Source organism: Streptomyces cinereoruber (assembly GCF_009299385.1).
Taxonomy (GTDB): Bacteria; Actinomycetota; Actinomycetes; order Streptomycetales; family Streptomycetaceae; genus Streptomyces; species Streptomyces bikiniensis.
Genome location: NZ_CP023693.1, coordinates 1,427,745 through 1,540,346 on the forward strand (window position 1 = coordinate 1,427,745; position 112,602 = coordinate 1,540,346).

Annotated in this window: 106 protein-coding genes, 2 tRNA genes and 1 riboswitch (2 of these 109 running past the window's edge); of the genes, 23 read left to right on the forward strand and 85 right to left on the reverse strand. The window is 72.9% G+C overall.

The window, feature by feature from the left end:
- The 4 genes from CP977_RS06160 to CP977_RS06175 form a co-directional block, all read right to left on the reverse strand.
- A protein-coding gene (locus tag CP977_RS06160; RefSeq protein WP_152369747.1) for an acyl-CoA dehydrogenase family protein crosses the window boundary here: on the reverse strand, positions 1–162 show its start. Its footprint begins 1,011 nt before the window's first position; only the first 162 of its 1,173 coding nucleotides appear in the window; it begins with the start codon at positions 160–162; its stop codon lies beyond the left edge, outside the window.
- 120 nt (positions 163–282) lie between these two features.
- Positions 283–432, reverse strand: coding sequence for an SCO1431 family membrane protein (locus tag CP977_RS06165; RefSeq protein WP_229991598.1), 150 nt, complete (start codon positions 430–432; stop codon positions 283–285).
- A gap of 308 nt (positions 433–740) precedes the next feature.
- Positions 741–1,523, reverse strand: coding sequence for an SAM-dependent methyltransferase (locus tag CP977_RS06170; protein WP_062758332.1), 783 nt, complete (start codon positions 1,521–1,523; stop codon positions 741–743).
- 91 nt (positions 1,524–1,614) lie between these two features.
- Positions 1,615–2,973, reverse strand: a complete 1,359-nt coding sequence (locus CP977_RS06175; RefSeq protein ID WP_152369748.1) for a peptidase C39 family protein — start codon at positions 2,971–2,973, stop codon at positions 1,615–1,617.
- A gap of 201 nt (positions 2,974–3,174) precedes the next feature.
- On the opposite strand from CP977_RS06175, the gene CP977_RS06180 reads away from it, so the two are divergent.
- Together CP977_RS06180 and CP977_RS06185 are read left to right on the forward strand one after the other, a co-directional pair.
- On the forward strand, positions 3,175–3,804 hold the full coding sequence (locus CP977_RS06180) for a uridine kinase family protein (protein WP_152369749.1): 630 nt from the start codon (positions 3,175–3,177) through the stop codon (positions 3,802–3,804).
- Between the two features lie 328 nt (positions 3,805–4,132).
- Positions 4,133–6,049 (forward strand): AAA family ATPase, encoded by a 1,917-nt coding sequence (locus CP977_RS06185; RefSeq protein WP_062758338.1) that lies wholly within the window; start codon positions 4,133–4,135, stop codon positions 6,047–6,049.
- Between the two features lie 9 nt (positions 6,050–6,058).
- Here the strand turns inward: CP977_RS06185 and CP977_RS06190 are convergent, their stop codons facing one another.
- From CP977_RS06190 to ribD, 10 genes are all read right to left on the reverse strand, one after another.
- Positions 6,059–7,207: a hemolysin family protein gene (locus CP977_RS06190; protein ID WP_229991597.1), complete on the reverse strand. Its 1,149-nt coding sequence runs from the start codon at positions 7,205–7,207 to the stop codon at positions 6,059–6,061.
- Positions 7,204–8,571, reverse strand: a complete 1,368-nt coding sequence (locus tag CP977_RS06195) for a hemolysin family protein (protein WP_062758340.1) — start codon at positions 8,569–8,571, stop codon at positions 7,204–7,206. The genes CP977_RS06190 and CP977_RS06195 overlap by 4 nt, the downstream gene beginning before the upstream one ends.
- A 254-nt stretch (positions 8,572–8,825) precedes the next feature.
- Positions 8,826–9,278, reverse strand: a complete 453-nt coding sequence (locus tag CP977_RS06200; RefSeq protein WP_062758342.1) for a PH domain-containing protein — start codon at positions 9,276–9,278, stop codon at positions 8,826–8,828.
- Between the two features lie 58 nt (positions 9,279–9,336).
- Positions 9,337–10,185: an ATP phosphoribosyltransferase gene (gene hisG / locus CP977_RS06205; protein ID WP_062758344.1), complete on the reverse strand. Its 849-nt coding sequence runs from the start codon at positions 10,183–10,185 to the stop codon at positions 9,337–9,339.
- 80 nt (positions 10,186–10,265) lie between these two features.
- On the reverse strand, positions 10,266–10,538 hold the full coding sequence (locus CP977_RS06210) for a phosphoribosyl-ATP diphosphatase (protein WP_053643769.1): 273 nt from the start codon (positions 10,536–10,538) through the stop codon (positions 10,266–10,268).
- 35 nt (positions 10,539–10,573) lie between these two features.
- Positions 10,574–11,059: a 6,7-dimethyl-8-ribityllumazine synthase gene (gene ribH / locus CP977_RS06215; protein ID WP_024760819.1), complete on the reverse strand. Its 486-nt coding sequence runs from the start codon at positions 11,057–11,059 to the stop codon at positions 10,574–10,576.
- Positions 11,060–11,105: 46 nt separating this feature from the next.
- Positions 11,106–12,383 carry a bifunctional 3,4-dihydroxy-2-butanone-4-phosphate synthase/GTP cyclohydrolase II gene (locus CP977_RS06220; protein WP_152369750.1) on the reverse strand — a complete coding sequence of 426 codons (1,278 nt, stop codon included), beginning with the start codon at positions 12,381–12,383 and terminating at the stop codon, positions 11,106–11,108.
- Positions 12,380–12,970, reverse strand: coding sequence for a nicotinamide mononucleotide transporter family protein (locus CP977_RS06225; RefSeq protein ID WP_062759294.1), 591 nt, complete (start codon positions 12,968–12,970; stop codon positions 12,380–12,382). Before CP977_RS06225 ends, CP977_RS06220 begins: the two co-directional genes overlap by 4 nt.
- Positions 12,971–13,014: 44 nt before the next feature.
- Positions 13,015–13,623 carry a riboflavin synthase gene (locus tag CP977_RS06230; protein WP_062758348.1) on the reverse strand — a complete coding sequence of 203 codons (609 nt, stop codon included), beginning with the start codon at positions 13,621–13,623 and terminating at the stop codon, positions 13,015–13,017.
- Positions 13,624–13,625: 2 nt separating this feature from the next.
- A complete protein-coding gene (gene ribD, locus CP977_RS06235; protein ID WP_104860577.1) occupies positions 13,626–14,705 on the reverse strand; it encodes a bifunctional diaminohydroxyphosphoribosylaminopyrimidine deaminase/5-amino-6-(5-phosphoribosylamino)uracil reductase RibD in 1,080 nt (359 codons plus the stop codon).
- A gap of 164 nt (positions 14,706–14,869) precedes the next feature.
- Positions 14,870–14,999, reverse strand: a riboswitch (FMN riboswitch).
- A gap of 243 nt (positions 15,000–15,242) precedes the next feature.
- On the opposite strand from ribD, the gene CP977_RS06240 reads away from it, so the two are divergent.
- Positions 15,243–17,564, forward strand: a complete 2,322-nt coding sequence (locus tag CP977_RS06240) for a chitinase C-terminal domain-containing protein (protein ID WP_062758350.1) — start codon at positions 15,243–15,245, stop codon at positions 17,562–17,564.
- A 184-nt stretch (positions 17,565–17,748) separates the two neighbouring features.
- On the opposite strand, the gene CP977_RS06245 is transcribed toward CP977_RS06240, so the two are convergent.
- Positions 17,749–18,873, reverse strand: coding sequence for an ROK family transcriptional regulator (locus tag CP977_RS06245; protein WP_062758352.1), 1,125 nt, complete (start codon positions 18,871–18,873; stop codon positions 17,749–17,751).
- A gap of 186 nt (positions 18,874–19,059) precedes the next feature.
- Here CP977_RS06245 and CP977_RS06250 point away from each other — a divergent pair, with 186 nt between their 5' ends.
- From CP977_RS06250 to CP977_RS06260, 3 genes are all read left to right on the forward strand, one after another.
- Complete coding sequence (locus CP977_RS06250; protein WP_062758354.1) at positions 19,060–20,283, forward strand: MFS transporter; 1,224 nt, start codon at positions 19,060–19,062, stop codon at positions 20,281–20,283.
- 122 nt (positions 20,284–20,405) lie between these two features.
- Entirely contained in the window at positions 20,406–21,800 is a 1,395-nt protein-coding gene (locus tag CP977_RS06255) for a uracil-xanthine permease family protein (RefSeq protein ID WP_152371520.1), read from the forward strand.
- A gap of 73 nt (positions 21,801–21,873) precedes the next feature.
- The gene (locus tag CP977_RS06260) at positions 21,874–22,581 is read left to right on the forward strand and encodes a DUF5995 family protein (protein WP_152369751.1); all 708 of its coding nucleotides are present in this window, start codon (positions 21,874–21,876) and stop codon (positions 22,579–22,581) included.
- Between the two features lie 51 nt (positions 22,582–22,632).
- Here the strand turns inward: CP977_RS06260 and CP977_RS06265 are convergent, their stop codons facing one another.
- Both CP977_RS06265 and CP977_RS06270 read right to left on the reverse strand, forming a co-directional pair.
- Positions 22,633–24,324: a flavin monoamine oxidase family protein gene (locus CP977_RS06265; protein WP_109186980.1), complete on the reverse strand. Its 1,692-nt coding sequence runs from the start codon at positions 24,322–24,324 to the stop codon at positions 22,633–22,635.
- 55 nt (positions 24,325–24,379) lie between these two features.
- The gene (locus CP977_RS06270; RefSeq protein WP_062758362.1) at positions 24,380–25,186 is read right to left on the reverse strand and encodes a carbon-nitrogen hydrolase family protein; all 807 of its coding nucleotides are present in this window, start codon (positions 25,184–25,186) and stop codon (positions 24,380–24,382) included.
- A 292-nt stretch (positions 25,187–25,478) separates the two neighbouring features.
- Here CP977_RS06270 and CP977_RS06275 point away from each other — a divergent pair, with 292 nt between their 5' ends.
- Complete coding sequence (locus CP977_RS06275; RefSeq protein WP_062758364.1) at positions 25,479–26,033, forward strand: hypothetical protein; 555 nt, start codon at positions 25,479–25,481, stop codon at positions 26,031–26,033.
- A 13-nt stretch (positions 26,034–26,046) separates the two neighbouring features.
- Here CP977_RS06275 and CP977_RS06280 read toward each other — a convergent pair whose 3' ends face one another.
- Both CP977_RS06280 and CP977_RS06285 read right to left on the reverse strand, forming a co-directional pair.
- Positions 26,047–26,502: an Lrp/AsnC family transcriptional regulator gene (locus CP977_RS06280; RefSeq protein ID WP_062758367.1), complete on the reverse strand. Its 456-nt coding sequence runs from the start codon at positions 26,500–26,502 to the stop codon at positions 26,047–26,049.
- Positions 26,503–26,512: 10 nt separating this feature from the next.
- Complete coding sequence (locus tag CP977_RS06285; protein WP_152369752.1) at positions 26,513–27,988, reverse strand: amino acid permease; 1,476 nt, start codon at positions 27,986–27,988, stop codon at positions 26,513–26,515.
- Positions 27,989–28,330: 342 nt separating this feature from the next.
- On the opposite strand from CP977_RS06285, the gene CP977_RS06290 reads away from it, so the two are divergent.
- Positions 28,331–29,350 (forward strand): GDSL-type esterase/lipase family protein, encoded by a 1,020-nt coding sequence (locus CP977_RS06290; RefSeq protein WP_152369753.1) that lies wholly within the window; start codon positions 28,331–28,333, stop codon positions 29,348–29,350.
- Here CP977_RS06290 and CP977_RS06295 read toward each other — a convergent pair.
- The 7 genes from CP977_RS06295 to CP977_RS06325 all read right to left on the reverse strand — a co-directional run bounded on the left by CP977_RS06295 (position 29,339) and on the right by CP977_RS06325 (position 35,768).
- Complete coding sequence (locus tag CP977_RS06295; RefSeq protein ID WP_062759298.1) at positions 29,339–29,848, reverse strand: GNAT family N-acetyltransferase; 510 nt, start codon at positions 29,846–29,848, stop codon at positions 29,339–29,341. The genes CP977_RS06290 and CP977_RS06295 overlap by 12 nt on opposite strands.
- Before the next feature lie 78 nt (positions 29,849–29,926).
- Positions 29,927–31,369 (reverse strand): GuaB1 family IMP dehydrogenase-related protein, encoded by a 1,443-nt coding sequence (locus CP977_RS06300; RefSeq protein WP_167309030.1) that lies wholly within the window; start codon positions 31,367–31,369, stop codon positions 29,927–29,929.
- A gap of 105 nt (positions 31,370–31,474) precedes the next feature.
- A complete protein-coding gene (locus CP977_RS06305; RefSeq protein ID WP_152369755.1) occupies positions 31,475–31,807 on the reverse strand; it encodes a barstar family protein in 333 nt (110 codons plus the stop codon).
- Positions 31,797–32,234: a guanyl-specific ribonuclease gene (locus CP977_RS06310; RefSeq protein ID WP_062758377.1), complete on the reverse strand. Its 438-nt coding sequence runs from the start codon at positions 32,232–32,234 to the stop codon at positions 31,797–31,799. The genes CP977_RS06305 and CP977_RS06310 overlap by 11 nt, the downstream gene beginning before the upstream one ends.
- A 101-nt stretch (positions 32,235–32,335) precedes the next feature.
- Positions 32,336–33,352: a sugar-binding transcriptional regulator gene (locus tag CP977_RS06315; RefSeq protein WP_062759299.1), complete on the reverse strand. Its 1,017-nt coding sequence runs from the start codon at positions 33,350–33,352 to the stop codon at positions 32,336–32,338.
- A gap of 169 nt (positions 33,353–33,521) precedes the next feature.
- Positions 33,522–34,205 carry a ribulose-phosphate 3-epimerase gene (gene rpe / locus CP977_RS06320; protein ID WP_062758379.1) on the reverse strand — a complete coding sequence of 228 codons (684 nt, stop codon included), beginning with the start codon at positions 34,203–34,205 and terminating at the stop codon, positions 33,522–33,524.
- A 150-nt stretch (positions 34,206–34,355) separates the two neighbouring features.
- Entirely contained in the window at positions 34,356–35,768 is a 1,413-nt protein-coding gene (locus CP977_RS06325) for an RsmB/NOP family class I SAM-dependent RNA methyltransferase (RefSeq protein WP_062758381.1), read from the reverse strand.
- A 202-nt stretch (positions 35,769–35,970) separates the two neighbouring features.
- Between CP977_RS06325 and CP977_RS06330 the strand changes: the two genes are divergently transcribed.
- Positions 35,971–36,594: an HdeD family acid-resistance protein gene (locus CP977_RS06330; protein ID WP_079131431.1), complete on the forward strand. Its 624-nt coding sequence runs from the start codon at positions 35,971–35,973 to the stop codon at positions 36,592–36,594.
- Complete coding sequence (locus tag CP977_RS06335) at positions 36,591–36,968, forward strand: amphi-Trp domain-containing protein (RefSeq protein ID WP_152369756.1); 378 nt, start codon at positions 36,591–36,593, stop codon at positions 36,966–36,968. The genes CP977_RS06330 and CP977_RS06335 overlap by 4 nt, the downstream gene beginning before the upstream one ends.
- Positions 36,969–37,029: 61 nt before the next feature.
- Here CP977_RS06335 and fmt read toward each other — a convergent pair whose 3' ends face one another.
- Complete coding sequence (gene fmt, locus CP977_RS06340; RefSeq protein ID WP_109186985.1) at positions 37,030–37,962, reverse strand: methionyl-tRNA formyltransferase; 933 nt, start codon at positions 37,960–37,962, stop codon at positions 37,030–37,032.
- 289 nt (positions 37,963–38,251) lie between these two features.
- Between fmt and CP977_RS06345 the strand changes: the two genes are divergently transcribed.
- Complete coding sequence (locus CP977_RS06345) at positions 38,252–38,770, forward strand: hypothetical protein (RefSeq protein ID WP_062758386.1); 519 nt, start codon at positions 38,252–38,254, stop codon at positions 38,768–38,770.
- A gap of 134 nt (positions 38,771–38,904) precedes the next feature.
- On the opposite strand, the gene CP977_RS06350 is transcribed toward CP977_RS06345, so the two are convergent.
- From CP977_RS06350 to pyrR, 14 genes are all read right to left on the reverse strand, one after another.
- Positions 38,905–41,037 (reverse strand): primosomal protein N', encoded by a 2,133-nt coding sequence (locus CP977_RS06350; protein WP_152369757.1) that lies wholly within the window; start codon positions 41,035–41,037, stop codon positions 38,905–38,907.
- A gap of 96 nt (positions 41,038–41,133) precedes the next feature.
- Entirely contained in the window at positions 41,134–42,342 is a 1,209-nt protein-coding gene (metK, locus tag CP977_RS06355; protein ID WP_062758393.1) for a methionine adenosyltransferase, read from the reverse strand.
- A gap of 268 nt (positions 42,343–42,610) precedes the next feature.
- Positions 42,611–43,822, reverse strand: coding sequence for a bifunctional phosphopantothenoylcysteine decarboxylase/phosphopantothenate--cysteine ligase CoaBC (gene coaBC, locus CP977_RS06360; RefSeq protein WP_229991596.1), 1,212 nt, complete (start codon positions 43,820–43,822; stop codon positions 42,611–42,613).
- 120 nt (positions 43,823–43,942) lie between these two features.
- Positions 43,943–44,215, reverse strand: a complete 273-nt coding sequence (gene rpoZ, locus CP977_RS06365) for a DNA-directed RNA polymerase subunit omega (protein WP_005319902.1) — start codon at positions 44,213–44,215, stop codon at positions 43,943–43,945.
- Positions 44,216–44,269: 54 nt separating this feature from the next.
- A complete protein-coding gene (gene gmk, locus CP977_RS06370; protein WP_062758399.1) occupies positions 44,270–44,842 on the reverse strand; it encodes a guanylate kinase in 573 nt (190 codons plus the stop codon).
- Positions 44,843–44,914: 72 nt separating this feature from the next.
- Positions 44,915–45,238: an integration host factor gene (locus CP977_RS06375; RefSeq protein ID WP_030204477.1), complete on the reverse strand. Its 324-nt coding sequence runs from the start codon at positions 45,236–45,238 to the stop codon at positions 44,915–44,917.
- Between the two features lie 331 nt (positions 45,239–45,569).
- A complete protein-coding gene (gene pyrF / locus CP977_RS06380) occupies positions 45,570–46,415 on the reverse strand; it encodes an orotidine-5'-phosphate decarboxylase (protein ID WP_062758401.1) in 846 nt (281 codons plus the stop codon).
- Positions 46,412–47,521: a quinone-dependent dihydroorotate dehydrogenase gene (locus CP977_RS06385; RefSeq protein WP_152369758.1), complete on the reverse strand. Its 1,110-nt coding sequence runs from the start codon at positions 47,519–47,521 to the stop codon at positions 46,412–46,414. Before CP977_RS06385 ends, pyrF begins: the two co-directional genes overlap by 4 nt.
- A gap of 79 nt (positions 47,522–47,600) precedes the next feature.
- Complete coding sequence (carB, locus tag CP977_RS06390) at positions 47,601–50,909, reverse strand: carbamoyl-phosphate synthase large subunit (RefSeq protein ID WP_062758405.1); 3,309 nt, start codon at positions 50,907–50,909, stop codon at positions 47,601–47,603.
- The gene (gene carA, locus CP977_RS06395; protein ID WP_062758407.1) at positions 50,902–52,065 is read right to left on the reverse strand and encodes a glutamine-hydrolyzing carbamoyl-phosphate synthase small subunit; all 1,164 of its coding nucleotides are present in this window, start codon (positions 52,063–52,065) and stop codon (positions 50,902–50,904) included. Before carA ends, carB begins: the two co-directional genes overlap by 8 nt.
- On the reverse strand, positions 52,062–52,634 hold the full coding sequence (locus tag CP977_RS06400; RefSeq protein WP_079131433.1) for a PH-like domain-containing protein: 573 nt from the start codon (positions 52,632–52,634) through the stop codon (positions 52,062–52,064). The genes carA and CP977_RS06400 overlap by 4 nt, the downstream gene beginning before the upstream one ends.
- Entirely contained in the window at positions 52,631–53,917 is a 1,287-nt protein-coding gene (locus CP977_RS06405) for a dihydroorotase (protein WP_062758411.1), read from the reverse strand. The genes CP977_RS06400 and CP977_RS06405 overlap by 4 nt, the downstream gene beginning before the upstream one ends.
- 2 nt (positions 53,918–53,919) lie before the next feature.
- On the reverse strand, positions 53,920–54,909 hold the full coding sequence (locus CP977_RS06410; RefSeq protein WP_062758412.1) for an aspartate carbamoyltransferase catalytic subunit: 990 nt from the start codon (positions 54,907–54,909) through the stop codon (positions 53,920–53,922).
- An 84-nt stretch (positions 54,910–54,993) separates the two neighbouring features.
- Positions 54,994–55,572 carry a bifunctional pyr operon transcriptional regulator/uracil phosphoribosyltransferase PyrR gene (gene pyrR / locus CP977_RS06415; RefSeq protein WP_152369759.1) on the reverse strand — a complete coding sequence of 193 codons (579 nt, stop codon included), beginning with the start codon at positions 55,570–55,572 and terminating at the stop codon, positions 54,994–54,996.
- Between the two features lie 243 nt (positions 55,573–55,815).
- Here pyrR and bldD point away from each other — a divergent pair, with 243 nt between their 5' ends.
- Positions 55,816–56,316 carry a transcriptional regulator BldD gene (bldD, locus tag CP977_RS06420; RefSeq protein WP_030214967.1) on the forward strand — a complete coding sequence of 167 codons (501 nt, stop codon included), beginning with the start codon at positions 55,816–55,818 and terminating at the stop codon, positions 56,314–56,316.
- Positions 56,317–56,517: 201 nt separating this feature from the next.
- Here the strand turns inward: bldD and nusB are convergent, their stop codons facing one another.
- The 15 genes from nusB to CP977_RS06500 form a co-directional block, all read right to left on the reverse strand.
- Positions 56,518–56,955 carry a transcription antitermination factor NusB gene (gene nusB / locus CP977_RS06425; protein ID WP_062758413.1) on the reverse strand — a complete coding sequence of 146 codons (438 nt, stop codon included), beginning with the start codon at positions 56,953–56,955 and terminating at the stop codon, positions 56,518–56,520.
- Positions 56,956–56,957: 2 nt separating this feature from the next.
- Positions 56,958–57,524 carry an elongation factor P gene (efp, locus tag CP977_RS06430; protein WP_062758414.1) on the reverse strand — a complete coding sequence of 189 codons (567 nt, stop codon included), beginning with the start codon at positions 57,522–57,524 and terminating at the stop codon, positions 56,958–56,960.
- A gap of 56 nt (positions 57,525–57,580) precedes the next feature.
- Complete coding sequence (locus tag CP977_RS06435; protein WP_109186988.1) at positions 57,581–58,693, reverse strand: aminopeptidase P family protein; 1,113 nt, start codon at positions 58,691–58,693, stop codon at positions 57,581–57,583.
- Positions 58,694–58,767: 74 nt separating this feature from the next.
- Positions 58,768–59,871, reverse strand: a complete 1,104-nt coding sequence (locus CP977_RS06440) for an AAA family ATPase (protein ID WP_152369760.1) — start codon at positions 59,869–59,871, stop codon at positions 58,768–58,770.
- 167 nt (positions 59,872–60,038) lie between these two features.
- Positions 60,039–60,485 (reverse strand): type II 3-dehydroquinate dehydratase, encoded by a 447-nt coding sequence (aroQ, locus tag CP977_RS06445; RefSeq protein ID WP_152369761.1) that lies wholly within the window; start codon positions 60,483–60,485, stop codon positions 60,039–60,041.
- Positions 60,482–61,579 (reverse strand): 3-dehydroquinate synthase, encoded by a 1,098-nt coding sequence (gene aroB, locus CP977_RS06450; protein WP_152369762.1) that lies wholly within the window; start codon positions 61,577–61,579, stop codon positions 60,482–60,484. The genes aroQ and aroB overlap by 4 nt, the downstream gene beginning before the upstream one ends.
- Positions 61,576–62,097 carry a shikimate kinase gene (locus tag CP977_RS06455; RefSeq protein ID WP_062758422.1) on the reverse strand — a complete coding sequence of 174 codons (522 nt, stop codon included), beginning with the start codon at positions 62,095–62,097 and terminating at the stop codon, positions 61,576–61,578. The genes aroB and CP977_RS06455 overlap by 4 nt, the downstream gene beginning before the upstream one ends.
- Entirely contained in the window at positions 62,094–63,278 is a 1,185-nt protein-coding gene (gene aroC / locus CP977_RS06460) for a chorismate synthase (RefSeq protein WP_152369763.1), read from the reverse strand. Before aroC ends, CP977_RS06455 begins: the two co-directional genes overlap by 4 nt.
- Positions 63,279–63,391: 113 nt before the next feature.
- Complete coding sequence (locus tag CP977_RS06465; protein WP_062758426.1) at positions 63,392–63,607, reverse strand: hypothetical protein; 216 nt, start codon at positions 63,605–63,607, stop codon at positions 63,392–63,394.
- 53 nt (positions 63,608–63,660) lie between these two features.
- A complete protein-coding gene (locus tag CP977_RS06470) occupies positions 63,661–64,503 on the reverse strand; it encodes a shikimate dehydrogenase (RefSeq protein ID WP_062758428.1) in 843 nt (280 codons plus the stop codon).
- Entirely contained in the window at positions 64,484–66,235 is a 1,752-nt protein-coding gene (gene mltG, locus CP977_RS06475; RefSeq protein ID WP_152369764.1) for an endolytic transglycosylase MltG, read from the reverse strand. Before mltG ends, CP977_RS06470 begins: the two co-directional genes overlap by 20 nt.
- A gap of 102 nt (positions 66,236–66,337) precedes the next feature.
- Complete coding sequence (gene ruvX, locus CP977_RS06485) at positions 66,338–66,802, reverse strand: Holliday junction resolvase RuvX (protein ID WP_030214933.1); 465 nt, start codon at positions 66,800–66,802, stop codon at positions 66,338–66,340.
- Between the two features lie 2 nt (positions 66,803–66,804).
- Positions 66,805–69,474: an alanine--tRNA ligase gene (alaS, locus tag CP977_RS06490; RefSeq protein WP_152369765.1), complete on the reverse strand. Its 2,670-nt coding sequence runs from the start codon at positions 69,472–69,474 to the stop codon at positions 66,805–66,807.
- Entirely contained in the window at positions 69,474–69,827 is a 354-nt protein-coding gene (locus CP977_RS06495) for a hypothetical protein (RefSeq protein WP_152369766.1), read from the reverse strand. The genes alaS and CP977_RS06495 overlap by 1 nt, the downstream gene beginning before the upstream one ends.
- A gap of 6 nt (positions 69,828–69,833) precedes the next feature.
- Positions 69,834–70,271, reverse strand: coding sequence for a DUF948 domain-containing protein (locus CP977_RS06500; RefSeq protein WP_109186990.1), 438 nt, complete (start codon positions 70,269–70,271; stop codon positions 69,834–69,836).
- A 155-nt stretch (positions 70,272–70,426) separates the two neighbouring features.
- On the opposite strand from CP977_RS06500, the gene CP977_RS06505 reads away from it, so the two are divergent.
- Positions 70,427–72,745, forward strand: coding sequence for an ATP-binding protein (locus CP977_RS06505; RefSeq protein WP_062758438.1), 2,319 nt, complete (start codon positions 70,427–70,429; stop codon positions 72,743–72,745).
- A gap of 28 nt (positions 72,746–72,773) precedes the next feature.
- On the opposite strand, the gene rpsD is transcribed toward CP977_RS06505, so the two are convergent.
- Complete coding sequence (gene rpsD, locus CP977_RS06510) at positions 72,774–73,388, reverse strand: 30S ribosomal protein S4 (protein WP_062758443.1); 615 nt, start codon at positions 73,386–73,388, stop codon at positions 72,774–72,776.
- 206 nt (positions 73,389–73,594) lie between these two features.
- Between rpsD and CP977_RS06515 the strand changes: the two genes are divergently transcribed.
- Positions 73,595–74,290, forward strand: coding sequence for a DUF2470 domain-containing protein (locus CP977_RS06515; protein WP_152369767.1), 696 nt, complete (start codon positions 73,595–73,597; stop codon positions 74,288–74,290).
- A gap of 5 nt (positions 74,291–74,295) precedes the next feature.
- Here the strand turns inward: CP977_RS06515 and CP977_RS06520 are convergent, their stop codons facing one another.
- The 4 genes from CP977_RS06520 to CP977_RS06535 form a co-directional block, all read right to left on the reverse strand.
- On the reverse strand, positions 74,296–75,654 hold the full coding sequence (locus CP977_RS06520; protein ID WP_062759306.1) for a replication-associated recombination protein A: 1,359 nt from the start codon (positions 75,652–75,654) through the stop codon (positions 74,296–74,298).
- A 42-nt stretch (positions 75,655–75,696) separates the two neighbouring features.
- A complete protein-coding gene (locus tag CP977_RS06525) occupies positions 75,697–76,308 on the reverse strand; it encodes a vitamin K epoxide reductase family protein (RefSeq protein WP_062758447.1) in 612 nt (203 codons plus the stop codon).
- Between the two features lie 134 nt (positions 76,309–76,442).
- Positions 76,443–77,705 carry a histidine--tRNA ligase gene (gene hisS / locus CP977_RS06530; RefSeq protein ID WP_062759308.1) on the reverse strand — a complete coding sequence of 421 codons (1,263 nt, stop codon included), beginning with the start codon at positions 77,703–77,705 and terminating at the stop codon, positions 76,443–76,445.
- A gap of 8 nt (positions 77,706–77,713) precedes the next feature.
- On the reverse strand, positions 77,714–78,421 hold the full coding sequence (locus CP977_RS06535; protein ID WP_062758450.1) for an MBL fold metallo-hydrolase: 708 nt from the start codon (positions 78,419–78,421) through the stop codon (positions 77,714–77,716).
- A 162-nt stretch (positions 78,422–78,583) separates the two neighbouring features.
- Here CP977_RS06535 and CP977_RS06540 point away from each other — a divergent pair, with 162 nt between their 5' ends.
- Both CP977_RS06540 and CP977_RS06545 read left to right on the forward strand, forming a co-directional pair.
- Positions 78,584–79,384, forward strand: coding sequence for a peptidylprolyl isomerase (locus CP977_RS06540; protein ID WP_062758452.1), 801 nt, complete (start codon positions 78,584–78,586; stop codon positions 79,382–79,384).
- 201 nt (positions 79,385–79,585) lie between these two features.
- On the forward strand, positions 79,586–80,815 hold the full coding sequence (locus CP977_RS06545; protein WP_062758454.1) for a DUF349 domain-containing protein: 1,230 nt from the start codon (positions 79,586–79,588) through the stop codon (positions 80,813–80,815).
- Between the two features lie 70 nt (positions 80,816–80,885).
- On the opposite strand, the gene CP977_RS06550 is transcribed toward CP977_RS06545, so the two are convergent.
- From CP977_RS06550 to pgsA, 15 genes are all read right to left on the reverse strand, one after another.
- A complete protein-coding gene (locus CP977_RS06550; RefSeq protein ID WP_062758456.1) occupies positions 80,886–83,354 on the reverse strand; it encodes a RelA/SpoT family protein in 2,469 nt (822 codons plus the stop codon).
- Positions 83,355–83,592: 238 nt separating this feature from the next.
- On the reverse strand, positions 83,593–84,144 hold the full coding sequence (locus CP977_RS06555; RefSeq protein ID WP_062758458.1) for an adenine phosphoribosyltransferase: 552 nt from the start codon (positions 84,142–84,144) through the stop codon (positions 83,593–83,595).
- Entirely contained in the window at positions 84,141–85,214 is a 1,074-nt protein-coding gene (gene secF, locus CP977_RS06560) for a protein translocase subunit SecF (protein ID WP_062758460.1), read from the reverse strand. The genes CP977_RS06555 and secF overlap by 4 nt, the downstream gene beginning before the upstream one ends.
- A 1-nt stretch (position 85,215) precedes the next feature.
- The gene (secD, locus tag CP977_RS06565; RefSeq protein WP_062758462.1) at positions 85,216–86,991 is read right to left on the reverse strand and encodes a protein translocase subunit SecD; all 1,776 of its coding nucleotides are present in this window, start codon (positions 86,989–86,991) and stop codon (positions 85,216–85,218) included.
- A gap of 145 nt (positions 86,992–87,136) precedes the next feature.
- A complete protein-coding gene (gene yajC, locus CP977_RS06570; RefSeq protein ID WP_062758465.1) occupies positions 87,137–87,607 on the reverse strand; it encodes a preprotein translocase subunit YajC in 471 nt (156 codons plus the stop codon).
- Positions 87,608–87,772: 165 nt separating this feature from the next.
- Positions 87,773–88,861, reverse strand: coding sequence for a Holliday junction branch migration DNA helicase RuvB (ruvB, locus tag CP977_RS06575; RefSeq protein WP_062758466.1), 1,089 nt, complete (start codon positions 88,859–88,861; stop codon positions 87,773–87,775).
- Between the two features lie 50 nt (positions 88,862–88,911).
- Complete coding sequence (gene ruvA / locus CP977_RS06580) at positions 88,912–89,541, reverse strand: Holliday junction branch migration protein RuvA (RefSeq protein WP_062758469.1); 630 nt, start codon at positions 89,539–89,541, stop codon at positions 88,912–88,914.
- On the reverse strand, positions 89,538–90,104 hold the full coding sequence (gene ruvC, locus CP977_RS06585) for a crossover junction endodeoxyribonuclease RuvC (protein WP_062758472.1): 567 nt from the start codon (positions 90,102–90,104) through the stop codon (positions 89,538–89,540). The genes ruvA and ruvC overlap by 4 nt, the downstream gene beginning before the upstream one ends.
- 126 nt (positions 90,105–90,230) lie before the next feature.
- Positions 90,231–90,983 carry a YebC/PmpR family DNA-binding transcriptional regulator gene (locus tag CP977_RS06590; protein ID WP_062758475.1) on the reverse strand — a complete coding sequence of 251 codons (753 nt, stop codon included), beginning with the start codon at positions 90,981–90,983 and terminating at the stop codon, positions 90,231–90,233.
- 62 nt (positions 90,984–91,045) lie between these two features.
- Entirely contained in the window at positions 91,046–91,639 is a 594-nt protein-coding gene (gene pdxT / locus CP977_RS06595) for a pyridoxal 5'-phosphate synthase glutaminase subunit PdxT (protein ID WP_062758478.1), read from the reverse strand.
- Between the two features lie 6 nt (positions 91,640–91,645).
- Complete coding sequence (gene pdxS, locus CP977_RS06600) at positions 91,646–92,560, reverse strand: pyridoxal 5'-phosphate synthase lyase subunit PdxS (protein WP_062758481.1); 915 nt, start codon at positions 92,558–92,560, stop codon at positions 91,646–91,648.
- Between the two features lie 115 nt (positions 92,561–92,675).
- Complete coding sequence (locus CP977_RS06605; protein WP_062758484.1) at positions 92,676–93,218, reverse strand: LemA family protein; 543 nt, start codon at positions 93,216–93,218, stop codon at positions 92,676–92,678.
- A 164-nt stretch (positions 93,219–93,382) separates the two neighbouring features.
- Positions 93,383–94,537: a glycosyltransferase family 4 protein gene (locus CP977_RS06610; protein ID WP_030214856.1), complete on the reverse strand. Its 1,155-nt coding sequence runs from the start codon at positions 94,535–94,537 to the stop codon at positions 93,383–93,385.
- The gene (locus tag CP977_RS06615) at positions 94,534–95,478 is read right to left on the reverse strand and encodes a phosphatidylinositol mannoside acyltransferase (protein ID WP_062758486.1); all 945 of its coding nucleotides are present in this window, start codon (positions 95,476–95,478) and stop codon (positions 94,534–94,536) included. Before CP977_RS06615 ends, CP977_RS06610 begins: the two co-directional genes overlap by 4 nt.
- Positions 95,475–96,137, reverse strand: a complete 663-nt coding sequence (gene pgsA, locus CP977_RS06620) for a phosphatidylinositol phosphate synthase (RefSeq protein WP_030214850.1) — start codon at positions 96,135–96,137, stop codon at positions 95,475–95,477. Before pgsA ends, CP977_RS06615 begins: the two co-directional genes overlap by 4 nt.
- 313 nt (positions 96,138–96,450) lie before the next feature.
- Between pgsA and CP977_RS06625 the strand changes: the two genes are divergently transcribed.
- Both CP977_RS06625 and CP977_RS06630 read left to right on the forward strand, forming a co-directional pair.
- A complete protein-coding gene (locus CP977_RS06625) occupies positions 96,451–98,709 on the forward strand; it encodes an elongation factor G-like protein EF-G2 (protein ID WP_152369768.1) in 2,259 nt (752 codons plus the stop codon).
- Between the two features lie 175 nt (positions 98,710–98,884).
- Positions 98,885–100,543, forward strand: a complete 1,659-nt coding sequence (locus CP977_RS06630; RefSeq protein ID WP_229991595.1) for a hypothetical protein — start codon at positions 98,885–98,887, stop codon at positions 100,541–100,543.
- Positions 100,544–100,621: 78 nt separating this feature from the next.
- Here the strand turns inward: CP977_RS06630 and CP977_RS06635 are convergent, their stop codons facing one another.
- Positions 100,622–101,185 (reverse strand): HIT family protein, encoded by a 564-nt coding sequence (locus CP977_RS06635; RefSeq protein WP_062758494.1) that lies wholly within the window; start codon positions 101,183–101,185, stop codon positions 100,622–100,624.
- A gap of 65 nt (positions 101,186–101,250) precedes the next feature.
- Here CP977_RS06635 and CP977_RS06640 point away from each other — a divergent pair, with 65 nt between their 5' ends.
- Complete coding sequence (locus CP977_RS06640; RefSeq protein ID WP_062758497.1) at positions 101,251–101,931, forward strand: potassium channel family protein; 681 nt, start codon at positions 101,251–101,253, stop codon at positions 101,929–101,931.
- 22 nt (positions 101,932–101,953) lie between these two features.
- Here the strand turns inward: CP977_RS06640 and thrS are convergent, their stop codons facing one another.
- The 3 genes from thrS to CP977_RS06655 form a co-directional block, all read right to left on the reverse strand.
- Positions 101,954–103,939, reverse strand: coding sequence for a threonine--tRNA ligase (gene thrS, locus CP977_RS06645; protein ID WP_062758501.1), 1,986 nt, complete (start codon positions 103,937–103,939; stop codon positions 101,954–101,956).
- Positions 103,940–104,075: 136 nt separating this feature from the next.
- Positions 104,076–105,536: a serine/threonine-protein kinase gene (locus tag CP977_RS06650; protein WP_062758504.1), complete on the reverse strand. Its 1,461-nt coding sequence runs from the start codon at positions 105,534–105,536 to the stop codon at positions 104,076–104,078.
- Positions 105,536–106,102 carry a DUF4365 domain-containing protein gene (locus CP977_RS06655; RefSeq protein ID WP_062758507.1) on the reverse strand — a complete coding sequence of 189 codons (567 nt, stop codon included), beginning with the start codon at positions 106,100–106,102 and terminating at the stop codon, positions 105,536–105,538. Before CP977_RS06655 ends, CP977_RS06650 begins: the two co-directional genes overlap by 1 nt.
- Before the next feature lie 121 nt (positions 106,103–106,223).
- Here CP977_RS06655 and CP977_RS06660 point away from each other — a divergent pair, with 121 nt between their 5' ends.
- Complete coding sequence (locus CP977_RS06660) at positions 106,224–106,952, forward strand: 3'-5' exonuclease (RefSeq protein WP_062758510.1); 729 nt, start codon at positions 106,224–106,226, stop codon at positions 106,950–106,952.
- 63 nt (positions 106,953–107,015) lie between these two features.
- Here CP977_RS06660 and CP977_RS06665 read toward each other — a convergent pair.
- Positions 107,016–107,087: transfer RNA gene (locus tag CP977_RS06665), tRNA-Val, on the reverse strand.
- Between the two features lie 39 nt (positions 107,088–107,126).
- Positions 107,127–107,573: an SRPBCC family protein gene (locus tag CP977_RS06670; protein ID WP_152369769.1), complete on the reverse strand. Its 447-nt coding sequence runs from the start codon at positions 107,571–107,573 to the stop codon at positions 107,127–107,129.
- An 83-nt stretch (positions 107,574–107,656) separates the two neighbouring features.
- Here CP977_RS06670 and CP977_RS06675 point away from each other — a divergent pair, with 83 nt between their 5' ends.
- The gene (locus CP977_RS06675; protein WP_152369770.1) at positions 107,657–110,434 is read left to right on the forward strand and encodes an SCO7613 C-terminal domain-containing membrane protein; all 2,778 of its coding nucleotides are present in this window, start codon (positions 107,657–107,659) and stop codon (positions 110,432–110,434) included.
- A gap of 67 nt (positions 110,435–110,501) precedes the next feature.
- Here the strand turns inward: CP977_RS06675 and CP977_RS06680 are convergent.
- Positions 110,502–110,576 (reverse strand) — tRNA-Val (locus CP977_RS06680).
- Positions 110,577–110,629: 53 nt separating this feature from the next.
- Entirely contained in the window at positions 110,630–111,052 is a 423-nt protein-coding gene (locus CP977_RS06685; protein WP_062758523.1) for a TIGR02611 family protein, read from the reverse strand.
- A gap of 189 nt (positions 111,053–111,241) precedes the next feature.
- Between CP977_RS06685 and CP977_RS06690 the strand changes: the two genes are divergently transcribed.
- Positions 111,242–111,655: an SsgA family sporulation/cell division regulator gene (locus CP977_RS06690; RefSeq protein WP_015032345.1), complete on the forward strand. Its 414-nt coding sequence runs from the start codon at positions 111,242–111,244 to the stop codon at positions 111,653–111,655.
- A gap of 191 nt (positions 111,656–111,846) precedes the next feature.
- A complete protein-coding gene (locus CP977_RS06695; protein ID WP_062758526.1) occupies positions 111,847–112,404 on the forward strand; it encodes a CGNR zinc finger domain-containing protein in 558 nt (185 codons plus the stop codon).
- Positions 112,405–112,474: 70 nt separating this feature from the next.
- On the opposite strand, the gene CP977_RS06700 is transcribed toward CP977_RS06695, so the two are convergent.
- Positions 112,475–112,602, reverse strand: the 3' portion of a protein-coding gene (locus tag CP977_RS06700) for a hypothetical protein (protein WP_152371523.1). Its footprint extends 61 nt past the window's final position; 128 of the gene's 189 nt are visible here — the last part of the coding sequence; its start codon lies off the right edge, out of view — the gene reads right to left on this strand; the stop codon is at positions 112,475–112,477.

The following is a 112,602-nucleotide window of genomic DNA, read 5'->3' on the forward strand; positions in this document are numbered from 1 at the left end:
GAGCAGCGCGAACAGTTCGCGGGGGAAGCGTCCGGCGGCCTCCTCGGCCGCGGCGGACGGGGCGATCTCCCGCCGGGCGATGCCGCGCACCAGGGCGAGCAGCTCGCGGGCCTCGTCGGTGGACAGTCGGCGCTCCACGCCGTCCGCGGGGGTGTCGGGCACGGCCGGACGCTCCTCCCTGCCGGGCGCGGGCGGGCCGCACGCGGGATGCCGGGGTCGCGGGGAGTATGCCCGCCGGGCGGGCCGGGTTCACGCGGCCGCCGGGGGATCACACCGACGCCGTCACATGAGGCCCGCCCGGGTGACGAGCACGGCGAGCAGCACGACCAGGGTCCAGCCGAGGACGTTCTCCAGGATCTTGGGCCCGTCGTCGTCCCGGGGACCGCCCGTGCGGGCGCGGAAGAGGGCGAGGCTGTGGGTGGTGGAGGTCATGACGAACACCATGCGCCACGGAGGCGGCTCCGGGGTAGAGATGTCCGTCACGTCCCCCGGGCCCGTCCCGGCGCGCCGGAGGACACCGGGACCCGGAGAGGCCTTGCGCCGAGCGGCCGGGGGGCGGTCGGGGAGGCGAGGTCGGCGGGCACCTCCTGTGCCGGACGCCACGTCGCCGGACGCCACGTCGCCGCTCGCGTCGCACTGCCCGATCGTCGTACCGCTCGATCGTCGTACGACGCGGTCGTCTGTACCGCGCGGCCAAGAGGGAGACGGTCGGGGCGGGCCGCCCGTGCCCGCCCCCTCCCTCACTTGCGGCCGACGCCCGCGTACATCGCGACGTCCGGCGCCGGTCGCTCCGCTCGCCAGGCGGAGCAGGAGACCACGCCGGGTTCCAGGAGCTCCAGGCCGTCGAAGTAGCGCGCGACCGCCTCGGGGGTGCGCTGGGTGAGCTTCGGGGTGCCGTGCTCGTTCCAGAAGGCCACCGCCGCGTCGACGTCCGGCATGTCGGGGTGGGTGACCGTGTGGGACAGGACGAGGTGGCTGCCGGGCGCGAGCGCGTCCATGAGCCGGCGGACGACTCCGTACGACTCCTCGTCGTCCTCGACGAAGATGACGACCCCGAGCAGCATCAGGGCGACCGGCTTCGAGAGGTCGAGCGTCTTCGCCGCGGCGGCCAGGATCGTGTCGACGTCCCGCAGGTCGGCGTCCAGGTAGTCGGTGGCGCCCTCGGGCGTCCCGACGAGGAGGGCGCGGGCGTGCGCGAGGACGAGCGGGTCGTTGTCCACGTACACGACCCGCGCGTCGGGGGCGACCCGCTGGGCGACCTCGTGCGTGTTGTCGGCGCTCGGCAGCCCCGTCCCGATGTCCAGGAACTGCCGGACGCCCTCCTGCCCGGCCAGGTACCGCACCGCCCGCCCCAGGAACAGCCGGTCCGCCTTCGCGTACTCCCCGATCCCGGGGTGCAGTTCCCGGATCCGGTCCCCCGCCTCCCGGTCGACGGGGTAGTTGTCCTTGCCGCCGGTCCAGTAGTTCCATATCCGGGCGGTGTGCGGCCGGGAGGTGTCGATGCGCGATTCGATGTCGGTCACGCCCTCAACGTAGCGCAGCGCTTCCGCAACTCCCGCGTTCCGGCGGCGCTTTGGCCCTCGCCGGTTCACACCGCCCGCAGGCCCGGGCCCCTCACCGCAGGCCGAGCGACCGCAGCGCGCGGCGCTGGGCCGGGGTCGGGCCGGTCGGCCAGTAGACGTAGCAGACGCCGCCCGTGCCGCCGCGGACCTTGCCGTTCGCGTCGTACCGCTTCGTCCGCAGCCAGATGTTCTCCCACTCGCGCCGCCGGTAGACCCGGCGGACGGCCTCGTTGCTCGGGGAGGCCGGGTCGTTGGCGACGACGTCGCCGGCCGGGGTGAAGCCGACGACGGTCATCAGGTGGCCCGCGGTGCCGTAACCGGCGCCGGTCAGTTCCTCCTCGAGGAAGGACTGGGACGTTATGACCGGGATGCCGGCGCGGACCAGGCCCTCCAGTTCGGTGAGCGAGCGCAGCCGGGTGACCACGGCGTTCATGCCGGGGTAGGTGGCGGCGTAGGCGGCGTTGAAGGGCCAGTTGCCGCAGCCCTCGTACTGGTGGTCGTAGGTGAAGCGGGCCGCGTGGCAGACCTGCGGGTCGGCGAAGGCCGGGTCCACCCAGGCCAGGTCCTCCGCCGAGGGGCGGCGCCCCCAGTACTCCACGACCATCTGGGAGGAGGTCGGGCTGCACCAGGCCTCGCCGCCGTTGTCGTACTCGGGGTACTGCCCGACGTGGGTGTTCTGCGAGTAGCGCGGCACGGCCAGTTCGCGGGCGGGGCCGGGCGCGGAGGCCGCGACGGTGAAGCGGTCCGGGACGTCCGAGGCCATGGCGCCGACCCGCCACACCGTCGGGGTCCGGCCGCTGCCCGGCGCCCGGTACAGGGTCAGGCGCAGCCGGTACGAGCGCAGCCGCAGCCCGCTCGCCGGGTCGTCGATCGCGAAGGTGTCGGTCCAGACGCTGCTCCGGCCGTCGGTCTGGTCGTCCACCGAGGTGCGCCGGATGTCCTCCGTGCCGTCGCCGGAGGCCCAGCGGCCCAGGACGTACCGGGGGACGGCCGTGGAGTCGGAGTACGTGCCGGAGAGCTCGATCTGGATCCAGGTGCCCGGGGGCGTGCGGGCGTTCCAGGAGGCGATGACCTCGGTGGCGGGCACGGCCGGGGTGTACTCGGGCGAGGTCCAGCTCGCGTACTCCCAGGTCGAGGTCCGTCCGGTGTGCGGGTCGGTGTGGTCGGTGCGGCCGGCGGGCCGGTCGATGACCAGGCCCGGGCGGAGCCCCGGGACCGCCCTCGTACCGGCGGCGGTGCCGCGCCGCCAGTCCGCGTACGAGGACCAGAAGCGGTTGTCCACGAGGCCGGGCGCGGGGGCCCGGCCCCCGGGGGCGGCGGAGGCGACGGCGGGAACGGCGGCCGCGGCCGTTCCCGCGGCGGCCGCGAGCGCCGCGGCGAGGACGGTTCTGCGCGGGGTGGAACTGGTCATGGGCGGTGACCCCCAGTCGAGAACGGTGGGCGCGCGGATGTGCCGACCTGGTGTACGGACCGGTCGCGCGGCCCCACTATCCCGGCCCCGGCGGGCCTCCGCCAGCACTTCGCCCCGCGTCGCCGGACCAATATTGGTCTCGTCCACTGACGGCGGCACCTCCCTGACCTGCGGCGGTCCCCGCTCCCCTACCCTGGGCCCATGGACGACCTCGACCGCGCGGCCCGCGCGCTGCTCCGGCTGCCGCCCTCCTGCGGGCCGGTCCGGCTGGTCGCGGTCGACGGGCACGCGGGCTCCGGCAAGTCCACCCTCGCGGCCCGCCTCTCCACCGCCCTCGGCGACGCCCCCGTCCTCCACCTCGACGACCTCGCCACCCACGAAGAGCTGTTCGCGTGGACCGGCCGGCTGCGGGAACAGGTCCTGGAACCCCTCGCGCGGGGCGCGGCCGCGGCCTACCGCCCGTACGACTGGCGGCTGCGGCGCTTCGGGGAGCCGCGCGCGCTGCCCCCGGCGCCGGTGGTCCTCGTGGAGGGCGTCGGCGCGGGCCGGCGGGCGGTGCGGCCCTTCCTCGCGCGCCTGCTGTGGATGGAGCGCGGCGCGGAGGAGTCCTGGCAGCGGGGCCGGCACCGGGACGGCCCGGAGCAGGCGGCGTTCTGGGAGGGCTGGACCGTGGCGGAGACTCGCCATTTCTCCGAGGACCCCTCCCGGCCCTTCGCCGACACCCTGGTACGGGAGTGTCAGGAGGGATACGAGTGGCTTCCCGGGCCCCGTGTGACAGCGGGCACGGACCAGATCATCACCCACCGTGACGGCTTTCTGTCCGCGAACTGAGGGGCCCGGGTCCACTTGCGCAAGTGCCCCAACTCCGCTTGACCCCAGGGGCGTACAGGTCTTACGTTCTGAATGTGCGGCTTTTCGGAGCCGCCGCGGACGCGAAGCCCCCGGTTGTTCCCCCGTGATCGGGGGCTTCGTTCTGCCCCGGGAGCCCCTCCGGAAGCCCTCCCGAGGCCCCTCCAGCGCCCTTCGCGTCCCCCGGCGCTCACCCAGGGTCACCGCTTCCGGATCATGCGCTTCTCCTTAAGCGCGCACCCCCTGCGCAGGTACGATGCCCCAGGTGCGGTCAAATCCCGTCCATGCGATGACGGTTGTGGGGGACCCGATGGACATCGGCACACAGGGCTCGCAGCCCCCGGCCGAGCTCGCCTGGCTGCGCGGAGTCGACGCCTACACGATGGGCGCCTACCCGCAGGCGGAGGACGAGTTCCGGGCGGCGGTGCGGATCGATCCCGGGATGGCGGACGCCTGGCTCGGGCTGCACGCGCTCCGGGTCGACACCACGACCGCGCTGCTGCGCATGTACCGGCACCGCGAGCGCTTCGGCGAGCAGCGGAACCGCTACCGGCGCACCCTGAACTCCTGGTACTGGCTGGGCTGGTGGGTGCAGCCCGTCCTGGAGAGCCCGCGCGACCTGCTGCTCGCGCACGCCTCCCACTGGCTCGACGGGCGCCACGTGCCCGAGCTGGACCGGGCCCTCGCGGGGCTCCCCCCGGTCGACGCCGACCCCCAGGTGCGCTTCCTGCACGCCTGCCGGGCCTATCTCGTCAAGGACTGGGACCAGCTCGTCCGGCTCACCGAGCCCCTCGTAGACGACCCGCTGCTCGGCATCGAGGCCGGGCTCTTCGGCGGCATGGCCCGGGTGCGCCTGGAGATGTACGGCCAGGCCGAGCCGCTGCTCTCGGCCTCCCTGATGCGGTGCCGCAGCGAGCAGCCGCAGCGCAAGGAGTTGCGGTACTGGCTGGCCCGCGCCCACGAGGGCACCGGGCGCAGCGCCGCCGCCCTGCCGCTCTACCGGGCCGTGCACCGGATCGACCCGGCGTTCATGGACACGGCTGCCCGGCTCGCGGCGATCACCGCGTACGACGGCTTCGAGGGCTACGACGGCCTGGAGGACCCGGCCGGGCTCGCGACGGTCTCGCTGGGCACGGTCGGCGGCGGTCTCGGCCAGGACGCGGTGGACGCCGTGCCGGGCGCCGAGCCCGACACCGGCGGGCTCGGGGACGGGCTGCGGCTCGCGCCCGACCCGGTGCCGCCGGCCGCGCCGCCGCCCCCGGAGGCCGTACGGCAGATGGCCCGGGTCCCCCGGCAGCCGGAGCCGCCGCGCTTCCCGGCCGGGCCCACCGATCCGGCGCTGCTCGCGGAGGCGCTGGCCGAGCTGGAGGGCATGGTCGGCCTCGAACCGGTGAAGCGGCAGGTCAAGGCGCTCTCGGCGCAGTTGGAGATGGCGCGGCTCCGGGCCGACCAGGGGCTGCCGGTCCAGCCGCCCAAGCGGCACTTCGTCTTCTCCGGCCCCTCGGGCACCGGCAAGACCACCGTCGCCCGCATCCTGGGCCGGGTCTTCTACGCCCTCGGGCTGCTCGGCGGCGACCACCTCGTGGAGGCCCAGCGGGCCGACCTGGTCGGCGAGTTCCTGGGCCAGACGGCGGTCAAGGCAAACGAGCTGATCGACTCGGCGGTCGGCGGGGTGCTCTTCGTGGACGAGGCCTACGCGCTCTCCAACACCGGCTACAGCAAGGGCGACGCGTACGGCGACGAGGCGCTCCAGGTGCTCCTGAAGCGGGCCGAGGACAACCGCGACCACCTGGTGGTCATCCTGGCCGGCTACCCCGAGGGCATGGACCGGCTGCTGTCCACCAACCCCGGGCTCTCCTCCCGGTTCACCACCCGGGTCGACTTCCCCTCGTACCGGCCGCTCGAACTCACCGCCATCGGCGAGGTCCTCGCGGCGGCCAACGGGGACGGCTGGGACGACGAGGCCCGCGACGAACTGCGCTCGATCAGCGGGCACGTCGTGGAGCAGGGCTGGATCGACGAGCTGGGCAACGGGCGCTTCCTGCGCACCCTGTACGAGAAGTCCTGCGCCTACCGGGACCTGCGGCTCTCCGGCTACCCGGGCAGCCCGACCCGGGAGGACCTGGCCACCCTCCGGCTCGCGGACCTCATGCAGGCGTACGGGGAGGTCCTGTCGGGCCGCGGTCCGGTCGACCGCGGCCCGCAGCAGGAACCGCCCCCGTACTAGCCGGGTGCACTAGCTCCGCGCGGGAGCCGGCGAGGGGCCCGCGCCCGGCACCGTGCCCGGGGCCCGGGCCGCGCCCTGCGCCGGGGACGGGTGCGGTGCCGTGACCGGGATCGTGACCGTGGCCGTCCGGGGGCGCACCCGGTGGGCGGGGTCGCGGACCTCGCCCACCAGCATCTCCAGGACGTCCTCCAGGGCGACGAGGCCGAGGACCCGGCCCGAGCCGTCCGCGACCTGCGCCAGATGGGTCGCGGCCCGGCGCATCACGGTGAGGGCGTCGTCGAGCGGCAGCTCCGCCCGGAGTGTCGCCATCGGCCGCCACAGCCGCTGCGGCACCGCCCGCTCCCGCTCCTCCAGGTCGAGGACGTCCTTCACGTGCACGAAGCCCATGAAGGCGGCGCCCGCCTCGGCGCGGACCGGGAAGCGCGAGTACCCGGTCCGCACGGTCAGCTCCTCGATCTCGCGCGGGGTGACGGACGGCGGGACCGTGACCAGGGAGGCGGAGGCGATGAGGACGTCCGTCACCGGGCGGGAGCCCAGTTCGAGCGCGTCCTCCAGGCGCTCCTGCTCGGCCGGGTCGAGCAGGCCGGCCTGTCCGGCGTCCTCGACGAGACGGCCCAGCTGGGCGCTGGTGAAGACGGCCTCCACCTCGTCCTTCGGCTCGACCCCGAAGGCCCGCAGGACCAGCCCGGCGCAGGCGCCCAGGGCGGTCGTCACGGGCCGGCAGAGCCGGGCGAAGCCGACGAGCGCCGGGGCCAGCCAGAGCGCGGTCCGCTCCGGCGCGGCCATCGCCAGGTTCTTCGGGACCATCTCGCCGATGACGAGGTGGAGGAAGACGACGGCGGCCAGGGCGATGACGTAGCCGAGCGGGTGGATCAGGCCCTCGGGGACCCCGGCCGCGTGGAAGACGGGTTCGAGGAGCCGGGCGACGGTCGGCTCGGCGACGGCGCCGAGCGTCAGCGAGCAGACCGTGATGCCGAACTGCGCGGCCGCCATCATCCGCGGCAGGTTCTCCAGGCCGTACAGGACCTGCTTGGCCCTGGCCCCGCCGAGCGGCTCGATCTGGCTGCGCCGGACGGAGACGAGGGCGAACTCGGCCCCGACGAAGAAGCCGTTGGCGAGGACCAGGAGGACGGCGAAGAGGAGTTGCAGGGTGCTCATCGGGCGCCCTCCGCGACCAGCGGGGCGGCGGAGGCCGCCACCGGCACCGCCACCGGGTCCGCCCGGACGAGCCGGACGGATTCGGCGCGGTAGTGGTCGACCCGGCGGACCGTGAGGTGCCAGCCGGGCAGCTCGACCCGGTCCCCGGCGACGGGGATGCGCCCGAGGAGGTCGGCGACGAGCCCGGCGACGGTCTCGTACGGCCCGTCGGGCGCGTCGAGGCCCATCCGGCGCAGGGTGTGGACCCGGCAGGAGCCGTCGGCGTCCCAGGCGGGACGCCCGTCCTCGGCGGGGGCGGCGACCAGCTCGGGCCGTCCGTCGGCCGCGGTGTCATGCTCGTCGCGGACCTCGCCGACGAGCTCCTCGACGATGTCCTCCAGGGTGACGACGCCGGCGGTGCCCCCGTACTCGTCGACGACCACCGCGATCGGCTGCTCCCGGCGCAGCCGCTCCAGGAGGGTCTGGGCGGGCAGCGACTCGGGGACCAGGAGCGGCGGGACCGCGATCCGGCCGACGGGGGTGCGCAGCCGGGCGTGCGGGGCGACGGCGAGCGCGTCCTTGAGGTGGACCATGCCGACGATCTCGTCGATCCGGTCGCGGTAGACCGGGAAGCGCGAGAGGCCGGTGGCCCGGGTGAGGTTGAGGACGTCGGCCGCGGTGGCGTCCCACTGGAGGGCGTTGACCTTCACGCGCGGGGTCATGACCTGCTCGGCGGTGAGGCCGCCGAGGGACAGGGTCCGTACGAAGAGGTCGGCGGTGTCCTGTTCGAGGGCGCCGGCCAGGGCCGAGTGCCGGGCCAGGGAGACCAGCTCGCCGGGGGTGCGGACCGAGTCCAGCTCCTCGGTGGGCTCGACGCCCAGGAGCCGGACGAGACGGTTGGCGACCCGGTTGAGCAGGGCGATCACAGGCCGGAAGAGGGCGGAGAAGCGGCGCTGCGGGGCGGCGACGAAGCGGGCCACCTGGAGCGGCCGGGAGACCGCCCAGTTCTTGGGCACCAGCTCGCCGACCACCATCTGGACGGCGGAGGCGAGCAGCATCCCGATCACCACGGACACCCCGGAGACGGCCCCCGAGGGCAGTCCGACCGCGGTGAGCGGGCCGTGCAGCAGCCCGGCGAGCGCGGGCTCGGCGAGCATGCCGACGACGAGCGAGGTGAGGGTGATGCCGAGCTGGGTGCCGGAGAGCTGGAAGGACAGCTCGCGCAGCGCGGTGACGACGGCGCGGGCGCGCCGGTCGCCGGTGGCCGCGGCCCGCTCGGCCTCGGCGCGCTCGACGGTCACGAGACCGAACTCGGCGGCCACGAAGAAGCCGTTGGCGAGGATCAGGAGGAAGGCCGCGGCGAGCAGCAGAAGGGAGATGATCATGCCGCCGCCTCCTGGGAGGGGGCGGCGCGGGTACTACCGGACGATCCGTCCATTGCTGGAGGGAGTCACTCCTCGGGTCGAAGGGCGGCCTCGCGGGCCGCTGCGGCGGCCCCGTACACGCGAGGCGGTGGTGCGCTCGGCACCACCGCCTCCAGATTAGACGCGCGAACGCCCCGAGGGGCAGGGGGTCGGCTCCGGATGGGGGACGGACCGGGGTTCTCCCGGACGTTCCACCCGATACCGCCCCCTGGGGGTCAGGTCCCCTCCGTGCCCGTCCCCCGGCTCTCCGCCAGGGCCCGCAGGGCGCGGGCGTCCCGGACGGCAGCCTCCCTGGCGATGCCGGGCTGGATGCCGAGCACGGGCAGGCTGGTGCCGTCGCTCAGGTCCAGGAAGACCCACGGGTCGCCGGAGCGCAGGTTGACGCGGAGGATCTCCGCCCAGGCGAGCCGGCGGGTCCGGGTGATGTTGACGACCGTGACGCCCTCGTCGTCGGCGACGACCTTGGGGCGGCTCAGCAGGACGAGGACCCCGAGGAAGAGCGCGGCGGTGAAGACGAAGCTGGCGCGCTCCCCCGGTCCGAGCCGCTCCAGCATCATCGCCACCACGGTGACGGTGGCGAACATCGCGATCCCGACGGTCAGCAGGACGGCCCGGGTGCGGCCGGGGCGGAAGGTGACCGGGAGGGCGGGCGTCGTGGGCTCGGACATGGGGTTCCTCGGTGCCTGGTGGTGCCGGTGGTGCCGGTGGGAAGCGCTGGTCCGGCCGTCAGAGGCGGCAGGCGTGGATCGCGGTGGTGAGGATGGCGCGGGCGCCCAGCTCGTACAGGTCGTCCATGATCCGCTGCGCGTCCTTGGCGGGGACCATCGCGCGGACGGCGACCCAGCCCTCGTTGTGCAGCGGGGAGACGGTGGGCGACTCCAGGCCGGGGGTGAGGGCGACGGCCTGCTCCAGGTGCTCGGCGCGGCAGTCGTAGTCCATCATCACGTACGAGCGGGCGACGAGGACGCCCTGGAGGCGGCGGAGGAACTGCTGGACCTGCGGGTGGTCCTCCGCGGCGCCCTGGCGGCGGACGACGACGGCCTCGGAGGTGAGGATCGGGTCGCCGATGACCTCCAGGCCGGCGTTGCGCAGGCTGGTGCCGGTCTCCACGACGTCCGCGATGACCTGGGCGACGCCGAGCTGGATCGCGGTCTCGACCGCGCCGTCGAGGTGCACGACGGAGGCGTCGATGCCCTGGTCGGCGAGGTGCTTGGCGACGATGCCCTCGTAGGAGGTGGCGATCGTCATGCCGCCGAAGTCCTCGGGGCCCTTGGCGGTGCCCGGCCGGGTCGCGTACCGGAAGGTGGAGCGGCCGAAGTTCAGCGGGAGGATCTCCTCGGCGTTGGCGCCGGAGTCCAGGAGCAGGTCGCGGCCGGTGATGCCGATGTCCAGCTTCCCGGAGGCGACGTAGATCGCGATGTCCTTCGGGCGCAGGTAGAAGAACTCGACCTCGTTGCCGGGGTCGATGACCACCAGTTCCTTGGACTCCTTGCGCTGGCGGTAGCCGGCCTCATGGAGCATGGCCGACGCAGGTCCGGAGAGGGAACCCTTGTTGGGGACGGCGATGCGCAGCATGGGGCGGCTTCCTTTGCCTGGGGAGTTGTGTGCTGGTGGGGCGGGCGGGTCCTGAGGCGGGCGTCCCGGGGACGGACGGCTCAGAGGTGGGCGTAGACGTCGTCGAGCGAGATCCCGCGGGCGACCATCATCACCTGGACGTGGTACAGCAGCTGCGAGATCTCCTCGGCGGCGGCTTCCTTGCCCTCGTACTCGGCGGCCATCCAGACCTCGGCGGCCTCCTCTACGACCTTCTTGCCGATGGCATGGACGCCCTTGTCCACCAGTTCCGCGGTGCGGGAGGTGGCCGGGTCGCCGTTCTCCGCCTTGAGCTTCAGCTCGGCGAAGAGCTCTTCGAAGGTTTTGTTCGCCATGATGGTCCTAAGAGTACGGGGTGCGAATGCGCCACTCAGCGCCAGGGTTCGCTGACCGTGCGCAGTGTGGTGGCGGTGGCGACGGCGGCGGTGACGGCCTCGTGGCCCTTGTCCTCGGAGGAGCCCTCCAGGCCGGCCCGGTCGAGCGCCTGCTCCTCGTTGTCGACGGTGAGGACGCCGAATCCGACGGGTACGCCGGTGTCGATCGAGACCTGGGTGAGGCCGTGGGTGACGCCCTGGCACACGTACTCGAAGTGCGGCGTTCCGCCGCGGATGACGACGCCGAGCGCCACGATGGCATCGTAGCCGCGTCCGGCGAGGACCTTCGCCACGACCGGGAGCTCGAAGCTGCCGGGGACGCGGAGCAGGGTCGGCTCGTCGATGCCGAGCTCGCTCAGGGCGCGCAGGGCGCCGTCGACCAGGCCGTCCATGATCTTCTCGTGCCACTGGGCAGCGATGACCGCGACCCGGAGGTCGCCGCAGTTCTTCACGCTGAGGACGGGTGCGCCCTTGCCGCTCATGTTTCTCCTTGCCGATGGTGCGTACGGAATTGCGGTGCGTACGGGGTTACTGGTTGCCGCAGGTGGGGGCCGGGGAGCCGTCCAGCCAGGGCAGGTCGTGGCCCATCCGGTCCCGCTTGGTGCGCAGGTAGCGGAGGTTGTGCTCGCCGGCCTGGACCGGCATGGGCTCGCGGCCCTCGACGACGAGGCCGTACCGGGTGAGGGCGTCGATCTTCTCGGGGTTGTTGGTCATCAGGCGCACGCCCCGGACCCCGAGGTCCACGAGGATCTGGGCGCCGGCCGCGTAGTCGCGGGCGTCGGCGGGCAGCCCGAGCTCCAGGTTGGCGTCGAGGGTGTCGCGGCCGCGCTCCTGGAGCTCGTACGCGCGCAGCTTGGACAGCAGGCCGATGCCGCGGCCCTCGTGGCCGCGCAGGTAGACGACGACGCCCCGGCCGGCCTCGGTGATGCGGTCCATGGAGGCCTGGAGCTGGGGGCCGCAGTCGCAGCGCAGCGAGTGGAAGACGTCGCCGGTCAGGCACTCGGAGTGGACCCGGACGAGGACGTCCTCGCCGTCGCCGATCTCGCCGTGGACGAGGGCGACGTGCTCGACGCCGTCGACGGTGGAGCGGTAGCCGTACGCGGTGAAGTCGCCGTGCGCGGTGGGGAGGCTGACCTCGGCCTCGCGGCGGACGGTGGGCTCGGCGGAGCGGCGGTAGGCGATCAGGTCCTCGATGGAGATGATCGTGAGGCCGTGCTTGCGGGCGAAGGGGACGAGCTCGGGCAGGCGCAGCATGACGCCGTCCTCGCCGGCGATCTCCACGATGGCGCCGGCCGGGCGCAGGCCGGCGAGGCGGGCGAGGTCGACGGCGGCCTCGGTGTGCCCGTTGCGGGCGAGGACGCCGCCGGGCTTGGCGCGCAGCGGGAAGACGTGCCCGGGGCGGACGAAGTCGGAGGGCTCGTGGCGTCCGCTCGCCAGCATCCGCAGGGTGATGGCGCGGTCGGCGGCGGAGATGCCGGTGGTGACGCCGTGGGCGGGGGACGCGTCGACGGAGACGGTGAAGGCCGTGCGCATCGACTCGGTGTTGTGCGCGACCATCTGCGGGAGTTCGAGGCGCTCCAGCTCCTCGTCCTCCATGGGGGCGCAGATCAGGCCGCGGCACTCGCTCATCATGAAGGCGACGATCTCGGGGGTGGCCTTCTCGGCGGCGATGACGAGGTCGCCCTCGTTCTCGCGGTCCTCGTCGTCCACGACGACGACGGGGCGGCCGGCGGCGATGTCCCGGATCGCCTGCTCGACGGGGTCGAGGGCGAGGTCGGCAGTGTCCCAGATCGGGAGGGCGCTCATGCGGTTGCTCCTTCCAGAGCGGGGGCGGTGCGGGTGCGGAGCCACCAGTCGCGCATGCCCCAGATCACGAGGGCGAAGTAGACGACGTAGACCAGGCCGGAGAAGGCGAGGCCGCTGCTGAAGGCGAGCGGGACGCCGACGAGGTCGACCAGGAGCCAGGCGAACCAGAACTCGACCAGGCCGCGGGCCTGGGCGACCATCGCGACGAGGGTGCCGACGAAGATGTACGCGTCGGCCCACGGGCTCCAGGAGAGCGACGGGTAGAGGGTGAAGAGGCCGCCGACGGCCAGCGTGCCGAGGACCGCTCCGGCGAGGAGCAGTCCGCGCTCCCTCCAGGTGGCGAAGCGGACGGCGATGGAGCCGTCCTGGGCCTGCTGCCTGCCCCGGTTCCACTGCCACCAGCCCCAGGCGGCGACGCCGATGACGAGGAGCTGCTTGCCGACGCCGCCGGAGAGGTGCGCGGAGGCGTAGGCGCCGACGAGGATCAGGCCGGAGAGGAGCTGGGCGGGCCAGGTGAGGATGGAGCGGCGCCAGCCGAGGGCGAGCGCGACGAGCCCGATCGTGTTGCCGATCATGTCGGACCACATGATGTGCTGGTCGAGGACGGTGAACGCCTCGGAGTTGAGCCAGTTCACTTGACGTTCTCCCCGGCGTTCGGGCCGAGCAGCCGCTCGACGTACTTGGCGATGACGTCCACTTCGAGGTTGACCGGGTCGCCGCTCTTCTTGATGCCGAGCGTGGTCAGGTCGAGGGTGGTGGGGATGAGGCTGATGGTGAACCAGTCGTCGCCGACCTCCACGACGGTGAGGCTGACGCCGTCGACCGTGATGGAGCCCTTCTCCACGACGTAGCGGGCGAGGTGGGCGGGGAGGCCGACCTTGACCAGCTCCCAGTGCTCGGACGGGGTGCGGTCGAGGACGGTGCCGGTGCCGTCGACGTGGCCCTGGACGATGTGGCCGCCGAGGCGCCCGCCGACGGCCATGGGCCGCTCCAGGTTGACCCGGGAGCCGACGCCGAGGGCGCCGAGGCTGGACCGCTTGAGGGTCTCGGCCATGACGTCGGCGGTGAACTCGCCGTCGCCGTGCTCGACGACCGTGAGACAGACACCGTTGACGGCGATGGAGTCGCCGTGCTGGGCGCCTTCCGTGACCAGGGGGCCGCGCAGTCGGAAGCGGGAGGCGTCCTCCAGCCGCTCGACGGCGACGACCTCGCCCAGTTCTTCGACGATTCCGGTGAACACGGTCAGGCTCCCTTGAGGGTGGCGGTGATGCGGAGGTCGGGTCCGATGCGGACGGTCTCGGTGATGTCGAGCCGCAACGCTTCGGTGATGGTGCCGATTCCCGCCCCGGCGAGGGCCTGCGGGCCGTCGCCGAGGAGGACGGGGGCGAGGTAGCCGACGACCTGGTCGACGGCGCCCGCGGCGACGAAGGAGCCCGCGAGGGTGGGGCCGCCTTCGAGGAGGACGGAGCGGACGCCCCGGGCGTGGAGCGCGTCGAGCAGGTCGTGGACGCCGATCCGGCCGTCGCGCAGGGGCAGCCGGAGCGGTTCGGCGTCGGGCAGGTGGCGGGTGTCGGCGTCCTCGCCGACGACGACCAGGGTGGGCGCGGCACCGTCGAGGACGCGGGCGGTCGGGCGGATCTCGGCGCGGGCGTCGAGGACGACCCGCAGCGGCTGGACCGCGCCCTCGATCCCCCGGACGGCGAGGTGCGGGTCGTCGGCGCGCAGGGTGCCGCCGCCGGCCAGGACCGCGTCGGCCTCGGCGCGCAGCCGGTGGACGTCGGCGCGGGCCTCGGGGGAGGTGATCCAGCGGGAGGTGCCGTCGGCGGCGGCGATCCGGCCGTCGAGGGTGGCGGCGTACTTCCAGCGGACGAAGGGGCGGCCGCGGCGCACGGAGGTGAGCCAGGCGATGTTGACGGCCTCGGCCTCGTCCTCCAGGAGCCCCTTCCCGACTTCGACGCCGGCCGCGCGCAGGGTGTCGGCGCCGCCGGTGGCCTGCGGGTTCGGGTCGCCGACCGCGTAGACGACGCGGCTGATCCCTGCCTCGATCAGGGCCTGGGAGCAGGGTCCGGTGCGGCCGGTGTGGTCGCAGGGTTCGAGGGTGACGTAGGCGGTGCCGCCGCGGGCGAGGACGCCGGCCTCGCGCAGGGCGTGGACCTCGGCGTGCGGGCCGCCGGCGTGCCGGTGGTAGCCCTCTCCGACCGGGTGGCCGGAGGCGTCGGTGACGACGCAGCCGACGACGGGGTTGGGGCTGGTGGCGCCGAGGGCGCGGGCGGCGAGCGCGACGGCGCGCCGCATGGCTGTGGTGTCCGCCTGCCGGTCCACCGGGTCCTCCTGCCTCTTCGGGCACGGACTCCGGGGCCTGTCGGTGACGACAGGGAGCGGGGAGGACGCCTCGCACGGGGTACGCCGAGGCCGAAGGTCCCGGCCCGCCGGAAACGGCGGACAGCGGACGTACGGCCGGCACACCCCCGGAGAGGGGTCGCCCGCCGCGCACTGCCTCCCATCCGGACTTTCACCGTCGGTCCAGGAATCTCACCTGGTCAACCGGCCGCTGGCTGCGGACGGGTCGCGGACTATACCGCCGGTTCGGAATTACACCGACCCCGGAGTGCGCTGCTGCTGATACAGGGCCAGTGTGCCACGCCGGTGAACGGCGGGGCGGCCGCGGACCTGTGGGCTGACTCACAGGCTCCCACATTCCCCCTCTTTGGTCCAGACCTATTGACGCACTGGTCTAGTCCTCTTAATCTCCGTGTCACCTCCGAGGTAACGGCCCGTCGGCGTGCGCACTCCACGGGCCCAACACGACCCACCCCCTTGTTCGTTGTGTTTTCCCCACCTCCCCAGGAGGAACCGATCGTGTTGTCCCCCACGACGAAGAGAGCCTCGCTGCTCGCGTCCGGCGCGGCCGTCGCCGGGCTGCTGCTCAGCTCGCTCTCCGGCGGCGTCTCGTACGCGGCCGACAACGAGTCCTGTCGCCCCGACGGCCTCTACAAGACGCCCGGCGTCGACGTTCCGTACTGCTCGGTCTACGACGCCGAGGGCCGCGAGAAGATGGGCGCGGACCACCAGCGCCGGGTCATCGGCTACTTCACCGGCTGGCGCACCGGCAAGAACGGCCAGGACGCCTACCTCGCCGACGACATCCCGTGGGACAAGATCACCCACATCAACTACGCCTTCGCGCACGTGGACGCGGCCAACAAGGTGTCCGTGGGCGCCGACGGCCCGAACAACGCGGCGACCGGCATGACCTGGCCCGGCGTCGCGGGCGCCGAGATGGACCCGGCCTTCCCGTACAAGGGCCACTTCAACCAGCTCAACAAGTTCAAGAAGCAGCACCCGGACGTCAAGACGCTCATCTCCGTGGGCGGTTGGGCCGAGACCGGCGGCTACTTCGACGAGAGCGGCAAGCGGGTCGGCTCCGGCGGCTTCTACACGATGGCCACCAACGCGGACGGCTCCGTGAACCAGGCGGGCATCAACACCTTCGCCGACTCCGCCGTGGACTTCATCAAGAAGTACGGCTTCAACGGCGTCGACATCGACTACGAGTACCCGACGTCGATGAAGGACGCCGGCCACCCGGCCGACTTCCCGATCTCCAACGCCCGTCGCGCCGGCCTCAACAAGGGCTACGCGGCCCTGATGAAGACCCTGCGCGAGAAGCTGGACCGGGCCGGCGCCGCCGACGGCAAGCACTACCTGCTGACCGTCGCCGCCCCCTCCTCCGGCTACCTGCTGCGCGGCATGGAGACCTTCCAGGTCCAGAAGTACCTGGACTACGTCAACATCATGTCGTACGACCTGCACGGCGCCTGGAACGAGTACGTCGGCCCGAACGCCTCCCTCTTCGACGACGGCAAGGACGCCGAGCTGGCCTCCGCCAACGTCTACGGCAGCGCGCAGTACGGCGGCATCGGCTACCTGAACACCGACTGGGCGTACCACTACTTCCGCGGCTCCATGCCGGCCGGCCGCATCAACATCGGCCTGCCGTACTACACCCGCGGCCACAAGAACGTGCAGGGCGGCACGGACGGCCTGTGGGGCAAGGCCGCCGCGGCCTCCTGCCCGGCGGGCTCCGGCCTGACCAAGTGCGGTGACGGCGCCGTCGGCATCGACAACCTCTGGCACGACAAGGACGACAACGGCGTCGAGTCCCCCGCGGGCTCCAACCCGATGTGGCACGCCAAGAACCTGGAGAAGGGGATCGTCGGCGACTACGTCACCCAGTACGGCTTCCCCGCCAACACCCAGCTGACCGGCACCTACGCCCGCAAGTACGACTCGACCCTGGTCGCGCCGTGGCTGTGGAACGCGCAGAAGAAGGTCTTCCTCTCCACCGAGGACGAGCAGTCGGTGGCCACGAAGGCGGACTACGTGGTCGACCGCGGCATCGGCGGCACCATGGTCTGGGAGATGGCCGGCGACTACGCCTGGAACGCGGCCAAGGGCCAGTACGAGGCGGGCTCCACCCTCACCTCGCTGATGTACGACAAGTTCAAGACCGCCGCCCCGTACGGTGCGAAGAAGTCCAACAAGGCGCTGCCCTCCGAGGCGGTCGACATCGCCGTGGACTTCACCGAGTTCAAGCTGGGCGACTCCAACTACCCGATCACGCCCAAGCTGAAGATCACCAACAACACCACGGCCACGCTGCCCGGCGGCACGGAGTTCCAGTTCGACTACTCCACCGCGGCCCCGGCCAACGCCTCCGACCAGTCGGGCTTCGGCACCAAGGTGATCAGCAGCGACCACACCGGCGGCAACGTCGGCGGTCTGAAGGGCGACTTCCACCGCGTCTCCCTGAAGCTCCCGGCCTGGCAGACGCTGGCCCCGGGCGCGACGGTCGACCTGTCGTTCAACTACTACCTGCCCGTGTCCACCCCCTCCAACTGGACGGTGAACATCAACGGCAAGGCGTACGCCCTCGCCGGTGACCTGGCGCGCGGCACGAAGGTGGTGGAGCCGGGCTCCGGCACCACGCCGACCACCCCGCCGACGACGGAGCCGCCCACCGGCTGCACCGCCCCGGCGTACGTGGCGGGCACGGTCTACAACGCGGGCAACGAGGTCTCCCACAAGGGCCGCAAGTGGAAGGCCCAGTGGTGGACCCAGAACCAGGAGCCGGGCACGACCGGCGAGTGGGGCGTCTGGAAGGACCTCGGCGCCTGCTGATCCCCACCTCCTGACTCCTGAAGGGGCCCTCGTCGGAGGGCCCCCGCAGGACCCCACCGAAGGACTCCCGGCGGCGGAAATCACGGCCCTTGCCGTCGCCGGGCCCCCACCGCGCCGCGCTCCCCTGTCCGGGGCGCGGCGCGGTGGCGTTTCCGGAGCCGTACGCGACGGCGGGTTCCCTCCCCTACGGGAACAGGTCCTCCTGGGCCGCGTCCCGGGCCGTCAGGAGGGCGCCGCGCAGGACGGCCGCGTCGCCGAGGGCGGTGGCCCGTACCTCGGTGCGCAGCGGCGAGAGGGCGGCGAGCTCCGCCTCCACCCGGGCCGCCAGGGCCGCGCCGCCGCTGTGGCCGGTCTCGCCGCCCAGGACCACGCAGCCGGGGTCGAGGACCGAGGCCACGGCCGCCGCGCCGACGGCGAGCCGGCGGGCGACGGCGTCCAGGAAGGGCTCGTGGCCGGAGGCGAGCGCGGTCGCCGGGTCCAGGCCGTGCTCCCGGGCCAGCGCCTCGACGGCGGCGGTGCAGGCCAGCTCGTGGAAGCCGCCGTCGCAGCCGGTGGCCGAGGGGAGGCCGCTCGTGCCGGGCACCGGCAGGAAGCCGATCTCGCCCGCGCCGCCCGAGGCCCCCCGGCGCAGCCGCCCGTCGAGGACGACGGCGGCGCCCACGCCCTGGCCGAGCCAGAGCAGGACGAAGTCCTCGCGGTCGCGGGCCGCGCCCTCGCGCAGCTCCGCGAGGGCGGCGAGGTTGGTCTCGTTCTCGACGAGCACGCGCGCGGGGAGCCGTTCCTGGAGGACGGCGACGAGCCGCCGGTGCCAGGCGGGCAGCCCCGTGGAGTCGCGGAGCTCGCCGGTGACCGGCTCGATGAGGCCGGGGGCGCCGATCGCGACGCTGTGGGGCGCGTCGACGCCGGCCTCCTTCACCGTGCGCTCCAGGAGGGCGACGGCCTTCTCCACGGCCGGTCCCGTGCCGCCGCCGTCGCCGACGGGCGCGGAGGCCTCGGCGAGCGTGGTGCCGAGCAGGTCGGCGACGGCGACGGAGACCGAGCGGGTGCGCACGTCGAGGGCGGCGAGGTGGGCGCGGCCGGCCACGATCCCGTACAGCTTGGCGTTGGGCCCCCGGCGCTCGGCCCCGGCCTCGCCGACGACGTGGACGAGCCCGGAGCCCCGCAGCCGCTCGACGAGGTCGGCGACGGTCGGGCGGGAGAGCCCGGTGAGCGTCTTGAGCTGAGTGGCCGTCAACGGGCCCTCGTCCTGGAGCAGTCGCAGGGCGAGCCGGTCGTTGATGGCCCGCGCGGTGCTCGGGGATGCGGCCATGCGGCGATCCTCTCAGACGGTCCCGGGGCGGGAGTCCTCCCGGCCGACTATTTATCAGGCAGGGTTCCTGATAGTTTACGCGACGCACCACGACGCCGACGCACCACGCACGACACCGGCACCGGCACCGGCACCGGCACCGGCACGCCACGACGGCGGCAGACCACGAACCCCCCGGGAGGGCCCATGGCGGCGGACACCGTCACCACCACCGAACGCCTGCGGCGGGCGCGCTTCGCCGTCGCCGCCGTCTTCTGCGTCCACGGCGCGGTGACCGGCAGCTTCGCCACCCGCATCCCCTGGATCCAGGAGCACGCGGACGTCAGCGCCGGACAGCTCGGGCTCGCGCTCGCCTTCCCCGCGCTCGGCGCCTCGCTCGCGATGCCGCTCGCCGGGGCGATCTCCCACCGCTTCGGCGCCCGCACCGCGCTGCGCGGCCTGCTCGTCCTGTGGACGCTCTCCCTGATCCTGCCCTCGCTCGCCCCGAACGTCTGGGGCCTGTGCGGCGCGCTCCTCGTGTACGGCGCGACCGCCGGCATGTCCGACGTGGCGATGAACGCGCTGGGCGTCGAGACAGAGACCCGGCTCGGCCGCTCCATCATGTCGAGCCTGCACGGCATGTGGAGCGTGGGCGCCCTGATCGGCTCCGCGGCCGGCACGGTCGCCGCCCACCTCGGCGCCGACGCCCGGATCCACCACCTGATCGCGGCCCTCGTCCTCACCGCGCTCGGCCTGGTCTTCTGCCAGGGCGTCCTGGACGTGCGCAGCGCCCCCGAGGAGGAGGCGCCGCCGCGCTTCTCGCTGCCGCCGAAGTCCGCGCTGGTCATCGGCGCCATCGGCTTCTGCGGGGTGTTCGCGGAGGGCGCGAGCCTCGACTGGTCGGCCGTCTACCTCCGCGACGAGCTGGGCACCTCGGCCGGGCTCGCGGCCGCCTCGACGACCGCCTTCGCCCTGACGATGGCCGTGGCCCGGCTGGTCGGCGACCGGGTCGTGGACCGCTTCGGCGCGGTCCGTACGGTACGGGTCGGGGGCGCCGTCGCCACCCTCGGCGGGCTCCTGGTGGTCCTCGCCCCGCACGCCGCCGTCGCCCTGGCCGGATTCGGACTCCTCGGGCTCGGGGTCGCGGTCGTCGTCCCGCTCGCCTTCGCGGCGGCCGGGCGCAGCGGCCCGAACCCCAGCCAGGCCATCGCGGGCGTCGCCACCATCACGTACACCTCGGGGCTCATCGCCCCCTCCGCGATCGGCGGCATCGCCGACGCGACCTCGCTCGTCTTCTCCTTCGGCCTGGTCACGCTGCTCGCGTTCGGTCTGGTGCTGGGCGCGGGCGTGCTCCGGAACGCCGACGAGAAGGCCCCGGCGGCGCCCCCGGCGGGCGGCGTCCCCGCGAAGAGCGGCGGCCCGGCCGCGTAGCGGCGGCCACCGGCCGGGGCGCCGTCCTCCCGGGCGTCCCCGGCCACCGGCCGCGCATACCATGTGGCTGATCTTTTGCGGTCATGACGCGACCGCCGGAACCGGAGAACGGGAGCGACCTCATGAACCTCGGCGTGCGCTGGACCCTGCACGGGGACGGGAGAACACCCGCTCCGGGGGCCGTCGTCCGCCCGGACGAGCGGCTCTCCTGGCCCCGGACCGTCGGACTCGGCGCGCAGCACGTGGTCGCGATGTTCGGGGCGTCCTTCGTGGCCCCGGTGCTCATGGGCCTGGACCCGAACCTCGCGATCATGATGTCCGGCGTCGCGACCGCGATCTTCCTCCTGGCGACCCGGGGCACGGTCCCGTCCTACCTGGGCTGCTCGCTCTCCTTCGTAGGCGTCGCCGCCGCCATCCGGGCCTCCGGCGGCACCAGCGCCACCGTGACCGGCGCGGTCCTGGTCGTCGGCGCCGTGCTCTTCCTGGCGGGCCTCGCGGTGCGGAAGTTCGGCGCGCGGATCATCCACGCGGCGATGCCCCCGGTCGTGACCGGCGCCGTCGTCATGCTGATCGGCTTCAACCTGGCCCCGGTCACCGCGGCCACCTACTGGCCGCAGGACCAGTGGACGGCGCTCCTGGTGATGCTGTTCACCGGTCTGGCCGTGGTCTGCCTGCGCGGTTTCTGGTCCCGCATCGCGATCTTCCTCGGCCTGGTCTTCGGCTACGCCCTGTCCTGGGTGCTCGACCTGACCTTCGGCAGGATTCACTCGATGTCGCCGTCCGGGCAGGTCACCGACCACTGGCGACTCGACCTCTCCGGCGTCTCGCAGGCCGACTGGATCGGCCTGCCCTCCTTCCACGGCCCCAGCTTCGAGTGGTCCGCCATCCTGGTCGCGCTGCCCGTGGTCATCGCCCTGATCGCCGAGAACGCCGGACACGTCAAGGCCGTCGGCGAGATGACCGGGGACGACCTCGACGACAAGCTCGGCACCGCGATCGCCGCCGACGGCGCCGCCTCGATGCTCTCGACCGCCGTGGGCGGCCCGCCGAACACCACGTACTCCGAGAACATCGGCGTCATGGCCGCCACCCGCGTCTACTCGACCGCCGCCTACTGGGCCGCGGCCGGCTTCGCGCTGCTCTTCGGCCTCTGCCCGAAGTTCGGCGCGGTCGTCGCCGCCATCCCCGGCGGCGTCCTCGGCGGCATCACCGTCATCCTGTACGGCATGATCGGCCTGCTCGGCGCCCAGATCTGGATCAACGCCAAGGTGGACCTGCGCAACCCGCTCAACCTGGTCCCGGCCGCCGCCGGCATCATCATCGGCGTCGGCGGGGTGAAGCTGACCTTCACCGACACCTTCGAGCTGGGCGGCATCGCGCTCGGCACGATCGTCGTCATCACCGGCTACCACGTGCTGCGGGCCTTCGCCCCGGACCACCTCAAGGAGCAGGAACCGCTCCTGGACTCCGGCACCAGCTCGTACGAGAGCGGCGCGGACGGCGGGGCGAAGGGCTGAGGGATTCGCCCGTTCTGGGGAAGCCGGGCCCGGAAGGCTCCCCCGCGGGCCCGGCTGCTGGGAACCTGCCCCCATGGCGCAGACCCAGCAGCTCGGGCAGCAACTCGGACCCTTCGTCGCCGTCGACCCCGTGGTGGACCGGATGCGGGCGCTCCGCTCGGCCTGGCACCCGGCCGACGGGGTCGCCGTCTTCAACCGGGTCTACCTGACCGTCACCGAGGAGATCGGCCACGCCATCGAGGCGGGCACCTTCGAGGACCGGCGGGCCGCCGCCACGCTCGACGTGCGGTTCGCCGAGCGGTACCTCGCGGCCGTCGACTCCCTCGCCTCCGGGGGCCCGGCGCCCGCCTGCTGGCGGCCCCTCTTCCACTACCGGCGCCATCCGGGCGTACGACCGCTCCAGTTCGCGCTCGCCGGGATCAACGCCCACATCGGCCACGACCTGGCGCTCGCCGTCGTGGACGCCTGCCGGGACCTGGAGTGCGCGCCCGCCGACCTGGAGGACGAGTTCGACCGGGTCGGGGACGTCCTCGTCCTCCTGGAGGAGCGCATCCGGGAGGAACTGATGCCGGGCCCGGACCTCCTGGAGCTGGCGGACCCGCTCACCCATCTGCTCGGCTGCTGGTCCCTGGACCGGGCCAGGGACGGGGCCTGGCTGGCGGCGCGCTCGCTGTGGCAGCTGCGGGGGCTGCCCGAGCTGGCCGAGGAGTTCACCGAGCGTCTGGACCTGTCGGTGGGCCTGGTGGGGCGGATGCTGCTCACGCCCCTGACCAGGCCGTGAACCCCCTCACCGGGCCGTGAACCTCCCCGACCGGGCCTTGAGCCGTACGGCTCAGTCCTCCGGCAGCTCGACCGGGGCGATCTCGTCGTAGACGTCGCCCGGGCCCGGGTTGGTGGCGTCGGTGGAGCCGCCGAGGTGGTGCATCACGCCCCAGACCGCGTTGAGCGCCGTCTGCACCGCGCCCTCGGCCCAGCCGGCCGTCCAGGAGATGTCGTCGCCTGCGAGGAAGATGCCCCGCTTGTCCTCGGGCAGCCGGTCCTGCATGAAGTGCGTGAACAGGCGCCGCTGGTAGCGGTAGTGGCCCGGCAGGTTCGCCTTGAAGGCGCCCATGAAGTAGGGCTCGTTCTCCCAGGAGACCGTCACCGGGTTGCCGATGATGTGCTTCCGGATGTCGACCTTCGGGTAGATCTCGCCGAGCGACTTCAGCATGACCTCCATCCGCTCGTTCGCGGACAGCGGCAGCCACTTCAGGCTGTCGTCGCACCAGGTGTACGAGAGGCAGATCGTGGCCGGCCTGTCCGGGCCGTCGTCCAGGAGGTAGGTGCCGCGGGTCATCCGGTCGGTCAGCGTCATCGACATGACGTCCCGCCCGGTGTCCTCGTCCTTGTCCAGCCAGAACGGCCGGTCCACCGGCACGAAGAGCTTGGAGCTCTCCATGTAGTGGGTGCGCTCGATCGCCGTCCAGTGGTCGATCGGGAAGAGCGAGTCGTCGCAGGCGATCTTGGAGAGCAGCATCCAGGACTGCGCGGTGAAGACCGCCGCCCGGTACGTGCGGATGTCGCCGGAGGCGTCGGTGACCGTGATCCGGTTGCCGGCGGTCCGGTTCAGCCGGGTCACGGCCGGCTTCGGGTCGCCGCCGTGCAGGGAGCTGAGCGAGGTGCCCTGCGCCCAGTGCACGATCTTCGCCGGCTCGCGCTCCCACAGGCGCAGCGGGAGCTGCTGCGAGCCGCCGACGATGCCGCGGTGGTGGTCGTCGGCCTCGGTGTAGACGACGCGGAGGATCTCCAGGATGGAGTTGGGGAAGTCGGTGTCCCAGCCGCCGGTGCCGAAGCCGACCTGGCCGAAGATCTCGCGGTGCCGGAAGGACTTGAAGGCCTCGGACTCGCAGAGGAAGCCGTAGAAGGTCTGGTTGTCGAGCTTCTCGACCAGCTGCGCCCAGATCTCGCGGATGCGCGGGACGTCGCGCTCGCGCATCGCGGTGTTCATGTCGGAGAAGTCGGCGCCCTCTTCGAGGCACTTGCCCCAGGCGGCGGCGACGTCGCGGTAGACCTGCGGCAGGTCGTCGATGGTCTCGGCGTAGTGCGACTCGCCCTTGAGGTCCACCACGGTCGAGGGGGTGGCCGGGGAGAGCGGGTTCGGGAAGGGCGTGGTCTCCAGGCCGACCAGGTCGATGTAGTGCTGGAGCGCGGTCGAGGAGGGCGGGAATCGCATGGCGCCCATCTCGGCGGTCAGCGAGTCGTCGCAGCCCTCGAAGCCGACGGTCCGCAGCCGGCCGCCGATCTTGTCGGCCTCGTAGACGACGGGCTTGAGGCCCATCTTCATCAGCTCGTACGCGGCGATGATCCCGGACAGGCCGCCGCCGATGACCGCGACCTCGGTGCCGTGCTCGGTCGCCGGTATCTGGCCGAGCCCGGCCGGGTGGGCCAGGAAGTCGTCGTAGGCGTACGGGAAGTCCGGACCGAACATGGTGATCGGCGGCTGCGCGTCGGTGTGCTGGACGGCGTTGGGCACCGTGGACGTCATGGGGTACGGACTCCTTGCACGGGAAAAGAAGGGTGGGGCGGGAGGACGAGGGGGCTCAGACCAGGGGGCCGTAGAGGTCCGGGCGCCGGTCGCGGAGGTAGGGGTTCAGCTCGCGGGAGGCCGCCAGGAGGGCGGGATCGACGTCGCCGACGACCAGGTCCTCGCCGCGTCCGGCGCGGGCCCGGGCGGTGCCGTCGGGGGCGGCGAGCACGGAGAGGCCGACGAACTCGAAGTCGCCCTCGGGGCCGGTCCGGTTGGCGTACGCGACGTAGAGCTGGTTCTCGAAGGCGCGCACGGGGACGACGGACTCGGCGACGACCTCGGCGGGGTGCATGAGCGCGGTCGGCACGAGGAGGAGGTCCGTGCCGGCCAGGGCCTGCGCCCGTACGTTCTCGGGGAACTCGACGTCGTAGCAGATCATCAGGCCGACGGTGAGGCCGCCGACCTCGGCCTGGACGACGCCGTCGTCACCGGGCGTGAACCACTGGTTCTCGAAGGCGCCGTAGAGGTGGGTCTTGCGGTAGTTCGCGAGCGGGACGCCGTCGGCGCCGATGAGCCGCACGGAGTTGTGGAGGACGCCGTGCTCCTCGGTGTTGCGCTCCGGGTAGCCGTAGGCGACGGCCAGGCCGTGGCGGACGGCGACGGCCGCGGCGGCGCGGGCGGAGGGGCCGTCGGCCGGTTCGGCCAGGCGGGCCATGTCGGCGCCGATGGCGTAGCCGGTGAGGAACAGCTCGGGGGCGAGCAGCAGGCCCGCCCCGGCGGCGGCGGCGCGGGCGGCGGCCTCGTCGAGGATCTTGAGGTTGGCGGCCACGTCACCGAGCTCGCCGGAGCTCTGGAGCAGGGCGGTGCGCAGCGCGGGCATGGCGATCCTCGGGGGGTCCGGAGTACAGGGGGAAGACGTCAAAAACGGTACGGTTCCGGACTCGGCCGGGACAAGGCGGGAGCGTTGCGGACCGACCGTCGAACCGTTGCGCGATCCTCGCCCGGGGCGGCGATTCGTTGCGCACGAGGTGTCGGGGGGCGCCCGCCGGGGTCGTACGGCTCCTCCGCCGCGCGGCGGAGACGAGGACCGTCCTCCGGCGCGACGTGCCGGCACGGCCCGCCCGGAAGAGTGGTCCTCGCCCGGTTGACCAGCCGAAAGGAACGGAACGGCCATGAACCGTCGTACGAGGATCACCGCTCTGACCGCCGCCCTCCTGATCACGGCGGGGGCCGCCGGTTCCGCCGCCGCCTCCGGCGGGGACCCGGCGTCCGCCCGGCCCGGCGAGCGGGAGGCGGCCGCGCTGACCGGCACGGCCGAGCTGTACCGGCCGGCCGGGGACGACATCACGTTCTCCTTCGACGCGCACCTGGCGGCGAAGGACAACATGGACCCGCAGGCCGCGACCGGCACCTTCCGGTTCAGCCACTACAAGAACGGCCAAGGGGGCTACGCGGTGGCGAAGGTCGACTGCCTCACCACGGGCGGCAAGGTGGCCGTGGTGACGGGCGTCGTGACCGAGACCGACGTGGACGGCTTCCGGAACAAGCGGGTCGGGATCTCGGTGCACGACGACGGGAAGCGCGACCGCCTGGGCTACAGCTGGATCACCGAGGAGGTGTACGAAGAGCTGCCGCCGTGCATGAGCGCCGCCCCCTTCGAGAAGGTGAAGGCCGGCACCGGTGACTTCAAGGTGCTGCCCTGGCACATGGACTACCCGACGGAGTGACCCCGGGCGGGTCCTACGCGGGCGAGCCCGAGGAGAAGCGCCGCAGCAGCGGCGAGAGCACCAGGACGGACTTGGTGCGCTCCACGAAGGGCTCGCCCGCGATCCGCTCCAGGACCCGCTCGAAGTGGCGCATGTCCGCGGCGAAGACCTGGACGACGGCGTCCGCGTCACCGGTGACGGTCGACGCGGACACCACCTCGGGATACCGCTCCAGACCCCGCCGGATGTCGTCCGGCGAGGTGTTGTGGCGGCAGTAGATCTCGACGAACCCCTCGGTCTCCCAGCCGAGCGCCGCCGGGTCCACCCGTACGGTGAAGCCGGTGATGGCGCCCTCGGCCCGGAGCCGGTCCACGCGCCGCTTCACGGCGGGCGCGGAGAGGCCGACGAGCGAGCCGATGTCGGCGTACGAGCGGCGGGCGTCCTCCGCGAGGGCGTGGACGATGCGTTCGTCGAGGTCGTTGAGTCGCACTACGGGTGGATCACTTCTCTGCTGAGGGCGCTGCGGTGGCCAGGCGGGAGCGGCGCATGCCGTACAGGAAGTAGAACACGAGCCCGGCGGCCATCCAGCAACCGAAGACGGCCCAGGTGATCGCGTCCAGGTTGTACATGAGGTACGCGCAGGCCGCGAAGCCGAGGATCGGGAAGGTCCAGCCGAGCGACACGCGGAAGGTGCGGTCCATCGTCGGGCGGGTCTTGCGGAGCACGATCACCGCGACGTTGACCAGCGCGAAGGCGAACAGGGTGCCAATGCTGGTGGCGTCGACGAGCTTGCCCAGCGGGATGACGGAGGCGAGGGCGCCGCAGAACAGCGACACGATGACGGTGTTGACGCGGGGGGTGCCGGTCTTGGCGTCGACCTTGCCGAAGACCTTGGGCACGAGGCCGTCGCGGGACATCGCGAAGAGCACCCGGGTCTGGCCGTAGAGCACGGTGAGCACGACGCTGGCGATCGAGATGACGGCGCCGGCGGCGAGCAGGGTGCCCCAGAACTTCTGGCCGCTGACGTCGTTCATGATCGCGGCGAGCGTGGCCTCGGAGCCGTCGAAGTCCTTCCAGTTCCACGCGCCGACGGCGACGGCCGCGACCAGGACGTAGAGGACGGTGACGATGAGCAGCGAGAGCATGATCGCGCGGGGGAGGTCGCGCTTCGGGTTCTTCGCCTCCTCACCGGCGGTGGAGGCGGCGTCGAAGCCGATGTACGAGAAGAAGAGGGTGGCTCCGGCGGCGCCGACGCCGGCCATGCCGAGCGGCATGAAGTCGGCGTAGTTGCCGGACTTGAAGCCCATGAAGCCGATGGCGCAGAAGAGCAGGAGCGCGGCGATCTTCACGAAGACCATGATCGTGTTGACGACGGCGGACTCACGGGCGCCGCCGAGCAGGAAGACCATCGCGAGCAGGACGACGATCAGACCGGGCAGGTTGATGAAGCCGCCCTCGCCGGGCGCGGAGGAGACCGCGGCGGGGAGGGTGACGCCGATGGTCCCGTCGAGCAGCTCGTTGAGGTACTCGCCCCAGCCGACGGCCACGGCGGCGACCGAGACGCCGTACTCCAGGACCAGGCACCAGCCGCAGACCCAGGCGACGAGTTCGCCCATCGTTGCGTACGCGTACGAGTACGAGGAGCCCGCGACCGGTATGGAGCCGGCCAGCTCGGCGTACGAGAGGGCGGAGAACAGGGCCGCGAGGCCGGCGATGACGAAGGCCAGGGTGACCGCGGGGCCGGCCTCCGGGACGGCGTCGCCGAGGACGACGAAGATGCCCGTGCCGAGCGTGGCGCCGATGCTGATCATGGTCAGCTGCCACATCGAGAGGGAGCGGCGGAGGCTGCCGCCCTCGCCCTGCCCACCCTCAGCGACCAGGGCTTCCACCGGCTTGCGGCGGGTGAGGGCGTCGAGAGCGGAGGGCTTGGGGGCGGTCGTGTCGTCGACCGGTGGGGCTGCGCCGTGGTCCAGCACTGCGGAGGCTCCTTATCGCTGCCTGTGGGGGCGGAGCGGGGACCGCGGCGGTGTGCGGGCATGCCGAAGCAGACCCGCGGGGGGGACGGAACCGCCGAGCAGACGGTCGCCGCCACTCCTGGTACGAGGCATGAGCCTAAGGGCCAGGCTTCGCACTCGTAATGCAGGGTTGTTGCGCAATGACGGATGATCATTGCGCACTTCCGGCACGAACGGGGGAAACATTGCGCTCCCCCGCATGAATCAGTACATCGGGGGCATGCAGCGATCCACGCACCCGCGTGATCCCGTGCCGGACGACCCGTTCCACGAGGCCCGGCAGCCCGACGATCGGAGGCCTCGGTGGACTGGCTCGACCCGGAACCGTTCCTGCGCGGTACGGCCTGGCTGGACGGGAAGCGGCCCGTGCGGGCCGATCCGGACGACCTGGCACGGCTGCCGTGGGACGTGGCGGCGCGGGCCGAACTGCCCATCGGGGTGCGGATCGAGTTCACGGCGGCGCCCGGCACGCGCGCGGTGGAGCTGCGCTACCGGGCGGCCGTGCCGGACCCGGACGACCCGCTGCGGGACCTGCGCCACTGCTTCGCGCTGTGGAGCGGGGCGCGGTTCGTCGGGGAGACCTGTGTCGCCCCGGCCGCCGAGGCCGTCGTGAAGCTCGCGCTGCCCCCGGGCGGCGGCGTCTTCAGCGTGTACCTGCCGGAGGGCCAGGCGCCCGTGCCGCTCGCCCTGCGGGCCGTCGGCGGCGCCCTCTCCCCCGCCCCGGCCCGGCCCCGCTGGCTCGTCCACGGCGACTCGATCACGGAGGGCTGGTGGTCGACCCGCCCGGCCCGCTCCTGGCCGGCCACGGCGGGCCGCACGCTCGGCCTCGACCCGGTCAACCTGGGGTACGCGGGCGCGGCGCGCGGCGAGCTGCCCCTCGCCGAGCACCTGGCGCGGCTCCCGGGCGAGCTGATCACCCTCGCGTTCGGCACCAACTGCTGGTCCAAGGCGCCCGCGACGGCGGACTGGCTGTACGAGACGGTGCGGGCCTTCGTCGGGCTCGTCCGCAAGGGCCATCCCGAGACCCCGCTGCTGATCGTCTCGCCCGTCCTGCGCCCGGAGGCCGAGCACACCCGCAACGCCCTGGGGGCGACCCTCACGGAGCTGCGCCGGGCGATGGAGCGGGCGGGCCGGGACCTGGCGGCGGAGGGCGACGGGCACCTGCTCGTCCTCTCCGGCGGCCCGCTGCTCGGCCCGGAGCACCTGGCGGACGGCCTGCACCCGAACGACCGGGGGCACGCCCGGATCGCGGCGGCGGTGGCGGAGGCCCTGCGCGGGTTCTCGGACCTCCCGGTCGGGCCCCCGGCCCCGTCAGTCCGCTGACAGCTCCCTGACCAGGAAGGCGCAGGGGTCCGCCTCCTCGTGGACGCGGCCGTCCCGGTCCGTCCGGCTCCAGCGGTCGGTGTACGCCGTGACGGGCACGTAGCCGAGTCGCGCGTAGAGGGCCGCCGCGCGCGGATTGGCGTGGGCGACCCCGAGGCCCAGGGCGGTGCCCCCGCGCGCACGGACCAGCTCCTCGGCGGCGCGGACCAGGGCCGTGCCGATGCCCCGGCCCCGGAGGTCGGCCCGTACGTCGAGGCCGTTGAACTCCGGGCAGTCCCCGACGGCGGCCCGCACCTCGGGCGCCGCGCAGCCGTCCCAGCGCACCTGGCCGTGCCCGACGGGCTCGCCGCCCCGCCAGGCGAGCAGATAGGTGCCGGTCCCGGCCTCCTGGCGCGCGAACCGGTCGGCGTGGCGCGCCGGGGCGCCCGGGGCGGGCAGGTGCCGGTCGAGCAGGGGGACGTCCTCGGCACGGCAGGGCCTGATCTCCGTACGCTCCATGCCGTGACCGTACGGGATGGCCGTGGGCCCCCGGGAGCGGTTTTCCCGGGGGCCCACGGCCTTCGTGCGTGCGGGGGACTAGCTCCAGCTGGCGTGCAGCGGCTTGCCCTCGGCGTAGCCGGCGGCGGACTGGATGCCGACCACGGCCTTCTCCTCGAACTCGGCGAGCGAGCCGGCACCGGCGTAGGTGCAGGAGGAGCGGACGCCCGCGATGATCGAGTCGATCAGGTCCTCGACGCCCGGACGCTGCGGGTCGAGGAACATGCGGGAGGTGGAGATGCCCTCCTCGAACAGCGCCTTGCGGGCGCGGTCGTAGGCGGACTCGTCGGAGGTGCGGTTCTTGACGGCGCGGGCCGAGGCCATGCCGAAGGACTCCTTGTAGAAGCGCCCCTGGGCGTCCTGGTGGAGGTCGCCCGGCGACTCGTACGTGCCGGCGAACCAGGAGCCGATCATCACGTTGGAGGCGCCGGCGGCGAGCGCCATGGCGACGTCGCGCGGGTGCCGGACGCCACCGTCGGCCCAGACGTGCTTGCCGTACTTCTTCGCCTCGGCGGCGCACTCCAGGACCGCCGAGAACTGCGGGCGGCCGACACCGGTCATCATGCGGGTGGTGCACATGGCGCCGGGGCCGACGCCGACCTTGATGACGTCCGCGCCCGCCTCGATCAGGTCCTTGACGCCCTCGGCGGCGACGATGTTGCCCGCGACGATCGGGACCTGCGGGTCGAGCGCCCGGACGGTCCGGATGGCGGAGATCATCGACTCCTGGTGGCCGTGCGCGGTGTCGATGACGAGCGTGTCGACGCCCGCGTCGAGGAGCTGCTTGGCCTTGCCCGCCACGTCGCCGTTGATGCCGACGGCGGCGGCGATCCGCAGCCGGCCCTTCGCGTCGACGGCCGGGGTGTAGAGGGTCGCGCGCAGGGCGCCCCTGCGGGTCAGGATGCCGGCCAGCTTGCCCTCCGCGTCGACGGCGGGGGCGTAGCGGCGGTTGGCGGCGTCGAGGGTGTTGAAGGCCTCGCGGGGGTCGATGTCCGCGTCCAGGAGGAGCAGGTCCTTGGACATGACCTCGGAGAGCTGGGTGAAGCGGTCCACGCCGGAGAGGTCGGCGTCGGTGACGACGCCCACCGGGCGCCGGTCCTCGTCGACGACCACGCCGGCGTCGTGGGCGCGCTTGGGCAGCAGCGCGAGCGCGTCGGCGACGGTCTGGTGCGGCTCCAGGACGATCGGGGTGTCGAGGACGTGGTGGCGGCTCTTCACCCACGAGATCACGTCGGTGACGACCTCGATCGGGATGTCCTGCGGGATGACGACCAGGCCGCCGCGGCGGGCGACGGTCTCGGCCATCCGGCGGCCGGCGACGGCGGTCATGTTGGCCACGACGAGCGGGATCGTCGTCCCGGTGCCGTCGGGGGAGGAGAGGTCCACGGCCTGGCGGGAGCCCACGGCCGAGCGTCTCGGCACCATGAACACATCGTCGTACGTCAGGTCGTAGGGCGGCTTGACGTCATTGAGGAAACGCACGTGCTGACATCCCAGTCGTTCGGATCGGCCCCTAGGCATTTCAGCCAGGGGAAAAAGCACGTAGTTCATTGTCCCACGGGTGTACGAATACCAGCCCCGGGCCGATCATCCGAGTCTCGCGGCAGGTGGTTCGGAGGATCCTCCGAAAGACTCCCCCAGGGAGAGGAGGACGGAGAGGCGGGCGGGGCTCTCGTCGGCGGCCGTGGCGAAGACCTCCTGGGCGGTCCGCCACTCGCGCGGCCGGGCCTCGGCGTACCCCCGCCAGCCGGTGACGACGAGGACGACCGGCCGGGGCAGGTCGGTGAGGCAGTCGGCGAGGGCGTCCCAGTTGCGGCCGAACCAGTCGGGCAGTCCGAGCGCTTCGGCGCACCGCTCCATGAGGGCTGCCTTGTCCGCGACGCCGGTCAGGTCGAGGACGACGGGGTCGTCAAGCCCCATCCGTGACCACCTCCCGGAAGGTCTCGTAGTGGTCGTCGGTGTAGTACGTCTCGCCGCTGCGCCCGGTGACGATGCGGCGCGCGCCCCGGTCGCGTTCGCCGGGGGTCCTCACGGTGTACTCGCGGTAGTAGCCGCGCTCCTCGCGGGGCAGGACCTTCTCGAAGTTGGAGAAGACGGCGCCGTCCTTGGCGTACGGGTAGGGCCCGCCGCGCGCGATGAGGTCGAGCGTCCCGCGCGCCTCGGGCGGCAGGTCGGCGGCCCGCACGACGGGCAGGCCGGAGGCGCCGGTGGGCGTGGCGGTGGCGGTCGTACGGGTCGGGGCGGCGGTTCCCGCGCCTCCGGCGGTCGGGGAGCATCCGAACAGGAAGCCGCCCAGGAGGACGGCGAGGACGAGCGCGAGGAGCACGCGCGGGGGCCGGAGCAGCATGTTCCGAACATAGCGTCGCGGAACGGCTCCGGCCCCGGGGGCACGCGCGGCGCGAACGCATGGCGTCGTACGCACCGCCGAAGACCCGGGGCACGCGCGGTTCAGCTGCCGTCGGGGTCCGTCCGGTCGAGCGCCGGGTGGGTGCCCGGCCGGGACTCGGTGAGCAGGTAGTCCGCCGCGGCGCGGTCGGTCACCAGGCTGGTGACGAGCCCGGAGCGGAGCACCGCGCCGATCGCCGCCGCCTTGCGCTGGCCGCCGGCGATGGCAACGACCTCGGGGATGCGGCGCAGCCGGTCCGCCTCGACGGTGATGCAGCGCTCGCCCAGGTCGCGGCCGACCCGACGCCCCTCGGTGTCGAAGAGGTGTGCGGACATCTCGGCGGCCACGCCGAGGGAGGCGTAGTGGGCGCGCTCCTCGTCGGAGAGCATGTCGTGGACGGTGGAGATGCCCGGCTCCCAGGAGCCGATGGAGACGCAGGCGACGGTCACCTTGTCGAAGTACTCGAAGGCGCGCGCGATGCCGGTCTGGCTGCGCAGGGCGGCGGCCGTCGCCGGGTCGGGCAGCAGCATCGGGGCGTAGATGGGGTGGGCCTCGCCGCCGGAGACCTGGGCGGCCCGGCGGACGGCCTCGACGGAGCCGCGCTCGGCGGTCCCGGCGTCGTACACGCCGGTGAGCTGGACGACCGTGCAGGGCGGCAGCCGGTCGAGCGCGGCCGCCATGTGGATGGTGGAGCGGCCCCAGGCCAGGCCGAGGACGTCGCCCTCGGTGACCAGCTCGCCGAGCAGGTCGGCGGCGACCTCGCCGAGGTTCTCCGGGTCGGGCGATTCGTCCTCGCCCTCCGCCGGGGACTCGACGACGACGGCGTGGCGGAGCCCGTAGCGGGCGCGGAGCGCGTCGGAGCGCTCGGCGTCCAGCTCGGCCGGTACGCGGATCTCGATCCGTACGAGGTCGCGCTCCAGGGCGGTCTCCAGGACCCGGGCCACCTTGAAGCGGCTCACGCCGAACTCCTCGGCGATCTGGATCTTGGACTTGCCCTCCAGGTAGAAGCGGCGGGCCATGGCCGCCGCCTGCACCAGCTCCGCGGGGCCCATCCGCAGGGCTGACCGTCCCGCCGACATTCCCGCCACCGCGATCTCCTCACTGCCGTTCACGTACCGCTTGCTCACGTCACGCCGTTCACGTACCGGAGTCGTTCACACTCCGGACCCGCTGTTCATCCTGTCAGAAACGACGGGCCTTGATCAGTCCTGTCGGCGGCCCGACGGGCCGCGTTCATCCACCGGAGGCTCAGTGTCCACACGCCCACGCGGCGGAGGCCGTCGCGGTCTCGGCGCGGGCCCGCAGCGAGGCGACGGCGGCGGCCGGGTCGGCCGCTCCGTACACCGCCGAGCCCGCGACGAAGACGTCGGCGCCGGCCTCGGCGCACCGCTCGATCGTGGACTCCGCGACCCCGCCGTCCACCTGGAGCCACAGCTCCAGGCCGTGCTTGGAGATCAGCTCGCGGGTGCGGCGGATCTTGGGGAGCATGATGTCGAGGAAGGCCTGGCCGCCGAAGCCGGGCTCGACGGTCATGATCAGCAGCATGTCGAGCTCGGGGAGCAGGTCCTCGTACGGCTCGATGGGCGTGGCCGGCTTGAGCGCCATCGAGGCGCGGGCGCCCTTGGCCCGGATCTCCCGCGCGAGCCGCACGGGGGCGGCGGCCGCCTCGACGTGGAAGGTCACCGAACCGGCGCCGGCCTCCACGTACTGCGGGGCCCAGCGGTCGGGGTCCTCGATCATCAGGTGGCAGTCGAGCGGGGTGTCCGTCGCGCGGGCGAGGGACTCCACGATCGGCACGCCCAGCGTCAGGTTGGGGACGAAGTGGTTGTCCATCACGTCGACGTGCAGCCAGTCGGCTCCCTCGACCGCCTTCGCCTCCTCGGCGAGCCGGGCGAAGTCCGCGGACAGGATGCTGGGGTTGATCTGCGCCATGCGCCAAGCCTCCCACGTTCTTGGGCACTTCTTTGCCGCTGAGCGGTTTCGATTCAGGTCCGGACCAGGTTCGGTACGAAACGACGAGCCCGGGACCCGGACGGACCGGGATATTGCGGTCGGACGATCGAAGGGCGGGACGGTCCGGGGTCAGGCGGTCCGGCGCAGCAGCGCCAGGTACATGGCGTCCGTACCGTGCAGATGCGGCCACAGCTGAACGTCCGGGCCCTCGCCGAGGGCGGGGACGCCGGGCAGCAGCGGGCGGGCGTCGACCAGCTCGGCGCCGCCGGTCCGCTTGAGGACGTCGTCGACGACGATCCGGGTCTCGGCCAGGTGCGGCGAGCAGGTCGCGTATCCGACGACGCCGCCGACGCGCACCGCGCGCAGCGCCTCGGTGAGCAGTCCGCGCTGGAGCGGGGCGAAGCCGTCCAGGTCCTCGGGGCGGCGGCGCCAGCGGGCCTCGGGGCGGCGGCGCAGGGCGCCGAGGCCCGAGCAGGGCACGTCCACCAGGACCCGGTCGAAGGAGCCGGGGCGCCACGGCGGGCGGGTGCCGTCGGCGGCGATCACCTGGTACGGGCCGGGGTTGCCGGCGAGGGCGCGCTCGACCAGGCGGGCGCGGTGCGGCTGCTTCTCGGAGGCGAGGAGGGCGGCGCCCCGCTCGGCGGCGAGGGCGGCGAGGAGCGCGGCCTTGCCGCCGGGGCCCGCGCAGCCGTCGAGCCAGCGGGCGTCGGGCCCTTCGAGGGGGGCGTTCGCGAGGGCGAGGGCGACGAGCTGGCTGCCCTCGTCCTGGACGCCGGCCCGGCCCTCCTTGACGGCCTCGATGGCGCCGGGCTCGCCGCCCTCCGCCATCCGCAGGGCGTACGGGGACCAGCGGCCCGGCAGGGTCTCGGTGGCCGCGGCGAGCTCCTCGGTGGTGGAGCGGCCGGGGCGGGCGACGAGGGTGACCTCGGGGCGTTCGTTGTCCGCCTCCAGGAGGTCCTCGATCCCGGCGCGGCCGCCGCCGAGCGAGTCCCAGAGGGCCGAGACGACCCAGCGGGGGTGCGAGTGGACGACGGCGAGGTGGTCCTCGGGGTCCTCGTCGTACGGCGGGGCGACCCGCTCCACCCAGGCCTCGAGGTCGTGCTGGGAGATCTTCCGCAGCACGGCGTTCACGAACTTGGCCCGTCCGTCGCCGAGCACCACCCGCGCCAGTTCGACGCTGGCGGAGACGGCGGCGTGGGTGGGGATGCGGGTGCCGAGCAGCTGGTGCGCGCCGAGCGCGAGCACGTCGAGCACGGGCGGGTCGACCTCGCGCAGCGGGCGGTCGACGCAGGCGGCGACGATGGCGTCGTACGTGCCCTGGCGGCGCAGCGTCCCGTACACCAGCTCGGTCGCGAGGGCCGCGTCCCGTCCGTCGAAGTCCCCGGCCTCGCGGGCCTTGCGCAGGAGCGGCGGCAGCACCAGGTTCGCGTAGGCGTCCCGCTCGTCGACCGCCCGCAGCGCCTCGAAGGCGAGCATCCGGACCGGGTCCTTCTTGGGCTTCCGGTAGGGCTTGGGGGGACGGCGACGTGCCTGCTCGCTCAAAAGGTGCTCCGCGTGACGAAATGACGAGGTCGAACGCTCCCAGCGTAGTCCCTTGCCGGTGGCGGGCCGGAGCGGCGTGGTCCCGCGACCGCCGCCGCGCGCGACAGCCCGCGTACCGCACGGTACGGTCAAAATGCGATTAACGGGACATAACCCCGGAATCACCCCTATTCGGGTATCCAGGTATTCGGGAGGAGGAGACATGGTCTCTCCGTTCGGCACCGCTCCCACGACGGCCGGCCCGGCGGACCGGCTGGCGCGGCTGGGCGCCTCCTGGACCTGGTTCCTCGGCGCGGCGGTCGTGACGCTGGTGCCCGGCGTCATGGCCCTGGTCTGGCCGGACGCGACCCTCCACGTCCTGGGCGTGCTGATCGGCCTCTACCTGCTCGCGACGGGGGCCTTCCGCTTCGTCATGGTCTTCGGCCGCCGGGACGCCGGCGAACGGCTCCCCGGGCTGCTCGTGGCCGTCCTGTTCGTCCTGGGCGGGGTGCTGTGCCTGCGCCATCCGCTCCAGACGGTCGCCGCGCTCTCCCTCGTCGTGGGCGCCGTCTGGCTGGTCTCCGGAGTCGTCGCGCTGTACGGCGCCGTCGCCGCCGAACACCTGCCGCGCCGGGGCCTGGTGGTCGCGGTCGCCGTCCTCGGCATCGCCGCCGGCATCGTGGTGCTGGCCCTTCCCGCCGAGTCGGCCCGGGCCCTGACCCGGCTGCTCGGCCTCTGGCTCGTCCTCCTCGGCCTGGCCGAGACCGCGCTCGCCCTGGCCTGGCGCTCGGCGCTGCGCGGGGCGGGCGCCGCCCCCTCCCGTATCCGAAGTGGAAGTCGGTCATGAAGGACCTGAAGTTCGAACAGAAGCGCTCCGTCTCGCGTCTCGAAGCCGCGGAGCAGCTGATGGCGCTCGCGACCGCCCTGAAGGAGGGCGGGGACGTCGAGTGGGACATCGGCCACGGCAGGCTGAGCCTGCACGTCCCGGACGAGGTCCGGACCGAGATCGAGGTCGAGACGGGAGAGGGCGAGGTGGAGCTGGAGATCGAGCTGAAGTGGCCGGTCGCGGGCCCCCGCCCGAAGCCGCGGACGAGGCCCCGGGCGGAGGGCGAGGAGGAGGCGGAACAGGACGGGGACGCCCCGCCCGCACCCAAGCCCAAGCGCTCCGGTGCCGCCACCCGCAGGAGGACGTCCGCGAAACGTTCCGCCGGATCGTCCTGACACCGGTCCGCCGGGTGCCCGGGGGTGTCTCCCCGGTCCGGCCCGATCGGCGAGCCGCCCCCTACGCGCCCAGGCGCTCCCCCGGGGCGATCCGCACCCCGCGGGCCCAGTCGGCGGCCTTCATCGGCTTCTTGCCCTGGGGCTGGACCCAGACGAGTTCGACGGCGTACGAGCCGGTGCCCGCGTACACGTTGTTCTTGCCGACCGACAGCTCGCCCGGGGCCAGGTCGGTGCGGTCCGGGAGGGGGACGGCCTGGATCAGCTTGAGGCGCTCGCCGCGGAAGACGGTCCAGGCGCCGGGGGCCGGGGTGCAGCCGCGCACCACGCGGTCCACCCGCAGCGCGGGGGCCGCGAAGTCGACGTGGGCGTCCTCGACCCGGATCTTCGGGGCGAGGGTGACGCCCTCGACGGGCTGCGGGACGGCCTGGAGGGTGCCGTCCTCGATGCCGTCCATGGTCGCGGCGAGCAGCCCGGCGCCGGCGAAGGCGAGCCGGGTCAGCAGGTCGCCGCTGGTGTCGGTCGGGCGCACGTCCTCGGTGACCACGCCGTAGACCGGCCCGGAGTCCAGGCCCTCCTCGATCAGGAAGGTCGAGGCGCCGGTCACCTGGTCGCCCGCCATCAGCGCGTGCTGCACGGGCGCCGCGCCGCGCCACGCGGGCAGCAGCGAGAAGTGCAGGTTGACCCAGCCGCGGGCCGGGACGTCGAGGGCGACCTTGGGCAGCAGCGCGCCGTACGCGACGACCGGGCAGCAGTCCGGCGCGATCTCCCGCAGCCGGGCGAGGAAGTCCTCGTCGCGGGGCCTGGCCGGCTTGAGGACCTCGATCCCCGCCTCCTCCGCCCGCTGGGCCACCGGGCTGGCGACGAGCCGCCGGCCGCGCCCCGCCGGGGCGTCGGGCCGGGTGACCACCGCGGCCACCTCGTGCCGCCCGGAGGCGATCAGGGCGTCCAGGGCGGGAACGGCGACCTCGGGGGTGCCTGCGAAGACGAGCTTCATGGGTGGCGACTGCCTGTCTCTCCGGGGGCGTTGTGGGCAGCGCACCAGTCTAGGGCGTATCGGGAAGCCCCCGCCCGGCGCGCGGTGCCGGGGACGGAGAGGGGCTGAGGGGGGACGGAGAGGAGCGGAGGGGGCGTACGCGGGGGCGGGCGCCCCGCGCATATGCGTGTACGCCCCCGCAGCGTGACCCAACTCCCGGTGGCGCGTTGGTCAAGAGAGATTGACCTCAACGGGTCGCGCCGCTCCCCTGGCGACCCGCTCCTTCATCGCCGGTTCGAGAGGCTCTCACATGGCCGACCACGCAACCCACGACGCCCAAGCCCGGGCGAGTCTGCACCTGCTCGTGCGGGACATCGAGCGGGTCCGGCGGCAGGTGGACGCGCTGCGCACGCTCACGGCCCAGTTGGGCAACGTCTACCGCCCTCGCCGCTCCGGCCCGTCGACGGGCTTCGTCGTCTACGGGCGGGCGCCCGCCCCGACCGTACGCCTCGCCCAGGAGCTGCGGGACAGCGTCGAGACCCTGGTGACCGCGGCGGTGGACTTCGACCGCTCGCTCGGTTTCTCGTGGGACGCGGTGGGTTCCGCGCTCGGGGTCACCAAGCAGGCCGTCCACCGGCGTTACGGCGCCCGCCGGGCGTCCCAGCAGAGCGCCGCCGCGGAGCAGGAGCGCGGGATGGAGCCGGGCGGCATCCGCCCCGTCCCGTCGGTCCCCGCCGCCCGCTCGATGCCGCCACAGCCCTCCTCGGGCGGCTCCGCCCTCCGCGAGGACTCCCGCCCGTCGGCCTTCCCCGCGCCCCGCAACGTCTGAGCGGCGCCGCCGCACGAGACGCCACGGCCGCCCGCCCCTCGTGGGACGGGCGGCCGTCTCGCACCCCCGGGCGACCGTGGCGTGCCCGGCGGGCGGGCGGCCCTCCCCTCGTCCGTACGGAAGGACTCCCCGCCTCAGCCGATGTCCAACGGGTCCACGCGGACGCGTACCGGGTCCCCTCCACCACGTGCCGTGCGGGCCGCCCGGGCCTGCTTGAGGGCGGCCGCCAGGGCCGCGCCGCTGCCCGGCGGGACCCGGACCAGGGCCCGTTCCCACTGCTCGCCCGGCGGCGGGTCGCCGGGGCGGCGGGCGCCGCCGGGGCGCACCACGGGCAGCGGCACCGGGCCGAGGACCTCGGCGTCGGGGGGCAGCGCGGCCGCCGCCAGGAAGCTCTCGACGGCCTCCGGCGGGCCGCTCACCGCGGCCATCCGGGAGACCGGCGGGAAGCCCAGCTCGGCCCGCTCGGCCAGCTCGCGCCGGGCGTGCCCGACCGGGTCCCAGCGGACGAGCGCCTGCACCGGCCGCAGCGTCGGCTCGGCCACCACGACGACCGTGCCGCCCTCGACCTGCCCCCGCACCAGGGAGGCCGCGTCGATCCAGCGGCGCAGCGCCTCCTCGCCCGCGCGCAGGTCGGGCCGGCCGAGCATGGCCCAGCCGTCGAGGAGCAGCGCGGCCGCGTAGCCGCCCTCGGCGACGGGCTCGGCACCGGGGGTGGAGACGACGAGCGCGGGGCGTCCGGGCACGCTGTCCAGGACGTGGTCCCGGCCCGAGGTGCGGACCGGGACCGCAGGGAAGGCCCGGCCCAGCTCCTCGGCGGTCCGCCGCGCGCCGACCACCTGGGCGCGCAGCCGCACCGAGCCGCACTCCGCGCAGTGCCAGTCGGGGTCGTCGCGCCCGCACCAGCCGCAGCGCAGCTCCCGCTGCCCGGGGGCCTCCAGGGGTCCGGCGCAGTGCCGGCAGCGGGCGGGCGTCCGGCAGCGCTCGCAGGCCAGCCGGGGCACGTACCCCCGGCGGGGCACCTGGACGAGCACCGGGCCGGTCTTCAGGCCCTCCCGTACGGTCTGCCAGGCGAGCGAGGGGAGGCGGGCGGCGCGGGCGGCCTCGTCCCGGGCGAGTTCGCCGTCGCCGACGGTGCGGACCAGGGGGGCGGACGCGCGGACCCGCTCGCGTCCGGCGGTCAGCGCCCGGGCCCAGCCGGACTCGACGAGCTGGGCGGCCTCGACGGTGCAGCTCGTACTGCCCAGGAGGAAGGCGCACCGGTCGTGGGCGGCGCGCAGCAGCAGCACCTCGCGCGTGTGGGGCTGCGGGGCGTGCAGTTCGCTGTGGCTGCCGTCGCCGTCGTCCCAGACGACGACGAGCCCGAGGTCCCGTACGGGGGCGAACATCGCCGCCCTGGTGCCGACGACGGCCCGCACCGACCCGCGCCGTGCGGCGAGCCAGCGCGCGTACCGCTTCTCGGGGCCGGTCTCGGCGGTGAGGAGCACGTGCCGCCCCTCCCCCAGGACCTCGGTCAGGGCCGTGTCGACCCGGTCGGCGGCCCGTCCGTCGGGGACGACGACGAGGGCGCCGCGCCCGGAGGCGAGGGTCGCGGCGACGGCACGGGCGATCTCCTCGGCCCAGTACGGCCCCGGCAGCGCGTTCCACACGGCCCGGGGCGCCCCGCCGTGCGCGAGGGAGTCCAGGAACGCGGGCCCCTGCTCGTACCGCGTCCAGCTGCCCGGCTCCGGGGCGGGCGGCGGCGGCAGCGGCTCCGGGGAGGGGCGGCCCTCGGCGGCGGCGCTGCGCGGCGGCACGGCGAGCTGGAGGACGTCGGCGAGGCTGCCCGCGTACCGGTCGGCGACGGCGCGGGCGAGGCCGAGGAGTTCGGGGCCGAGGACCGGTTCCGGGGAGACGACGTCGGCGAGGGCGGCGAGCGGTCCGGAGTAGTCGGACTCGGCCCGGCGCTCGACGAGGAAGCCGTCGATGAGCCGGCCGCCCTCCCGGCGCCCGTTCTTGACCTGGTGCGCCCCGGCCCCGAACCGCACCCGCACCCGCACCCCGGGCCGGGCGGCCTCGTCCAGCTCCTCGGGGACCGCGTAGTCGAAGAACTGGTCGAGGTGGAGCACGCCCTTGTTCACGACGACCCGGGCGACGGGCAGCTCCTTGGCGAGGGCGGCGCCCCGCCACGTCCGGGGCTTGGCCCGCGGCACCTTCGCCTTCCGCACGGTCTCCCGAATGAGCGCGAGCTGCTCGGGTTCCTCGGAGGGCTTCTCGTTCTCGCTGCTCACGGCCCCATACCTACCAGACGCCACCGACAGGCCCGGACGGCCGAAGCCCGGCTCCCCCTCGCGGGGTGCCGGGCTTCGGTCGCGTGCGTCCGGGGCTTACAGCCCGGCGGCCTGCTTGAGGGCGTCGACGCGGTCGGTGCGCTCCCAGGTGAAGTCCGGCAGCTCGCGGCCGAAGTGGCCGTAGGCGGCGGTCTGGGAGTAGATCGGGCGCAGCAGGTCGAGGTCGCGGATGATCGCGGCCGGGCGGAGGTCGAAGACCTCGGCGATGGCGTTCTCGATCTTCTCGACGTCGACCGTGTTGGTGCCGAAGGTCTCGACGAAGAGGCCGACGGGCTCGGCCTTGCCGATCGCGTAGGCGACCTGGACCTCGCAGCGCGCGGCGAGGCCGGCGGCGACGACGTTCTTGGCGACCCAGCGCATGGCGTAGGCGGCCGAGCGGTCCACCTTCGACGGGTCCTTGCCGGAGAAGGCGCCGCCGCCGTGGCGGGCCATGCCGCCGTACGTGTCGATGATGATCTTGCGGCCGGTGAGGCCGGCGTCGCCCATCGGGCCGCCGATCTCGAAGCGGCCGGTCGGGTTCACCAGGAGGCGGTAGCCGTCGGTGTCGAGCTTGATGCCGTCCTCGACGAGCTGCTTGAGGACGTGCTCCACGACGAACTCGCGGATGTCGGGCGCGAGCAGCGACTCCAGGTCGATGTCGCTCGCGTGCTGCGAGGAGACGACGACGGTGTCGAGGCGGACGGCCTTGTCGCCGTCGTACTCGATGGTGACCTGGGTCTTTCCGTCGGGGCGCAGGTACGGGATGGTGCCGTTCTTGCGGACCTCGGTCAGGCGGCGCGAGAGCCGGTGCGCCAGGTGGATCGGCAGCGGCATCAGCTCGGGGGTCTCGTCCGACGCGTACCCGAACATCAGGCCCTGGTCGCCCGCGCCCTGCTTGTCCAGCTCGTCCTCGTCGCCCTCGACCCGCTTCTCGTACGCGGTGTCCACGCCCTGGGCGATGTCCGGGGACTGCGACCCGATGGACACCGACACGCCGCAGGAGGCGCCGTCGAAGCCCTTCTTCGAGGAGTCGTAACCGATTTCCAGGATCTTGTTCCGGACGAGGGTCGGGATGTCCGCCCACGCCTTGGTGGTCACCTCGCCGGCCACGTGCACCAGGCCGGTGGTGATCAGCGTCTCGACGGCGACGCGCGAGGTCGGGTCCTCGCGCAGGAGGGCATCGAGGATGGTGTCGCTGATCTGGTCAGCGATCTTGTCGGGGTGCCCCTCGGTGACGGACTCCGAGGTGAACAGACGACGGGACACAACGCTCCCTGGGGTTGCAGCGGCTGCTGGCTACTCGTGGCTCGGACCGGCAGGGGGCTGCGCCCCGCGACGTTCCACGAACAGTCTATCGGTCGTGGTCGGGGTGTGGACCAGGTGTCTCGCCTGGCGAATGCCCCGCGGCGGCCGGAACCGGCCGCCGACAAGGGCGGAACGTCCGTTCCGGTGGGACGCGAATCACTCGCGAGGAGGTGTTTCGCCCCCTTCTCCCGGCCGGCGGCGTGCCGGGCGGCGACCGGACCCGGACATCTCAGTCGGTGGGACGCAGCCGGGGCAGGACCAGGTCCCAGACCGTCTCGGCGAGCGCTTCCTTCGGTCCGTACGGCACGGGGGTCTCGGCGCCGTCCGCGGCGAGCACCACGGCCTCGTTCTCCTCGGAGCCGAAGGTCTTGCGCTCCCCCACCTCGTTGACGACGAGGAGGTCGCAGCCCTTGCGGGCGAGCTTCTCGCGTCCGTTGGCGAGGACGTCGTCGGTCTCGGCGGCGAAGCCGACGACCACCTGGCCGGGCAGGGCCCGGTCGGCGGAGAGCTCGGCGAGGATGTCGGGGTTGCGGACGAGCTCGACCACGGGGGCGCCGTCGTCGCCCTTCTTCTTGATCTTGCCGGGGGCGTAGACGGCCGGCCGGAAGTCGGCGACGGCGGCCGCCATGACCACCGCGTCGGCGTCGGCGACGGCCTTGAGGACGGCCTCGCGGAGCTGGACGGCGGTGCCGACGTGGACGACGTCGACGCCGGCCGGGTCGGGGAGGCCGGTGTTGGCCTCGACGAGGGTGACCCTGGCCCCCCGGGCGGCGGCGGCCCGGGCGAGGGCGTAGCCCTGCTTGCCGGAGGAGCGGTTGCCCAGGTAGCGGACGGGGTCGAGGGGCTCGCGGGTGCCGCCCGCGCTGACCACGACGTGGCGGCCGGCGAGGTCGGGGGCGGTGGCGCCCCGGGCCAGGACGCGGCGGCAGACCTCGAAGATCTCGCCGGGGTCGGGGAGCCGGCCCTTGCCGGTGTCGGCGCCGGTGAGGCGCCCGACGGCGGGCTCGACGACGACGGCGCCGCGGCGGCGCAGGGTCGCCACGTTCTCCTGGGTCGCCGGGTGCTCCCACATCTCGGTGTGCATGGCGGGGGCGAAGACGACGGGACAGCGCGCGGTGAGCAGCGTGTTGGTGAGCAGGTCGTCGGCGAGGCCGTGGGCGGCCTTGGCGAGCATGTCGGCGGTGGCGGGGGCGACCACGACGAGGTCGGCGGCCTGGCCGATGCGCACGTGCGGCACCTCGTGGACGGACTCCCACACCTCGGTGGAGACGGGGTTCCCGGAGAGCGCGGACCAGGTGGCCTCGCCGACGAAGTGCAGTGCGGAGTCGGTGGGCACGACCCGGACGTCGTGGCCCGACTCGGTGAACCTGCGGAGCAGCTCGCACGCCTTGTAGGCGGCGATGCCGCCGCTGACGCCCAGGACGACCTTCGGCTTTGCCACGACTTCCACGACTCCCCGCACTCGGACGCGCACTCGGATGCGTACGACTCCATGAGACACCACAGGCCCGGCGGATGCTCCGCCGGGCCTGTGGTGACAGATATGACAAACGCCGTGCGTTTACTGCGCCGGACCCTCGATGGCCTCGGACGTCAGCAGGCCCGCGTTGATCTCGCGCAGCGCGATCGAGAGCGGCTTCTCGTGGACGTGGGTGTCGACGAGCGGACCCACGTACTCCAGCAGGCCCTCGCCGAGCTGGGAGTAGTACGCGTTGATCTGACGCGCGCGCTTGGCCGCGTAGATCACGAGGCTGTACTTCGAGTCGGTGGCCTCGAGCAGCTCGTCGATCGGCGGGTTGATGATGCCCTCGGGCGCGGTGATGGAAGAGGACACGCTCTACCTTCCGAAGATGGAAAAAAGATCAGACACACTGCAAAAGCCTGGGGATCATTCCCCAGAAGACAGCAGCATCAACGTTAGCAGCTCGCGCGCGACGTCCTCGACGGAGGTGTTGACGAGGGTGGTGTCGAACTCGGCCTCGGCGGCCAGCTCGACCTTCGCGGCGTCGAGGCGGCGCTCGATGACCTCGGGGGACTCGGTGCCGCGGCCGGTGAGGCGGCGGACCAGCTCCTCCCAGCTCGGCGGGGCCAGGAAGACCAGCTGGGACTCGGGCATGGAGTCCTTCACCTGACGGGCTCCCTGGAGGTCGATCTCCAGGAGGACGGGCTCGCCGGCGTCGAGGCGGTCGAGGACCGCGCCGCGCGGGGTGCCGTAGCGGTTGCCCGCGAACTCGGCCCATTCGAGGAGCTCGCCGTTGGCGACCAGCTTGTCGAACTCGTCGTCCGTCACGAAGAAGTAGTGGACGCCGTGCTTCTCACCGGGGCGGGGCTTCCGCGTCGTCGCCGACACCGAGAGCCAGACCTCGGGGTGGACCTTGCGCATATGCGCGACGACCGTGCTCTTGCCGACCCCCGAGGGGCCGGAGAGCACGGTCAGCCGCGGACGTACCTCTGCTGCCATGCAGCGATTATTCCAGTGGTTCACCCCTGCTTGCGCAGGGAGGACGCCGCATGCCGGGAATGTCCCGAAAGGTCAGGCGCCGGTGGAGCCGAACTCACGCTCCAGGGAGGCGATCTGGTTGGAACCGAGACCGCGCACGCGACGGCTCTCGGAGATGCCGAGCCGCTCCATGATCTGCTTGGCGCGGACCTTGCCCACGCCCGGCAGGGACTCGAGGAGCGCGGAGACCTTCATCTTGCCGATGACGTCGTTCTCCTGGCCGGTCTTGATGACCTCGTGGAGGGAGGCTCCGGAGTGCTTGAGTCGATTCTTGACCTCGGCCCGCTCCCGGCGAGCCGCGGCGGCCTTCTCGAGCGCGGCAGCGCGCTGTTCAGGGGTAAGGGGCGGAAGAGCCACGCCTACGTCACCTCGGATGTCGATCTGTCGGATACGGACCGGTGAGGAACCTAGTCGCCCCGCACCAGTGGAGCAACGGTCAACGGAGTGGCCGCTGAACGCCTGCTCTGCCCCGGAGACTAGCGGCCGAGGCCGCTCCAGTCAGCGAGAACAGCGGAAAAGTCCTGGTCAGCATCGACCGACCAGGACTTTTCCGGCATAACGACCGGGTTTTGAGCCAAGTTTTCGTCAAGTGGTGAGACGGCGGGGCGGCGCGGAGGCCGGAACCGGCCCGATCCGCTCCGACCTGCGGATTGACCCCGGACCGGTCCGCACCCGCCCCCCGGAGGGGTTACGCGCCGACGGCCGCGCGGATCTCGTCCGCGTACCGGAGCGCCGAGTCCCGCAGGGCGGTCGCGTCCGGACCGTGCCGCAGGACCCCGCGGCTGACGTTCGGGACGACGTTGCGGACCGCCGCGCCGAAGACGGCGGGGAGGTCGGCGGGGGTCGCGCCCTGGGCGCCGATGCCGGGGGCCAGGAGGGGGCCGTTGATGTCCAGGTCGAAGGAGGACAGGTCGCCGAGGGTGGCGCCGACGACCGCGCCGAAGGAGCCCATCGGGGTCTCCCCCGCGTTCTCCTCGGCCAGGTGGGCGAGCATCGTCGCGCCGATCGTCCGCCCGGCGGGGTCGTCGGTGCGGACGGCCCGCTGGACCTCGCTCCCCTCCGGGTTCGAGGTGAGGGCGAGGACGAAGAGGCCGGCGCCGGACTCCCGGGCCAGGTCGACGGCCGGCTTCAGGGAGCCGTAGCCGAGGTACGGGGAGACCGTGAGCGCGTCGGAGAAGAGCGGGGAGTCCTTGCGCAGGAAGGCCTCGGCGTAGGCGGCCATGGTGGAGCCGATGTCGCCGCGCTTGGCGTCCATGACGACCAGGCCGCCCGCCGCGCGCAGGTCGGAGACGGCGCGCTCCAGGACGGCCACGCCCCGCGAGCCGAAGCGCTCGAAGAAGGCGGACTGGGGCTTGAAGACGGCCACGGTGCCGGCGAGGGCTTCCACGACGGTGAAGGTGAAGCGCTCCAGGCCGGCGATGTCGTCGGTGAGGCCCCAGGAGTCGAGCAGGGCGGCGTGCGGGTCGATGCCGACGCAGAGCGGGCCGCGCTCGTCCATGGCGGAGCGCAGGCGGGCGCCGAAGGGGATCGTCATTTCGCGGCCTTTCGGTTGTCGGCGCCGACGGCCTCGGCGAGGGTGGCGTACGGGGAGGCCGCGAGGCGCGCGGCGAGGCCCTTGTGGATCGCGCGGGCGTAGAAGGGGCCCTCGTAGACGAAGGCGCTGTAGCCCTGGACCAGGGTGGCGCCGGCGAGGATGCGCTGCCAGGCGTCCTCGGCGTTCTCGATGCCGCCGACGCCGACGAGGACCAGGCGGTCGCCCACGCGCGCGTGGAGGCGGCGCAGGACCTCCAGGGAGCGCTGCTTGACCGGGCGGCCGGACAGCCCGCCGGTCTCCTCGATCAGCTCGGGCGCGGACTTCAGGCCCAGGCCCTCGCGGGCGATGGTGGTGTTGGTGGCGATGATGCCGTCCAGGCCCAGCTCCAGGGCGAGGTCGGCGACCGCGTCCACGTCCTCGTCGGCCAGGTCGGGGGCGATCTTGACCAGGAGCGGGACCCGGCGGTCGGTGGCCGTGCGGTCGGCGGCCTCCCGTACGGCCGTCAGGAGGGGGCGCAGGGACTCGGTGGCCTGGAGGTTGCGCAGGCCGGGGGTGTTCGGGGAGGAGACGTTGACGACGAGGTAGTCGGCGTGCGCGGCGAGGCGCTCGGTGGACTTCACGTAGTCGGCGGCGGCCTCGGCCTCGGGGACGACCTTGGTCTTGCCGATGTTGACGCCCACGACCGTCCTGAACACCGGTACGCGCGCGTGGAGGCGGGCGGCGACGGCGGCGGAGCCCTCGTTGTTGAAGCCCATGCGGTTGATCAGGGCGCGGTCCGGGACGAGCCGGAAGAGGCGCTTCCTGGGGTTGCCGGGCTGGGCCTCGCCGGTGACGGTGCCGATCTCGACGTGGTCGAAGCCGAGCATGGCCATGCCGTCGATGGCGACGGCGTTCTTGTCGAAGCCGGCGGCGAGGCCGAAGGGGCCGTGCATGCGCAGGCCGAGGGCCTCGGTGCGCAGCTCCTCGTACCGGGGGGCGAGGGCGGCGGCGACGAAGGTGCGGAGCACCGGGACGCGGGCGGCCAGGCGGATCCAGCGGAAGGCCAGGTAGTGGGCCTCCTCGGGGTCCATGCGCTTGAAGACCAGGTGGAAGAACAGCTTGTACATCGTCCGAAATATCCCTTGTTCGGTCATGAAGAGGGGGACACCGCGCTGTGGCCGGTGTCCCCCCTTCTCCGTACGGCTGCTAGTCGCGGGCCGCGACGAGGTGCTCGGCGTGCTCCTGGAGGGAGCGGACGCCGGCGCCGCCGTGGTTGAGCGCGTCGATGCCCTGGACGGCCGCGGCGAGCGCCTGGACGGTGGTCAGGCACGGGACGCCCCGGGCGACGGCGGCGGTGCGGATCTCGTAGCCGTCGAGGCGGCCGCCGGTGCCGTAGGGGGTGTTGACGATGAGGTCGACCTCGCCGTCGTGGATCAGCTGGACGATCGTCTTCTCGCCGTGCGGGCCCTCGCCCTCGCTGAGCTTGCGCACGACGGTGGCGTTGATGCCGTTGCGCTTGAGGACCTCGGCGGTGCCGGAGGTGGCCAGGAGCTCGAAGCCGTGGGCGACCAGCTCGCGGGCCGGGAAGATCATCGAGCGCTTGTCGCGGTTGGCGACCGAGATGAACGCCCGCCCCTTGGTCGGCAGCGGCCCGTAGGCGCCGGCCTGCGACTTTGCGTACGCCGTGCCGAAGACCGAGTCGATGCCCATGACCTCGCCGGTGGAGCGCATCTCCGGGCCGAGGACGGTGTCGACGCCGCGGCCGTGGATGTCGCGGAAGCGGCTCCAGGGCATGACGGCCTCCTTGACGGAGATCGGCGCGTCGAACGGCAGGGTGCCGCCGTCGCCGGTCCTCGGCAGCAGGCCCTCGGCGCGCAGCTCGGCGATGGTGGCGCCCAGCGAGATGCGGGCGGCGGCCTTCGCCAGCGGCACCGCGGTGGCCTTGGAGGTGAAGGGGACGGTCCGGGAGGCGCGCGGGTTGGCCTCCAGGACGTAGAGGATGTCCCCGGCCATCGCGAACTGGATGTTGATCAGGCCGCGGACGCCGACGCCCTTGGCGATGGCCTCGGTGGAGGCGCGCAGCCGCTTGATGTCGTGGCCGCCGAGGGTGATCGGGGGCAGGGCGCAGGCCGAGTCGCCGGAGTGGATGCCGGCCTCCTCGATGTGCTCCATCACGCCGCCGAGGTAGAGCTCCTCGCCGTCGTAGAGCGCGTCCACGTCGATCTCGATCGCGTCGTCGAGGAAGCGGTCGACCAGGACCGGCCGGGTGGGGCTGATCTCGGTGGACTCGGCGATGTACGACTCCAGGCGGGCCTCGTCGTACACGATCTCCATGCCGCGGCCGCCGAGCACGTACGACGGGCGGACCAGGACGGGGTAGCCGATCTCGTCCGCGATGGCCTTGGCGCCGGCGAAGGTGGTGGCGGTGCCGTGCTTGGGGGCCGGGAGGCCCGCCTCGGCGAGGACCTGGCCGAAGGCGCCACGGTCCTCGGCGGCGTGGATGGCCTCCGGGGAGGTGCCGACGACCGGCACGCCGTTGTCCTTGAGCGCCTGGGACAGACCGAGCGGGGTCTGGCCGCCGAGCTGGACGACGACGCCGGCGACGGGCCCGGCGAGGGTCTCGGCGTGGACGATCTCCAGCACGTCTTCGAGCGTGAGCGGCTCGAAGTACAGGCGGTCGGAGGTGTCGTAGTCCGTGGAGACGGTCTCGGGGTTGCAGTTGACCATCACGGTCTCGTAGCCCGCGTCGCTCAGGGCGAAGGAGGCGTGGACGCAGGAGTAGTCGAACTCGATGCCCTGGCCGATGCGGTTCGGGCCGGAGCCGAGGATGATCACGGCGGGCTTCTCGCGCGGCGCGACCTCGGACTCCTCGTCGTAGGAGGAGTAGAAGTACGGCGTCTTGGCGGCGAACTCGGCGGCGCAGGTGTCGACCGTCTTGTAGACCGGGCGGACGCCGAGGGCGTGCCGGACCTCGCGGACGACGTCCTCGCGCAGGCCGCGGATCTCGGCGATCTGGACGTCGGAGAAGCCGTGGCGCTTGGCCTCGGCCAGGAGCGCGGGGTCGAGCTTCTCGGCGGCGGCCAGCTCGTCGGCGATCTCCTTGATCAGGAAGAGCTGATCGACGAACCACGGGTCGATCTTCGTGGCGTCGAAGACCTCCTCCGGGGTGGCGCCGGCCCGGATCGCCCGCATGACCGTGTTGATCCGGCCGTCGGTCGGGCGGACGGACTCGCGCAGCAGCTCGTCCTTGTCCCCGGGCTCGCCCACGAAGGTGAACTGCGAGCCCTTCTTCTCCAGGGAGCGCAGGGCCTTCTGCAGCGCCTCGGTGAAGTTGCGGCCGATCGCCATCGCCTCGCCGACCGACTTCATGGTCGTGGTCAGCGTGGAGTCGGCGGCGGGGAACTTCTCGAAGGCGAAGCGGGGAGCCTTGACGACGACGTAGTCGAGCGTGGGCTCGAAGGACGCCGGGGTCTTCTCCGTGATGTCGTTCGGGATCTCGTCCAGCGTGTAGCCGACGGCGAGGCGGGCCGCGATCTTGGCGATCGGGAAGCCGGTCGCCTTGGAGGCCAGGGCGCTCGACCGGGAGACGCGGGGGTTCATCTCGATGACGATGATGCGGCCGTCGTCCGGGTTGACCGCGAACTGGATGTTGCAGCCGCCGGTGTCGACGCCGACCTCGCGGATGATCGCGATGCCGATGTCGCGCAGCCGCTGGTACTCGCGGTCGGTGAGCGTCATCGCCGGGGCGACGGTGATCGAGTCGCCGGTGTGGACGCCCATCGGGTCGAAGTTCTCGATGGAGCAGACGACCACGACGTTGTCGTTCTTGTCGCGCATCAGCTCCAGCTCGTACTCCTTCCAGCCGAGGATGGACTCCTCCAGGAGCACCTCGGTGGTGGGAGAGAGCGTCAGGCCCTGGCCGGCGATGCGGCGCAGCTCCTCCTCGTCGTGGGCGAAGCCGGAGCCGGCGCCGCCCATGGTGAAGGAGGGGCGGACGACGACGGGGTAGCCGCCGAGCGTCTCGACGCCCTTGAGGACGTCGTCCATGGAGTGGCAGATGACCGAGCGGGCGGACTCGCCGTGGCCGATCTTGCCCTTGACGGCCTCGACGACGCCCTTGAAGAGGTCGCGGTCCTCGCCCTTGTGGATGGCCTCGACGTTGGCGCCGATCAGCTCGACGCCGTACTTCTCCAGGACGCCCTGCTCGTGCATGGAGATCGCGGTGTTCAGCGCGGTCTGGCCGCCGAGGGTGGGCAGGAGGGCGTCGGGGCGCTCCTTGGCGATGATCTTCTCGACGAACTCCGGGGTGATCGGCTCGACGTACGTGGCGTCGGCGATCTCGGGGTCGGTCATGATCGTGGCCGGGTTGGAGTTGACCAGGATCACCCGCAGGCCTTCGGCCTTGAGGATGCGGCACGCCTGGGTGCCGGAGTAGTCGAACTCCGCGGCCTGGCCGATCACGATCGGGCCGGAGCCGATGACCAGGACGGACTGGATATCGGTGCGCTTAGGCACGCTCGGCCTCCATCAGGGCGGTTTCCATCAAAGACGTGAAGCGGTCGAAGAGGTACGCGGCGTCGTGCGGACCCGCGGCCGCCTCGGGGTGGTACTGGACCGAGAAGGCGGGCCGGTCGAGCAGCTGGAGGCCCTCCACCACGTTGTCGTTGAGACAGACGTGGGAGACCTCGGCGCGCCCGAAGGGGGTGTCGGAGACCTTGTCGAGGGGCGCGTCCACGGCGAAGCCGTGGTTGTGCGCGGTGACCTCGACCTTGCCGGTGGTGCGGTCCTGGACCGGCTGGTTGATGCCCCGGTGGCCGTACTTCAGCTTGTACGTGCCGAAGCCGAGGGCGCGGCCCAGGATCTGGTTGCCGAAGCAGATGCCGAAGAGCGGCGTCTTGCGCTCCAGGACGGCCTGCATGAGGGCGACGGGGCCGTCGGCGGTGGCCGGGTCGCCGGGGCCGTTGGAGAAGAACACCCCGTCGGGCTGGACGGCGTAGACGTCCTCGGCGGTGGCGGTGGCGGGCAGGACGTGGACCTCGATGCCGCGCTCGGCCATCCGGTGCGGGGTCATGCCCTTGATGCCGAGGTCGACGGCGGCGACGGTGAACCTCTTCTCGCCGATCGCGGGGACGACGTACGTCTCCTGGGTGGCGACCTCGGCGGAGAGGTTCGCACCCTTCATCTCGGGCTGCGCCTTGACCTTGGCGAGCAGGGCCTCGTCGCGGACGCCCGTCCAGGCGTCGCCGGAGAAGATGCCGACGCGCATGGCGCCGCGCTCGCGCAGGTGGCGGGTGAGGGCGCGGGTGTCGACGCCGGAGATCCCGACGACGCCCTGGCGCTCCAGCTCCTCGTCCAGGGAGCGCTTCGCGCGCCAGTTGGAGGAGACGCGGGCGGGGTCGCGGACGACGTAGCCGGAGACCCAGATGCGACCGGACTCGGGGTCCTCGTCGTTGACGCCGGTGTTGCCGACGTGCGGGGCGGTCATGACCACGACCTGGCGGTGGTACGACGGGTCGGTGAGGGTCTCCTGGTAGCCGGTCATGCCGGTGGAGAACACGGCCTCGCCGAAGGTCTCCCCCACGGCCCCGTAGGCGCGGCCGCGGAAGATGCGGCCGTCCTCCAGGACGAGTACGGCGGGAGCCTTGGCAGCTCCCCTGGTGGAGGTCGTCATCGTGCGATGCCTTCCGTTGCGCTGATCATGGAGTTGACGGTCTGGACCCAGGCGGTGTGTTCCGCCGCCCGGTCGGACCGGAAGCCGGAGTCGAGGAGGGTGCCGCCGTGCTCCCAGGTGACGATCAGGAGCCCGCCCTCGGCGAGGACCTTTCCGGCGATGCCCTTGTCGAGGCGTGCCTCGCGCAGGGCGTCGGCCGGGATGTGGAAGTCGTTCGCCCCGGGGCGGACGACCGTGATCCCGGCGTCGGTGAGCGTGAGCTCGACGCGGCTGCGGACGCCGAGGCCGTGGGCGACGATCCGGTCGAGCCACTGCCCGGCGGTCGTGGACCCGTGGTAGCGCCCGCCGAGGGTCAGTTTCGCCTCGCCGGCCGTCTCCGGCACGGCGGGCAGGGCGGGGAGGTCGGACTGGAGGCTGCCGCGCCACTTCCAGCCCTGGCGCATGAGCCAGTACACGAAGGCGATGAAGAGCAGCAGTCCGGCGACCCAGCCGATCCTTCCGGCCCAGTCGGTCACCTCCGCCGACTTCTTCTCTGCTGCCTCTGCGGCGATTGCGATGAGTGGTGTCACGCCAGCTTCCCGTCCACGACCGTTGCCCGGCCCCGCAGGAAGGTGTGGGTGACGCGTCCCGGCAGCTCGCGGCCCTCGTACGGGGTGTTGCGGCTGCGGGAGGCGAAGTCCGCGGGGTCCACGACTCCACGGTAAGCCGGATCGACCAGGGTCAGGTTCGCGGGCTCACCAGCCGAGACGGGGCGTCCGTGGCCGGTGGCCCGGCCGATGCGGGCGGGGGCGAAGGACATGCGGTCGGCGACGCCGGCCCAGTCGAGGAGCCCGGTCTCGACCATCGTCTGCTGGACGACGGAGAGGGCGGTCTCCAGGCCGACCATGCCCATGGCGGCCGCGGCCCACTCGCAGTCCTTGTCCTCGTGCGGGTGGGGGGCGTGGTCGGTGGCGACGATGTCGATCGTGCCGTCGGCCAGCGCCTCGCGGAGCGCGAGGACGTCCTTCTCGGTGCGCAGCGGCGGGTTGACCTTGTAGACCGGGTTGTACGAGCGGACCAGCTCGTCCGTGAGGAGGAGGTGGTGCGGGGTGACCTCGGCGGTGACGTCGATGCCGCGGGACTTGGCCCAGCGGACGATCTCGACGGAGCCGGCGGTGGAGAGGTGGCAGATGTGGACGCGGGAGCCGACGTGCTCGGCGAGGAGGACGTCGCGGGCGATGATCGACTCCTCGGCGACGGCGGGCCAGCCGCCGAGGCCGAGCTCGGCGGAGACGATCCCCTCGTTCATCTGGGCGCCCTCGGTGAGGCGGGGCTCCTGGGCGTGCTGGGCGACGACGCCGCCGAAGGCCTTCACGTACTCCAGGGCGCGGCGCATGATCACGGCGTCGTCCACGCACTTGCCGTCGTCGGAGAAGACGGTGACGCCGGCGGCGGAGTCGTGCATGGCGCCGAGCTCGGCGAGCTTCCTGCCCTCCAGGCCGACGGTGACGGCGCCGATGGGCTGCACGTCGCAGTAGCCGGACTCCTTGCCGAGGCGCCAGACCTGCTCGACGACGCCGGCGGTGTCGGCGACCGGGTGGGTGTTGGCCATGGCGAAGACGGAGGTGTAGCCGCCGGAGGCGGCGGCGCGGGTGCCGGTGAGGACGGTCTCGGAGTCCTCGCGGCCGGGCTCGCGCAGGTGGGTGTGGAGGTCGACCAGGCCGGGGAGGAGGATCTGCCCGTCGGCCTCGATCACGGTCGCGCCCTCGGCGGACAGCCCCGCACCGACCTCGGCAATGGTCTCGCCGTCGATCAGGACGTCCTGCGGCTCGCCGCCCAGTACCTTCGCGCCGCGGATCAGGATCTTGCTCATGGTTACTTGTTCTCCTCGGTGCGGGCGGCGGGGGTGGTGGTGACGGCGGGCTCGGAGCCGCCCAGGAGCAGGTAGAGCACGGCCATGCGGACGGAGACGCCGTTGGCGACCTGCTCGACGACCGTGCAGCGGTCGGAGTCGGCGACCTCGGCGGTGATCTCCATGCCGCGGACCATGGGGCCGGGGTGCATCACGATGGCGTGCTCGGGCATCTTCGCCATCCGCTCGCCGTCGAGGCCGTAGCGGCGCGAGTACTCGCGCTCGGTGGGGAAGAAGGCGGCGTTCATCCGCTCGCGCTGCACGCGCAGCATCATCACGGCGTCGGACTTCGGCAGCACGGCGTCGAGGTCGTACGAGACCTCGCAGGGCCAGGTCTCGACGCCGACGGGGACCAGGGTGGGCGGGGCCACCAGGGTGACCTCGGCGCCGAGGGTGTGCAGCAGGTCGACGTTGGAGCGGGCGACCCGGCTGTGCAGGACGTCGCCGACGAGGGTGATCCGCCTGCCCGCGAGGTCCTGGCCGAGTCCGGCGTCGCGGCCGACGAGGCGGCGGCGCATGGTGAAGGCGTCCAGGAGGGCCTGGGTGGGGTGCTGGTGGGTGCCGTCGCCGGCGTTGACGACGGGGGCGTCGATCCAGCCGGAGGTGGCGAGGCGGTACGGGGCGCCGGAGGCGCCGTGCCGGATGACGACCGCGTCGACGCCCATGGCTTCCAGGGTCTGGGCGGTGTCCTTGAGGGACTCGCCCTTGGAGACGCTGGAGCCCTTGGCCGCGAAGTTGATGACGTCGGCGGAGAGGCGCTTCTCGGCGGCCTCGAAGGAGATCCGGGTCCGGGTGGAGTCCTCGAAGAAGAGGTTGCAGATGGTGCGGCCGCGCAGGGTCGGCAGCTTCTTGATGGGCCGGTCGGCCACCCGGGCCATCTCCTCGGCGGTGTCGAGGATCAGTACGGCGTCGTCGCGGGTGAGGTCGGCGGCCGAGATGAGGTGACGCATCATCGGGGGTTTCTCTCCGTGGTGGGGAGGCGTGAGGGCGTGCGGGGGCAGGGGGGTGCCCCGGCCCCGGCGGGAAGGCCGGTCCGGCTAGGAGGCGGGCTTGGAGCCGAGCAGGACGGTGTCGCGACCGTCTTCCTCGGCGAGCAGGACCTTGACCGTCTCCCGCAGCGACGTGGGGAGGTTCTTGCCGACGTAGTCGGCGCGGATGGGCAGCTCGCGGTGGCCGCGGTCGACGAGGACGGCGAGCTGGACGCCGCGGGGGCGGCCGATGTCGCCGAGGGCGTCGAGGGCGGCGCGGATGGTGCGGCCGGAGAAGAGGACGTCGTCGACGAGGACGACGAGGCGCCCGTCGATGCCGTCGGCGGGGATCTCGGTGCGGCCGATGGCGCGGGCGGGCCTCATCCGCAGGTCGTCCCGGTACATGGTGATGTCGAGGGAGCCGACCGGGATCTTGGTGCCGGTGATGGCGGCGAGCTTCTCGGCGAGCCGGCGGGCGAGGAAGACGCCGCGGGTGGGGATGCCGAGGAGGACCACGTCGTCGGCGCCCTTGGCGCGCTCGACGATCTCGTGGGCGATGCGGGTGAGGACCCGCGCGATGTCGGGGCCTTCGAGAACGGGCCGCGCGTCGTCGCCGTACTGCTGCTGGGTGTCCAGCCGGGTGTCCATGGGAAACGGACCTCCTTCTCCGCCTCACGGGACGGCTCTTAAAGGACGTCGTACTTGCGGCTCAACCCTACCAGGGGTGGCGCGGCGCCCTCCGCGCACCCCCGCGCCCCTCCGGGCGCCGTCCCCCGGGCGGGGGCGGTACGGACCTTTCGGCTTGACGGGTGGGTGTAACGCTGCGTAACCTCACAGTGAGTTACCAGCCGCGCGGCGCAGCCGCATGTCGTCACAGCGTCCGGGAGCGTTATGTCCAGCGAATACGCAAAGCAGCTCGGGGCCAAACTCCGTGCCATCCGCACCCAGCAGGGTCTTTCGCTCCACGGGGTGGAGGAGAAGTCCCAGGGCCGCTGGAAGGCCGTGGTGGTCGGCTCGTACGAGCGGGGCGACCGCGCCGTGACCGTGCAGCGCCTCGCCGAGCTGGCGGACTTCTACGGGGTGCCGGTGCAGGAGCTCCTGCCGGGCACGACGCCGGGCGGGGCCGCCGAGCCGCCGCCGAAGCTGGTCCTGGACCTGGAGCGCCTGGCCCACGTCCCGCAGGAGAAGGCCGGCCCGCTCCAGCGCTACGCCGCGACGATCCAGTCGCAGCGCGGCGACTACAACGGCAAGGTGCTGTCGATCCGCCAGGACGACCTGCGCACCCTCGCCGTCATCTACGACCAGTCCCCCTCGGTCCTCACCGAGCAGCTGATCAGCTGGGGCGTGCTGGACGCGGACGCGCGCCGCGCGGTCGCCCACGAGGACAGCTGACCCCTTCCGAGGGTCCAGCAGAAACGTACCGCCGGATCCGTGGACGTCGCCGACGTCCACGGATCTCGTGTTTTCCGGCCCGTACGGAGCGCTTCCGGGGCCGGGGAAGCGTTCGGGTCCCCGCGGGGCCACCCGAACGGCCGAAGGGGCCCGCAGCGTCGAATGCTGCGGGCCCCTTCGGCTACCGGGTGGGGGCGGGACTCAGGCGTCCACGTCCCGGCGCAGCCGCGGCTTCAGGTCCTTGAAGCGCGCGAGCAGGCCGTTGACGAAGGCGGGCGACTCGTCGGTGGAGAACTCCTTGGCGAGCTGCACCGCCTCGTCGATCGCGACCGCGTCCGGCGTGCCGTCCTCCCAGATCAGCTCGTACGCGCCGAGGCGCACGATGTTCCGGTCGGCGGCGGGCATCCGGTCGAGGTCCCAGTCCACCGCGTAGGTGGCGATGAGCTCGTCGATCCGCGCCACGTGGGACGCGTACCCCTCGACCAGCTGCATGGTGAACTCGTTGACCGGCGGCTGCCGGTCGTCCGACCGGGCGTGCCGGACCTGGTCCGCGAGGACCTCCTGGACGGAGGTGTCGCGCTGGTCGGCCTCGAAGAGGATCTGGAAGGCGCGCTTGCGGGCCTTGCTCCGAGCGGCCACGGTTAGTCGTTCACCCGGCCGAGGTAGTCGCTGGTGCGCGTGTCGACCTTGACCTTCTCACCGGTGGTGACGAAGAGCGGGACCTGGATCTCGTGGCCGGTCTCCAGGGTGGCGGGCTTGGTGCCGCCGGTGGAGCGGTCGCCCTGGACGCCCGGGTCGGTGTGCTGGATGGTCAGCGTGACGGCGGCGGGGAGCTCGACGTAGAGCACCGAGCCCTCGTGCTGCGCGACGGAGGCGGTGAAGCCCTCGACCAGGAAGTTCGCGGCGTCGCCGACGGCCTTGCGCTCGACCATCAGCTGGTCGTACGTCTCCATGTCCATGAAGACGAAGTAGTCGCCGTCCATGTAGGAGAACTGCATGTCGCGACGGTCGATGGTGGCCGTCTCGACCTTGACGCCCGCGTTGAAGGTCTTGTCGACGACCTTGCCGGACAGCACGTTCTTGAGCTTGGTGCGCACGAAGGCCGGGCCCTTGCCGGGCTTGACGTGCTGGAACTCGACGACGGACCAGAGCTGGCCGCCTTCGAGCTTGAGCACCATGCCGTTCTTGAGGTCGTTCGTGGAAGCCACGGTTGCGGAATCTCCTGGACTCTGGACTGACGTGGGACCGGGGAGGCGTGCGCGCCCTAGAGCGCGAGCAGCTCCTTGGTCGTGATGGTGAGTAGCTCGGGACCGCCGTCCGCCTCCTGGCGCACGACGAGCGTGTCATCGATCCGGACCCCGCCCCGGCCCGGGAGGTGGACCCCCGGTTCGACGGTGACCGGCACACAAGCGTCCAGTTTACCCATGGCTGAAGGTGACAACTGCGGGTCCTCGTCGATTTCGAGCCCCACACCGTGCCCCGTGAGGGGGACGGCGGCCTCCGCGTGGCCCCCCGCCTTCAGGATCCGGCGGGCCGCCCTGTCCACGTCCCGGTACTCGGCGCCGGGCACCAGGGACTCCCGGCCGGCCCGCTGAGCGGCGAAGACGAGCTCGTACAGCTCGATCTGCCACTCGGCGGGAGTGGTGCCGATGACGAACGTGCGGCCGATCTCGCACCGGTAGCCGCGGTAGTCGGCGCCGAGGCAGACGGAGAGGAAATCGCCCTCCTCGACCCGGCGGTCGGTGGGCCGGTGCCCCCGGCGGCCGGAGTGCGGGCCGGTCGCCACCGAGGTGGGGAAGGCGGCCCCGTCGGCGCCGTGGTCGACGAGCCGGCGCTCCAGCTCCAGGGCGAGGTGGCGCTCGGTCCGCCCCACCAGGATGGATTCGAGGAGTTCGCCGAGGGCCTGATCGGCGATCTCGGCGGCGATCCGCAGGCAGCCGATCTCGTCCTCGTCCTTGACGATCCTGAGCTGCTCCACGGCGCAGTCGAGGTCGGTGAGGCGCGGGGCGGACGCTACGCCCCCCATGGCCCGGTGCCGGGCCACCGTCAGGTGGTGCTCCTCGACGGCGAGCGCGTCGGCGCCCGCCCGGCGGGCGAGGTCCACGGCGGCGACGGCCGGATCCCCTCCCCCGGTGGGCAGGACCTCCTGCCGGAGCAGTTCGTCGAGCCGTCCGTCGGCCGGTTCGCCGCCGGGAGCGACGGGACGGAGCAGGACGTCCGCCTCCGGCTCGGGGCCGACGAGCAGGACGGCGCCCGGCGGGGAACCGCCCGCGAGATAGCGGACGTTGGCGGGGCGGGAGACCAGGGCCGCCGGGCTGCCCGCGGCCGCGCACCTGTCGCGCAGCCGTACACGGCGGTCCGCATACACCTCTGACATGCTCCGAGCCTACGAGCAGCGGGCCGCGACGGCCTGTTCGGAACGGCCGACCGGGGCCCGCGGCGGGCACGGCCTCACCAGGAGGGCGGGCTCGCGATCGCGCGGGCGAGGACGTCGTCCAGGACGCGGGCGGTGGTCTCGACGTCGTACGTGGAGTTGTCGATGATCGGCAGGCCCGAGCCGTACCAGCCGGCCATCCGGCCGTGGATGGCGGCGACCTCCTCGTCCGAGAGGCGCCGGTTGCCGCTGCGCTTGGCGTTGCGCTCCAGGACGACCTCCAGGCCGGGCAGGAGGACGACGGGCAGCAGGCCGGGGCCGACGTGGCGCTTCCAGCCGCCGAGGCCGACGACGGGCCGGTCGGGGAAGACGGCGTCGTCGACGATGCAGGAGATGCCGTTGGCGAGGAAGTTGCGCGCGGCGAAGCCGCAGGTGCGGCGGGCGAGCCGGTACTGCGCCTCGGAGTGCTCGTTCCACCCGGACTGGGGGTCGGCGAAGCCGGAGCAGACCCATTCGCGGACGTCGTCCAGGCTGATGTGCGCGGTGGGCACGCGGCGGCGCTGCGCCCAGTGCCGGGCGACGGTCGTCTTGCCGGCGCCGGCGGGGCCGATGAGCAGCACGGCCAGGGTCGCGGCGCCGGTCCCGGCGCCGTGCTCCACGGGCGGCGCGACCGGGGGCGGCAGCGGGACGGCCCCGGTGGGGTCGGCGCGGGGGGGCGGCGGGGCGGTGGGGTAGTGGGGGGCGCCGGGGGGCCGGGGGGCCGCCGGGGGGCGGGGGGCCGTGGCCGACTGGGGGGCCGGAGGAGAGGGAGGGACTGCCGGGGGCTGGGGGGCCTGGGGGTGGCCGGTCCCTTGAGATCCGGCCCCCTGGTGCGTGGCCCCCCGGTGCCCGGGTATGCCGCCGGGGCCGCCCGCGCCCCATCCCTGGGGGCCCGGCCCCGGGGAAGCCTGTGCCGGCGGGTGCGGGGGCGCGGCCGGGGGCCGGGCGGGGGTGCCGCCCGGGACGGCCGGATGGACGCCGAGGCGGGAGCCGGCGCCCGGCCCCGTGCCCGGCGCCGTCCCCGGGTAGGGGCCGCCTCCCGGTCCGGCCGGCCGGCCGGTGTCTCCCGCCCCGGGAACGGGGGCGGGCGTGCCGCCCGACCGCTCGTGCGGTGGCAGCGGACCCCCCACTGCGTGCTGCATCCGGTGCCACTCCGTCTCGTACGCCTGTCGTCACCCGGGACCGGTCGTGTACCCGGACGGCGGAACGTTACCGCTCCCGGCCCCCGCAGGGGGAACGGCCGGGGGCGCTTTCGGGTGCCCGACCGGCCGGAACCCGTTCGGTCCCGGCCGGGACCCCGTCAGTCGGGTCAGTCGGGCAGTTCCTCGGCGAGCGCCCGCAGGGCCAGCCGGTAGGAGCCGATGCCGAACCCGGCGACCGTCCCGGTCGCCACGGCCGCGATCACCGAGGTGTGCCGGAACTCCTCGCGGGCGTACGGGTTCGAGATGTGCACCTCGATCAGCGGCGCGGTCCGCTGGGCGGCTGCGTCCCTCATCCCGTACGAGTAGTGCGTGAACGCCCCGGGGTTGATCACGACCGGGACCGCGCCGTCCGCCGCCTCGTGGAGCCAGCGGATCATCTCGCCCTCGTCGTTGGTCTCCCGCACCTCGACGTCGAAGCCCAGCTCCGCGCCGAGGGTGCGGCAGGACTCGACGAGCCCCTTGTACGAGGTGGCGCCGTAGATGTCGGGTTCGCGGGAGCCGAGCCGGCCCAGGTTGGGGCCGTTGAGCACCAGTACCGGACGCGGGTCGCTCACGCCGACACCTCGCCGTACGCAGCGATCAGGACGGCCGGGTCGGGGCCCTCCAGGACGGTGGGCTTGGCGAGGCCGTCGAGCACGATGAACCGCAGCAGGTCGCCGCGGGACTTCTTGTCGACCTTCATGGTCTCCAGGAGCTTGGGCCACTGGTCGCCGCGGTAGGTGAGCGGCAGGCCGACGGACTCCAGGATCGCGCGGTGCCGGTCGGCGGTGGCGTCGTCCAGGCGCCCGGCGAGGCGGCCGAGTTCGGCGGCGAAGACCATGCCGACGGAGACGGCGGCGCCGTGGCGCCACTTGTACCGCTCGTTCTTCTCGATGGCGTGGGCGAGGGTGTGGCCGTAGTTGAGGATCTCGCGGCGGCCGGACTCCTTGAGGTCGCCGGAGACGACCTCGGCCTTGACCTCGATCGAGCGGACGAGCAGCTCGGCGGTGTGCGGGCCGGCCGGGGTCCGGGCCGCCTGCGGGTCCTCCTCGATGAGGTCGAGGATCACCGGGTCGGCGATGAAGCCGGCCTTGATGATCTCCGCGAGGCCGCTGACGTAGTCGTGGACCGGAAGCGAGTCGAGGGCCGCGAGGTCGCAGAGGACCCCGGCGGGCGGGTGGAAGGCGCCGACGAGGTTCTTGCCCTCGGCGGTGTTGATGCCGGTCTTGCCGCCGACGGCCGCGTCGACCATCGCCAGGACGGTGGTCGGCACGGCGATCCAGCGCACGCCCCGCAGCCAGGTCGCGGCGACGAAGCCGGCCAGGTCGGTGGTGGCGCCGCCGCCGACGCCGACGACGACGTCGGTGCGGGTGAAGCCGGTCTGGCCCAGGGCCTTCCAGCAGTAGGCGGCGACCTCGGCGGTCTTGGCCTCCTCGGCGTTCGGCACCTGGATGGCGACCGCCTCGTAGCCCTGCTCGGCGAGGTCGGCGCGCAGCGCCTCCCCGGTGTCGACGAGCGCCTCCGGGTGGATCACGGCGACCCGCTTGGCCCGGTCGCCGATCAGGCCGGGCAGCTCGCCGAGGAGCTGCCGGCCGACCAGTACCTCGTACGGATCCGTGCCCGCGCTGCCGGCCACGTGGATGCGGGTCACGTCCTGGTCCGTCGTCATGCGTCCTTCTCGATTTCCAGTGCCGAGAGGACCGCGGCCGCGACCTCTTCGGGGGTGCGGTCGTCGGTGGCGACGACGACCCGGGCGACTTCGGTGTAGAGGTGGCGGCGCGCCTCCATCAGCTCGCGCCACTGGCGGCGCGGGTTGACGGCGAGCAGGGGCCGCGCGGTGTTGAGGCCGACGCGGCGGACCGCCTCCTCGACGTTCATGGAGAGGTACGCGACGGGCAGCCCGGCGAGCAGTTCGCGGGTGCCGGCGTCGAGGACCGCGCCGCCGCCGAGGGCGAGGACGCCCTCGTGCTCGGCGACGGCCCGGGCGACGGCGTCCCGCTCCAGGGCGCGGAAGTGCTCCTCGCCGTCCTCGACGAAGATGTCGGAGATCTCGCGTCCCTCGGCGGCGACGATGTCGGCGTCGGTGTCCCGGTAGGGCGCGCCGAGCCGTTCGGCCAGGAGCGCGCCCACCGTGGACTTGCCGGATCCCATCGGTCCGACGAGGACGACCAGGGGTCCGGCGGTCACCGGATGTGCAGGTTGTCGAGGTACGACCGCACGTTGCGCCGGGTCTCGGGGACGCTGTCGCCGCCGAACTTCTCCAGGACGGCGTCCGCGAGGACGAGCGCGACCATGGCCTCGGCGACGATGCCGGCGGCGGGGACGGCGCAGACGTCGGAGCGCTGGTGGTGGGCGGCGGCGGCCTCGCCGGTGGCGACGTCGACGGTGGCCAGGGCGCGCGGGACGGTCGCGATCGGCTTCATCGCGGCGCGGACGCGCAGCAGCTCGCCGGTGGTGAGGCCGCCCTCGGTGCCGCCGGAGCGGCCGGAGGTCCGCTTGATGCCCTCGTCGGTCCTGACGATCTCGTCGTGGGCCTTGGAGCCGGGGACGCGGGCGAGCTCGAAGCCGTCGCCGACCTCGACGCCCTTGATGGCCTGGATGCCCATGAGGGCGGCGGCGAGCCGGGCGTCGAGGCGCCGGTCCCAGTGGACGTGCGAGCCGAGGCCGACGGGCACGCCGTACGCCAGGACCTCGACCACGCCGCCGAGGGTGTCGCCGTCCTTGTGGGCCTGGTCGATCTCGGCGACCATCGCCTTCGAGGCGTCGGCGTCGAGGCAGCGGACCGGGTCGGCGTCGAGATTCTCGACGTCGGCGGGGGTCGGGTAGAGGCCGTACGGGGCCTTGGCGGCGGCCAGTTCGACGACGTGGGAGACGACCTCGATGCCCGCGGCCTCCTTGAGGAAGGAGCGGGCGACGGCGCCGAGGGCGACGCGGGCGGCGGTCTCGCGGGCGCTGGCGCGCTCCAGGATCGGCCGGGCCTCGTCGAAGCCGTACTTCTGCATGCCGGCGAGGTCGGCGTGGCCGGGGCGGGGGCGGGTCAGGGGCGCGTTGCGGCCCGTCTCCTTGAGCTCCGAGGGGTCGACCGGGTCGGCCGACATGACCTTCTCCCACTTGGGCCACTCGGTGTTGCCGACCATGACGGCGATCGGGGAGCCGAGGGAGAGTCCGTGCCGGACGCCGCCGAGGAAGGTGATCTCGTCCTGCTCGAACTTCATGCGGGCGCCGCGTCCGTAGCCGAGGCGTCGCCGCGCGAGGTGGTCCGCCACCAGCTCCGTGGTGACCGGGACACCGGCGGGCAGACCCTCAAGGGTCGCGACCAGCGCGGGTCCGTGGGATTCGCCGGCCGTCAGCCAACGCAACCTGCTCAACGATGCTCCTCATGCTCGCGCCTGGCACTGCGACGGCGCGCCCGGGTGCGCGGCCCTGGCCCGCCACCCCCGATCCTCCCACGTCCGGAGCGCCCCTTTGGACTCCCGTCCAGCTATCGGACGGGCGTCTCGGGCTCCGGGACGGTTTCCCCGTCTCCCCGGCCGGCGGAGGACCTGTTGCGCAGCCAGGACGCGAAGCCGTACACGACGGTCGAACCGCCGAGTCCGAGCACGGTGTACCGCACCCACGCGGGCAGGTCGCTGAAGAACCCCACGTACAGAAAGCGCGCCACGTCGAAGGCCGTGTCCCATTTGGACGCCAGCAGCATGTCCCCGTATCCCCCTGTTCGGCGCCGGTCGGTCCCCGGGCGCCGACGGGAGCCTATCGGGCGGCCAGCGCCTGCTCCCCCGCCGCCCTCATGGCCGCGAGCGGCGCCTGCGGGACGCCCGTCATCCGCTCGACCTGGAGGACGGCCTGGTGGACGAGGAGGTCGAGGCCGCCGACGACCTTGCCGCCGCGGTCGGACCAGGCGGCGGCCAGCGGGGTCGGCCAGGGGTCGTAGAGGACGTCGAAGAGGGTGCCGACGCGGTCGGGGACGGCGGTCGCCAGGGCGTTGGTCGTACCGGCGGGGGTGGTCGCGATGACCAGCGGGGCCTCGAAGGCCTCCGCCGCGCGCTCCCAGTCGGCGGTCCGCACGTCCACGCCGAGCCGGTCGCCCCAGCCCCGCATCTCCTCCGCGCGGGCCTCGCTCCGTACGTACGCGGTGACGGGCCCCGCGCAGATCCGGGCGAGGGCCGCGAGCGCGGAGGAGGCGGTGGCGCCGGCGCCGAGGACGGCGGCGGCCTCCACCTTCTCGACGCCGCGCTCGCGCAGGGCGGCGATCATGCCGGGGATGTCGGTGTTGTCGCCGATCCGCCGTCCGTCCTCGCGGAGGACGACGGTGTTGACGGCCTCCACGGACGCGGCCGTGTCACTGACCTCGTCGAGCAGCGGGATGATCGCCCGCTTGAGCGGCATGGTCAGCGAGAGCCCGGCCCAGCTGCCGTCCAGCTCGCCCACGAACCCCGGCAGCGCCGCCTCGTCCACCTCGAAGCGCTCGTACGACCAGTCGCGGAGCCCTAGTGCGGCGTACGCGGCGCGGTGCAGGACCGGGGAGAGGGAGTGGGCGATGGGCGAACCGAGGACGGCGGCGCGGCGGGCCGTCTCACTGGTTCGAGTTGGCATTGAACTTGTCCTTCAGCTTGAGGAACTCGTCGTGCGTCTTGGCGAACTCGGTCTTGTTCATGCCGTCCGTGGCCACGAAGTAGATCCAACCGTCCTTGGTCGGGTCGACCATGGCGGCCAGCGCCTCGTTCCCCGGGTTGCCGATCGGGCCCGGGGGCAGCCCCCTGTGCTTGTACGTGTTGTACGGGTCCGGGTTGGTGTTGATCTCCTTCTCGGAGATCTTGATCTCGCTCTGGCCCATCAGGTAGTTGAAGGACGAGTCGAACTGGAGTTTCTGGTTCGTCTCGTGGTTGTCCGGCTTGAGGCGGTTGTAGACCACCTCCGCCATCTTGCGGAAGTCGTCGTGGGTCTTGCCCTCCGCCTGGACCAGGCTCGCGATCGTGACGAGTTCCCACGGCCCTTCGACGCCCAGCGCCTTCGCCTTCGCGTCCAGGTCCAGCTTGTTGTACTCCTGGTTCGCGCGGGCCACCATCCTGCGCAGGGCGTCCTCCGGCTTGCTGCCCTTGGCCACCGGGTAGCTCGCCGGGAAGAGGAATCCTTCCAGCGGGTCCTTGATGTCGGGGTGCTGCTTGGCCCACTCCGGCAGGCCCAGGGAGTCCGCCTTCGTGAACGCGATCTCCTTGGTGGTGCCGGGCTTGAGGTCCAGGCGCTGGTCGAGCGTCTCGTAGACCCACTTGTTCCGCTTGCCCTCGGGAATGATGAGGTTGGCCTGGCTCGCCGGGTCGAGCATCAGCGTGACGGCGCTCTCCGCCGACATCTCCTTCTTCAGCGTGTAGACGCCGGCCTGGATCGAATTCCCCTTGGGGTTCTTCAGCTGCGCCGAGGTGAAGGCGTCGACGCTCTTGACGACACCGGCCTTCTTCAGAATGTTGCCGATGTCGGAGCCGTACGACCCCTTCGGGATCTCGACCTGGACCTCGCCGGTGCCGCCCCCCGCGTAGTCCGGCACCTCCGCGAAGCGGCCCTGCCAGAACTGGTAGCCGAAGTAGCCGACGCCGCCGACGCCGCCGACCAGGACGACGGCGACGACCAGGCAGGCCACGCCGTTCTTGCCCTTGCGTTTCTTCTCCTTGCCGCGGCGGTCGTCGCCGCGGGAGCCCCGGCCGCGCGCCGGTTCCTCGTCCTCGTACGCGTCGTCGTCGCGGTCGTCCCCACCGGTGAAGAAGGGGTGGTTCTCCTCCTCCGGCTCCGGTCCGGGCTCCCGGCGGACCTCCTCCTCCGGCGCCCAGTCGACCACCGGCTCCGGCGGGTTCTGCCGGTGGCCGGGGGGCCGGGGCGGCGGGTACGCCTCGGGCGTGCCGTACAGGTCCGGGTTCTGGCCGCCGTACGGGTCGGCCGGGGGCGTGCCGTAGGCCATCGCCGCCTGGCCGGTCTCCCAGGTGCCGTCGTACTGCTGTCCGAGGTGTCCGGGCGTGTCGCAACCGCCCTGCTGGCCCGTCCCGTACTGCTGCTGGTACTGGTCGTACGGCTGCTGTTGCTGGTACTGCGGCTGGTAGTGCTGCTGCTGGTACTGCGGATCGGCGTAGCCCTGCGGCTGCTGCTGGTACGGGTCGCCCCCGTACCCCTGGCCGCCCTGCCCGTACGGGTCCTGGTAGCCGTGGCCGCCCTGGTCGTACTGGTTCGCCTGCTGCGGATGCGGGTGCTGCTGTCGGCCCTCCCACCCCTGGTCCCCGTAGAGCGGGTCCCCGGGGTGCCACGGTTCGGAGCCCGGGCTCCGGCCATACTCAGTCATCGATCCCCAAAACAGCCGCGAGGCTTCCGGACGATCCGCCTCTACGTAGTGCGGCAGCTGTTCGAACACCGCCACATCGCGCGGAACGTTACCGTATCGCGATCAGATGACCACTTCGACGCCCTCACCGGGAGGATTACCCGATACCCGTTCGGACTCAAGAGCGTTCTGAAGGATGATCACGGCGGCGGCCTGGTCGATGACCGACCGGCCCTTCTTCGACTTCACCCCGGAGGCCCGCAGCCCCTGGGTCGCGGTGACCGTCGTCATCCGCTCGTCGACCAGCCGGACCGGCACCGGGGCGATGCCCTTGGCCATCTCGCGGGCGAAGGCGCGGACCTTGGTCGCGGCCGGACCCTCCCGCCCGCTGAGCGAGCGGGGCAGGCCCACGACGACCTCGATCGGCTCGTACTCCTCGACGATCCGGCGGAGCCGCCGGTGGGCGGCCGGGACGTCGCGTCCCGGCACGGTCTCCACCGGCGTGGCGAGGACCCCGTCGGGGTCGCACGAGGCGACCCCGATCCGGGCGTCCCCGACGTCGACCGCGATGCGGCGGCCGCGGCGCATCGTCACGCCGTCTCCACCACGAGGCGCTCGACGGCGGCGATGGCCTCGCCGACGGCCTCCGGGTTCTGGCCGCCGCCCTGGGCGACGTCCGGCTTGCCGCCGCCACCGCCGCCGAGGGTCTTGGCGGCCGTGCGGACCAGCTCGCCGGCCTTGAGGCCGCGCTCGCGGGCGGCCTCGTTGGTGGCGATGACCGCCAGCGGCTTGCCGTTGACCGTGGTGAACAGGGCGACGACGGCCGGGCGACCACCGGAGATGCGGCCGCGCACGTCGAGGACCAGCTTGCGCAGGTCGTCGGCGGTGGTGCCGTCCGGGACCTGGCCGGTGACCAGGGCGACGCCGCGGATGTCGCGGGCGGAGTCGACCAGGCCGGCGGCGGCCTGGAGGACCTTCTCCGCGCGGAACTTCTCGATCTCCTTCTCGGCGTCCTTCAGCTTGCCGAGCATGGAGGAGATCTTCTCCGGCAGCTCCTCGGGGCGGCCCTTGACCAGCTCCTGGAGCTGGGCGACGACCGTGTGCTCCTTGGCGAGGAAGTTGTACGCGTCGACGCCGACCAGGGCCTCGATGCGGCGCACGCCGGAGCCGATGGAGGACTCGCCGAGCAGCTTCACCAGACCCAGCTGGGCGGTGTTGTGCACGTGGGTGCCGCCGCACAGCTCCTTGGAGAAGTCGCCGATGGTGACGACGCGGACCTGCTCGCCGTACTTCTCGCCGAACTCGGCGATGGCGCCCTGCCGCTTGGCCTCGTCGATCGGCATGACCTCGGCGTGGACCTCCAGCTCGCGCGAGAGGACCTCGTTGATCTTCTGCTCGACGTCGGTGAGGACGGCGCCGGGGACGGCGTTCGGCGAGCCGAAGTCGAAGCGGAAGCGGCCGGGCTGGTTCTCGGAACCGGCCTGGGCGGCCGTCGGGCCGAGGGCGTCGCGCAGGGCCTGATGGGTGAGGTGGGTGGCCGAGTGGGCGCGGGCGATGGCCCGGCGGCGGCGCACGTCGATGGCGGCGTAGGCGGTGGCGCCCACGGTCACCTCGCCGACCTGCACGGAGCCCTTGTGCACCGAGACGCCCGGGACCGGCTGCTGCACGTCGCGGATGTCGATGACGGCGCCGCTGTGCAGCTTGATGCGGCCCTGGTCGGCGATCTGGCCGCCGCCCTCGGCGTAGAACGGGGTGCGGTCGAGGACGACCTCGACCTCGTCGCCCTCGGTGGCGGCCGGCGAGGGGACGCCGTTGACGAGGAGGCCGACGACCGTGGTCTCGCCCTCGGTGTTGGTGTAGCCGGTGAACTGCGTGGCGCCGCTGGTGTCGGCGATCTCCCGGTACGCGGTGACGTCGGCGTGGCCGGTCTTCTTGGCCTTGGCGTCGGCCTTGGCGCGGTCCCGCTGCTCCTTCATCAGGCGGCGGAAGCCGTCCTCGTCCACGGAGAGGCCCTGCTCGGCGGCCATCTCCAGGGTGAGGTCGATCGGGAAGCCCCAGGTGTCGTGGAGCAGGAACGCCTTGTCGCCGGAGAGGACCGTGCCGCCGGAGGCCTTGGTCTCGGTGACGGCGGTGTCGAGGATGTTGGTGCCGCCGCGGAGGGCCTTGAGGAAGGCGGCCTCCTCGGCGAGGGCGACGGTCTCGATGCGCTTGCGGTCGGTGACCAGCTCCGGGTACTGCTCGCCCATCGTCTCGATCACGGTGTCCACGAGGTCCTGGACGACCGGGCCGGTGGCGCCGAGCAGGCGCATGTTGCGGACGGCGCGGCGCATGATGCGGCGCAGCACGTAGCCGCGGCCCTCGTTGCCGGGGGTGACGCCGTCGCCGATGAGCATGACGGAGGTGCGCATGTGGTCGGCGACCACGCGGAGCGAGACGTCGCTCTCGTGGTTCGCGCCGTACCGGACGCCGGTCAGCTCGGTGGCCTTGTCGATGACGACCTTGAGGGTGTCCGTCTCGTACATGTTCTGGACGCCCTGGAGGATCATCGCCAGGCGCTCCAGGCCGAGGCCCGTGTCGATGTTCTTGGCGGGCAGGTCGCCGAGGATCGGGAAGTCCTCCTTGCCGGAGCCCTCCCCGCGCTCGTACTGCATGAAGACCAGGTTCCAGATCTCCACGTACCGCTCGTCGTTGACGGCCGGGCCGCCCTCGACGCCGAACTCGGGGCCGCGGTCGTAGTTGATCTCGGAGCAGGGGCCGCAGGGGCCGGGGACGCCCATGGACCAGAAGTTGGGGCCCATGCCGAGGCGCTGGATGCGCTCGGCGGGGACGCCGACGACGTCGCGCCAGATGCGCTCGGCCTCGTCGTCCTGCTCGTAGACGGTGATCCAGAGCTTCTCCGGCTCGAGGCCGTAGCCGCCGTGCTCGACCGGGGTGGTCAGCAGCTCCCAGGCGAGCTTGATGGCGCCTTCCTTGAAGTAGTCGCCGAAGGAGAAGTTGCCGCACATCTGGAAGAACGTGCCGTGGCGGGTGGTCTTGCCGACCTCTTCGATGTCCGGGGTGCGGACGCACTTCTGCACGCTCGAGGCGCGCGAGAAGGGCGGCTTGACCTCACCCAGGAAGTAGGGCTTGAAGGGCACCATGCCGGCGGGGACGAGCAGCAGAGTCGGGTCGTCCGCGATGAGCGACGCCGAAGGGACGACGGTGTGCCCGCGCTCCTCGAAGAAGCTCAGCCAGCGGCGGCGGATTTCAGCCGACTCCATCAGTGGTCCTCATTCCGGTTGTACGAACGCGTAGGAAGGGTGAAGTGCGAAGGTGGGGTGGGACCGAGCGCGGTCCTGCGGCGCGGCTCCGGGAGCTCCCGGCCCTGCGCGGCGGCCGGGTCGGCGGGGGCGTCGAGCCCGAGCGCCTCCCCCAGTTCGGCCTCCCGCTGGAGCATGCCCGCCCTCACGTCGAGGGCGAAGTCCTTGAGCCGGTGGCCGGTCTCGAGCGCCTTGTTCGCGGCCTGGGCCGCGAGGCTCTCGGGGGTCAGCTGCTTCAGCTTCCGGTTGACCTTGCTGGTGGCCCACACGCCGGCGGCTGCGCCGGCCGTGAACCAGAACGTGCGGCGGAACATCTCGGCTCAGCCCTTCTGCTTCCGGCGCCGCATGGACGGCACGGTACGGCCGACGATCACGGTGCGGCGCGCGGAGGCGCTCGGCGCGCCCTCCCCGTCCCGGCTCCGGCCGAGCGCCCGGCGCACGCCGTAGCCGAAGGCGGCCACCTTGACGAGCGGGCCGCCGAAGGTGGAGGCGACGGTGGTGGAGAGCGCGGAGGCGTTGGAGGTGACCTCCTGGACGTCCGAGGCGATGGCGTCGACCCGGTCGAGCTGGGTCTGCGCCGAGCGCACGGTCGCGGAGGCCTCGGCGAGCAGGGGAACGGCCTGCTCCGTCACGTCCGCCACGAGCTTGGTGGTCGCCCTGAGCGTCTGCGCCAGCCTCGCCAGCGCCACGGCGAGGAAGGAGACGAGGATCGCCCAGAAGACGGCCACCAGGATCCCGGCAACCTCTCCACCGGTCACGCTGCACCGCTCTCTGCTGTCGTTGGGCCTGTGAAAGTCGTCCCCCGACCCTATCGCGCCCGGGCCGCCGCGCCGTACCGCATTACCGTGCGCGAGGCACCGCTCACGGGATCCGCTTGTACGGAGCGCGCGCGGGTGAGTACGCTCCGTGTCCCATGCGACGGAGCAATCTCCCGGCGGAGCTGAACCGGTTCGTCGGACGGACCGCCGAGCAGGATGCGCTGGCGGCGCTCCTCCGGACGTCCCGGCTGGTCACGGTCGTGGGCGTGGGCGGGGTCGGCAAGACGCGGCTCGCGCTGCGGACGGCCGCGGAGGCGCAGAAACGCTACGGCGACGGGGTGCGGCTCGCCGAGTTGGCGCCGCTGCGCGACCCGGACCTGGTGGCGCACGCCCTGGCCGAGGCGCTCGGCCTCACGGACCACACGCCGAGGCCGCCGCACGAGGCCCTGGTGGAGCACCTCGCGGAGCGGCGCGTCCTGCTGGTGCTCGACGGTTTCGAGCACCTGGTGGAGAGCTGCGCCCCGCTGGTGCGGGAGCTGCTCGCGCACGCGCCGGGGCTCACCGTCCTGGCGGCCGGGCGCAGGCCGCTGCGGGTGGCGGGCGAGGCGGTGTTCCCGCTGGCGCCGATGGGCGAGGCGGACGCGGTGGCCCTGCTGGCGGAACGGGCGGCGGAGGCGGGCGCGCCGGTGCTGCCGGGGGTACCGGTCCTGCCGGCGGGCGCGGGCGGCAGGGGTGCGGCCGCGGACCCGGGCGGTCCGGAAGGTGCGGGCGCGGAGGGCGCGGGTGCGGAAGACGCGGGGGCGAGCGGTACGGACGCGAGCACGTCCCCCACCCGCACGCCCTCCTCCCGTGCATCCTCCGAAGTACCTGACTCCGTACGGGAGTTGTGTCGCCGGCTCGACGGGATTCCGCTCGCCCTCGAACTGGCCGCCGGGCGGCTGCCCCTGCTCTCCGCCGAGCAGATGCTGCACCGCCTCGACGACCGCTTCCGGCTCCTCGCGGACGGCGAGCGCGGGGCGCTCCCCCGCCACCAGGCCCTGCGGACGGCGATCGGCTGGAGCCACGAACTGTGCACGCCGAGGGAGCGGCTGCTGTGGGCACGCCTCTCGGTGTTCGCGGGCCCCTTCGACCTGGAGGCGGTGGAGTACGTGTGCGGGGGCCGCGAGCTGCCGCCGGAGCGGATCCTGGACCTGCTCGGGGGACTGCTCGCGCAGTCCCTGGTGTCGCGGGAGGACACGCCGGCGGGCCCGGCGTACCGGATGCTGGGGACGGTCGCCGCGTACGGGGCGGAGTGGCTGGCGGCGCTCGGCGACACGGAGCGGATGCGGCGCCGGCACCGCGACTGGTACATGGGTCTGGCCACCTGGTGCGAGCTGGAGTGGTTCAGTCCGCGCCAGCGGGAGGTGGCGGCCCGCACGGACGTGGCGCTGCCCAACCTGCGGGCGGCCCTCGAACTGTGCCTGGAGCTCCCGGAGGACGCGCACCTCGCCCAGCACCTGGCGGGCACGCTCTGGTTCGCCTGGGCGGGCTGCGGGCGCCTCTCGGAGGGCCGGTACTGGCTGGACCGGGCGCTCGCGCTCGACTCCGGGCACCAGGAGGCGCGGCTCAAGGCGCTGTGGGTGCTCGGGTACGTGGCGATCCTGCAGGGGGACGGCACGGCGGCGGTGGCGGCGCTCCACGAGTGCGGGGAGCGGGCCGGGGCCTCGGGGAACGCGCTGGCGGAGGCGTACGCGACGCACCGGATGGGCTGTCTGGCGCTGCTCACGGACGACACGGCGCGCGCGGAGGAGCTGATCGGGCGGGCGCTCGACTCGTACCGGGAGCTGGGCGAGCTGAACAGCAACGTGCTGATGGGCCAGGTCGAGGTGGCGATGGCGCGGGCCTTCCGGGGCGACCTGGAGGGGGCGGTGGCCCTCTGCCGGGAGGTCCGGGAGGTCTGCGAGGAGCGCGGGGAGCTGTGGACGCGGGCGTACGCGCTCTACGTCCTGGCGTACGCGGCGTGGACCCGGGAGGCGTACGGGGAGGCGCGGGGGCTGCTGGCCGAGTGCGTCTCGATCAACCACGCCTTCCACGACCTGGTGGGGCTGGTCCTGGCGATCGAGCTGCTGGCGCTCGTCACGGCGAGCGAGGGGGACCCGGCGGAGGCGGCGGTGCTCCAGGGAGCGGCGGTGCCGGTGTGGGAGGCGGTGGGCGTCCGGCTCTTCGGTTCGGCGTCGTTCGGCGGCCCCGGGGAGCTGTGCGAGGCGCGGGCGCGCGAGGCGCTGGGCGCGGAGGCGTACGAGGAGGCGTTCCGGGAGGGCCGGGGGCTCTCGGCGGACGCGGTGGTGGAGCGGGCGCTCGCCGGGCGCCGGGATCCGGCCGGGGGCGGTCCGGCGGCACCGCGCCCGTTCCGTACGGGCCGGTCGGCGGGGGTCCCGGGAACGCGGAAGCCCGCCGGCTCCCCCACCGGAAAGGGCGGGGAAGCGGCGGGCTGAACACCGCGGGGGTGGTACCGCGCCTGCGTCAGCGGGCGTAGTACTCGACGACCAGCTGCTCGTCGCAGATGACCGGGATCTCCTTGCGGTTCGGGTCGCGGTCGAGGCGGAACGCCAGCGCCTTCAGGTTGACCTGGAGGTAGCGGGGGATCTCGCCGTCGGGGGCGAAGCCACCCTCACGGGCGACCTCGAACAGCGGCTTGGTGCGGCTGCGCTCGCGGACCATGACGACGTCGTCCGGGCGGACGCGGAAGGACGGCTTGTCGACCTTCTGGCCGTTGACCTGGATGTGGCCGTGGACGACCATCTGGCGGGCCTGGTAGATGGTGCGGGCGATGCCCGAACGCAGGACCAGGGCGTCGAGGCGACGCTCGAGCTCGACGACCAGCGCCTCGCCCGTCTTGCCCTCGGCCTTCTTGGCGCGGTCGTAGGCGCGGGCCATCTGGCGCTCGCTGATGTCGTACTGGGCGCGCAGGCGCTGCTTCTCGAGCAGACGGACCTTGTAGTCCGAGTTCTGCTTGCGACCACGGCCGTGCTCGCCCGGCGGGTACGGGCGGGCCTCGAAGTACTTGACGGCCTTCGGCGTCAGCGCGATGCCGAGCGCACGGGACTTCTTGACCTTGGGACGCGACTGGTTAGGCACGTTCTCCAGACCTCCGTTGTAGGTTAGGTTAGGCTCACCTTACTCAAGGAGATCGCATGTCTCGCCCGGGGAACACCACTCGCATCACGGACGGCAACACAAAGAACGATGCCCCATCCATGGAGGAAGCCCCGGATGGCATCGATACGACGGAGGTCCGATCAGCTCATGGTCAGCCGCGTCCCAGCGGACTTGAAATCGCGCGGATGCCGTCAGCAGCCGAGCGCACACGAACTCTCGTACAGAGTACATGCTCCGGCGTACTGCTGATCCCGGGGGCCGAGGGGCACCGGTCCGAGCAGCTCGCGCCCGAGGCGCGGGCCGTGGGGCCCGACGGCGAGATCTTCTTGCTCTACGCCGCCGACGCCCCGCCCGTGCGGGCCGCCACGCACGTCGTGGACGACGAGCTGCCGGTCGTCCTGGAACTCACGGACGTGGCCCCGGTCTCCGTCCCCCACCGCATCCGGGGCCGCGCCTGGGTCTCCGGCTGGCTCACCTGCCTGCCGGGCGTCGCCGAGCAGGGCCGCATGATGCTGCGCCTGGAGGTCGGGGAGGCGCGCGTCGACGACCTGTGGGGCACCGCCGGGATCGACGCCGAGGAGTTCGCGGCCGCCGCGCCCGATCCGCTGCACGCGCACGAGACGGAGCTGCTCCAGCACCTGGCGGCGGCGCACGGCGACCGGCTGCGGGAGCTGGCATCGCTGCTCGGCGAGCGCTCGGCCGCCCTCGTCCCCACCCGGGACGTGGCCCCGCTCGCCCTCGACCGCTTCGGCCTGCGGGTCCGCTTCAGCGCGGGCCCCGGAGACTGCTTCGACGCCCGCTTCGACTTCCCCGAGCCGGTGCGGGAGGTCTCGGAGCTGCGCCGCGAGATGCACCGGCTCTTCGAGGCCGCCCGCGCCTGAGCGCGCTACTGCCGCTCGTCGCCCTTCAGACGGGTCCGCGCCCACTCCACCACGTCCGCGTACCGCGCCTCCCCGCCGTAGCGGGTGGGCTCGTAGTACCGGCGGCCGTGGATCGCGTCCGGGGCGTACTGCTGGGCCGCGATGCCGCCCGGCACGTCGTGCGGGTACACGTACCCCTGCGCGTGGCCGAGCTTGGCCGCGCCCTTGTAGTGGCCGTCGCGCAGGTGCGCCGGGACCGGGCCCGCGAGGCCGCCGCGCACGTCCGCGAGGGCGGCGCCGATCGCGGTCGTCGCCGCGTTCGACTTCGGGGCCAGGGCCAGGGCGATCGTGGCGTGGCTCAGGGTCAGCGCCGCCTCCGGGAAGCCGATCATGGCGACGGCCTGGGCGGCGGCGACGGCGATCGGCAGGGCGTTCGGATCGGCGAGGCCGATGTCCTCGCTCGCGGAGATCATCAGGCGCCGTGCGATGAAGCGCGGGTCCTCCCCCGCCTCGATCATCCGCGCCAGGTAGTGCAGGGCCGCGTCCACGTCCGAGCCCCGGATCGACTTGATGAGCGCGCTGGCCACGTCGTAGTGCTGGTCGCCGTCCCGGTCGTACTTCACGGCGGCCCGGTCGACGGTCTCCTCGACCGTCTGGAGCGTGATCTCCGCCTCCTTCTTGGCGATGGCCGCTCCGGCGGCGGCCTCCAGGGCGGTCAGGGCGCGGCGGGCGTCCCCGCCGGCGACCCGGAGGAGGTGCGCCTCGGCGTCCTCCGGCAGGGTCACGGCCCCGCCGAGCCCGCGCTCCTCCGTGAGCGCCCGGGCGAGCAGCCCCTTCAGGTCCTCGTCGGTCAGCGGCTCCAGGGTGAGGAGCAGCGAGCGGGAGAGCAGCGGGGAGATCACCGAGAAGTAGGGGTTCTCGGTGGTGGCGGCGATCAGCGTCACCCAGCGGTTCTCGACGGCCGGCAGGAGGGAGTCCTGCTGGGCCTTGGAGAAGCGGTGGATCTCGTCCAGGAAGAGGACGGTCTCCTTGCCGTAGCCGCCGACCGCGCGCCGGGCCCCGTCGATGACGGCCCGGACCTCCTTGACGCCGGCGGTGATCGCGGACAGCTCCACGAACCGCTTGTTCGTGGCCTTCGAGACGACGTACGCCAGGGTGGTCTTCCCGATGCCCGGCGGGCCCCAGAGGATCACGGAGGAGGCCCCGGCGGGGCCTCCGTCGCCGTCCCCCACGAGCCGGCGCAGCGGCGATCCGGGCTTGAGCAGGTGCTGCTGCCCCACCACCTCGTCGAGGGTGCGGGGGCGCATCCGGACGGCCAGCGGGCTGCTGGACGGGTCCTTCTCCTGGCGGTCTTCGGCGGCTGCGGTAAAGAGGTCGGGCTCCACGTCCACGAAGCCTAGGTCACGCCGCCGGCAATCCGGTCGGGATCAGCCCGTCCAGAAGTCCCACCAGCGGGTCAGGATCAGCATGCCGATGATCCCGACGTGCAGGACGGGCAGCACCCAGGTGAACTCGCCGAAGAAGGTCCTCAGGCCGGCGGGGGCGGGGATCACGCCGTGGCGCACGTTGTGCGAGGTCACGTACCAGAACATGACGATGGTCCCGACCCAGGCCAGGCAGCACCACAGGCAGAGCGCGTTGATCTCGTACAGCGACTGGTAGGTGAGCCAGGCGCAGAAGACGACGCCGAAGAGGGTGCCGGCGTTGAGGCCGAGCCAGTACCAGCGCCGGTAGCGTGCGCCGGCGAGCAGGCCGACGCCGATCGCGATCACCATGCCGTACGCGACGAGGCCGAGCATCGGGTTGGGGAAGCCGAAGACCGAGGCCTGGTCGCTCTTCATGATGTTGCCGCAGGAGACGACCGGGTTGAGGCTGCACCCGGGAGTGAAGCCGGGGTCCTCCAGGAGCTTGAACTTGTCGATCGTGATGACCCAGGCGGCGAGCAGTCCGGCCGCGCCCGTGATCACCAGGAGCCAGGCGAAGGCGCGGCTCGCTCCGATCGTGCCGGGTGCCGGGTCGTCCACCGCTGCTTTCGTCATGTTTCCGATCCGTCGGTCGGGGGCTGCTGGGCACGGACATTCTGCCGTACGGGGGCCCGTGCCGGCCGTTCGGTGGAGATAAGGAAGGGCCCGGCCGCTCGCGCGCACCGGGCCCCTCCTCGTACGGCCGGGGGTCAGGCCAGCTCGGCCCGGACCGCGTCCAGGAGGTCGTCCAGGGCGACCGCCCGCTGCTCGCCGGTCTCCATGTTCTTGAGCTGGACGACGCCCTCGGCGAGGTCGCGCTCGCCGGCGACGACGGCGAGGCGGGCGCCCGAGCGGTTGGCGTCCTTCATGGAGCCCTTGAGGCCCTTGCCGCCGAAGGAGAAGTCCGCGGCGACACCGGCCCTGCGCAGCTCGGTGACCTTGCCGAAGAGGATCCGGCGGGCCTCCTCGCCGATGGCGACGGCGAAGACGCTGGTGGCGGTGGGCAGGTCGAGCGCGACGCCCTCGGCCTCCAGGGCGAGGACCGTGCGGTCCACGCCGAGCGCCCAGCCGACGGACGGCAGCGCGGGGCCGCCGATCATCTCGGAGAGGCCGTCGTAGCGGCCGCCGCCGCCGACCGCCGACTGCGAGCCGAGGCCGTCGTGGACGAACTCGAAGGTGGTGCGGGTGTAGTAGTCCAGGCCGCGCACCAGCTTGTCGTCGTCCTCGAAGACCACGCCCGCCGCGCTCACCAGGGCGCGCACCTCCTCGTGGTACGCCTTGCACGCGTCGCACAGGTAGTCGCGCAGCAGCGGGACGCCGACCAGCTGCTTCTGCACGGACTCGCGCTTGTCGTCGAGGACGCGCAGCGGGTTGATCTCGGCGCGGCGCAGGGTGTCCTCGTCGAGGTCGAGCCCGCGCAGGAAGTCCTGGAGGGCCTCCCGGTAGACGGGGCGGCACTCCTTGTCGCCGAGCGAGTTCAGCAGGATGCGGAAGTTCCGCAGGCCGAGCGAGCGGTAGGCCTGGTCGGCGAGGATGATCAGCTCGGCGTCGAGCGCCGGGTCCTCGGCGCCGATCGCCTCGGCACCGACCTGCGAGAAGTGGCGGTAGCGGCCCGCCTGGGCCCGCTCGTAGCGGTAGTACGAGCCGGAGTACCAGAGCTTGACCGGCAGGTTGCCGAGCTTGTGCAGATTGCCCTGGAGCGCCGCGCGCAGGACGGACGCGGTGCCCTCCGGGCGCAGCCCCAGCTCCTCGCCGCCCTTGGTGGTGAGGGTGTACATCTCCTTGCTGACGATGTCGGTGGACTCGCCGACACCGCGGGAGAACAGCTTCACGTCCTCGAAGCCGGGGGTCTCGACGTAGCCGTAGCCGGAGTTCCGCAGCGGGGTGGAGATCGCCTCGCGCACCGCGAGGAAGGTCGCGGAGCGGGGCGGCAGCAGGTCGTACGTGCCCTTGGGGGCCTTGAAGGTGCTCACGTGGGTCGTCACATTCCTCGTCGGGGAGCGTCGGGGCTCCCGAGGCCGGCGGCCACCTGCCTGAGGTAGGGGTTGGTGGCGCGTTCCTGGCCGATGGTCGTCTGGGGACCGTGTCCCGACAGCACCACGGTCGAGTTGTCGAGGGGCAGGCACACGCGGGCCAGCGATTCGAGCATCTCGTCCATGTCACCGCCGGGCAGGTCGGTGCGTCCGACGGAGCCGGCGAACAGCAGATCCCCGGAGAAGAACACGGAGGGGACCTCCGCGGTCTCGGGCATCCGGAAGGTCACCGACCCCTTGGTATGACCGGGCGCGTGGGCGACGGAGAACTCCAGACCGGCGAGCTTCAGCGCGGAGCCGTCGGCGAGCTCGCGCACGTCGTCGGGCTCTCCCACGGTCAGCTCGCCCATGAGGGGCATACCGATGGAGCGGCCGAGGGCCTTCTCCGGGTCGCTCATCATGTAGCGGTCGGACGGGTGGATCCACGCGGGGACGTCATGGGCGCCGCACACCGGGACGACGGAGGCGACGTGGTCGATGTGTCCGTGGGTGAGGACGACGGCGACGGGCTTGAGGCGGTGCTTCCTCAGCGTCTCCTCGACACCCTGGGCGGCCTGGTGGCCGGGGTCGATGATGACGCACTCCTCGCCCGCGGCGGGGGCGACCAGGTAGCAGTTGGTGCCCCAGGCCCCGGCGGGAAAGCCGGCAATCAGCACGTTCGTCCTTGGATGTCGTCCGGCGCGAGGCGCGGAAATCACGGGAATGACGGGATTCAGCAGATCAGAGCCTACCGGCGGTCCCGGTTCCACAGCCAACCCGTATACGGTACGGGCACATCCGGCCAGGACGGGAACAGACGAGCGACAAGGAGCGGACCGGTGGTCAGCAGCGATCAGCGGCGGCGGCAGCTTGCCAGGGAGAAGTACGTGCGGCAGCAGCAGCGGCGGGAGGAGAAGCGCCGCAAGGACAGGCGCCGCAACACCGTCGTCGCGGCCGTCCTCGCGGTGGTGCTGGCCTCGGGCGGCGCCGTGTACGCCTCGGTGGCTCTGTCGGACGGCTCGAAGAAGGGCTCGGACAACGCGGCGGGCGACACGCCCACCACCCCGGCGCCCTCGCCCTCCGAGGAGGAGTCCGAGAACCCGGAGCCGAAGCTCACGGTGGACCAGAAGGCCTCGTACGACATGGCGCTCAAGACCAACGCGGGCGACATCACGATCGCCATGGACGCGTCGAAGACCCCGCGCACGGTGAACTCCTTCAAGCACCTCGCGGACAAGAAGTACTTCGACGGGAGCAAGTGCCACCGGCTCACCACGCAGAACATCTACGTGCTCCAGTGCGGCGACCCCCAGGGCACCGGCACGGGCGGCCCCGGCTACACCATCCCGGACGAGAACCTGGACGCCCTCGGCAAGGCCGGCTCGGACGGCTCGGTGACCTTCCCGGCCGGCACCGTGGCCATGGCGAACACCGGGCAGCCGGGCACCGGCGGCTCGCAGTTCTTCCTCGTCTACAAGGACACCAAGCTGCCGCCGACCTACACCCCCTTCGGGAAGATCGACGCGGCCGGCCTCAAGGCGGTCCAGGAGGTCGCCGCGGCCGGTGTCGAGGGCGGTGCCGGGGACGGCGCCCCGAAGAAGGCCGTGACCATCGAGAAGGCCACCGTCACGAAGAAGTGAGCCCGCGCGTCCGCACCGGTGGACCGGCCGTCGAATCTCGGTCGCGCTGAGTGCGGACAGCCGGGCCGCGGTTCGCCTAGATTGGCGGTGTGCAGCGTGGGCCGTCGGCCGCGCTGCGGAAGGCGGGCGAGGCCCGCCGGGAAACTGTGGACGATGCCCGCGGGGTGCGCCCCCGCGACGGCATCATGGTGAGGAGGCGCTGTGAGCAGCGACCCGTGGGGCCGCGTCGACGAGACGGGCACCGTGTACGTGCGGACGGCCGAGGGTGAGAAGGTCGTCGGATCGTGGCAGGCCGGCACCCCCGAGGAGGCCCTGGCCTACTTCGAGCGCAAGTACGAGGGCCTGGTGGTCGAGATCGGCCTCCTCGAGAAGCGGGTGAGGACCACCGACCTCTCGGCGAAGGACGCCACCGCGGCGATCGAGCACATCCGGCACCAGGTCGACGAGCACCACGTCGTCGGCGACCTGGCCGCGCTCTCCGCCCGGCTGGACAAGCTCGTCGAGACGGTCGAATCGCGCCGCGAGGAGCGCCGGGCCCAGAAGGCGAAGCAGGCCGACGAGGCCCGTGCCGCCAAGGAGAAGCTCGTCACCGAGGCCGAGGAGCTGGCCCAGAGCGAGCAGTGGCGTTCGGCCGGCGAGCGGCTGCGGGCGCTCGTGGACACCTGGAAGGGCCTTCCCCGGCTCGACCGGAAGTCCGACGACGAGCTGTGGCACCGCTTCTCGCACGCCCGCTCGGCGTTCTCGAAGCGCCGCAAGGCCCACTTCGCGTCCCTGGACGCGCAGCGCGAGGAGGCCCGCAAGGCGAAGGAGCGCCTGGTCGCGGAGGCGGAGTCCCTGTCGAACTCCACCGACTGGGGGGCCACGGCGGCCCGCTACCGCGAGCTGATGACGGACTGGAAGGCGGCCGGCCGCGCCCAGCGCGAGCACGAGGACGACCTGTGGAACCGCTTCCGCGGCGCCCAGGACGTCTTCTTCGCGGCGCGCGGCGAGGTCTTCGCCGAGCGGGACGCGGAGCAGGGCGAGAACCTCAAGGTGAAGGAGGAGCTCGCGGCCGAGGCCGAGAAGCTCGTCCCGGTGACGGACCTGAAGGCGGCCCGCGCGGCCTTCCGCTCCCTCAACGAGCGCTGGGAGGCCGTCGGCCACGTCCCGCGGGACGCCCGTCCCAAGGTCGAGGGCCGGATGCACGCGGTGGAGCGGGCGATCCAGGAGGCCGAGGAGGCCGAGTGGCGCCGGACGAACCCGGAGGCGCGCGCGCGTGCCGCGGGTCTGACCGGTCAGCTCCAGGACGCGGTCGAGAAGCTGCGCAAGCAGATCGACGCGGCCCGCGCCGCCGGCAACGACGCCAAGGCCGACAAGCTCTCGCGCGAGCTGGAGGGCCGCCAGGCCCTGCTCGACCAGGCCCTGAAGGGTCTGGAGGAGTTCGGCGGCTGATCCCGTCGCACGACACGAGGAGGGCGGCCCCGGTACGTACCGGGGCCGCCCTCCTCGTGTGTCCGTACCGCTACGGCCGGCGGGCCGAGGTCACGCGGTACACGTCGTAGACGCCCTCCACGCCCCGCACGGCCTTCAGGACGTGGCCCAGGTGCTTCGGGTCGCCCATCTCGAAGGTGAAGCGGGAGGTGGCCACCCGGTCGCGGGAGGTCTGGACGGCTGCCGAGAGGATGTTGACGTGCTGGTCCGAGAGGACCCGGGTGACGTCGGAGAGCAGCCGGGAGCGGTCCAGGGCCTCGACCTGGATGGCGACGAGGAAGACCGAGGACTGGGTCGGGGCCCACTCGACGTCCAGGATCCGCTCCGGTTCCCGGGACAGCGACTCCACGTTGACGCAGTCGCTGCGGTGGACCGACACCCCGCTGCCCCGGGTGACGAAGCCGATGATCGGGTCGCCGGGCACGGGGGTGCAGCAGCGGGCCAGCTTGACCCAGACGTCCTCGACGCCCTTGACGACGACACCGGGGTCGGCGTTCGAGCGGCGCTTGGAGCGGCCCCGGGTCGGCGGCGCGGACTCGTCGATGTCCTCGGTGGCGGCCTCCTCGCCGCCGAGCGCCTGGACCAGCTTCTGCACGATGGACTGGGCCGTGACGTGGCCCTCGCCGATCGCCGCGTACAGCGAGGAGATGTCGCTGTAGCGCATCTCGTGGGCGAGGGTGACGAGGGAGTCGCCGGTGAGGATCCGCTGGATCGGCAGGTTCTGCTTGCGCATGGCCCGCGCGATGGCGTCCTTGCCCTGCTCGATGGCCTCGTCCCGGCGCTCCTTGGAGAACCAGGCGCGGATCTTGTTGCGGGCGCGCGGGGACTTGACGAAGCCGAGCCAGTCGCGGGAGGGGCCGGCGCCGGCGGCCTTGGAGGTGAAGACCTCGACCAGGTCGCCGTTGTCGAGGGTCGATTCGAGCGGGACGAGCCGCCCGTTGACCCGGGCCCCTATCGTGCGGTGGCCGACCTCGGTGTGGACCGCGTAGGAGAAGTCGACGGGGGTGGCGCCGGCGGGCAGCGCGATGACGTCGCCCTTGGGCGTGAAGACGAAGACCTCGTTGCGGGAGAGGTCGAAGCGCAGGGACTCCAGGAACTCGCCGGGGTCCTCGGTCTCCTTCTGCCAGTCGAGGAGCTGGCGGAGCCACGCCATGTCGTTGAGGTGGTCGTCCTTGCCGGTCTTCTTCGGCACGTCGGTGCGCACCTTGGAGGCGCCGGCGACGGCCTCCTGCTTGTACTTCCAGTGCGCGGCGATGCCGTACTCGGCGCGCCGGTGCATGTCGAAGGTGCGGATCTGGAGCTCGACGGGCTTGCCGTTGGGTCCGATGACCGTCGTGTGCAGCGACTGGTACATGTTGAACTTCGGCATCGCGATGTAGTCCTTGAACCGGCCGGGGACCGGGTTCCATCGCGCGTGGACGGTGCCGAGGGCCGCGTAGCAGTCGCGGACGGTGTCCACGAGGACGCGGATGCCGACCAGGTCGTAGATCTCCGCGAAGTCACGGCCGCGGACGATCATCTTCTGGTAGACGCTGTAGTAGTGCTTGGGGCGGCCGGTGACGGTGGCCTTGATGCGGGCGGCGCGCAGGTCGGCCTGGACCTCGTCGGTGACGACGGCCAGGTACTCGTCCCGCTTGGGGGCGCGCTCGGCGACGAGCCGGACGATCTCGTCGTACATCTTGGGGTAGAGGATCGCGAAGGCGAGGTCCTCCAGCTCCCACTTGATGGTGTTCATGCCGAGCCGGTGGGCCAGCGGGGCGTAGATCTCCAGGGTCTCGCGGGCCTTCTTCTCCTGCTTCTCCCGCTTGAGGTAGCGCATGGTGCGCATGTTGTGAAGGCGGTCGGCGAGCTTGATGACCAGGACGCGCGGGTCCTTGGCCATGGCGACGACCATCTTGCGGACGGTCTCGGCCTGGGCGGCCTCGCCGAACTTGACCTTGTCGAGCTTGGTGACGCCGTCGACGAGGAGCGCGACCTGGTCGCCGAAGTCCCGGCGGAGGGTGTCGAGGCCGTACTCGGTGTCCTCGACGGTGTCGTGCAGGAGCCCGGCCATCAGGGTCGCCGGGTCCATGCCGAGCTCGGCGAGGATGGTGGTGACGGCGAGCGGGTGCGTGATGTACGGGTCGCCGCTCTTGCGCTTCTGGCCGCGGTGCCAGCGCTCGGCGACCTGGTAGGCCCGCTCGATCTGGCGCAAAGTGGCCGTTTCGATCTTGGGATCGTTGGAGCGGACGATCCGCAGCAGCGGTTCGAGGACCGGGTTGTACGGGGAGGAGCGCTGGACGCCGAGCCGGGCGAGGCGGGCGCGGACGCGGTTGGACGAGCCGCCCGAGCGGGCGGGGGCGTTCGCCGCGGGGCGCGCGGCCGGAGCGGGCGCGGGGGCCGGCTCGGGCGCGGGCCCGGTCTCCGCGGGCTTGTTCAGGGGCGTGCCGGTCCCCGGCGCGGCCTTTTCGGCCTTCGGGTCGGGCTGCGCGGCGGAGAGTGGCTGGGCCTCGTCTGGCAAAGAGCGCTCCTCTGGGGTCCCCCCGGACGGCGTCTGGGGGAGGTTCCGGGTCCCCCGGTCAGGACCGGAACGGCCATCGTATCGAGCCCGGACCCGCGCTGCTCACGCGCCCGGCGGGTGGACGGATCCGGCCACGGGCGGCATCCGCTTCCGGACGGCCGGACCGGGGCACTCCGGAGAACGACGGGGGCGCTCCGGGGATTCCCCGGAGCGCCCCCGTACGGGACGGAGCCCGACGTCAGACGGTGATCAGCGCCGTGAGCGGAGCGCCCTTCAGGGCCGGCTCCAGGCGGGCGCGGCCCGGCAGGAAGCCCAGCTCCATGAGGACGGCGACGCCGGCGACCTCGGCGCCCGCGCGGCGGACGAGCTCGATGGAGGCCTCGGCCGTGCCGCCGGTGGCGAGGACGTCGTCGATGACCATGACGCGGTCGCCCGCCGCCAGGTCCTCGGCGTGCACCTCGATCTCGGCGGTGCCGTACTCCAGCTCGTACGCCTGGCGGAGCGTGGCCCCGGGGAGCTTGCCGGCCTTGCGGACCGGGATGAAGCCCAGTCCGGCGCGGACGGCCACCGGGGCGGCCAGGATGAAGCCGCGGGCCTCCAGGCCGACGACCTTCGTCGCGCCGTGCGCGGAGCACAGCCCGGCGAGGGCGCCGGTGAGGGCCCCGAACGCCTCCGGGTCCGCGAGCAGCGGCGTGATGTCCTTGAACAGCACGCCCGGCTTCGGGTAGTCCGGTACGTCGCGGATGCGGCTGAGCAGGAGGCCGGTGACGTCCTGGGTTCCGGCGGTCATCCTCGGTGCTCCTGGGCGCGGCCCCGGCGGCCGGAGCGCGGGCCGACGACGGCGGCCTCCGGGCCGTCGGCGAACGCGTCCGTACCGTCCGCGGACTCGCCCTTGGCGGTGGCCCGCTTGGCGAGGACGCGCTTCTTGAGGGCCTTGATCGCCGGGTCGCGTTCCTTGAGGTCGGCGACGAGCGGGGTGGCGATGAAGATCGACGAGTACGCGCCGGCCGCGAGGCCCACGAACAGCGACAGCGAGATGTCGTTGAGCATGCCGGCGCCGAGGACGCCGCCGCCGATGAAGAGCAGGCCGGCGACCGGGAGGAGCGCGACGACGGTGGTGTTGATCGAACGGACCAGGGTGCCGTTGATCGAGCGGTTGGCCAGCTCGCTGTAGGTGAAGCGGGTCTGCTTCGTGATGTCCTTCGTGGACTCCTTGAGGGAGTCGAAGACGACCACCGTGTCGTACAGCGAGTAGCCGAGGATCGTCAGGAGGCCGATGACCGTGCCGACGGTGACCTCGAAGCCGACCAGGGAGTAGATGCCCACGGTGATGGTGAGGTCGTGGATGAGGGCGATGAGCGCCGCGACCGCCATTCTCCACTCGAAGGCGATGGCCAGGTAGATCACCACGAGGATCATGAAGACCCCGAGCCCTGTCCAGGCCTTGTTGGCGATCTGCTCGCCCCAGCTGGGGCCGACCAGCTCGGCGGCGATCTTGTCCTCGGTGACGTTCAGGTCCTTGGCGAGCTCCGCGCGGACCTGGTCGGACTGGGCGGTGTCGAGGCCGCCGACCTGGATGCGCAGCGAGCCGTTGCCGAGCTGCTGGACGATCGCGTCGTGGCCGGAGGCCTCCTCCGCGTACTCCTGGGCCTGGCTGACGGTGACGTCGGTCTTCGGGGTGGTGAAGACGGCGCCGCCCTGGAACTCGATGCCCATGTTGAGGCCGCGGACGGCGAGGGCGACGATGGCGGTGATGGTGATCAGGACGGACAGGCCGTACCAGATCTTGCGGTTGCCGATGAAGTCGTAGCCGACCTCACCTCGGTGCAGCCGGGCGCCGAGGTCTCCGAGCTTCGACATCTCACGCCTCCTTCGGGTCTACGGGGCCGGCGGGGGCGGTGGTGCGGCGGGTGCGGCGCAGCGGCGGCTTGGCGCCGAGGCGCTTCGGGTCCAGGCCGGACCACGGGTGGCCGTTGCCGAAGAACTTGGTGCGCGCGAGCAGCGTCATGACCGGCTTGGTGAAGAGGAACACCACGACGATGTCGAGCAGGGTGGTCAGGCCGAGCGTGAACGCGAAGCCCTGGACCTTGCCGACGGTGACGATGAAGAGCACGGCCGCGGCCAGGAACGACACGAAGTCGGAGACCAGGATGGTGCGGCGGGCGCGCGGCCAGGCGCGCTCGACGGCCGGGCGGAGCGTGCGGCCCTCGCGGAGCTCGTCGCGGATGCGCTCGAAGTAGACGATGAACGAGTCCGCGGTGATGCCGATGGCGACGATGGCGCCGCAGACGGCCGGCAGGTTCAGCGCGAAGCCGATGGCCGGGCCGAGCAGGGACATGATCACGTAGGTGAGGAGCGCGGAGACGCCGAGGCTGAGGATGGCGACCAGCGACAGACCGCGGTAGTAGACGACCAGGTAGAGGACGACGAGACCGAGGCCGATGGCGCCGGCGATCAGGCCGGCCTCCAGCTGGTCGCCGCCGAGCGCGGCGGTGACGGTGTCGACGCTCTGGGTCTGGAAGGAGAGCGGCAGGGCGCCGTAGGACAGGATGTTCCCGAGGTCCTGGGCCGACTCCTGGTTGAAGTTGCCGGAGATCTCGGCACTGGCGCTCAGCGTCTGGCGGACCGAGGGGGCCGAGACGACCTCGCCGTCGAGGACGATCGCGAACCGGTTCTGGGGGTCGGCCTGCTGCGACAGCTTGCCGGTGATCGACTGGAACTTCTTCGACCCGCCGTCGGTGAAGTCCATGGTGACGATCCACATGCCGCGCTGCTGGTCGAAGACGCCCTTGGCGTCGTCGACGTCGCGGCCGTCCACCTCGGCCGGGCCGAGGAGGTACTTCGACCAGACGCCCGGGGCGTCCTCGCCGCAGGCCACGGTGGGCTGGTCCGGCTTGACGCCCTGGCCGGCGGCGGTGCGCTGCTTGGGGTCGAGGCAGTTCAGAGCGGCGAACTTCTGCTCCAGCGCCGCGGTGGCGGGGTCGGGCGTGGGGGTCGCCTGCGGGGTGCCGGTGGCCTTCGGCGTCGCGGAGGACGAGGGCGAGGCGCTGCCGGTGGGCGTCGGGCTCGGGGCCTTGAGGGCCTCGGTGAGCGCGCGGCCCTGGGTGGAGGCGGTGGCCGACGGGGTGGCCGAGGACTTCTCGCCCGCGGTCGGGGCGGAGGGGGTGGCCGAGGGCTTCGGGGAGGCCGAGCCCGAGGGGGTGGCGCTGGGCGCCGCCTCGGGCGCGCCGTTCGTCACTCCGAGGACGGGCCGGAAGTAGAGCTGGGCGGTGGTGCCGACCTGCTCACGGGCCTGCTTCTCGTTCGTCCCGCGGGGGATGTTGACGATGATGTTCTCGCGGCCCTGGGTCTGGACCTCGGCCTCGGAGACACCCAGACCGTTGACACGGCGCTCGATGATGTCGACCGCCGTGTTCATGTTGGTCTCGTTGACCGCGGACTCCTGGCCGGGGTCGGCCTTGGCCTTGAGCGTGATCGACGTACCGCCGGCGAGGTCGATGCCGAGGCGCGGGGTGGTGTGCCCCGACCAGAACATGCCGCCGGTGAGCGCGACCATGGCGATCAGGATGAGTGCCAGGGCGCGGCCCGGCCGGCTCTGTCCCCCCGCCGGCCTTCGGCCCTTCTTCGGTGCTGCCACCTGTCGTATCTCCCTGTCCAACCGTCGCGCGACGGGTGTGTGCGCGACGGCCACGAAGTATGTGTGGGGACCATCCCCCGCAGACGTGGAACCGTTCGGGGGCGCGCGCACACCCGGCGGGCGTGCGCGCGGTTCCCCGTCGCGCTTACTTCGCGCCGGCCTCGCCGTCGGTCTTGCCGTCCTTCTCCCCCTCGGCGGCGACCTCGGCCGCGTCCGACTTCTTCGTCAGGTCGGCCTTGGGCGCGTCCTCGGCGGTGACGTCGGTGGCGCCGGTCAGCGAGGAGGCGTCGTCCGGGACGACGGTGTCGGAGTCCGGGGTCTCGACGCTGTCGTCGTCGCCGTGGACGATCCGGTTGTACTCGGAGTCCTCGAGGACCGCGCCGATCGCGTTCTTGGCGTAGACGGCGTGCACGCCCGGGGCGACCTCCAGGAGAACGGTCTCGTCGGAGATCTCCTTGACGGTGGCGTACATCCCCCCGATCGTGCGCACGCCGGTGCCGGGCTGCATCTCGTCGCGCATCCGCGCCGCCTGCTGCTGCTTCTTCTTGGCGGAGCGGGTCATCAGGAACATGGCCCCGATGAGGACGATGAAGGGGAGGAGGGTCACGATGTTCACGGGACGGGTTTCCTTCGCATGGTCGCGGAGAACCCGCGGCCTGATCTTCGGGGGTGGGCACGCCGACCGGAAAGGGCGGCAACGGCGGAGTCTAGGCGAGTCCGCATCGATGGAACAACGTCCAGCATCGCACCCTGGTTCCGGTCCGGGCGAGTGTCCGCACCGTCACGCCCCGAAGAGCCCCTGTTGTCCGCTTCCTGCTGTGCCCGGGCCCGCTGCCTGCGGCGGAACGAGGCCGAGGTGCGTCCAGGCGGCGGGTGTGGCGACCCGGCCACGGGGCGTGCGGGCCAGCAGACCCTCGCGTACGAGGAAGGGTTCGGCGACCTCCTCGACGGTCTCGCGCTCCTCCCCGACCGCGACCGCGAGGGTGGACAGGCCGACCGGTCCGCCGCCGAAGAGCTTGAGGAGGGCCTCCAGGACGGCACGGTCGAGCCGGTCGAGGCCGCGGCCGTCGACCTCGTACACGCTGAGGGCGGCCTCGGAGATCTCCCGGGTGATCGCTCCGTCCGCCTTGACCTGGGCGTAGTCGCGGACCCGGCGCAGCAGGCGGTTGGCGATGCGGGGGGTGCCGCGGGAGCGGCCGGCGATCTCGGCGGCGCCGGCCGGGTCGATCGCGACGTCGAGGAGTCCGGCGGAGCGGTGGATGACGCGCTGGAGCTCGGACGGGTCGTAGAACTCCATGTGGCCGGTGAAGCCGAAGCGGTCGCGCAGCGGGGGCGGCAGGAGTCCGGCCCGGGTGGTGGCGCCGACGAGGGTGAAGGGCGGCAGTTCGAGGGGGATGGCGGTGGCGCCGGGTCCCTTGCCGACGATGACGTCGACGCGGAAGTCCTCCATCGCCATGTAGAGCATCTCCTCGGCGGGCCGGGACATGCGGTGGATCTCGTCGAGGAAGAGGATCTCGCCCTCCTGGAGGGAGGAGAGGATCGCGGCGAGGTCTCCGGCGTGCTGGATGGCGGGGCCGGAGGTGATGCGGATCGGGGCGTTCATCTCGGCCGCGATGATCATCGAGAGGGTGGTCTTGCCGAGGCCGGGGGCGCCGGAGAGCAGGACGTGGTCGGCGGTGGCGCCGCGCTGCCGGGCGGCCTTGAGGACCAGGTCGAGCTGCTGGCGGACCTTCTCCTGGCCGACGAACTCGTTGAGGTCCTTGGGCCGCAGGGCCGCCTCGACGGCCTGGTCGTCGCCCTCGGCGGCGGCGTCGACGATGCGCGCCTCGGCGTCGGGTGCCCCGGCGGTGGTGTCGTCGTCCCAGTTCACGGTGGATGCCTTCTCGTTCGTACGGCCCGGCCGGGCGGGATCGGGGGTGGTCAGCGGGCGCGGTTGAGGGTCTGCAGCGCGGCGCGCAGGAGCTGCGGCACGGGGGCGGTGCCGGTCTCGGCGAGGGCGGCCTCGGCCTGCGGGGTGACGGCGCCGACGGCCTCCTCGGCCTCGCGGCTCGCGTAGCCGAGGCCGATGAGGGCGGCGGTGAGCTGCTCGGTCCAGGGGGCGGGGCCGGAGGCGACGCGCTGGGTGCCGACGAGGCCGCTGCTGCCGAGGGGGGAGCCGAGCTTGTCCTTCAGTTCGAGCAGGAGCTTCTGCGCGCCCTTCTTCCCGATGCCGGGGACGGCCGTCAGGGCCTTCTCGTCCCCGGTGGAGACGGCGAGGCGCAGCGCGTCGGGGCTGTGGACGCCGAGCATGGCCTGGGCGAGGCGGGGGCCGACGCCGCTGGCGGTCTGGAGGAGCTCGAAGACCTGCCGCTCGTCGTCGTCGGCGAAGCCGTACAGGGTGAGGGAGTCCTCGCGGACGACGAGGGAGGTGGCGAGCCGGGCGTCCTCGCCGATCCGCAGTCCGGCGATGGTGGCCGGGGTGCACTGGAGGGCCATGCCCACGCCGCCGACCTGGATCACGGCCGTGGTGGGGGCGAGGGCGGCGACCTGGCCGCTGACGAACGCGATCATCGGGTCCGGCCTTTCACTGCGGACGCGTGCCGGGCGGCCGCTTCCTGGAGACGGTTCTGGGCGGCGACGGCCTGCTGGAGGCGGTTCTGGGCGGGGGCCCGCCAGATGTGGCAGATGGCGAGGGCGAGGGCGTCGGCGGCGTCGGCAGGCTTGGGCGGCTCGGCGAGTCGGAGCAGCCGGGTCACCATCGTGCCGACCTGGGCCTTGTCGGCGCGGCCGCTGCCGGTGACGGCGGCCTTGACCTCGCTGGGGGTGTGCAGGGCGACGGGGATGCCGCGGCGGGAGGCGCAGAGCATGGCGACGGCGCTGGCCTGGGCGGTGCCCATCACCGTACGGACGTTGTGCTGGCTGAACACCCGCTCCACGGCGACGAGTTCGGGCGAGAAGCGGTCGATCCACTCCTCTATGCCCTGCTCGATGCCGACCAGGCGCATGCCGATGTCGGCGTCCGCGGGCGTCCGCACCACTCCGACGCCGAGCATGGTCAGGGGCCGGCCGGCGACGCCCTCGACGACGCCGACGCCGCACCGGGTGAGCCCGGGGTCCACTCCGAGTACGCGCACGTCGCCCCCTCTCTTCGATCTCCTGTTTGAGTCGATCTCCTGTTTGAGCAGGCTATCGGCTGCCACCGACAACGCGGCGGGCCGACGGGAGCGTGTCCCCGTCGGCCCGCCGCGTGAAGCATGTGATCAGGCGTCGACCTTCGCCATGACCTCGTCGCTGACGTCGAAGTTGGCGAAGACGTTCTGCACGTCGTCGCTGTCCTCCAGGGCGTCGATCAGCTTGAACATCTTGCGCGCGCCCTCCTCGTCCAGCTCGACCTGCATGGTCGGGACGAAGCTGGAGTCGGCCGAGTCGTAGTCGATGCCGGCCTCCTGGAGGGCGGTGCGGACCGCGACCAGGTCGGTGGCCTCGCTGATGACCTCGAAGGACTCGCCGAGGTCGTTGACCTCCTCGGCGCCCGCGTCGAGGACCGCGTCCAGGACGTCGTCCTCGGACAGCTCGCCCTTGGGGAGCACGACGACGCCCTTGCGGTTGAACAGGTACGAGACGGAGCCCGGGTCGGCCATGGAGCCGCCGTTGCGGGTCATGGCCACGCGCACGTCCGAGGCGGCGCGGTTGCGGTTGTCGGTGAGGCACTCGATGAGCACCGCGACGCCGTTCGGGCCGTAGCCCTCGTACATGATCGTGGCGTAGTCGACGCCGCCGGCCTCCAGGCCGCCGCCGCGCTTGACCGCGGAGTCGATGTTCTTGTTCGGGACGGAGCTCTTCTTCGCCTTCTGGATGGCGTCGTAGAGGGTCGGGTTGCCGTCCGGGTCGGCGCCGCCCGTGCGGGCCGCGACCTCGATGTTCTTGATCAGCTTCGCGAAGAGCTTGCCGCGCTTGGCGTCGATCACGGCCTTCTTGTGCTTCGTCGTAGCCCATTTAGAGTGGCCGGACATCTGCCTGTCTCCTTCGCGTAACCCATTTCTGAACGAACCCCAGAGATCCTACCGGGATCGGATCAGCCCGCCGCGCGCACCATGTCGACGAACAGGGCGTGGATGCGGTGGTCGCCGGTCAGTTCGGGATGGAACGAGGTGGCGAGCGCCCGGCCCTGCCGTACGGCGACGACGTGGCCCTCGTGCTCGGCCAGGACCTCGACGTCCGCGCCGACCGACTCGACCCAGGGGGCCCGGATGAAGACGCCCTCGACGGGGCCGTCCTCGATGCCCGCGACGGTGACGCCGGCCTCGAAGGACTCGTTCTGGCGGCCGAAGGCGTTGCGGCGGACGATCATGTCGATGCCGCCGAAGGTCTCCTGGCCCGAGCGCGGGTCGAGGATCTTGTCGGCGAGCATGATCAGGCCGGCGCAGGTGCCGTAGACCGGGAGTCCTGCGGCGATGCGCTCGCGCAGCGGCTCCATGAGGCCGAAGAGGGCGGCCAGCTTGGAGATGGTGGTGGACTCGCCACCGGGGACGACCAGGCCGTCGACCTCGGCGAGCTCTTCGGGGCGCCTCACCGGCCTGGCCACGGCGTCCGCCGCGGCCAGGGCGATCAGGTGCTCCCGTACGTCGCCCTGGAGGGCCAGGACACCAATGACGGGAGTGCTGCTCATCGGTGCTTACCAGCCCCGGTTGGCGTAGCGCTCGGCCTCGGGGAGGGTGTCGCAGTTGATGCCGACCATGGCCTCGCCCAGGTTGCGGGAGGCGTCCGCGATGACCTTCGGGTCGTCGTAGAAGGTGGTGGCCTTCACGATGGCGGCGGCGCGCTTGGCCGGGTCGCCCGACTTGAAGATGCCGGAGCCGACGAAGACGCCCTCGGCGCCGAGCTGGCGCATGAGCGCGGCGTCGGCGGGGGTGGCGACGCCACCGGCGGAGAAGAGGACGACGGGCAGCTTGCCGAGCTCGGCGACCTCCTTGACGAGCTCGTACGGGGCGCGCAGGTCCTTGGCGGCGGCGAACAGCTCGTTGTTGTCGAAGCCGCGCAGCTTGGCGATCTCGTTCTTGATCTGGCGCAGGTGGCGGACGGCCTCGACGACGTTGCCGGTGCCGGCCTCGCCCTTGGAGCGGATCATGGCCGCGCCCTCGGCGATGCGGCGCAGGGCCTCGCCCAGGTTGGTGGCGCCACAGACGAAGGGGGTGGTGAAGGCCCACTTGTCGGAGTGGTTGACCTCGTCGGCCGGGGTGAGGACCTCGGACTCGTCGATGTAGTCGACGCCGAGGGACTGCAGGACCTGGGCCTCGACGAAGTGGCCGATGCGGGACTTGGCCATCACCGGGATGGAGACCGCGCCGATGATCTCCTCGATCATGTTCGGGTCGGACATGCGGGCCACGCCGCCGTCCTTGCGGATGTCCGCGGGGACCCGCTCCAGGGCCATGACGGCCACGGCGCCGGCGTCCTCGGCGATCTTCGCCTGCTCGGCGTTGACCACGTCCATGATCACGCCGCCCTTGAGCTGCTCGGCCATGCCGCGCTTCACGCGCGCGGTGCCGGTCTCGGGGGACGAGGAGGGGGTGGAAGGCGTGGTGGACACGGATACCTCACTGGTGACAACGGGGGTTGACGACAGAGACGAGGAAACAGTCCACTCGCGGGCCACGGCAAGGGCCAATGTGGACCCGGTGGCTCGTTTTCGCAGGTCGAAAGGATCAAGCCGGGCGATCGGCAAGGGCCACCGGCGGTTCGTCGTCCATTTCGAAGGCCAGTGGGAAGGGGGCGTGGCCCGCGAGCCGGAGCCAGCGGACCGTGCGGTGGCGGCGCAGGGCGCGGGCGGCCCGTACGGCGTCGTTGTGGAAGCGGCGGGCCATCGGCACCCGGCGCACGGCCTGCGCCAGCTCCCCCGCGGCCTCCTCGCCGCCGGGCGCCTGCCGCACGAGGTCCATCTGCTCGGGCTCGCCGAAGACGGCCCGCAGCGCCTGGCTGAGCTCGCTCTCGGCGACCTCCCGCTGGTCCTCCTCGGCCTGCCGGGCGGCGTGCGCGGCCTCGTAGAGCACGATCGAGGCGGCCGGGTCGAGAACCCCTGAGGTGGCCAGCTCCTGGGTGACCGAGGCCCGGCGCAGCAACTGCGCGTCCAGGGCCGCGCGCGCGGCGTCGATGCGCGAGTGCAGCCGGTCGAGCCGCCCGGCGGTCCAGCTGAGGTAGACGCCGATGACGATCAGCGCGACGACGGTCCAGATCAGGGTTTGGGTCACGGGCGCACAGGCTACCGGGGTGGTGGCGGGCACCCCGCCCAGCGGCGGCGGGGTGCCCGCCCGAAACGCGGGGGCATGCGCGCGCGGGTACGGTCCCGCCGCCCGGCCCGCACGGGTTCGACGCCCATGGCCGGGGACCGGGGCCCGGGCCCGGACGGGCTCCCCTACAACCCCAGCCGCGCCCGCAGGCCGCCCGCTCGTTCGTCCGTGTCCACGGCCGCCGCGCCGTCCGTGACGGTCTCGTAGACCGCGAGGACGTCCGCGCCGACGGTGGACCAGTCGAAGCGGCGGACGTGGGCCGAGCCGCGGGTGCTCAGTTCCTCGCGGCGCTCCTCGTCGCCCAGGAGGCGGATCGCCGCGTCCGCCAGGGCGTCCGCGTCCTCGTTGGCGAAGAGTTCGCCCGCGCCGCCCTGGTCGAGGACCTGCGCGAAGGCGTCCAGGTCGGCGGCGAGGACCGGCGCGCCCGCCGACATCGCCTCGACCAGGATGATGCCGAAGCTCTCGCCGCCGGTGTTGGGCGCCACGTACACGTCGACGCTGCGCAGCAGCCGCGCCTTGTCCTCGTCGCTGACCATGCCGAGGAACTCCACCCGGGAGCGCATCTCGCGCGGCAGCGACGCCACCGCCTCCTCCTCGTCGCCTCGCCCGGCGACCAGGAGCCGCGCCCCGGGCCGTTCGGTGAGGATGCGGGGCAGGGCCTTCATGAGGACGGGCAGGCCCTTGCGGGGCTCGTCGATCCGGCCGATGAAGCCGAGGGTCTCGCCCTGCCACTCCTTCTTCGGCTCGGCGCGGGCGAAGAAGTCCACGTCGACGCCGTTGGGGATGACGACGGCGTCGCCGCCGAGGTGCTCGACCAGCGTGCGCCGCGCGTACTCGCTCACCGCGATCCGCGCGCTGATCTTCTCCAGGGCGGGCTGGAGGATGGGGTACGCGGCGATCATCGCCCGCGAGCGCGGGTTCGAGGTATGGAAGGTCGCCACGATCGGCCCCTGCGCCGCCCAGCAGGTGAGCAGCCCGAGCGACGGCGAGGTCGGCTCGTGGATGTGGACGACGTCGAAGGCGTTGTCGTGCAGCCAGCGGCGCACCCGCGCGGCCGACAGGAAGCCGAAGTTGAGCCGGGCCACCGAGCCGTTGTACGGCACGGGGACGGCCCGCCCGGCCGAGACCACGTACGGCGGCAGCGGGGTCTCGTCGTCGGCGGGTGCCAGGACGGAGACCTCGTGGCCGAGTCGGATCAGGTGCTCGGCGAGGTCGCGGATGTGGAACTGGACGCCGCCCGGCACGTCCCAGGAGTACGGGCAGACGATCCCGATCCTCACGCCGCCCCGCCCTCCCTCTCGCCCGGAGCCCGCTCGCCCGTCCCCGGTTCCTCCAGGTCCGCGAGCCACAGCCGTTGCAGCATGTGCCAGTCCTCCGGGTGGTCCGCGATGCCCTCGGCGAAGGCGTCGGCGAGGGCCTGGGTCATGACGGCCGTCTTCTCCGCGCGCGTACCCGCGTCGGGCACGTCCACCGGCGGATGGACCCGCCCCTTCATGACGGACGTGTCGTCGTACCAGAGCGTCGCCGGCAGCAGCAGGGCGCCCGTCTGCTGGGCGAGTATCGCCGGGCCCGCCGGCATCCGCGCGGTGTCCCCGAAGAAGGTCACTTCGATGCCGGAGGCCGACAGGTCCCGGTCCGCGACCAGGCAGACCAGCCCGCCGGCCCGCAGCCGCCGCGCCAGCCTGCCGAAGGCGGAGCCGCCGGTGTGCGGCACGACCTCCATGCCCAGGGACTCGCGGTAGGCGACGAACCGGTCGTACAGCGACTCCGGCTTGAGCCGCTCGGCGACCGTGGTGAACGGCACGCCGAGGGAGCGGGTCACCCACACGCCCGCGAGGTCCCAGTTGGCCAGGTGCGGCAGGGCGAGGACGACCCCGCGCCCGGAGGCGAGGCCCTCCTTCAGATAGTGGATGTCCTTGATGTCTATCCCGCGTTCGACCCGCTCCTTGCTCCAGGTCGGCAGCCGGAAGGACTCCATCCAGTACCGCATGTACGAGCGCATGCCGGCCCTCGACAGCTCGGCGAGCCGCTCGGGCGTGGCGTCCGGCACCACGCGCGCGAGGTTGGACTCCAGGCGCAGGACGCTCTTGCCGCGCCGCTTCCACGCGACGTCGGCGATCCGCCGCCCGAGGCCCGCGGCCACCGGTTCGGGCAGCTTCTTCACGGTCGCCCAGCCGAGCCCGTACAGGCCGTCGCTGAGCCGGTCCTTGAGGTCGCTCACGAGGCCGCCCCGCTTCCCCCGGCCGCGGCGGCGTCCGCCTCGGCCGACTCCCGCCGCACGGTGACGACCCGCTGCCCCAGGGTGACCGCGCTGCCGACGGCCACGATCCACAGCGCGATCGGCAGCAGCACCTGGATGCCGGGGACGCCGAAGGCGTGCAGTCCGGCGAGCCCGGCGGCGACCAGCGAGATCACGAGCCGCTCGGCGCGCTCGACCAGGCCGTTGACGGCGACGGGCAGGCCGATCGACTCGCCGCGGGCCTTGGTGTACGAGACGACCTGGCCGCTCGCCAGGCAGAAGATCGACACGGCGCACATCACGTTGTCGTCGCCCTTGCCCGCGTACCAGAGCGCGAAGCCGCCGAAGATCGCGCCGTCGGCGACCCGGTCGAGCGTCGAGTCGAGGAAGGCGCCCCAGCGGCTGGAGATCCCCGCCTGCCGGGCCATGTTGCCGTCGACGAGGTCGGAGAAGACGAACAGGGTGATGACGATCGTGCCCCAGAAGAACTCTCCGCGCGGGAAGAAGACCAGCGCACCGGCCATCACCCCCGCCGTGCCGATGAGCGTGACCGCGTCGGGGCTGACGCCCCTGCGGAGCAGAAACGCGGCGAACGGTGTGAGGACACGCGTGAAAAAGGCACGCGCGTACTTGTTCAGCATGGCCTTCCCGAGGTTCGGTGGGCCGCGCGGCCCTTGCGACCACCGGCCCGCCCATCGTAGTCACCGGTGCCCCCGGCCACCGGCGGTACCCGTCCCGCCGCGTCGGCGTCCCCCCGGAAGCCCGGCGGACGCGACGGAGGAACGGGCCCTCCCCGGGACCGATGGACGCGCCCCGGTGTCGGTGCCAAGCTCGAAGGACCACCGCAAGGCACCGCGGGCACCGCGGGCACCGCGGAAGCCGCGCCACCGCGACACACCGCTCCCCCGCGCCCGCGTCCCGCCGCACCGTGCGAGCAGTCGGGAGGAACACGTCATGGGTGACAGGGCGAAGACACCCGCCGGGGCCGCCGGCAGGGCTCCGACGGCCGACCGGCCCTCGGACATACGGAACGTGGTGCTGGTCGGCCACAGCGGATCGGGCAAGACGACGCTCGTCGAGGCCCTCGCGCAGACCGCGGGCGCCCTCAACCGGGCCGGCCGCGTCGAGGACGGCGGCACCGTCTCGGACCACGACGAGATCGAGCGGCGCCGCCACCGCTCCGTCCAGCTCTCGCTCGTCCCGGTCGGCTGGGACGGATGCAAGGTCAATCTGATCGACACCCCCGGGTACGCCGACTTCGTCGGGGAGCTGAGGGCCGGTCTGCGCGCGGCGGACGCGGCCCTCTTCGTCGTCTCGGCCGCCCAGGAGGCCGACGCCGTCGCCGCCTCCACGCGCGCGCTCTGGGAGGAGTGCGCCGCCGTCGGCATGCCCCGCGCCGTCGTCGTCACCCACCTCGACACCGCCCGCACCGGCTTCACGGAGCTGACCGAGGTCTGCGCCGGGCTCTTCGGCCGCGACGACCCGGACGCCGTCCTCCCCCTCTATCTACCGGTGCACGGCCCCGAGGCCGCCGACGGGCACGCGCCCGCGACCGGCCTGATCGGCCTGCTCACGGAGCGGATCCTCGACTACTCCACGGGGGTACGGCGGGAGGAGCCGCCCGACGAGGGCCGGCGGGAGCTGATCGCGGAGGCCCGCGCCCGGCTCATCGAGGGGATCATCGCCGAGAGCGAGGACGAGACCCTGATGGACCGCTACCTCGGCGGCGAGCCGATCGATCCGGAGGTCCTCGTCGCGGACCTGGAGAAGGCGGTCGCCCGGGGCGCCTTCCACCCGGTCCTCGCGGCCGCCCCCGCCGTCGAGGGCGGCACGCAGGGCCTCGGCAGCGTCGAGCTCCTGGAGCTGATCACCCGCGGCTTCCCCTCCCCCCTGGAGCACGGGCCGCGCGCCGTCACCACCCCCGACGGCCGGCCCCGGCCCCCGGTCGTCTGCGACCCCGAGGGGCCCCTGGTCGCCGAGGTCGTCAAGACCACCACCGACCCCTACGTGGGCCGGCTCTCCCTGGTCCGGGTCTTCTCCGGCACCCTGCGCCCCGACGAGACCGTCCACGTCTGCGGCCACGGACTCGCGGACGCACGCGGGACGGGGACGGAGCCGGGCGCGGGCCGCGACGAGCAGGATCCCGACGCCCAGGACCTCCACGAGGCCGACGACCGGGTCGGCGCGCTCACCTCCCCCTTCGGCAAACAACAGCGCCCCGTGGCGCACTGCGTCGCCGGGGACCTCGCCTGCGTCGCCCGCCTCGGGCACGCCGAGACCGGCGACACCGTCTCCGCCAAGGACGACCCGCTCCTGATGGAGCCGTGGACCCTGCCCGAACCGCTGCTGCCGCTCGCCGTCCGGGCCCACGGCAAGGCCGACGAGGACCGGCTCTCCCAGGGCCTCGCCCGGCTGGTCGCCGAGGACCCGGCCCTGCGGCTCGAACAGAACCCGGACACCCGGCAGATGGTCCTGTGGTGCCTGGGCGAGGCCCACCAGGACGTCGCCCTGGAACGCCTCCGCGAGCGCCACGGCGTCCGGGTCGACGCCGTGCCGTACAAGGTGGCGCTGCGCGAGACCTTCGGCGGCGCCTCCTCCGGCCGCGGCCGGCACGTCAAGCAGTCCGGCGGCCACGGCCAGTACGCGATCTGTGAGATCGACGTGGAGCCGCTGCCGCCGGGCAGCGGCGTCGAGTTCGTCGACGAGGTGGTCGGCGGCGCGGTCCCGCGCCCCTTCGTCACCTCCGTCGAGAAGGGCGTACGGGCCCAGGCCGCGCGCGGGATCGCCACCGGCCACCCGCTCGTCGACGTCCGGGTCACCCTGCGCGACGGCAAGGCCCACTCCGTCGACTCCTCCGACGCCGCCTTCCAGACGGCCGGCGCCCTCGCGCTGCGCGAGGCTGCCGCCGACGTCCCCGTCCACCTCCTGGAGCCGGTGGACGAGGTCGGGGTCCTCGTCCCCGACGAGTACGTCGGCCCGGTCATGAGCGACCTGTCGGGGAGGCGCGGCCGCGTCGTCGGCACCGACCCGGCGGGCCCGGGACGGACCCTGGTGCGGGCCGAGGTGCCGGAGACCGAGATCGTGCGGTACGCGATCGACCTGAGGTCCGTGTCGCACGGCACCGGACGGTTCGACCGCACGTACGCCCGGCACGAGCCGGTGCCCCCGCACCTGGCGCAGAAGCTCCGGCAACAGACCGAGAACAACACCTAGCTGACGGCCCGACAGCCCCCACCGCCCGCTCCGCCCCCGCGGGGCGGGCGGCATTCGGCCGTCCCCCCGCGCTCCGGTGACGCACCGGGTGGTACCCGGTTACGCTGGGGTGCCCAGCTCAGAAGGTGTGCGGGGCACCGCAGTTGGGAAACAGCCCGCACAGGGACTCGGCGCGATGGGGGCGGCAGTGGCGATGGACGGTTTCGGTCTCGGGGCGCAGGTTCCCCTCCAGGGCTCGGACGGGCAGACGGCGGCGACCCACGCCCTCGCCTCCGCCGCGTACCGCGACGGCCCCGTCGACAAGATCCTGGAAGCCGACAACGAGCTGTACAAGTCGAAGGTCACCCCGGGCAAGTGGCACAAGCTCTTCCGCCCCGACCTCGGCGAGGCCTTCTCCCGCGCCGTTCAGGTGCGGATGCTCGGCGGGGCCCGCGCCGCCCTCATCCAGTCCTTCGGCGTGGAGCCGCAGCCGGTGGTGGTCCACTGCCTCGCCGCCAACCGCATCCGCAAACAACGGGACGTGAAGCTGACGCTGATCACGCTCGTCTGCGGGGTCCTCTTCCTGCCCGGTCTGCTGCTCTGGCTCGCCGTGATCCAGCTCCGCCGGTTCGCCGCCGGCTCCGACAACAAGCGCACCAGCTTCCTCGGCACCGCGGTGCTCGTCGCCGCCGGGTTCCTCGCCCTGCTCGTGATGTTCAGACTGCCCTTCGCCGGGGTCCTGCCGACCTATCTGCGCCTCATGCTGGTGGCCCCGGTCATCGGCTGGTTCCTCGCCCGCCGCATCGTCGAGAGGACCGCCGTCGAGCTGCGCGAGCGCTGGAGCGCCCTGCTCGGCGGCGGCGGCATCGGCGCCAAGATCCCCGAGGCGGCGCCCCGGGACCCGGGCGAGAAGGCGGCCGAGGAGCTCCGCCAGAACCTGGAGAAGCTCTCCGTCGAACAGCAGTCCAACGTCGTCTTCTACGCCGGCCCCAAGGGCGTCCTCGGCCTGGGCACCCGCTGGGGCAGCTGGACGCTCGCCGAGGAGCTCGTCCCCCAAGCCGGCAAGGAGATCCACGACTTCCGCACCTGGGACGTCGTCCGCAAGATCCACGAGCAGCTCACCCTCCTGGAGCGCGGCTCGCTCAAGAGCGGCTTCCCCAAGCCGACGGTGAAGCACTGGATCGTCGTCCCGGTGGGCGAGGGGGCCGACTCCGTCACCCGCCCCGAGGGCGACAACATCGTCCACTACCAGGTGAAGCCCCACGAGATACAGCGCATCTGCAACGAGCAGCAGTTCGGCGCGGGCAACCGCCACTACCTCGGCGTGCAGTTCACCCTCTGGGACGGGAACCTCGTCCTCACCATGATGGTCACCGTCACCTCGCTCCACCACACGCTCCGCGTCGAGGTCACCGGCCACGCCCTCGGCCCCGTCCACGGCCTCTTCAACGACAAGCCCGCGGCGAAGACCAAGGTGGTCTCCAAGTCCGTCCGCTTCTGGGAGACCCGCGAGGTCAAGCTGCCGCTGACCACCACCGACGACGTCGTCCGGACGGCCGTCCGCGCCCCGCTCACCTGGTTCCCGCCGGTCCTGGAGTTCCTCGGCGGCAAGCTCGTCCTGCCGGAGCCCTTCGGACTGCGCCACGTCTGGGCCGGCCCCCTCTGGAAGAACCGCTTCATGGCCGACGACGCCATCCGCATGGCGACCCCGGTGCTGCGCGCGGTCCACAACGCCACCATCAAGGTCCTCGACGAGCACAACGTCGACACCGAGCGCTTCACCAACCGCTCGCTCGTCCTCGGCGGCGGCGTCCAGGAGACGAGCCCCCGGAAGGCCGACGTCTACGACGCCTGACCGGACCCCGTACGACGTACGACACGAAGACCCGGCCCCCGTACTGCGTCGGGGGCCGGGTCTCGCGTTCCGTACGGGTCAGACGCCGGCCGGCCAGGCGTCGGCCAGCATCTTCCGGGTGTCCGCGAGCAGCTGCGGCAGCACCTTCGTGTGCCCGACGACCGGCATGAAGTTGGTGTCCCCGCCCCAGCGCGGCACCACGTGCTGGTGCAGGTGCGCGGCGATGCCGGCGCCCGCCACCGTGCCCTGGTTCATGCCGATGTTGAAGCCGTGCGCGCCGGAGGCCGCCCGCAGCGCCACCATCGCCCGCTTGGTGAAGTCGCCCAGCTCCGCCGTCTCCGCCGCGTCCAGATCCGTGTAGTCGGCGACGTGCCGGTAGGGGACGACCATGAGGTGCCCGCCGTTGTACGGGTACAGGTTGAGGACCGCGTACACGCTCTCGCCGCGCGCGATCACCAGGCCGTCCTCGTCCGACTTCGACGGGATCGAGCAGAACGGACAGCCGTCCCCGGCACCCGGCCCGGTCGGCTTGTTCTCGCCCTGGATGTACGCCATCCGATGAGGCGTCCACAGGCGCTGGAACGCGTCCTGCGTCCCCACTCCGATCTGCTGCTCCGGCTCAGTCGTCATGCCGTGCAGCATATTGCGTCGCCCGTTCGGAACGTGTCGCCGGGGCGACGGATCCCTCCGCCGTCCATGCTGATGCGATGAGCGACAGGCCGCCGACCCCGTCCCGGCTGGAGCACTGGGACCGCCGCATGGAGGTCCCGCTCGCCCTGGCCTCCTTCGCCTTCCTCGGCGCCTACGCCGTCCACGTCCTCGCCCGCGACCTCCAGGAGGTCTGGCACGACGTCTGCCTCTCGGTCACGCTCGGCTCCTGGGCCTTCTTCGTCGTGGACTACCTGGTGCGGCTCCGGCTGAGCGGCCTCGCCCCGCACCGCTTCCTGCGCGCCCACCCCCTCGACGCCCTGGTCGTGCTCCTCCCCCTGCTGCGCCCGCTCCGGATGGTGAACCTGTACGGCCGGGTCCAGCGCCGCCACGGTCCGAAGCTCAGCCTCTACGGGCGCGTGATGGTCTACTCGGGCCTCAGCGTGTCCCTGCTCGGCTTCGCGGGGTCGCTCACGGTCTACCACCACGAGGTGGACGCCCCCGGGGCCACGATCGTCACCTTCGGCGACTCGGTGTGGTGGACCTGCGCGACGCTGGCGACGGTGGGGTACGGGGACGTGTCGCCGGTGACCCCGGTCGGCCGGGTGACGGCGGTGGGCCTGATGGCCTGCGGCCTGGCACTGCTGGGGGCGGTGACGGGTTCGTTCTCGTCGTGGCTGATCCAGGCGTTCACGAGGGAGGACGAGAAGAGGCCCCCGGGGGATTCCCCGGGGGCCTGACCCCTGCGCCTACGGAGAGGGGTTATACCTGGACGCGGCTCTCCACCACGTCGACGAGCTTCGCCAGCGCCGCGTCACGCGGGATGCCGTTCTCCTGCGACCCGTCGCGGTAGCGGAAGGAGACGGTGCCGGCCGCCATGTCGTCGTCGCCGACGATGATCATGAACGGCACCTTCTGCTTCTGGTGGGTGCGGATCTTCTTCTGCATCCGGTCCGCGGAGGCGTCCACGTCGACCCGAAGGCCCAGCTTCTTCGCCTCGGCCGCGAAGTCCTGGAGGTACTCGACGTGCGAGTCCCCGATCGGGATGCCGACGGCCTGCACGGGCGCCAGCCACGGCGGCATCGCGCCCGCGTAGTGCTCCAGGAGCACCGCGAAGAACCGCTCGATCGAACCGAACAGCGCGCGGTGGATCATGACCGGGCGCTGCTTGGTGCCGTCCGGGGCGGTGTACTCCAGGTCGAAGCGCTCCGGCAGGTTGAAGTCGAGCTGCACGGTCGACATCTGCCAGGTGCGGCCGATGGCGTCCCGCGCCTGCACCGAGATCTTCGGGCCGTAGAACGCGGCGCCGCCCGGGTCGGGGGTCAGCGGGAGGCCCTGCTTCTCGGCGACCTGCTGGAGGACCGCGGTGGCCTCCTCCCACGCCTCGTCGGAGCCGACGAACTTGGTCTCGTCCTTGGTGGACAGCTCCAGGTAGAAGTCGGTCAGACCGTAGTCGCGGAGCAGGTCCAGGACGAAGGTGAGGGTCCGGTCCAGCTCCTCCGCCATCTGCTCGCGGGTGCAGTAGATGTGCGCGTCGTCCTGGGTGAAGCCGCGGGCCCGGGTCAGGCCGTGGACGACGCCGGACTTCTCGTACCGGTACACGGTGCCGAACTCGAACAGGCGCAGCGGCAGCTCGCGGTACGAGCGGCCGCGCGCGTCGAAGATCAGGTTGTGCATCGGGCAGTTCATGGGCTTGAGGTAGTAGTCCACGCCCTCGTCGAGCTGCATGGGGGGGTACATGCCCTCGGCGTACCAGTCGAGGTGACCCGACTTCTCGAACAGCTTGCCCTTGGTGGCGTGGGGGGTGTAGACGAATTCGTAGTTCGCTTCTTCGTGCTTCTTGCGCGAGTAGTCCTCCATGACCCGGCGGATGATGCCGCCCTTGGGGTGGAAGACCGCGAGGCCGGAGCCGATCTCGTCCGGGATCGAGAAGAGGTCCAGCTCGTTGCCCAGCTTGCGGTGGTCTCGCTTCTCGGCCTCGGCGAGGAAGTCGAGGTGCGCCTTCAGCTCGTCCTTCGACGGCCAGGCGGTGCCGTAGATGCGCTGGAGCATCGGGTTCTTCTCGCTGCCGCGCCAGTAGGCGGCCGCGTTCCGCATCAGCTTGAACGCCGGGATGTTCCGGGTGGTCGGCAGGTGCGGGCCGCGACAGAGGTCCTTCCAGCACAGCTCGCCGGTCTTGGCGTCGAGGTTGTCGTAGATGGTCAGCTCGCCGCCGCCCACTTCGACGTTCGCGCCGTCGGCGCCATCCTCCACAGACGCGGAGCCCTTGATGCCGATGAGCTCCAGCTTGTACGGCTCGTCCGCCAGCTCCTCGCGGGCGGCCTCGTCGGTCACCACGCGGCGGGCGAAGCGCTGGCCGCGCTTCTGGATCTCCTGCATCTTCTTCTCGATGACCTTGAGGTCCTCGGGGGTGAAGGGCCGGTCGACGTCGAAGTCGTAGTAGAAGCCGTCCCGGACCGGCGGGCCGATGCCCAGCTTGGCCTCGGGGAAGATCTCCTGGACGGCCTGGGCCATGACGTGCGCGGTCGAGTGGCGCAGGATGTCGAGGCCGTCCGGGGAGGAGATCTCGACGCCCTCGACGACGTCGCCGTCGGCGAGCTCGTACGACAGGTCCTTCAGCTCACCGCCGACGCGGGCGGCGACGATCGTACGGTCGTCGGCGAACAGGGCGCCGGCGGTGGTGCCCGCGCTCACCGCCCTCTCCTCTGCTCCCGAGGCGGACTGGACGGTCACACGGACATCAGACACTGGTGCTCCATACATTGGGGCGCCGGCAGACACGAGGTGCCGGCACCAACGGTGCGCGACAGAGACGAGGTGCCGCGCACCGTCGATCCTACGGGCTCCGCCGGACCCCCGTCCTCGGCGTTTCCCGGGCCCGGCCTCAGTCCTCCGGCCCGCAGGCCTCCTCGAAGAAGTCGAGGTTCTCGTGGAGCGCCTTCATCAGGCGGTCCCGCTCCGTCTCGTCCACCTGGACGGGGACGACCTCGGAGGCGTCGGTGAGGCGGCGGAAGCCGCCCCGGCTCTCCAGCCGGCCGGAGACCCGGATCGGGAGGCCGACGAGGTGGGCGTGGCCGGCGGTGCGGTACGCCTCCTCGTCGAGGGTGGCGCGGACGTGCGGGACCTCGGCCCCGCCGAGGACGCGGAGCCGGACGGTGCCCGCGCCCCGGGGTCCGGAGCGGCGCATGCGGACGACGGCGCCGGTGAGGCGGACCGGTACGGAGGGCTCGCCGGTCCGGTAGCGGGCGCTCGCCTCGCGCAGGGCGGGCAGGTCACCGGGCGAGAACTCGACCGGTTCGGGCCGGGCGGCGCACCCCTCGGGCGGTCCGGCGGCCGGGGCCCACTCCAGGGCGATGCGTGCGCCCTCGGTGCCCCGGACGAGGGCGACGAGGGCCTCGGTGAGCTCGCGGCTGACGCCCGCCTCGACGGCCGCGTCGAAGGCCTCCGTACCGCCGGTGGCCCGCTGGTAGTCGACGGCCTCTCGGGCCGCGTGGAGCGCGTGGTGGAGCCGGACGGCGATCGGGCGGCCCGTGTCGACGGGCAGGAAGGCGGTGAGGCCGCGCCCGCCGGGGGACGCGCCGACGAGGACGCCCTCCAGGGACGCCTGGGCGGCGCGCCGGTGCCGGGCGCCGTAGTAGCCGGCCCGGCCGCGCACGGCGAGGGCGCCGGCGAGGAGGAGCTGGCGGGCGGCCGATCCGAGCTGTTCCCGCACGGTCCAGGGGACGGTGCCGGCGGGGCCGGGGGGCACGTCGCGCCACCAGCGGATCTCGTCGCTGGGCACGGCGAGGCCGGTGAGGACCTCGCGGGCGGAGGGCGTGGCGCTGTGGGCGAGGGCGGCGAGGGCCTCGCCGAGCAGGTCGTCGCAGTCCGGGAAGGCGCGGCTCTCGGGGACGAGGAGGCTCGTGCCGGTGCCGGTGCCGGGCGGGGTCCAGCGGCTGTAGCGGCCGGCCGCCCCGCCGCGCCGCCGCCAGCCGTGGCGGGCGAGCAGGGCGCCGAGGACCCGCGGGTCGACGCGGCCGGGGTCGGGGGTGCCGTGGGTGTCGGCCCAGGGCCCGGCGGCCGGGTCGGGGTCCCCGGCCCGGGGCCCGGTGGGGCCGCTGCGGGAGGCGGGGGAGCCGGGCCGGAGCCCTGCGGACTCGTGCCGGGAGCCGGGGACGCCGGTCCGGGGTCCTGCGGGCTCACGCCGAGGCCCCGAGCCGTCGCCCCGGGACTCCGGGGCGTCCGCCCGGGGCCCCGAGGGCTCGCCGGGTGCCGGGTGGGGCCGGTAGGGCGGGGGAACGGCGCCGTCCCCCTCCCCGCCGAACCCCTCCCCCTCGAATCCGGGGTCGTCGATCGGTCGGTGCATCAAGGTCTCCCTCCCACCCCGACCCGGGTCATGATCTCGCAGAGCGCCCGGTCGTCGAAGATCCGCGTCGTCGGGATGCGCACGGTGGTCCGGCGCCGTCCCGTGACCGGGTGTCCGGCCAGGTTGGTCCAGTAGCAGCAGTGCCGCAGGTCGAGCCGGTCGTGACCGGCCCTCAGCCAGTCGTCCCGGGACCTGGGGACGAGCATCACGACCAGGATCTTGTGCACGGACACGGGGGTCCGGGCGAGCTTCACCAGGTGGTCGTTGTCCAGGGTGAAGGAGAACGTGCTCCCCTGCGGGCGCGGCGGTATCTGGTAGGTGCACTTGAGCTGCACCTTGATGGTCACTTCGTCGTCGACGGTGTGGCCGGGGGCGCTGTGGCTCACGTGCCAGTCGATGCCGTTGTCCGGAAAGGGCTGGGACAGCGAGCAGCCGGCCGCGGCGGCGACGGCGTGCAGGTATCCCACCTGGAGGGTCTCCATGCAGGCGGTGGTGGCGAGTGAGCCGCGCGTCGGTGCTGCCCGCTGGGGCGGCAGCCCTCCCGACTCGGGCTGGGCGAGCGCCATGTCTTCTTCCTTCCCCGTCCCTTCTGTTGTGACCGGTCCGCGTACGGCGCAAACAGTCCGGGTATCACCGTTTCGGGGCAGGGGGTTGGCCATCTGCCGCACGTGCGCAGGGAGTTCGGGGATGACGATGCACTGGTACGAAGGCCCCCTGGCGGCTTTCGACACGGAGACGACGGGAATCGACGTCGAGGGCGACCGGATCGTCTCGGCCGCCCTGGTCGTGCAGGACACGGCCGGGACGCGTCCGCGGGTGACGCGGTGGCTGGTGAACCCGGGCATACCGGTGCCCGCGGAGGCCACCGCCGTGCACGGCCTGACGGACGATCACCTCCAGCGGAACGGCCGGTGGCCGGCCCCGGTCATGGAGGAGCTGGGGCGGGCGCTGTCCGAGCAGATCGCGGCGGGGCGCCCGCTGGTGGTGATGAACGCGCCGTTCGACCTGACGCTCCTCGACCGGGAGTTGCGGCGGCACCGGGCCTCGACGCTGGACCACTACCTGGCGGGCGCGCCGCTGTGCGTGCTCGACCCGCGGGTCCTGGACAAGCACCTGGACCGCTACCGGAAGGGGCGCAGGACGCTGACGGACCTGTGCGCCCACTACGAGGTGGAGCTGACGGGGGCGCACGACGCGGCGGCGGACGCGACGGCGGCGATGGACGTCGTACGGGCGGTGGCGCGGCGCTTCTCGTCCCGGCTCGAACGGCTGACGCCGGCGGAGCTGCACACGCTCCAAGCGGTGTGGCACGCGGCCCAGGCGCGGGGGCTCCAGGCGTGGTTCGCGCGGCAGGGGACGCCGGAGACGGTGGACCCGTCGTGGCCGCTGCGTCCGGAACTGCGCGCGGCGGCGTGATCCGCGGGGCGCGCCCGCAATGACAGAGGCCGGTCCGTCTTTCGACGGACCGGCCTCTCCCGGTGGGCGATACTGGGATCGAACCAGTGACCCCTTCGGTGTGAACGAAGTGCTCTCCCGCTGAGCTAATCGCCCGGGAACGGGTTGAACCATACAGGCCTTCCGGGGCTTCCTTCAAACCGATCGCAGGTGGGCGGCGAGCCCCCGCCGTCCGCCGCGCATCATCAGGGCGTGGTTGGCGCGGAAGAGGGGCCTGCCGGGGACGGCGAGGATCCTCAGGAGCCGGGCGCGGACCTCGACCTCCTGCTCGTACAGGACGCGGGTGCCGGTCCCCTCCGGGGTGAGGGTCCAGCGGGCCCGGCCCTCCAGGTCCCCGCCGAGGCCGACCTCCAGGACCCGGGCGGCGGGGTCGCGGCGCAGGGCGCGGACGGTGACGAGGAGGTCGTACGGGAGGAGGGAGCGGAAGCGGGCGGTGCCGGAGGCCTCGTCGCGGGGGACGACCTCGCGGACCTGGGGCCACCAGCGGGGGTAGTCCTCGGCCCGTTCGAGGACGGCGTAGACGGTGTCGGGCGGGGCGGGGAGCCGCCAGACGCAGCGGAAGCGGTATCGGCACCAGTCCATGGACCCAGTGTGGGCGTACTCAGGGGGAAATCTGAGTACGGGCACCCATTCCCGGCGGCCGGGTCCGGGACGACACTCCGGACATGGACAACTCCCTGCCGCCCGCGGACGAGCTGGTGCTCGTCGACCGCGAGCTGGCCCAACTCGAAGCGCGCCGCACCCAGCTGCTGGCGCGGCGGGCCTGGCTCGTCCAGGTCCTGTACCGGCCGGCCCGGGCGGCGACGCCGCGGTGGCCCGTGACGCCGGCGGCTCCGGCTGCGGACTCGACGCCGCGGAGCGCGCAGAACGTGCTCCTGACGCTCGGCGGCACGCTCCTGACGATCGCGGCGGTCGCCTTCACCCTGGTGAGCTGGGGTTCGATGGGGATCGGCGGGCGTGCGGCGGTGCTGTGCGCGGTGACCGGGGCGGCGCTCTCGGCGCCGGTGGTCCTGCTGCGCAGGGGCCTGGTGTCGACGGGCGAGTCGGTGGCGGTCCTGGGGCTCGTCCTGACGGTGCTCGACGCGTACGCGCTGCACCGGGTGGCGCTGTCGGACACGGACGGCCTCGGGTACGCGGCGGTGGCCTCGGCGGTCCTGGCGGGGGCGTGGGCGGCGTACGGCTCGGCGCTGCCGCGGCTGCGCGTCCCGCTGCCGGCGGGCGTGGTCGCGGCGCAGCTGCCGCTGCCGCTGGGCGTGCTCGCGGCCGGGGGCGGGGCGACGGCGTTCGCGTGGGCGGCGCTGGTCACGGCCGCGGCGGACGGCGCGGTGGTCCTGTGGACGCGTCCGCTGCCGGTGCGGATCACGGCGGGCGCCGGTGCGGCGCTCCTGGGCGGCTGGGCGCTCCTGACGGGCGGCTGGCTCTCGTTCTCCTCGCCGTGGAGCGGCGCGCCGCTGCTCCTGGCGGGCGCGGCGGTGTGCCTGTACGCGGCGTGGCGGAAGCCCGGGTGGGCGGTGGCGGTCTCGGTGGTCGCGGGCCTCGCGGTGGTGGCGGCGCTCGGCGGTCTGCTGCGGTCGGCGGTTCCCGGCGACTGGGCGGTCCCGGGGTACGTGCTGTGCGGGCTGGTCCTGGCGTCGGTGTGGCGGGCGGGCGTGGGCGCCCGGCTGCCGCGCGGGGTCCGGACGGGTCTCACGGGCGCGGGGGCGGCGACGGTGGCGCTGGGGCTGCTGTGGGCGCTGCCGCCGGTGGCGGGGGGTGCTCTGGGGCCGCTGGCGCGGACGACGGAGGTCTGGTCGGGCGAGCACACCGGGCCCGGCCTGGTCGCGTACCCCGCGACGGCCGCCCTGGTCCTCGCGGTGGTCGCCGCCGCGCTCGCGTCCGTCCCCCGGCTGTGGGCCCGGTGCGGGGCCCTCGCCCTGGTGTGGGCGCTGCTCACGGCCCTGCCGGTCGCCCCGGGCCTGCCGTACGCGGCGACGCTCGCCCTCCAGCTCCTCACGACGGCGGCGGCCCTGTGGATCGCGGTCCGCCCGGCCCCGCTGACCCGCGGCCTGCCCCGGCCGGGGACGACTCCGGCGGCCTCTCCGGACGCGCGGACGACCGCCGCCCGGACCACCGGCCCGACGAACCGCCCGGCCACCGCGGCCACCGGCCCGTCCGGCGTCTCTGCCACCGGTCCTGCCGAGCCGCCGACTTCCGGCCCGTCGGCTCCCGGCCCGTCGGCTCCCGGCCCGGCCGATCGGCCCGCCTCCGGTCCTGTCGGCACCCCGGTCGCCGATCCTTCCGCACCGTCGGCTCCCGGCCCGGCCGGTCAGCCCGCCTCCGGCCCCGCCACATCGCCGGCTTCCGGACCGGCGGGGCAGTCGGCCGGTGGTTCCGTCCCGCCTCCGCCCTCGGCACCGCCCCGGGCCCCGGGGGCCGGTTTCGGCGCCCCCGGAACCGGCTGGATGCCCCCGCGGCCCCGGCCGCAGGCTTCCGCGGCGGAGCCCGGGACCGTTCTCGGGTGGGTCGCGTACGCCGGCGGGCTGGTATCCGCGGCGGGCGCGGTCGCCCTCGCCCTGGACGTGCGGGGGGCCACGTTCCTCGCGCTCGGGGCGGTCCTCGGGCTCCTCACGGGCGTCGCGGTCCTCGGTACGGGCGCGCGGCGGGCGGTTTCGGCCTGCGGCGCGGTGCTCGCGGCGGCGGGTCTGGTGTTCGCGGGTGCGGCGGCGGCCGGTCTGGAGGCCCACTGGACGGGCCTGGCCCTGCTCCTGGTCCCGGCGGCGACGGCGGCCGTCGGCGCCACGGCGCGCCCGGTGGCACTGCCGGTCGAGATCACCGGTGCGGCCGTGGGCCTCTCGGCCCTCGGGCTCGCCGCGTCGCGGCCCGCGTTCCTCGCGCTCGTCCTGGCGCTCGGCGGGGTGATCGCGGCGGCGACGGCGGTCCGGCCGGAGCGGCGCCGGTTCGCCTCCTGGGCGGCGGCGGGGCTGTTCCTGCTCGCCGCCTGGGTGCGGCTGGGGGCGTGGGGCGTGACGACTCCGGAGGCGTACACGCTGCCGGTGACGGTTCCTGCGCTCGTCGTCGGGTTCCTGCGGCGGCGCCGGGACCCGGAGGCCTCGTCCTGGACGGCGTACGGCCCCGGTCTGGCCGTGACCCTGCTGCCGAGCCTCGGCGCGGCCTGGACGGACCCGGAGTGGGTGCGGCCGCTGGTCCTGGGGGTGGCGGCGCTCGTGGTGACGCTGCTGGGGGCGCGGTTCCGGCTCCAGGCCCTGCTGCTGCTCGGCGGCACCGTGCTGGCCCTGGACGGGCTGCACGAGCTGGCGCCGTACGTGGTGCAGGTGGTGGGCGCGCTGCCGCGCTGGCTGCCGCCGGCCCTCGCCGGGCTGCTGCTGCTCGCGGTGGGCGCCACGTACGAGCAGCGGCTGCGGGACGCCCGGAGGCTGCGGGAGCGGCTGGCGCGGATGCGGTGAGGCCCCTTCCGGGGGCGGAACGCCGAGGGCCCGGAGACGGTGGTCGTCTCCGGGCCCTCGGTCCGGGTGGTGGGCGATACTGGGTTCGAACCAGTGACCTCTTCGGTGTGAACGAAGCGCTCTCCCACTGAGCTAATCGCCCGGTGCACCGCACACATTACCCCATGTCAGCGGCGCTTCCGCACCACGCGGGGGTCACTGGTCGATCTTCCACGGCATGACGAAGCCGAACTTCCAGAGGTAGACCCCGAGCAGGACGGCGACGATCACCAGGCCGATGGTGGTGAGGATGATGTTGCGGCGGCGGACCTTGGGGTCGAGGGCGCGCTGAGCGGCCTCGGTGACCTTGCGCTTGGTCCAGCGGAGCACGAGCTGCGCCCAGACGAACTCGGTCGCCCAGATCGCCATGCCGGCGAAGATGACCAGCCAGCCGGGCCCGGGCAGCACGAGCATGAGCACCCCGGCGACGACGACCGCGAGCCCCACGACGAAGACGCCGACCTGCCAGCTGAGGTGCAGGGTCCGGCGGGACTTGATGAACTCGGGTGCGCGGGATCCCAGTTCGGCTTCCTGGCCGGCTGCGGAATCCCCGGTGCGCTCGTCACTCTCCGCATGCATGATCCCAACTTACCGGACGCCGGGCCGATACCTGAATGGCCGTATTACCCAAAGTTACACGGGTCCGTACGAGGGACCTGAACGACCACAAAACCGACAGAGGGGTTTACAACGGCACCGGAGGTGGCATGTCGATTTCGCCGACGTGCGAATCCCCGAGCGCACACTGAGCGAAAGGCCCTGGCGCTTATGAACACCACGGTCAGCTGCGAGCTGCACCTGCGCCTCGTTGTGTCGAGCGAGTCCTCACTGCCTGTACCCGCGGGCCTGCGGTATGACACGGCCGATCCGTATGCCGTGCACGCCACCTTCCACACCGGAGCCGAGGAGACGGTCGAGTGGGTCTTCGCCCGCGACCTTCTCGCCGAGGGGCTGCACCGGCCCACCGGCACGGGCGACGTCCGCGTCTGGCCGTCCCGTAGTCACGGCCAGGGAGTCGTCTGCATCGCGCTGAGCTCCCCCGAGGGAGAAGCCCTGCTCGAGGCCCCGGCGAGGGCCCTGGAGTCGTTCCTGAAGCGGACCGACGCCGCCGTGCCACCGGGCACCGAGCACCGTCACTTCGACCTCGATACGGAGCTCTCCCACATCCTGGCCGACAGCTGAGCCAGGCCGAGAGCCGCACGGCGCCGTCCGACTCGGGGAGACGGCGCCGCGCGGGCAGCCCCACAGGCACGTCATCCGGCGCCCACCACCGCGCAGCCGGCGCGGTGGTGGGCGCCGGTGCCATGTCCGGGTCGCGCTAAAGTCAGCGCCATTCCGCGGGCGCCCGCCCGCGGCCGGCCAGGGAGCGAATCGTGCTGATCCCTCACGACACCCGGATCGCCCTCGACACCGTCGTCGATCTGATGAACACCGCGCCCCAGGGCGACCGCCCCGACGCGCTCGCCGACCTCCAGGGCCTCCACGCCTTCGTCCACGCGCACAAGATCAGCGACGTGGGCGACCTCGGCGCCGACGACCTGCGGGCCGTGCGCACGGTGCGCGAGAAGTTCGCGGCGGTCTTCTCCGCGCCCGAGGCCCGGATCGCGGCCCCCCTGATCAACCAGCTGGTGGCGGGCGCGGGCACCACCCCGCAGCTCACCGACCACGACGGCTACGACTGGCACGTGCACTACTTCGCGCCGGGCGCCTCGGTGGCGGACCACCTCGCGGCCGACTGCGGCATGGCCCTGGCGTTCATCGTCGTGGCGGGCGAGCAGGAGCGGCTGCGGCGCTGCGAGGCGCCGGACTGCGGCCGGGCCTTCGTCGACCTCTCCCGCAACCGCTCGCGCCGCTACTGCGACAGCCGGACCTGCGGCAACCGGCTGCACGTGGCCGCCTACCGGGCGCGCCGCAAGGAGGCGGCGGGCTGACCGACCGTCCCGGAGGACCGCAGGGCGAAGAGACGAAGAACCGCGCCACGAAGAACCGCGGCACGCAGCGTCACAGCACGAAGAGGTCGTGCACGGCGGCCACGAGCAGCAGGCAACCGATGACGCCGAGGAAGATCATCAGCGGTGGCTGGGAGAGCGCGTACAGACAGCCACGTGCCTCCTCGCCGGGGGCGTCGA

Excerpts from the sequence above, each read along its gene's own strand:
- CP977_RS06270 (WP_062758362.1), bottom strand. The coding sequence starts at position 25,186 with ATGCCCGCGCTGCGCACCGCCCTGCTCCAGAGCTCCGGCGAGCTCGGT.
- CP977_RS06410 (WP_062758412.1), bottom strand. The coding sequence starts at position 54,909 with ATGATGCGTCACCTCATCTCGGCCGCCGACCTCACCCGCGACGACGCC.
- pdxT (WP_062758478.1), bottom strand. The coding sequence starts at position 91,639 with ATGAGCAGCACTCCCGTCATTGGTGTCCTGGCCCTCCAGGGCGACGTA.
- CP977_RS06385 (WP_152369758.1), bottom strand. The coding sequence starts at position 47,521 with ATGTACAAGCTGTTCTTCCACCTGGTCTTCAAGCGCATGGACCCCGAG.
- ruvA (WP_062758469.1), bottom strand. The coding sequence starts at position 89,541 with ATGATCGCGTTCGTCAGCGGCCAGGTCGCCGCCCTCGCCCCCACCACG.
- CP977_RS06165 (WP_229991598.1), bottom strand. The coding sequence starts at position 432 with ATGACCTCCACCACCCACAGCCTCGCCCTCTTCCGCGCCCGCACGGGC.
- CP977_RS06630 (WP_229991595.1), top strand. The coding sequence starts at position 98,885 with ATGGGGGCGGCAGTGGCGATGGACGGTTTCGGTCTCGGGGCGCAGGTT.
- pyrR (WP_152369759.1), bottom strand. The coding sequence starts at position 55,572 with ATGGACACCCGGCTGGACACCCAGCAGCAGTACGGCGACGACGCGCGG.
- CP977_RS06555 (WP_062758458.1), bottom strand. The coding sequence starts at position 84,144 with ATGACCGCCGGAACCCAGGACGTCACCGGCCTCCTGCTCAGCCGCATC.
- CP977_RS06635 (WP_062758494.1), bottom strand. The coding sequence starts at position 101,185 with ATGCTGCACGGCATGACGACTGAGCCGGAGCAGCAGATCGGAGTGGGG.
- CP977_RS06255 (WP_152371520.1), top strand. The coding sequence starts at position 20,406 with ATGAACCTCGGCGTGCGCTGGACCCTGCACGGGGACGGGAGAACACCC.
- CP977_RS06525 (WP_062758447.1), bottom strand. The coding sequence starts at position 76,308 with ATGACGAAAGCAGCGGTGGACGACCCGGCACCCGGCACGATCGGAGCG.
- CP977_RS06465 (WP_062758426.1), bottom strand. The coding sequence starts at position 63,607 with ATGCTGCTGGCGTCCAAATGGGACACGGCCTTCGACGTGGCGCGCTTT.
- CP977_RS06195 (WP_062758340.1), bottom strand. The coding sequence starts at position 8,571 with ATGATCATCTCCCTTCTGCTGCTCGCCGCGGCCTTCCTCCTGATCCTC.
- CP977_RS06275 (WP_062758364.1), top strand. The coding sequence starts at position 25,479 with ATGAACCGTCGTACGAGGATCACCGCTCTGACCGCCGCCCTCCTGATC.
- CP977_RS06670 (WP_152369769.1), bottom strand. The coding sequence starts at position 107,573 with ATGGACTGGTGCCGATACCGCTTCCGCTGCGTCTGGCGGCTCCCCGCC.
- CP977_RS06210 (WP_053643769.1), bottom strand. The coding sequence starts at position 10,538 with ATGGCGAACAAAACCTTCGAAGAGCTCTTCGCCGAGCTGAAGCTCAAG.
- CP977_RS06640 (WP_062758497.1), top strand. The coding sequence starts at position 101,251 with ATGAGCGACAGGCCGCCGACCCCGTCCCGGCTGGAGCACTGGGACCGC.
- CP977_RS06305 (WP_152369755.1), bottom strand. The coding sequence starts at position 31,807 with ATGGGGCTTGACGACCCCGTCGTCCTCGACCTGACCGGCGTCGCGGAC.
- fmt (WP_109186985.1), bottom strand. The coding sequence starts at position 37,962 with ATGAAGCTCGTCTTCGCAGGCACCCCCGAGGTCGCCGTTCCCGCCCTG.
- secF (WP_062758460.1), bottom strand. The coding sequence starts at position 85,214 with ATGTCGAAGCTCGGAGACCTCGGCGCCCGGCTGCACCGAGGTGAGGTC.
- ribH (WP_024760819.1), bottom strand. The coding sequence starts at position 11,059 with ATGAGCGGCAAGGGCGCACCCGTCCTCAGCGTGAAGAACTGCGGCGAC.
- CP977_RS06515 (WP_152369767.1), top strand. The coding sequence starts at position 73,595 with ATGCCGTCAGCAGCCGAGCGCACACGAACTCTCGTACAGAGTACATGC.
- CP977_RS06265 (WP_109186980.1), bottom strand. The coding sequence starts at position 24,324 with ATGACGTCCACGGTGCCCAACGCCGTCCAGCACACCGACGCGCAGCCG.
- CP977_RS06225 (WP_062759294.1), bottom strand. The coding sequence starts at position 12,970 with ATGTGGTCCGACATGATCGGCAACACGATCGGGCTCGTCGCGCTCGCC.
- CP977_RS06405 (WP_062758411.1), bottom strand. The coding sequence starts at position 53,917 with ATGAGCAAGATCCTGATCCGCGGCGCGAAGGTACTGGGCGGCGAGCCG.
- carA (WP_062758407.1), bottom strand. The coding sequence starts at position 52,065 with ATGACGACCTCCACCAGGGGAGCTGCCAAGGCTCCCGCCGTACTCGTC.
- CP977_RS06260 (WP_152369751.1), top strand. The coding sequence starts at position 21,874 with ATGGCGCAGACCCAGCAGCTCGGGCAGCAACTCGGACCCTTCGTCGCC.
- CP977_RS06245 (WP_062758352.1), bottom strand. The coding sequence starts at position 18,873 with ATGGCCGCATCCCCGAGCACCGCGCGGGCCATCAACGACCGGCTCGCC.
- CP977_RS06435 (WP_109186988.1), bottom strand. The coding sequence starts at position 58,693 with ATGTCAGAGGTGTATGCGGACCGCCGTGTACGGCTGCGCGACAGGTGC.
- CP977_RS06660 (WP_062758510.1), top strand. The coding sequence starts at position 106,224 with ATGACGATGCACTGGTACGAAGGCCCCCTGGCGGCTTTCGACACGGAG.
- CP977_RS06315 (WP_062759299.1), bottom strand. The coding sequence starts at position 33,352 with ATGTCGGCGGGACGGTCAGCCCTGCGGATGGGCCCCGCGGAGCTGGTG.
- CP977_RS06625 (WP_152369768.1), top strand. The coding sequence starts at position 96,451 with ATGGGTGACAGGGCGAAGACACCCGCCGGGGCCGCCGGCAGGGCTCCG.
- CP977_RS06655 (WP_062758507.1), bottom strand. The coding sequence starts at position 106,102 with ATGGCGCTCGCCCAGCCCGAGTCGGGAGGGCTGCCGCCCCAGCGGGCA.
- pgsA (WP_030214850.1), bottom strand. The coding sequence starts at position 96,137 with ATGCTGAACAAGTACGCGCGTGCCTTTTTCACGCGTGTCCTCACACCG.
- gmk (WP_062758399.1), bottom strand. The coding sequence starts at position 44,842 with ATGGCAGCAGAGGTACGTCCGCGGCTGACCGTGCTCTCCGGCCCCTCG.
- CP977_RS06330 (WP_079131431.1), top strand. The coding sequence starts at position 35,971 with ATGGTCTCTCCGTTCGGCACCGCTCCCACGACGGCCGGCCCGGCGGAC.
- aroB (WP_152369762.1), bottom strand. The coding sequence starts at position 61,579 with ATGACGACGGACCAGGACGTGACCCGCATCCACGTGGCCGGCAGCGCG.
- mltG (WP_152369764.1), bottom strand. The coding sequence starts at position 66,235 with ATGACTGAGTATGGCCGGAGCCCGGGCTCCGAACCGTGGCACCCCGGG.
- pyrF (WP_062758401.1), bottom strand. The coding sequence starts at position 46,415 with ATGACGATCCCCTTCGGCGCCCGCCTGCGCTCCGCCATGGACGAGCGC.
- CP977_RS06495 (WP_152369766.1), bottom strand. The coding sequence starts at position 69,827 with ATGTTCCGCCGCACGTTCTGGTTCACGGCCGGCGCAGCCGCCGGCGTG.
- CP977_RS06345 (WP_062758386.1), top strand. The coding sequence starts at position 38,252 with ATGGCCGACCACGCAACCCACGACGCCCAAGCCCGGGCGAGTCTGCAC.
- CP977_RS06590 (WP_062758475.1), bottom strand. The coding sequence starts at position 90,983 with ATGTCCGGCCACTCTAAATGGGCTACGACGAAGCACAAGAAGGCCGTG.
- CP977_RS06440 (WP_152369760.1), bottom strand. The coding sequence starts at position 59,871 with ATGCAGCACGCAGTGGGGGGTCCGCTGCCACCGCACGAGCGGTCGGGC.
- CP977_RS06685 (WP_062758523.1), bottom strand. The coding sequence starts at position 111,052 with ATGCATGCGGAGAGTGACGAGCGCACCGGGGATTCCGCAGCCGGCCAG.
- CP977_RS06180 (WP_152369749.1), top strand. The coding sequence starts at position 3,175 with ATGGACGACCTCGACCGCGCGGCCCGCGCGCTGCTCCGGCTGCCGCCC.
- CP977_RS06470 (WP_062758428.1), bottom strand. The coding sequence starts at position 64,503 with ATGCCAACTCGAACCAGTGAGACGGCCCGCCGCGCCGCCGTCCTCGGT.
- CP977_RS06175 (WP_152369748.1), bottom strand. The coding sequence starts at position 2,973 with ATGACCAGTTCCACCCCGCGCAGAACCGTCCTCGCCGCGGCGCTCGCG.
- CP977_RS06310 (WP_062758377.1), bottom strand. The coding sequence starts at position 32,234 with ATGCTGCTCCGGCCCCCGCGCGTGCTCCTCGCGCTCGTCCTCGCCGTC.
- alaS (WP_152369765.1), bottom strand. The coding sequence starts at position 69,474 with ATGGAGTCGGCTGAAATCCGCCGCCGCTGGCTGAGCTTCTTCGAGGAG.
- bldD (WP_030214967.1), top strand. The coding sequence starts at position 55,816 with ATGTCCAGCGAATACGCAAAGCAGCTCGGGGCCAAACTCCGTGCCATC.
- CP977_RS06690 (WP_015032345.1), top strand. The coding sequence starts at position 111,242 with ATGAACACCACGGTCAGCTGCGAGCTGCACCTGCGCCTCGTTGTGTCG.
- ruvX (WP_030214933.1), bottom strand. The coding sequence starts at position 66,802 with ATGCGCCGCGGCCGCCGCATCGCGGTCGACGTCGGGGACGCCCGGATC.
- CP977_RS06250 (WP_062758354.1), top strand. The coding sequence starts at position 19,060 with ATGGCGGCGGACACCGTCACCACCACCGAACGCCTGCGGCGGGCGCGC.
- CP977_RS06505 (WP_062758438.1), top strand. The coding sequence starts at position 70,427 with ATGCGACGGAGCAATCTCCCGGCGGAGCTGAACCGGTTCGTCGGACGG.
- hisG (WP_062758344.1), bottom strand. The coding sequence starts at position 10,185 with ATGCTGCGCATCGCCGTCCCCAACAAGGGTTCCCTCTCCGGACCTGCG.
- rpe (WP_062758379.1), bottom strand. The coding sequence starts at position 34,205 with ATGGCGCAGATCAACCCCAGCATCCTGTCCGCGGACTTCGCCCGGCTC.
- CP977_RS06295 (WP_062759298.1), bottom strand. The coding sequence starts at position 29,848 with ATGGAGCGTACGGAGATCAGGCCCTGCCGTGCCGAGGACGTCCCCCTG.
- CP977_RS06185 (WP_062758338.1), top strand. The coding sequence starts at position 4,133 with ATGGACATCGGCACACAGGGCTCGCAGCCCCCGGCCGAGCTCGCCTGG.
- CP977_RS06220 (WP_152369750.1), bottom strand. The coding sequence starts at position 12,383 with ATGAGCGCCCTCCCGATCTGGGACACTGCCGACCTCGCCCTCGACCCC.
- CP977_RS06650 (WP_062758504.1), bottom strand. The coding sequence starts at position 105,536 with ATGCACCGACCGATCGACGACCCCGGATTCGAGGGGGAGGGGTTCGGC.
- CP977_RS06335 (WP_152369756.1), top strand. The coding sequence starts at position 36,591 with ATGAAGGACCTGAAGTTCGAACAGAAGCGCTCCGTCTCGCGTCTCGAA.
- CP977_RS06675 (WP_152369770.1), top strand. The coding sequence starts at position 107,657 with ATGGACAACTCCCTGCCGCCCGCGGACGAGCTGGTGCTCGTCGACCGC.
- CP977_RS06190 (WP_229991597.1), bottom strand. The coding sequence starts at position 7,207 with ATGAGCACCCTGCAACTCCTCTTCGCCGTCCTCCTGGTCCTCGCCAAC.
- CP977_RS06200 (WP_062758342.1), bottom strand. The coding sequence starts at position 9,278 with ATGTCCGAGCCCACGACGCCCGCCCTCCCGGTCACCTTCCGCCCCGGC.